Origin of the sequence: Lactiplantibacillus sp. 30.2.29 (assembly GCF_018991255.1) — a bacterium.
GTDB lineage: Bacteria > Bacillota > Bacilli > Lactobacillales > Lactobacillaceae > Lactiplantibacillus > Lactiplantibacillus pentosus.
The window spans coordinates 115,343-230,685 of the sequence record NZ_JAGYGU010000001.1; the positions used below are offsets into that span (position 1 = coordinate 115,343).

At 47.4% G+C, this 115,343-nt stretch carries 97 protein-coding genes, 3 pseudogenes and 1 riboswitch (2 of these 101 running past the window's edge); of the genes and pseudogenes, 67 read left to right on the top strand and 33 right to left on the bottom strand.

All coding sequences use genetic code 11. From position 1 onward, the window contains the following. Together mdcD and KGF65_RS00520 are read left to right on the top strand one after the other, a co-directional pair. A protein-coding gene (gene mdcD, locus KGF65_RS00515) for a biotin-independent malonate decarboxylase subunit beta (RefSeq protein ID WP_216748012.1) crosses the window boundary here: on the top strand, positions 1-1,616 show its 3' portion. It extends 61 nt beyond the left edge of the window; 1,616 of the gene's 1,677 nt are visible here — the last part of the coding sequence; the start codon falls outside the window, past its left edge; its stop codon occupies positions 1,614-1,616. After that, positions 1,604-2,236: a malonate decarboxylase holo-ACP synthase gene (locus tag KGF65_RS00520; protein ID WP_105924265.1), complete on the top strand. Its 633-nt coding sequence runs from the start codon at positions 1,604-1,606 to the stop codon at positions 2,234-2,236. Before mdcD ends, KGF65_RS00520 begins: the two co-directional genes overlap by 13 nt. A gap of 277 nt (positions 2,237-2,513) precedes the next feature. On the opposite strand, the gene KGF65_RS00525 is transcribed toward KGF65_RS00520, so the two are convergent. Continuing rightward, a complete protein-coding gene (locus KGF65_RS00525; RefSeq protein ID WP_101873425.1) occupies positions 2,514-3,191 on the bottom strand; it encodes a Fic family protein in 678 nt (225 codons plus the stop codon). A 593-nt stretch (positions 3,192-3,784) separates the two neighbouring features. Here KGF65_RS00525 and ppsA point away from each other — a divergent pair. After that, positions 3,785-6,181 (top strand): phosphoenolpyruvate synthase, encoded by a 2,397-nt coding sequence (gene ppsA / locus KGF65_RS00530; protein ID WP_101873426.1) that lies wholly within the window; start codon positions 3,785-3,787, stop codon positions 6,179-6,181. A gap of 481 nt (positions 6,182-6,662) precedes the next feature. Continuing rightward, positions 6,663-10,016 carry an SEC10/PgrA surface exclusion domain-containing protein gene (locus tag KGF65_RS00535; protein ID WP_216748011.1) on the top strand — a complete coding sequence of 1,118 codons (3,354 nt, stop codon included), beginning with the start codon at positions 6,663-6,665 and terminating at the stop codon, positions 10,014-10,016. Between the two features lie 103 nt (positions 10,017-10,119). Here KGF65_RS00535 and KGF65_RS00540 read toward each other — a convergent pair whose 3' ends face one another. Beyond that, positions 10,120-10,626, bottom strand: a complete 507-nt coding sequence (locus KGF65_RS00540) for a MarR family winged helix-turn-helix transcriptional regulator (protein ID WP_050338571.1) — start codon at positions 10,624-10,626, stop codon at positions 10,120-10,122. A gap of 152 nt (positions 10,627-10,778) precedes the next feature. Here KGF65_RS00540 and KGF65_RS00545 point away from each other — a divergent pair. The 3 genes and pseudogenes from KGF65_RS00545 (at position 10,779) to KGF65_RS00555 (ending at position 13,050) form a co-directional block, all read left to right on the top strand. Further along, positions 10,779-11,722, top strand: a pseudogene (locus tag KGF65_RS00545) (ATP-binding cassette domain-containing protein). Between the two features lie 13 nt (positions 11,723-11,735). After that, a complete protein-coding gene (locus KGF65_RS00550; RefSeq protein WP_216788185.1) occupies positions 11,736-12,509 on the top strand; it encodes an ABC transporter permease in 774 nt (257 codons plus the stop codon). 181 nt (positions 12,510-12,690) lie between these two features. After that, on the top strand, positions 12,691-13,050 hold the full coding sequence (locus tag KGF65_RS00555) for an MmcQ/YjbR family DNA-binding protein (RefSeq protein ID WP_050338574.1): 360 nt from the start codon (positions 12,691-12,693) through the stop codon (positions 13,048-13,050). A gap of 121 nt (positions 13,051-13,171) precedes the next feature. Here KGF65_RS00555 and KGF65_RS00560 read toward each other — a convergent pair whose 3' ends face one another. Then, positions 13,172-14,362: an O-antigen ligase gene (locus KGF65_RS00560; RefSeq protein WP_105920059.1), complete on the bottom strand. Its 1,191-nt coding sequence runs from the start codon at positions 14,360-14,362 to the stop codon at positions 13,172-13,174. 555 nt (positions 14,363-14,917) lie between these two features. On the opposite strand from KGF65_RS00560, the gene KGF65_RS00565 reads away from it, so the two are divergent. The 4 genes from KGF65_RS00565 to clpB all read left to right on the top strand — a co-directional run bounded on the left by KGF65_RS00565 (position 14,918) and on the right by clpB (position 20,634). After that, the gene (locus KGF65_RS00565) at positions 14,918-15,625 is read left to right on the top strand and encodes a tRNA (adenine(22)-N(1))-methyltransferase TrmK (RefSeq protein ID WP_101873430.1); all 708 of its coding nucleotides are present in this window, start codon (positions 14,918-14,920) and stop codon (positions 15,623-15,625) included. Continuing rightward, entirely contained in the window at positions 15,612-16,634 is a 1,023-nt protein-coding gene (locus tag KGF65_RS00570; RefSeq protein ID WP_216748010.1) for a Nif3-like dinuclear metal center hexameric protein, read from the top strand. The genes KGF65_RS00565 and KGF65_RS00570 overlap by 14 nt, the downstream gene beginning before the upstream one ends. A 40-nt stretch (positions 16,635-16,674) precedes the next feature. Beyond that, positions 16,675-17,913, top strand: coding sequence for a peptidase T (gene pepT / locus KGF65_RS00575; protein ID WP_216748009.1), 1,239 nt, complete (start codon positions 16,675-16,677; stop codon positions 17,911-17,913). Between the two features lie 117 nt (positions 17,914-18,030). After that, positions 18,031-20,634, top strand: a complete 2,604-nt coding sequence (clpB, locus tag KGF65_RS00580) for an ATP-dependent chaperone ClpB (protein WP_216748008.1) — start codon at positions 18,031-18,033, stop codon at positions 20,632-20,634. 197 nt (positions 20,635-20,831) lie between these two features. On the opposite strand, the gene KGF65_RS00585 is transcribed toward clpB, so the two are convergent. Beyond that, positions 20,832-21,032, bottom strand: coding sequence for a YjzD family protein (locus KGF65_RS00585; RefSeq protein ID WP_088771227.1), 201 nt, complete (start codon positions 21,030-21,032; stop codon positions 20,832-20,834). A 520-nt stretch (positions 21,033-21,552) separates the two neighbouring features. Between KGF65_RS00585 and dnaE the strand changes: the two genes are divergently transcribed. The 32 genes from dnaE to KGF65_RS00745 all read left to right on the top strand — a co-directional run bounded on the left by dnaE (position 21,553) and on the right by KGF65_RS00745 (position 59,105). Then, the gene (gene dnaE, locus KGF65_RS00590) at positions 21,553-24,903 is read left to right on the top strand and encodes a DNA polymerase III subunit alpha (protein WP_216748007.1); all 3,351 of its coding nucleotides are present in this window, start codon (positions 21,553-21,555) and stop codon (positions 24,901-24,903) included. A gap of 113 nt (positions 24,904-25,016) precedes the next feature. Beyond that, positions 25,017-25,979: a 6-phosphofructokinase gene (gene pfkA / locus KGF65_RS00595; RefSeq protein WP_021336630.1), complete on the top strand. Its 963-nt coding sequence runs from the start codon at positions 25,017-25,019 to the stop codon at positions 25,977-25,979. Between the two features lie 85 nt (positions 25,980-26,064). Continuing rightward, positions 26,065-27,825 (top strand): pyruvate kinase, encoded by a 1,761-nt coding sequence (gene pyk, locus KGF65_RS00600; RefSeq protein ID WP_050338583.1) that lies wholly within the window; start codon positions 26,065-26,067, stop codon positions 27,823-27,825. A 1,201-nt stretch (positions 27,826-29,026) separates the two neighbouring features. Further along, positions 29,027-29,485: a DUF441 domain-containing protein gene (locus KGF65_RS00605; RefSeq protein WP_021336629.1), complete on the top strand. Its 459-nt coding sequence runs from the start codon at positions 29,027-29,029 to the stop codon at positions 29,483-29,485. Positions 29,486-29,536: 51 nt separating this feature from the next. Beyond that, positions 29,537-30,424, top strand: coding sequence for a S1 RNA-binding domain-containing protein (locus tag KGF65_RS00610; RefSeq protein WP_101873433.1), 888 nt, complete (start codon positions 29,537-29,539; stop codon positions 30,422-30,424). A 7-nt stretch (positions 30,425-30,431) separates the two neighbouring features. After that, complete coding sequence (gene xerD / locus KGF65_RS00615; RefSeq protein WP_216748029.1) at positions 30,432-31,322, top strand: site-specific tyrosine recombinase XerD; 891 nt, start codon at positions 30,432-30,434, stop codon at positions 31,320-31,322. A 41-nt stretch (positions 31,323-31,363) separates the two neighbouring features. Further along, a complete protein-coding gene (locus KGF65_RS00620; RefSeq protein ID WP_003638856.1) occupies positions 31,364-31,744 on the top strand; it encodes a hypothetical protein in 381 nt (126 codons plus the stop codon). Then, a complete protein-coding gene (locus tag KGF65_RS00625; protein WP_082230249.1) occupies positions 31,710-32,477 on the top strand; it encodes a ScpA family protein in 768 nt (255 codons plus the stop codon). The genes KGF65_RS00620 and KGF65_RS00625 overlap by 35 nt, the downstream gene beginning before the upstream one ends. Further along, positions 32,464-33,063, top strand: a complete 600-nt coding sequence (scpB, locus tag KGF65_RS00630) for an SMC-Scp complex subunit ScpB (protein WP_003638854.1) — start codon at positions 32,464-32,466, stop codon at positions 33,061-33,063. Before KGF65_RS00625 ends, scpB begins: the two co-directional genes overlap by 14 nt. Beyond that, positions 33,063-33,779, top strand: coding sequence for a pseudouridine synthase (locus KGF65_RS00635; RefSeq protein WP_050338586.1), 717 nt, complete (start codon positions 33,063-33,065; stop codon positions 33,777-33,779). Before scpB ends, KGF65_RS00635 begins: the two co-directional genes overlap by 1 nt. Positions 33,780-33,833: 54 nt before the next feature. Next, positions 33,834-33,955, top strand: a riboswitch (FMN riboswitch). A 123-nt stretch (positions 33,956-34,078) separates the two neighbouring features. Then, positions 34,079-34,663 carry an ECF transporter S component gene (locus tag KGF65_RS00640; RefSeq protein ID WP_003638852.1) on the top strand — a complete coding sequence of 195 codons (585 nt, stop codon included), beginning with the start codon at positions 34,079-34,081 and terminating at the stop codon, positions 34,661-34,663. 1,282 nt (positions 34,664-35,945) lie between these two features. Then, the gene (locus KGF65_RS00645) at positions 35,946-36,989 is read left to right on the top strand and encodes a helix-turn-helix domain-containing protein (RefSeq protein ID WP_216748006.1); all 1,044 of its coding nucleotides are present in this window, start codon (positions 35,946-35,948) and stop codon (positions 36,987-36,989) included. Continuing rightward, on the top strand, positions 36,976-38,415 hold the full coding sequence (locus KGF65_RS00650) for an ATP-dependent DNA helicase RecQ (RefSeq protein ID WP_216748005.1): 1,440 nt from the start codon (positions 36,976-36,978) through the stop codon (positions 38,413-38,415). Before KGF65_RS00645 ends, KGF65_RS00650 begins: the two co-directional genes overlap by 14 nt. A 61-nt stretch (positions 38,416-38,476) precedes the next feature. Beyond that, complete coding sequence (locus KGF65_RS00655) at positions 38,477-39,109, top strand: LysM domain-containing protein (protein ID WP_050338589.1); 633 nt, start codon at positions 38,477-38,479, stop codon at positions 39,107-39,109. 36 nt (positions 39,110-39,145) lie between these two features. After that, the gene (gene cmk, locus KGF65_RS00660) at positions 39,146-39,832 is read left to right on the top strand and encodes a (d)CMP kinase (protein WP_101873436.1); all 687 of its coding nucleotides are present in this window, start codon (positions 39,146-39,148) and stop codon (positions 39,830-39,832) included. Positions 39,833-39,921: 89 nt separating this feature from the next. Continuing rightward, positions 39,922-41,208 carry a 30S ribosomal protein S1 gene (gene rpsA, locus KGF65_RS00665; RefSeq protein WP_216748004.1) on the top strand — a complete coding sequence of 429 codons (1,287 nt, stop codon included), beginning with the start codon at positions 39,922-39,924 and terminating at the stop codon, positions 41,206-41,208. Between the two features lie 137 nt (positions 41,209-41,345). Further along, positions 41,346-42,656: a ribosome biogenesis GTPase Der gene (gene der / locus KGF65_RS00670; protein WP_216748003.1), complete on the top strand. Its 1,311-nt coding sequence runs from the start codon at positions 41,346-41,348 to the stop codon at positions 42,654-42,656. A gap of 250 nt (positions 42,657-42,906) precedes the next feature. Beyond that, positions 42,907-43,182: an HU family DNA-binding protein gene (locus tag KGF65_RS00675; protein WP_003638844.1), complete on the top strand. Its 276-nt coding sequence runs from the start codon at positions 42,907-42,909 to the stop codon at positions 43,180-43,182. A gap of 206 nt (positions 43,183-43,388) precedes the next feature. Next, positions 43,389-44,657, top strand: coding sequence for a lipopolysaccharide assembly protein LapB (locus tag KGF65_RS00680; RefSeq protein WP_216748002.1), 1,269 nt, complete (start codon positions 43,389-43,391; stop codon positions 44,655-44,657). 116 nt (positions 44,658-44,773) lie between these two features. After that, positions 44,774-45,571: a Cof-type HAD-IIB family hydrolase gene (locus KGF65_RS00685; protein ID WP_050338593.1), complete on the top strand. Its 798-nt coding sequence runs from the start codon at positions 44,774-44,776 to the stop codon at positions 45,569-45,571. A gap of 545 nt (positions 45,572-46,116) precedes the next feature. Further along, positions 46,117-46,902 (top strand): 4-hydroxy-tetrahydrodipicolinate reductase, encoded by a 786-nt coding sequence (dapB, locus tag KGF65_RS00690; RefSeq protein WP_088771235.1) that lies wholly within the window; start codon positions 46,117-46,119, stop codon positions 46,900-46,902. Next, positions 46,899-48,122, top strand: a complete 1,224-nt coding sequence (locus KGF65_RS00695; protein ID WP_216748001.1) for a CCA tRNA nucleotidyltransferase — start codon at positions 46,899-46,901, stop codon at positions 48,120-48,122. Before dapB ends, KGF65_RS00695 begins: the two co-directional genes overlap by 4 nt. Positions 48,123-48,178: 56 nt before the next feature. Next, on the top strand, positions 48,179-48,634 hold the full coding sequence (locus tag KGF65_RS00700) for a hypothetical protein (protein WP_003638839.1): 456 nt from the start codon (positions 48,179-48,181) through the stop codon (positions 48,632-48,634). A gap of 818 nt (positions 48,635-49,452) precedes the next feature. Continuing rightward, positions 49,453-51,372 carry an ABC-F family ATP-binding cassette domain-containing protein gene (locus KGF65_RS00705; protein ID WP_216748000.1) on the top strand — a complete coding sequence of 640 codons (1,920 nt, stop codon included), beginning with the start codon at positions 49,453-49,455 and terminating at the stop codon, positions 51,370-51,372. A 12-nt stretch (positions 51,373-51,384) separates the two neighbouring features. Beyond that, positions 51,385-52,335, top strand: a complete 951-nt coding sequence (locus tag KGF65_RS00710) for a thymidylate synthase (protein WP_216747999.1) — start codon at positions 51,385-51,387, stop codon at positions 52,333-52,335. A gap of 14 nt (positions 52,336-52,349) precedes the next feature. Then, positions 52,350-52,841, top strand: a complete 492-nt coding sequence (locus KGF65_RS00715; RefSeq protein WP_050338598.1) for a dihydrofolate reductase — start codon at positions 52,350-52,352, stop codon at positions 52,839-52,841. Positions 52,842-52,946: 105 nt separating this feature from the next. Continuing rightward, positions 52,947-53,798, top strand: coding sequence for a DegV family protein (locus KGF65_RS00720; RefSeq protein WP_050338599.1), 852 nt, complete (start codon positions 52,947-52,949; stop codon positions 53,796-53,798). A 149-nt stretch (positions 53,799-53,947) separates the two neighbouring features. Further along, positions 53,948-54,892, top strand: coding sequence for an SGNH/GDSL hydrolase family protein (locus KGF65_RS00725; protein WP_101873439.1), 945 nt, complete (start codon positions 53,948-53,950; stop codon positions 54,890-54,892). A 13-nt stretch (positions 54,893-54,905) separates the two neighbouring features. Continuing rightward, the gene (locus KGF65_RS00730) at positions 54,906-55,544 is read left to right on the top strand and encodes a YpmS family protein (protein WP_050338601.1); all 639 of its coding nucleotides are present in this window, start codon (positions 54,906-54,908) and stop codon (positions 55,542-55,544) included. A gap of 17 nt (positions 55,545-55,561) precedes the next feature. Further along, positions 55,562-55,783, top strand: coding sequence for a YozE family protein (locus KGF65_RS00735; RefSeq protein ID WP_050338602.1), 222 nt, complete (start codon positions 55,562-55,564; stop codon positions 55,781-55,783). A 30-nt stretch (positions 55,784-55,813) separates the two neighbouring features. Continuing rightward, the gene (locus KGF65_RS00740) at positions 55,814-57,292 is read left to right on the top strand and encodes a S41 family peptidase (RefSeq protein WP_101873440.1); all 1,479 of its coding nucleotides are present in this window, start codon (positions 55,814-55,816) and stop codon (positions 57,290-57,292) included. A 337-nt stretch (positions 57,293-57,629) separates the two neighbouring features. After that, positions 57,630-59,105: an MFS transporter gene (locus tag KGF65_RS00745; protein ID WP_101873441.1), complete on the top strand. Its 1,476-nt coding sequence runs from the start codon at positions 57,630-57,632 to the stop codon at positions 59,103-59,105. A gap of 177 nt (positions 59,106-59,282) precedes the next feature. Here KGF65_RS00745 and KGF65_RS00750 read toward each other — a convergent pair whose 3' ends face one another. After that, positions 59,283-60,209, bottom strand: a complete 927-nt coding sequence (locus KGF65_RS00750; protein ID WP_050338604.1) for a LysR family transcriptional regulator — start codon at positions 60,207-60,209, stop codon at positions 59,283-59,285. A gap of 184 nt (positions 60,210-60,393) precedes the next feature. On the opposite strand from KGF65_RS00750, the gene KGF65_RS00755 reads away from it, so the two are divergent. The 10 genes from KGF65_RS00755 to KGF65_RS00800 all read left to right on the top strand — a co-directional run bounded on the left by KGF65_RS00755 (position 60,394) and on the right by KGF65_RS00800 (position 72,216). Continuing rightward, entirely contained in the window at positions 60,394-61,542 is a 1,149-nt protein-coding gene (locus KGF65_RS00755) for a cobalamin-independent methionine synthase II family protein (RefSeq protein ID WP_088771242.1), read from the top strand. Between the two features lie 380 nt (positions 61,543-61,922). Then, entirely contained in the window at positions 61,923-62,777 is an 855-nt protein-coding gene (ylqF, locus tag KGF65_RS00760) for a ribosome biogenesis GTPase YlqF (RefSeq protein WP_216747997.1), read from the top strand. Beyond that, the gene (locus tag KGF65_RS00765; RefSeq protein WP_050338607.1) at positions 62,770-63,537 is read left to right on the top strand and encodes a ribonuclease HII; all 768 of its coding nucleotides are present in this window, start codon (positions 62,770-62,772) and stop codon (positions 63,535-63,537) included. Before ylqF ends, KGF65_RS00765 begins: the two co-directional genes overlap by 8 nt. A 76-nt stretch (positions 63,538-63,613) precedes the next feature. Beyond that, the gene (gene dprA / locus KGF65_RS00770) at positions 63,614-64,480 is read left to right on the top strand and encodes a DNA-processing protein DprA (RefSeq protein WP_101873444.1); all 867 of its coding nucleotides are present in this window, start codon (positions 63,614-63,616) and stop codon (positions 64,478-64,480) included. 88 nt (positions 64,481-64,568) lie between these two features. Next, positions 64,569-66,716 (top strand): type I DNA topoisomerase, encoded by a 2,148-nt coding sequence (topA, locus tag KGF65_RS00775; RefSeq protein ID WP_050338609.1) that lies wholly within the window; start codon positions 64,569-64,571, stop codon positions 66,714-66,716. Between the two features lie 277 nt (positions 66,717-66,993). Then, complete coding sequence (gene trmFO / locus KGF65_RS00780) at positions 66,994-68,319, top strand: FADH(2)-oxidizing methylenetetrahydrofolate--tRNA-(uracil(54)-C(5))-methyltransferase TrmFO (RefSeq protein WP_101873445.1); 1,326 nt, start codon at positions 66,994-66,996, stop codon at positions 68,317-68,319. Between the two features lie 87 nt (positions 68,320-68,406). Further along, entirely contained in the window at positions 68,407-69,351 is a 945-nt protein-coding gene (xerC, locus tag KGF65_RS00785; protein WP_050338611.1) for a tyrosine recombinase XerC, read from the top strand. Next, entirely contained in the window at positions 69,335-69,877 is a 543-nt protein-coding gene (hslV, locus tag KGF65_RS00790; RefSeq protein ID WP_003638820.1) for an HslVU peptidase proteolytic subunit, read from the top strand. The genes xerC and hslV overlap by 17 nt, the downstream gene beginning before the upstream one ends. Before the next feature lie 15 nt (positions 69,878-69,892). Then, positions 69,893-71,311, top strand: coding sequence for an ATP-dependent protease ATPase subunit HslU (gene hslU / locus KGF65_RS00795; protein ID WP_101873446.1), 1,419 nt, complete (start codon positions 69,893-69,895; stop codon positions 71,309-71,311). A 26-nt stretch (positions 71,312-71,337) separates the two neighbouring features. Further along, positions 71,338-72,216 (top strand): aldose 1-epimerase family protein, encoded by an 879-nt coding sequence (locus KGF65_RS00800; RefSeq protein ID WP_216747996.1) that lies wholly within the window; start codon positions 71,338-71,340, stop codon positions 72,214-72,216. Positions 72,217-72,408: 192 nt separating this feature from the next. Here the strand turns inward: KGF65_RS00800 and plsY are convergent, their stop codons facing one another. After that, positions 72,409-73,035, bottom strand: coding sequence for a glycerol-3-phosphate 1-O-acyltransferase PlsY (plsY, locus tag KGF65_RS00805; RefSeq protein WP_082230235.1), 627 nt, complete (start codon positions 73,033-73,035; stop codon positions 72,409-72,411). Between the two features lie 471 nt (positions 73,036-73,506). On the opposite strand from plsY, the gene parE reads away from it, so the two are divergent. From parE to msrA, 6 genes are all read left to right on the top strand, one after another. Next, positions 73,507-75,513, top strand: a complete 2,007-nt coding sequence (gene parE / locus KGF65_RS00810; RefSeq protein WP_003638815.1) for a DNA topoisomerase IV subunit B — start codon at positions 73,507-73,509, stop codon at positions 75,511-75,513. 13 nt (positions 75,514-75,526) lie between these two features. Continuing rightward, complete coding sequence (parC, locus tag KGF65_RS00815; RefSeq protein ID WP_216747995.1) at positions 75,527-77,977, top strand: DNA topoisomerase IV subunit A; 2,451 nt, start codon at positions 75,527-75,529, stop codon at positions 77,975-77,977. 183 nt (positions 77,978-78,160) lie between these two features. Beyond that, on the top strand, positions 78,161-79,123 hold the full coding sequence (locus KGF65_RS00820) for a LysR family transcriptional regulator (RefSeq protein ID WP_003638813.1): 963 nt from the start codon (positions 78,161-78,163) through the stop codon (positions 79,121-79,123). 22 nt (positions 79,124-79,145) lie between these two features. Next, on the top strand, positions 79,146-80,075 hold the full coding sequence (locus KGF65_RS00825) for a manganese-dependent inorganic pyrophosphatase (protein ID WP_216747994.1): 930 nt from the start codon (positions 79,146-79,148) through the stop codon (positions 80,073-80,075). A 140-nt stretch (positions 80,076-80,215) separates the two neighbouring features. Further along, positions 80,216-80,650 (top strand): peptide-methionine (R)-S-oxide reductase MsrB, encoded by a 435-nt coding sequence (msrB, locus tag KGF65_RS00830; protein WP_003638811.1) that lies wholly within the window; start codon positions 80,216-80,218, stop codon positions 80,648-80,650. A gap of 27 nt (positions 80,651-80,677) precedes the next feature. Beyond that, positions 80,678-81,196, top strand: coding sequence for a peptide-methionine (S)-S-oxide reductase MsrA (gene msrA / locus KGF65_RS00835; protein ID WP_050338617.1), 519 nt, complete (start codon positions 80,678-80,680; stop codon positions 81,194-81,196). A 99-nt stretch (positions 81,197-81,295) separates the two neighbouring features. On the opposite strand, the gene KGF65_RS00840 is transcribed toward msrA, so the two are convergent. The 8 genes and pseudogenes from KGF65_RS00840 to KGF65_RS17365 form a co-directional block, all read right to left on the bottom strand. Beyond that, positions 81,296-81,496 (bottom strand): YozE family protein, encoded by a 201-nt coding sequence (locus tag KGF65_RS00840; RefSeq protein WP_003638809.1) that lies wholly within the window; start codon positions 81,494-81,496, stop codon positions 81,296-81,298. Positions 81,497-81,816: 320 nt separating this feature from the next. After that, on the bottom strand, positions 81,817-82,671 hold the full coding sequence (locus KGF65_RS00845) for a phage integrase N-terminal SAM-like domain-containing protein (protein WP_101873452.1): 855 nt from the start codon (positions 82,669-82,671) through the stop codon (positions 81,817-81,819). Positions 82,672-83,813: 1,142 nt separating this feature from the next. After that, positions 83,814-84,461 (bottom strand): flavodoxin, encoded by a 648-nt coding sequence (locus KGF65_RS00850; RefSeq protein WP_101873453.1) that lies wholly within the window; start codon positions 84,459-84,461, stop codon positions 83,814-83,816. Positions 84,462-84,632: 171 nt separating this feature from the next. Beyond that, positions 84,633-85,280 carry an NAD(P)H-binding protein gene (locus KGF65_RS00855; RefSeq protein ID WP_216747993.1) on the bottom strand — a complete coding sequence of 216 codons (648 nt, stop codon included), beginning with the start codon at positions 85,278-85,280 and terminating at the stop codon, positions 84,633-84,635. A gap of 56 nt (positions 85,281-85,336) precedes the next feature. After that, entirely contained in the window at positions 85,337-86,377 is a 1,041-nt protein-coding gene (locus tag KGF65_RS00860; protein WP_101873455.1) for a zinc-dependent alcohol dehydrogenase family protein, read from the bottom strand. 135 nt (positions 86,378-86,512) lie between these two features. Beyond that, the gene (locus tag KGF65_RS00865) at positions 86,513-86,857 is read right to left on the bottom strand and encodes a hypothetical protein (RefSeq protein WP_216747992.1); all 345 of its coding nucleotides are present in this window, start codon (positions 86,855-86,857) and stop codon (positions 86,513-86,515) included. Positions 86,858-87,070: 213 nt separating this feature from the next. Beyond that, complete coding sequence (locus KGF65_RS00870; protein ID WP_216747991.1) at positions 87,071-88,621, bottom strand: hypothetical protein; 1,551 nt, start codon at positions 88,619-88,621, stop codon at positions 87,071-87,073. Between the two features lie 20 nt (positions 88,622-88,641). Beyond that, positions 88,642-89,940, bottom strand: a pseudogene (locus tag KGF65_RS17365) (glycosyltransferase family 2 protein). A gap of 204 nt (positions 89,941-90,144) precedes the next feature. Between KGF65_RS17365 and KGF65_RS00880 the strand changes: the two are divergent. Next, positions 90,145-90,570, top strand: a complete 426-nt coding sequence (locus KGF65_RS00880) for a hypothetical protein (RefSeq protein ID WP_101873458.1) — start codon at positions 90,145-90,147, stop codon at positions 90,568-90,570. Between the two features lie 129 nt (positions 90,571-90,699). Here the strand turns inward: KGF65_RS00880 and KGF65_RS00885 are convergent, their stop codons facing one another. From KGF65_RS00885 to KGF65_RS00915, 7 genes are all read right to left on the bottom strand, one after another. Next, the gene (locus KGF65_RS00885; RefSeq protein WP_216747990.1) at positions 90,700-92,052 is read right to left on the bottom strand and encodes an NAD(P)/FAD-dependent oxidoreductase; all 1,353 of its coding nucleotides are present in this window, start codon (positions 92,050-92,052) and stop codon (positions 90,700-90,702) included. 94 nt (positions 92,053-92,146) lie between these two features. Further along, positions 92,147-92,584 carry a MarR family winged helix-turn-helix transcriptional regulator gene (locus KGF65_RS00890; protein ID WP_101873460.1) on the bottom strand — a complete coding sequence of 146 codons (438 nt, stop codon included), beginning with the start codon at positions 92,582-92,584 and terminating at the stop codon, positions 92,147-92,149. Between the two features lie 165 nt (positions 92,585-92,749). Further along, a complete protein-coding gene (locus KGF65_RS00895) occupies positions 92,750-93,277 on the bottom strand; it encodes a GNAT family N-acetyltransferase (protein ID WP_101873461.1) in 528 nt (175 codons plus the stop codon). A gap of 92 nt (positions 93,278-93,369) precedes the next feature. Further along, positions 93,370-95,268: a CDP-glycerol glycerophosphotransferase family protein gene (locus tag KGF65_RS00900; RefSeq protein WP_101873462.1), complete on the bottom strand. Its 1,899-nt coding sequence runs from the start codon at positions 95,266-95,268 to the stop codon at positions 93,370-93,372. 25 nt (positions 95,269-95,293) lie between these two features. Continuing rightward, a complete protein-coding gene (locus KGF65_RS00905; protein ID WP_216747989.1) occupies positions 95,294-96,406 on the bottom strand; it encodes a CDP-glycerol glycerophosphotransferase family protein in 1,113 nt (370 codons plus the stop codon). Next, the gene (locus tag KGF65_RS00910) at positions 96,394-97,419 is read right to left on the bottom strand and encodes a ribitol-5-phosphate dehydrogenase (RefSeq protein WP_088769495.1); all 1,026 of its coding nucleotides are present in this window, start codon (positions 97,417-97,419) and stop codon (positions 96,394-96,396) included. The genes KGF65_RS00905 and KGF65_RS00910 overlap by 13 nt, the downstream gene beginning before the upstream one ends. Before the next feature lies 1 nt (position 97,420). Next, positions 97,421-98,122 (bottom strand): 2-C-methyl-D-erythritol 4-phosphate cytidylyltransferase, encoded by a 702-nt coding sequence (locus tag KGF65_RS00915; RefSeq protein WP_105924247.1) that lies wholly within the window; start codon positions 98,120-98,122, stop codon positions 97,421-97,423. Between the two features lie 557 nt (positions 98,123-98,679). Between KGF65_RS00915 and KGF65_RS00920 the strand changes: the two are divergent. From KGF65_RS00920 to KGF65_RS00930, 3 genes and pseudogenes are all read left to right on the top strand, one after another. Next, positions 98,680-100,018, top strand: a pseudogene (locus KGF65_RS00920) (hypothetical protein). Positions 100,019-100,051: 33 nt separating this feature from the next. Next, positions 100,052-101,644 carry an L-lactate permease gene (locus KGF65_RS00925; RefSeq protein ID WP_105924245.1) on the top strand — a complete coding sequence of 531 codons (1,593 nt, stop codon included), beginning with the start codon at positions 100,052-100,054 and terminating at the stop codon, positions 101,642-101,644. A gap of 115 nt (positions 101,645-101,759) precedes the next feature. After that, on the top strand, positions 101,760-102,104 hold the full coding sequence (locus tag KGF65_RS00930; RefSeq protein ID WP_050338635.1) for a hypothetical protein: 345 nt from the start codon (positions 101,760-101,762) through the stop codon (positions 102,102-102,104). Between the two features lie 238 nt (positions 102,105-102,342). Here KGF65_RS00930 and KGF65_RS00935 read toward each other — a convergent pair whose 3' ends face one another. Then, positions 102,343-103,269 carry a hypothetical protein gene (locus KGF65_RS00935; protein ID WP_101873468.1) on the bottom strand — a complete coding sequence of 309 codons (927 nt, stop codon included), beginning with the start codon at positions 103,267-103,269 and terminating at the stop codon, positions 102,343-102,345. Between the two features lie 195 nt (positions 103,270-103,464). Continuing rightward, positions 103,465-104,814, bottom strand: a complete 1,350-nt coding sequence (locus KGF65_RS00940; protein ID WP_088769500.1) for an amino acid permease — start codon at positions 104,812-104,814, stop codon at positions 103,465-103,467. 223 nt (positions 104,815-105,037) lie between these two features. Here KGF65_RS00940 and KGF65_RS00945 point away from each other — a divergent pair, with 223 nt between their 5' ends. Further along, positions 105,038-105,895 (top strand): DUF368 domain-containing protein, encoded by an 858-nt coding sequence (locus KGF65_RS00945; protein ID WP_056952861.1) that lies wholly within the window; start codon positions 105,038-105,040, stop codon positions 105,893-105,895. Positions 105,896-106,178: 283 nt separating this feature from the next. On the opposite strand, the gene KGF65_RS00950 is transcribed toward KGF65_RS00945, so the two are convergent. The 3 genes from KGF65_RS00950 to KGF65_RS00960 form a co-directional block, all read right to left on the bottom strand. Continuing rightward, on the bottom strand, positions 106,179-106,916 hold the full coding sequence (locus KGF65_RS00950) for a DUF1003 domain-containing protein (RefSeq protein WP_003638787.1): 738 nt from the start codon (positions 106,914-106,916) through the stop codon (positions 106,179-106,181). A 397-nt stretch (positions 106,917-107,313) separates the two neighbouring features. Further along, positions 107,314-107,622: a DUF960 domain-containing protein gene (locus KGF65_RS00955; protein WP_021336577.1), complete on the bottom strand. Its 309-nt coding sequence runs from the start codon at positions 107,620-107,622 to the stop codon at positions 107,314-107,316. Between the two features lie 22 nt (positions 107,623-107,644). Beyond that, a complete protein-coding gene (locus KGF65_RS00960; protein WP_101873469.1) occupies positions 107,645-107,977 on the bottom strand; it encodes a hypothetical protein in 333 nt (110 codons plus the stop codon). A 383-nt stretch (positions 107,978-108,360) separates the two neighbouring features. On the opposite strand from KGF65_RS00960, the gene KGF65_RS16920 reads away from it, so the two are divergent. Together KGF65_RS16920 and KGF65_RS16925 are read left to right on the top strand one after the other, a co-directional pair. Further along, positions 108,361-109,068 carry an MFS transporter gene (locus KGF65_RS16920; protein ID WP_253954340.1) on the top strand — a complete coding sequence of 236 codons (708 nt, stop codon included), beginning with the start codon at positions 108,361-108,363 and terminating at the stop codon, positions 109,066-109,068. Between the two features lie 214 nt (positions 109,069-109,282). Further along, positions 109,283-109,546, top strand: a complete 264-nt coding sequence (locus KGF65_RS16925) for a hypothetical protein (RefSeq protein WP_253954339.1) — start codon at positions 109,283-109,285, stop codon at positions 109,544-109,546. Positions 109,547-109,787: 241 nt separating this feature from the next. Here KGF65_RS16925 and KGF65_RS00970 read toward each other — a convergent pair whose 3' ends face one another. The 7 genes from KGF65_RS00970 to KGF65_RS01000 all read right to left on the bottom strand — a co-directional run bounded on the left by KGF65_RS00970 (position 109,788) and on the right by KGF65_RS01000 (position 114,693). Next, positions 109,788-110,564, bottom strand: coding sequence for a DUF4931 domain-containing protein (locus KGF65_RS00970; protein ID WP_216747988.1), 777 nt, complete (start codon positions 110,562-110,564; stop codon positions 109,788-109,790). 81 nt (positions 110,565-110,645) lie between these two features. After that, entirely contained in the window at positions 110,646-110,939 is a 294-nt protein-coding gene (locus tag KGF65_RS00975; RefSeq protein ID WP_003638782.1) for a hypothetical protein, read from the bottom strand. Between the two features lie 82 nt (positions 110,940-111,021). Further along, the gene (locus tag KGF65_RS00980; RefSeq protein ID WP_105924243.1) at positions 111,022-111,852 is read right to left on the bottom strand and encodes a hypothetical protein; all 831 of its coding nucleotides are present in this window, start codon (positions 111,850-111,852) and stop codon (positions 111,022-111,024) included. A gap of 113 nt (positions 111,853-111,965) precedes the next feature. Next, complete coding sequence (locus tag KGF65_RS00985) at positions 111,966-112,706, bottom strand: DUF975 family protein (RefSeq protein WP_105924242.1); 741 nt, start codon at positions 112,704-112,706, stop codon at positions 111,966-111,968. A gap of 170 nt (positions 112,707-112,876) precedes the next feature. Continuing rightward, a complete protein-coding gene (locus KGF65_RS00990) occupies positions 112,877-113,314 on the bottom strand; it encodes a GNAT family N-acetyltransferase (protein ID WP_216747987.1) in 438 nt (145 codons plus the stop codon). Next, complete coding sequence (locus KGF65_RS00995) at positions 113,304-114,185, bottom strand: DegV family protein (RefSeq protein WP_088769507.1); 882 nt, start codon at positions 114,183-114,185, stop codon at positions 113,304-113,306. Before KGF65_RS00995 ends, KGF65_RS00990 begins: the two co-directional genes overlap by 11 nt. 85 nt (positions 114,186-114,270) lie before the next feature. After that, positions 114,271-114,693 (bottom strand): MarR family winged helix-turn-helix transcriptional regulator, encoded by a 423-nt coding sequence (locus KGF65_RS01000; protein ID WP_216747986.1) that lies wholly within the window; start codon positions 114,691-114,693, stop codon positions 114,271-114,273. A 385-nt stretch (positions 114,694-115,078) separates the two neighbouring features. Between KGF65_RS01000 and KGF65_RS01005 the strand changes: the two genes are divergently transcribed. Continuing rightward, a protein-coding gene (locus KGF65_RS01005) for an NFACT RNA binding domain-containing protein (RefSeq protein WP_216747985.1) crosses the window boundary here: on the top strand, positions 115,079-115,343 show its beginning. 1,442 nt of this gene lie beyond the right edge of the window; only the first 265 of its 1,707 coding nucleotides appear in the window; its start codon is at positions 115,079-115,081; the stop codon falls past the right edge of the window.

The following is a 115,343-nucleotide window of genomic DNA, read 5'->3' on the forward strand; positions in this document are numbered from 1 at the left end:
GTTCCACCCGCGAACTGATTGGACCGCTTGATAACATGATCTCACCGCACTTGGAACCACAACAGATCGTGCCGGAAAGTGACGATGGCGTGGTCATTATGAAGGGCCGGTTAGCGGACCATGACTTGGTGGTCATCGCGATTGAAGGGGCCTTTCAAGGCGGCGGGATCGGTGAAGTCAGTGGGGCTAAAATCGTGGCGGCGCTCGAGCACGCGTTGGCAGATAATCAGGCCGGTCATCGCATCTATCCCGTGATTATTCTGGATACCGGTGGCGTGCGGTTACAGGAAGCCAACTACGGCTTATTATCGATTTCTGAAATTCATAACATGGTCGTGGCGCTCAAAAAACACGTGCCCGTGATTGGCCTTGTTCCTGGACGGGTGGGGTCGTTTGGCGGCATGTCGATCACCAATGCCTTGTTGTCGTACGTGATTGGCACCAATCAAGCCCGCATCGGACTGAATGGTCCGGAAGTCATTGAACAGGAAGCCGGCGTCCGTGAGTGGGATGCGAGTGATAAAAATCTCATTTGGGATACGTTAGGGACGACGCAACGCCAAGCAACTGGCATCATCGATGAAGTCATTGAAGACGACGTGACGGCCTTCCGCGATGCGGTGAGTGCGGCAATTGCGACCCATCAGGATAGTCATCGTGACCAGCGCGGCGACTTTTACTTGTCACTGCTCGACCAACTGGATCCGAGTGAAAAATTGACGATTCCAGCCTATGACAAGTTATTTAAACAAGTGACGGTGACACCCCATCATCTAGCCCCAGCAACTAGCGGCGAAAATCAGTCAACGCCTTCTCGTGGGCGGACTTGGTTTGAAAACCTGACCGGCATTACCAATGCTCAAAGTGAGGTTTCAACGGTGTTGCATGCCCAAGTCGACCAGCGCGAATACATTGCAATCGTGGCGGATGCACAGAACCGTTTTCCACGCGTCCGGCATGGTGAAGTTGGGTTGCAAGAAGGGTATACGGTCGCCAGTGTCGTCAATGATTTGATTGCGGCGGATGCTGACAAGACAACGAAGACGCCCATCATCATGGTCGTGGATGTGCCTAGCCAAGCCTATGGATATAATGAAGAGTTGATTGGTATTCACATGGCGTTAGCCGCGAGTGCCAGTGCGTATGCTCGGGCGCGGCAAGCTGGCCATAAAGTGGTCGCTTTGATTGCGGGTGACGCGATGTCTGGTGGTTTCTTAGCACACGGCTTACAGTCGAATCGATTAGTGGCGTTCGATGATTTGGACATCACCGTGCAAGCCATGAGTAAAGCCAGTTCCGCGCGTATCACGCAACGGACGATTGCAGAGCTGGAAGCAGCGACGCAACACGTGCCTGCCATGGCGTATGATATTGAAAACTATCAAAAATTAGGCGCACTGTATCAACTGATTGAAGGCGTCAAAGGGACAGATACCGACCAAGCAGCGATCAGTAAGGTCAAGGCAGCTTTAGACGAAGCGCTAACTAGTTTGGATGATGCCTCAACTGATTTAAGCTTCCGGTATACGAACCCGATTGCGGTGAACGGTGAAGCGGGCGGACGCAAGGCGACCAACCAAGTCCGGCGGCTAATGGCAGAACAATGGGCCGACTAGCCCCGCATACATTGGTCAGTTTACAATCACCTGATGTTTTACTGACCAGTGGCCCATTACCGGATTGGGTCACAGACATGTTAGCGGCGACTCCGGTCGTAATCGTCCGTCGTGGGCCGCAAACGACCACGATTCCAGTCGGCATTCGCGGCTACCAAAAGTCGCAACGCTTTGCGGCGGCAATCATGCCAACCGACTGGCAAGCGCCCGTGACCCCCGCGATGGCATTGAACCGGTTGCCAGAGTTAACAGCGGCTCGGCGTCAATTACCAGCCTTTCAAAAATTAGCGCGCGTGCAGTCCTTACTGTCCGCTTATGACTGGGGCGTCGGTGGTAGTCTCCAGTTTGAATTGGCGACCGGCTTACCCATGGTCAATCCAAATTCGGACCTCGACATCATTATGCAGCGCCCAGCACCGATGTCACCAGCCCAAGCACTGCAGCTGATTGAGCGATTAAAAGTGATTGCTGGTACGCACGCTGACATCCAGGTCGTGCACGGTCAGTTGGGCTTTTCACTGGAAGAATATGCGAATCAACGGGCCTCACAAATCATGATGAAGACGGCCCACGGTCCAATTCTGGTCACGGATCCTTGGCATGCTGAGGAACGGGATTGAGGCGGATGAAGCGATAATTACTGAATTCGGGACACTGAGTATTCCTAAATTTGATTAAAAGCGTCGTACACTGTCAACAAATCGTTGTCTGTACGGCGCTTTTGGTGTGTGAAAATGGTAGTGACCATTGTTTTTTGGGCGAGGCGAGTTGGATGAACAGGTCCATCGCTGAATGGTGAATCGTGATGGCTGATGAGGTGGTAAGGTCATGTTCAAGTCAAAAACGACGTGCAAAAGTTAACGCGCTGTGCCCGAGTAAACGGTTACGCTGATATTCCTAGGATTTTAATGTCGAAGGACCATGAATACAATTTTCAGCCGTCCACTGAATCAGCTTCGTGAGTGCCGACCCTGCACCAGCTTCATAATAGGCACTCAGCAACTGATGGAAAGTGGTTAGTTGGTTCTCGGTAACGTAGACCAGTCCCACACCGGCATGCGACATGAGATAATTAGCAGTTAGAAACGCAGTCCGTTTATTGCCGTCCCAAAACAGCTGGGCGCGCATGATGTTAAACATGAGTAACAGGGCGCGATAGGTGAGACTCGTGTGGCTGGCTAAAATACGCGTGATTTGTGCTTCGACCGTTGCTTGAACCGGAATTGGCGGGACAAAGTCGACACCACCGATTTGAATCTGTCCAGTTCGTAGCGTGCCCCAATCGAGCGCTTCGTCTTGGGCAACGATGCCGTTAATGGCAAGTGAAGTTTGAAGCTGATAGGGGCCATCGTGTTCGATAATGTATGTCAGGCCCCGTTTAAGTCGCAGGACGATGGCTTGGTCTTCAGGTGAGACGTTCATCGTCGGATCACCGTTAACGATGGCTTTGGTCTGTTCACGGGTCGTCTGAACATCTTCGAAGCGTGATAGCGCGTGTATGATGGGTATGAAATGCTGGTCTATGGCGAGTTGTTGGTCACTCGGCGTTAGTGTAAATCTATCATTAATGGGCATTGCAAAGCTCCTCGTTATCGTTTTTAGTCCTGTAAACAGGTATGGTTATAAGGTAAGCTTAATTTGAATGAGTCGCAAGAATCATCGCTTAGCAATGCGACTTTTCAGCGGGGCCAACCAAATTTGACATGCGACGATGCAAGCGATTTGCAGTTAGTACCCATGGTGGTGCGTGCACAACGGCAAGCGTCACCGCCTTTTGACATTGACTCGATCTGCACATAATCAGTGCCAACACGGTAAAAATTGCCCCGTGGGGAGGGTGTCGACTGGTCACACTGTTTGATTCGAAATTCCAACTTGTGAAGTAAGTTTGTTAATTCATTAATTTTACTGGGGCTAACTGCTCTAAGTGGGATGATTATGAAAATAAGGTGGTTCGGCATCCCTTAACTTACAAGCGTTACATTAATTTTTTTGTTAGTGATTAATCAACAACACTAATCATATTTATCTCGAAAATTTATGAAAATAGGTTTTACTTTGTGCAAAAATGAACTACAATATAGTTGGTTAATGTAAACGCTTGCAGAAGTTAACTTTAGATTGTCAATCATTATTATTCAAGCGAAGAAATACAGGGAGGTAATCTTATGAGTAGTCGTGACACAGCAAACGTTTTATGGTTTGATGAATTGCACCGCGAAGATGTGAACCTGGTGGGCGGGAAATCGTCGTCACTGGGTGAAATGACATCCTCGATGGACGTTCCCGTACCATATGGTTTTGCGACCACCGCACGCGCATACCAGTATTTCATGCACCAGACTGGTTTAAACGATCGGGTGAATGCGCTCCTAGAAAGTATCTCGGATTATGAAAATTCTGATGAATTGCATCGGGTCTGCGAAGAAATTCGTAATTTGATCGTCGGCGCGACGATGCCCGCGGACTTAGCCGCTGATATTGAAGCGGCGTATGCCCAGTTAGCTGAAAAAGTCGGTCAAACGGATCCCTTCGTGGCGATTCGGTCATCTGCGACCGCTGAAGACCTGCCAAATGCCTCATTTGCGGGTCAACAAGAATCATACTTAAATATTAAAGGGGCTGCGGACGTTGTCAACCGGGTGCAACAGTGCTATTCTTCACTCTTTACTGACCGGGCGACTTACTATCGTCACAAGCAGCATTTCCCACATGAAAAAGTGGCGCTGTCCGCTGCGATTCAGATGATGGTCTTCTCAAAGGCCTCAGGAATCATGTTCTCCGTTAACGTGGCTGATGGTGACGCCTCTAAAATCGTCATTGATGCGATTTATGGTTTAGGTGAATACATCGTGTTAGGGAAAGTCACTCCGGACCACTTTGTTATCGATAAGCAATCGATGAAAATCGTTGAAAAGAACATCATCAAGCAACCTGTTCAGTTGACACGGTTACCAGGCGGCGGGACTAAGGAAGAACCCGTTCCCGAAGAACTGCAAGGTCAACCAGTCTTAACGGATTCCCAAGTGATCGAATTAGCCGGCTACGCGAAGGAAATCGAACGGCACTATGGCTGCTACATGGACATGGAATACGCCTTAGACACGAATACCAATCGCTTATGGATCGTGCAAGCCCGGCCTGAAACGGTATGGTCACAACGCAACAAGCAGAAAGACGCCGAGGACGATGCTGACGTGGTCGATGAAGCGGATGCAAAAGTGGTCGTCCGGGGGTTACCAGCTAGTCCTGGCTTAGCCAGCGGTGTTGTTCACGTCATCGATAACCCAAAGGACATTGACCAATTCAAGAAGGGCGAAGTCTTAGTTACCTTGATGACCTCACCTGACTGGGTACCTGCGATGAAGAAAGCGGCCGCAATCGTCACGAATAATGGTGGGATGACCTGCCATGCTGCGATTGTTTCACGTGAGATGCAGATTCCATGTATCGTTGGGACTAAGAGTAAGGAAGTTGCCGCAACGGATGTTTTGAAGACCGGTGACGTGGTAACGGTTGATGCCAAAAACGGGGTCGTTTACCAAGGTAAGGTTGCCAGCATGCTCAAACCGAAGTCCGGTACCACGGCCGCTGCAGGTCAAGTGGTGGCTGCTGAAAGCTTTGCGCCAACGGCCACAGGTGTCATGATGAACTTAGGTGATCCTGACTTGGCCGAGAAGTATTCTAGCTTGCCAGCCGATGGAATCGGGTTAATGCGTGAAGAATTCCTCTGGACGACCTTCATTCACGAACACCCACTATACTTGATTGAACAGGGTCACCCTGAAAAAGTGGTCAATATGTTGGCAGATGGGATTGCCAAAGTGGTTCGGGCAATGGCACCACGGCCGGTTGTCTTACGGTTCTCAGACTTTAAGTCCAGTGAGTATCGGAACTTAAAGGGTGGCGACAAGTACGAACCGCACGAACCAGCTGATTTGTTAGGCTGGCGTGGTGCTTCACGGTATTACGATCCGAAGTATATCGAAGCTTTCAAGCTGGAATTAGCTGCGGTCAAGAAGGTTCGTAACGAGTTTGGCCTGAAGAACTTGAACGTCATGATCCCATTTGTTCGGACCGTTGACGAAGCTGAAAAAGTCACGACCATCATGCGTAATGAAGGTTTAGTTCGTGGCGCGGACTTTAAGGTTTATATGATGGCTGAAATCCCAACCAACATTATTCTGGCTGATCAATTCAACCAGTTCGTGGATGGTTACTCGATTGGCTCGAATGATTTGGCAATGTTGATTCTTGGTTGTGACCGGAACAATGATACGGTCGCGCACCTCTTTGATGAACGGAATTTGGCTGTTAAACGGGCCATTCGGCACTTGATCAAGACGGCGCACAAGGATGGTAAGACCGTTTCGATTTGTGGTCAAGCCCCATCCGAATACCCAGAATTCACTAATTTCTTGATTCAAAGCGGTATCGATTATGTTTCAGTCAACCCTGATATGGTCAAGGAGACGAAGCGGAATGTCGCCCACTTTGAGCAACGCATCATGTTGGACAAGGCGACTGGCCGGGGACTACAGGACGCGACCGATTATGAATGGTAAGCCTGGTTGCTGAAAGAGCGACAATCTAAATAAACTGGAGGACCGATTCGAAGATGAATCGGTCCTTTTTGTTGCGCGATGTGTGCTGGCCTTCAAAATGACTGACAAACATTAACTAGGCAGACATAATCAGGTCGTACGTGATTACTAATGTACAATACGCGTGTTTGCTTGTTATTTTTGGGCACGTTTGATACTATCAGAAGTATAGTGTGGTGGTTATTCTAGGATTCAGTCCGCTTTATTGTTTACTACTGTTAACTTTTTCGCTAGTTAGCGGCTGTTGATGAAGGTCGGGGGTGAAAGCGGCATTCAATTTGGTTTAGTTTCAACACCAACTGTATCGAGGTGGGTTAGCGTGTGAGTAGGCGACAAGGAAACTAGTTAACTCGTTTCGTGATATTTTTTTGTCGCCAATCCAGTGTTTTCCAGTATTAAACTGTATCAACTTTAGACACTAATAAAAGGAGTATTCATAACAATGAGTAAATTGACATCACTATCCGTTACAACTTTAGTTGGCGTAATTGCGACCGGCGCGGGGATGGCCGCAACGACTAACGCCAAGGCCGCCACCAAGCCGACTGACCATCAGTCTGCAACTGTGACCACCAGTGCGCAAACAATCGAACAAGCTCAGCAGCATGTCCAGCAAGCACAAGTTAACCAAGCGACTGCCCATCAGCTGGTGACTGATAAGACTAATGCGGCGAAGAATGCGCAAGACAAGCTAGATGCGGCTAAAAATCGCGTGACTACTGCTACTAACAAGGTTGCTACGGCGACGACCAACGTTAATGCTGCTCAACAAATTAAGAACCAGGCGACACCCGAAAATATCAACCAAGCCCAAACTACTGTGCAACAGGCGGGGACGCACTTGACCAATGCGCAGGATGTGATGCACCAAGCATATCAGGTAGTTGATCAAGCTACAACGACAGTTCAATCCCAAACGACTAGTACCAATCAGGCCACTCACAACGCGAACATCGCCAAGCAGACAGTCGCAACCGCACAAAGTCAGGTTGATGCCAAGCAAGCGGACTATGACGGTCTGACCGTTGATAGTCTCAAGAAGGAACAAGTTACCGCACAGCAGTTGGTCAATCAGGATCAGGCTGCTCAGAGTGCTGCCCAAGCTAACGTGACGGCTGCCAACAATCAAGTGACTAATACGCAAGATGCTGCTAACAAGGCGTCCCAAACAGCAACTAGTGCGCAACAGACGACGGCGGATGCGCAATCCAAACAAACTGTTGCACAAGCGGAAGCTGACAAGGCCAATGCCGCTAAGGATGAGGCTAAACAAAACAATGATGCAGCGATTGCGCAACAGAACCAAGCTCAAAAAGACTTGGACAACTTGGATGCAGGTAAGTTAACTCAACAAGCTAACGAAACACAAACTGCAATTGATCAAGGGAAACAAAACATTTCAGATACGCAACAGTCGTTATCTCAAACGACAACCAACAAGGCTAATGCGGATAAAGACGTTGCCAACAAAACAACCAACGTTACTACGGCCAATAACGCAGTCTCTCAAGCTCAAAACAATGTCAACTCAGCAACCACAGTGCAAAGTAACGCCCAAACCACGTTAAACCAACGCCAACAGGCTGTTGCTGATTTACAAAGTCAGCTTGCTGCTATGCCAACATTCAAAGTTGATAAAGCCGCTTGGGAAAAGGCCGTTAACGGGCTTGTATCAAGTGACGAACTTGTCGCTATGACTGATGCTGAATACGCTGCTTACGAGAAAAAGTGGAACGCTTACTGTCAGAAGTTTTTCGAAACAACTTATGCTAACAATCAATTCAGTGCATCAGATAGGGATATCAATACCACATTTACAAACATTAACCAGCTAACACAGGCTCAATACGAAGATTTAGCCAATTATGCCTTAAACATCATTAATCAAGCACGGAATATCTGGCGTGGCGATGACAATGAGATGTCTACGCAACTCGTTGATTTAAAGGCCGCTAAAGATATCGCTCAAGCTTATTCTGATGCTAATGTTAATATTGGCGATGCGCTGACACATCTTAGCGATGTAGTTATCGCAACTGCCTCAAAATATCACGTTGGGGCAGGCACCGATACGTGGATGGGTGTACAATTAGGTCAAACAGCCATTAATAATGCAATCAAGGTATATGGAAAAATCTCCATGGCTGAAATCAAAGGACAATTACTTAATGATTTAGAATTAATGCTTTTTGGTGATGGTGGTAATAATAGTTGGGGGCATTTCTATGCATTAATGGGTGGTGCAAAAAATAGTTCAACCTATTTGGATAAATACTATATTGGCATTGCCTTTGATAAGTTTGGACACCTTCATTTAACTTCACGGTCTACTGCAAATCTCGGTGATGTAACTCCTGATACAACTCCAATTGCAAGCGCTCCAACTGTCACTCAACTTAAGCAGAGTTTGTCAACCGCACAAACTGCTCAAAACACCGCACAAATCAACTTGAACAACGCCAAAGCTAGTTTAACTGCTGCCAATGACACTCTTGCAACAGCACGCCAAGAGGCAACTAATGCACAATCTGCACTAAATGCAGCAAAGACTAAGCAGACGCAATTAGCCAGCCAAATGACGGCACTTAATAACAAATTAGCCAATCTAAAGACTAAGTTAGCGAACGATACAACCAGCCTCGCTAAGATCAAGTCAGAATTGGCCAATTTAGCGGATGCTCAAGCTGCCCAACAAAAGGTCCTTGATAATGCTAAAGCTCGCGTTCAAGCGACCAGCGCCACCCTCGCCACTGCAACTGCGAACGCGAACGCTAAAGCCGCAGCCCTGAAGTCAGCTAACCAGACTTTATTAGCGGCTAAACAGGTGCAAGCCATCGCTGAAGGTAATGCACAATCAGCTGCAAATACCGTTAAAGAAGCGGTTGGCAAAGCACAAAATGCAGTTGAAGCGCTGACTAACGCCAACCAACACGTCGTTGCTGCTAAAGCACAGTTGTCAGCAATCACTGACAAGCTCAATAACTTTGCCAGTCTAAAACAACATTCGTTGGATGAATTAACCAGTGCTCAAGAATTGCTATCAACTGCCAAGACGCAATGGAAACAAGCTAACGACGTTCTAAACACGCAGCAACAAAAGCTCGACGTTACCAACCATTCTCTAGATGCGGCAAAATTAGCGTTGGACAAGGCAACACAATTCGTAAATCAGCGCCAAACTGAGTACGACGCGGCTAAAGCTCATTTATCTAAGCTGGACCATGCTGACGAAACATTGGCAGCCACTAAAGCAGCGTTAGAGGCCGCTAAGACCGAGCTTGTAACTAATCAGACAGATTACCAGACCGCTAAAGAAAATGCAGCAAACGCCCAACAAGAGCTAACGGATGCACAAACTGTTGCGGCGGATGCTGATCAGGCCTACACGCATGCCCAAAAAGTTCTGCAGACGTTGGAGCTACAAGTTAGTTTGGAAGTACCAACCGTTACTGAAAAGCCACAGCAATCAGTCGATACAGTGACTGAAGCTGTTGTTGATGAAGCCCAAGCTGATTCAGTATCAGATACGCCGTCTGCTATTGACCAAACCGTGGTGACGACAGCGACCGCCAACGTGGCAGCAACAGGACACAACACTGCGAAGACTGAAAACGTCGCACCAAGTCTGACGCGTCTCACTCCCCATACGCCAGCACACTCAACCACGGCAGGCACATTGCCACAGACCGGCGAAGCGTCGGAAAACCGTTTGGCGGTGTTGGGGCTGACACTATTAAGTTTACTTTTAAGCGGATTAACACTTGGTCGAGTAACCTCTAAGCGACGGATTCACTAGTCAGGTCACAATAGAATTTTTTGAATTAATCACACAAACGAGGCTGCCCAGTAAAACTACCGGGCAGCCTCGTTTGTTGTATTGAATTCATATGACACATCCACTATTTCTGAAATTTTTTCAAATACCGACTAGCGAATAACTTATGAAACTTAACGCCCAAGGTCGGGTTGGCCGTATCGATATCTGCATACATCGCGGTCGTGATTTTATTCAATAACGGAATCAGCTGGTCGAGTTCGTCATCGTTCAGTGCATTGATGAAGGGTGGGACCTCCTGTGGCTCAGCCTCAAGCGCTTCACGGCCAGCCGCGGTGAGGTTAACTAGGTTCACGCGCCGATCCTTGGTGGATTTAGATAACGTGACTAACTTTCGATTGACCAATTTATAGACGAATTCACTTGTTGACTGCGGCGACATACCGAGGCGGTCGGCCAATTGCCGCTGTGACAAGTGGTCTTCATCGGCGAGTGCGAGCAGAATCTTGCCTTGACCCTCAACGGCGAGTCGGGGGTGGGTCTGTTTGACGATGTCATCATAGATTTTACTGAGCTGTTCATATTCAGCTAATTTACCGGAAACGAGTTCCGCCTTGATTTGATCTGGCACGGTTTTTCATCCCATTCGTTGTTTTCTGACTTGTTCTTAAGTATACAACATTCTTCCAGTCGACGTGATTTAATTGTTGACAAATTAGTCAGGCCCCCCTTAGTATATATTTAATCAGGGGCCCTGATTAATCGAACTAGGAGGTTCGCAATATGGATATTCAACACATCATTGAAGTTCAGCAGGTTAAAAAAGGTTTGGCGATGAATTAGCGGTGGCCGATGTTTCGTTTAATGTTCAAGCTGGTGAGATTTTCGGTTTGCTTGGTCCAAATGGGGCGGGCAAGACCACGTTACTCAAGATGATGACCACCTTGTTGCGGCAGGACAGTGGCACGATTCGTTTAAACGGCTACGATACCTTGACCCAGGCACGCGCAGTCCGTCAGCAATTTGGGCTGACTGGTCAGACGGCGACGATTGATCAGGACTTGAGTGCACGTGAAAACCTGATTATCTTTGGTCGGTTGAACGGGCTGACTCGGAATGCCGCTAAAGCTCGGGCAGATGAATTATTGCGTGATTTTAGTCTCGAACATTCGGCACAACGGCCACTCAGTACCTTTTCTGGTGGGATGCGGCGACGCTTGGATTTGGCAGTGAGCTTGATTAGCCGGCCTAAGATTTTATTTTTAGACGAACCGACGACCGGCTTGGATCCGCGGACACGTAGCGAAATGTGGACGGCCATCCGCCAGTTAGTACGCCAAGGGTCGACGGTGGTACTGACGACGCAATATTTGGAAGAAGCCGACCAATTAGCCGACCGGATTGCCTTATTGGACCACGGCCGCTTGAAAGCGTTAGGACCAGTTGCGGCCTTAAAACAGCAGGTAGGCGGGTTGAAATTACAATTGGCACTGGCGCAAACACAGGCGACGCAGCCCGCACAGCAGATCATGACCCAATTGACGACCCAACCCGTTCAAGTCAGTGACCGGAACGTCTCGGTGCAATTAGCTGCGGACGATGCGACGCGGGTGACGGCCCAGATTCTTGAACGATTACAGCAAGCGCAAATTGAAATCGACCGGTTTGCGTTGGAACCGCCGTCGCTCGATGATGTCTTTTTGACCATGACGGTCGGCAAAAATTAAGGAGATGACAGTGATGCAAGTTACAATTCGTAAACACGTGATGGGAGATATCCTGACGATGGCCCATCGAAACTTACTTAAAACGATTCATAATCCCGATAACTTGAGTGATGTCGTCTTTCAGCCGGTGATATTCACCTTATTATTCGGTTATTTATTTGGCGGCGTCATTGCGGGCAGTGTCCACGCCTATTTACCGATGCTGGTGTCAGGTATCCTGGTTCAAAGTATTTTAAACGCCGCATCTGGCTCCGGCCAACAGTTGCGTGAAGATATTAACGCGGGGGTTTTTGATCGCTTCAAGACGTTACCGATTGCCCCAATCGTGCCGCTCGCTGGCCAATTGGTCGGTGATATTTTCCGCTTGTTGTTATCAGGGGCAATGGCCTTGGTGACCGCAGTGGTGATGGGCTGGCGACCGACTGTGGGACCAATGGCACTCCTAGCCGTGCTGGGGTTAGCAGTCTTCATCGGGTGGGCGACATCGTGGATTTTTGCCTTAGTCGGGTTATTAGTGAAAAATGCAGCGTTGATTGGCAGTCTGTCGATGATTATCATCTTAGTGTTGACATTTCTGTCGAATGCGTTTGTTCCTACCAAGACATTGCCAAAACTTTTGCAGCCAGTCGTCAACGCTAATCCCGTTAGCTTGACGATTACGGCGATTCGCACGGTGTTGCGTACTGGTCAATGGACGAGCACAACGACGCTGGTTGGAGTGAGCGGCATCATCATGATTTTGATCTTCATGCCGCTAACGGTGTTGGTTTATCGGCACCGCGGTTAATGAAATAGGACAATAACTGCCGGACAGTGCGTTGATAAATTAGTAAACAACACGCTGCTGGTCGATGCTTCCGCGAATTAATTACCATGGAAAAAAGTCAGGGGTCACCATGTCATCCGTGCCATAGTTGCCCTCGCGTTTAACGCATCTTTGACGTATGATTAAACACAGAGGTGATGAGATGAACGCGCAAGCAGTTTTTAAACTAGTCGCTGACCGCTATCAGACGACGCCGGCCTATTTGTGGCAGCGATATCCGGATTATGCGGTTTTGCGGCACGCAGATAATCAGAAGTGGTATGGTTTGGTGATGGCCGTCAGCAAATCCGATCTAGGCTTAGTTCCGGGTGATGAGACGTTGGTAGAAGTCTTGGATGTCAAACTGGATCCCGAAGACGTCGAATTATTGCAAACGGAGCCGGCATATTTGCCAGCCTACCACATGAACAAGCGCCACTGGATTACCGTGCAATTGGAACAGGTCGAACCGGCAGTCGTGGAACGCTTGCTAGCGACGAGTTATCAGCTAACGGCTAGATAATCTGCTCAGTTTATGCCAGCTTCATTAACCCGAACTAGCCCGAACCAAAGGAAATCAAAAAATGCATCCAACTTATCAGCAACTGACAAGTGGGGTGCATTTTTGGTTTAACCGCATTCATTCAACGGATGGTCGGCGCGTATCGGGGCGTCGCTTGTTGTTCATGGCGCCAGTAAGCGATAATCAGCAGGATAATAATCAACACTTGCATCGATGAGAGGACAAAGTCAGTTAGGCCGTAAGCCAGAATGATGGGCACGGTCATCATAAAGTAGCGCAGGTTTGGTTGGCGATACTGGTGCCAATACTTGGTCAGATGCCAGCCACTACTGATAACGAGCGTGATAAAGCCAACGCCACCCAGGATGCCGAATGAGGCGAGTAACATTAAGAAAATATCGTGGGCGTGGGGGACATAGGTGCCGGTCATTTGAAAATATCGGCGAGCAAAGCCGAAGTAAGTCACCCCAAGGACTGGGGCCTGCTTGAAGACATCAAAGCTATTTTGCCAAATCGTGATACGACTCTGGAGTGCCGTCCAAGTCGAGGCACTGCGCGGAAAGACTTCCCAGAGGGTGACGCAGCCGACTGCCAGTAGTCCGGTAATCAAGATACGATGGCGATGGAAAATTTGATAGGCGGTCACGATCAATAAAGCAATCATGAGCACTAGCCCAGTCCGAGATTTGGTCTGGTAGATGCCAATGCAGAGCAAACCCGCGGCTGCCCAATTAATTAATGGCCACCGGGTCAGTGGGTGTTTGGTCGGGCGACTGAGCTGGGTCATCAGCAGGCCAAGCGCAATCAGTAATAAGCAACAGGCGTCATTCGGGTTGTAAGCCGAACCAAACAACCGATTCTGATTCGCAGCATAGCCCCACAGCAAGTCCCCCAACAAGAATTTGAGCCAATTTGGCAGTGTAAGGATTTGGTTGAGCCAATGAAAGACAAACCCACTAATTGTAATATACAAACCAAATTGGATGATAAACCGGCGTAGCTCGTGCCAGGCAATTAATTCACTCGATTCACGGCATAGTAGCCACAAATTGACTAATACAAATAACATCAATCCGGATAAGAGGACGCCCCGATAATCGCGATGATTAAGGTTGAGTGCCGTCACTCCCATCAGTAGCAGGATGAAGCCTAATAAGGGGTCGTGCTTGCTAAAGGTGCGAGGATGTTTGAGCAACGCTAACCATTGCCACCGGCTTAGATAGACGAGCCAACCAATACCGACGGGCGGCAGGATGGCTAATAATTTAAGACCAGTCAAGAACGGAGACGCTACCGCAAAACGTTTTTGCATGATTGATCAAACTTTCTCTCATTAAATAGTACGCCAGTTACCGATGTGACGTGACTTTATTATAGCACGGTCGACTAAATGAGATGCCGCGGTTAACGAAAATTTAGTCATTTTGCACAGAACTTAGTAATTTTCATGAAAAATTAACGTCATGAAGCCGTATTCATGATGAAGCATGGTAAAATATGAATAGTGAATTAGAAGTCGCATTGTGCGTGGGATTTTAAAAAAATGATGTTGAGATGATACCAAACGCGCGCCTGAAGCATGCAGTTGGAACAATGACTGCCGTGTTTCTGATTGGTGTAGCAACCTCGTGCCATTGAAGCCACGATAGTTACGGTCAATTGCACGTCGGTTTAATGAAAATTAGCCAAGCGGTTTGCTGCCCATTGCGCGATATCCAGTGGGGTTGACCATGTTGCTTTTGACCAGTTTCATTTCTTTTCACGCGTACAATGCCATACAACATAAATCAAATTGGGTGACGTGGTCGGTCAATCAGGGCAGTCCTGCCGGTTGGTGACCCGTGACCCTTACTAAGGGGAGTTGCCTGTGGACGCAAAACAATTGTCACAACGATTAGCCACGGTTGGCGCATTTGTCCAACCGGGAGCGCGGGTGGCCGATATTGGGTCGGACCACGCCTATTTGCCGGCTAATTTAGCTTTAAATCATCAAATCAGTTACGGTGTCGCGGGTGAAGTCGTGCGCGGGCCGTTCGAAAACGCCCAACGTGAAATTCAAAAGTTGGGCTTAGAAGATCAGCTGGTCGCTCGTTTGGCAGATGGCTTGGCGGCGATTCAACCAGAAGATCAGATTGACACCGTGACGATTGCCGGCATGGGTGGTCCACTGATTCGCCACATCCTAGAACAAGGGCCCGCACAACTAGCCGGAGTCCAACGGCTGGTACTAGAACCAAATGTTGGTGAAGCCACGGTGCGCGACTGGCTCGCAGACAATCAGTTTGAGATTACGGCTGAACGCATCTTGGCCGAAGATGGACATACGTATGAAGTGATTTGCGCTGACCGGGTGACCCATCCGGTGACGTATACGCCAGCTGAGCAATTGTTTGGCCCGTTCTTACTCGCGGAAAAATCGCCAGTGTTTATTGCTAAGTGGCAGCGCGAATTACAACGGGTCCAACATGCGGTGGCCCAAATGCAACAAGCTAAGGTCGCACCGACTGAACATTTGGCGGCAGCGACGGCTAAAATCAAGTTAATCGAAGGAGTCTTAACGGATGCAGGCAAGTGAATTAATTGAACGTTTTGAACAATTTGCGCCACTCAAGTTGAAGTGGGAACACGATCCTACCGGGTTGCAAATTGGTGACCCCCAACAAGCCGTGCATAAAGTACTTGTGACGTTGGACGTACGGCCCGAAGTCGTCCAAGAGGCGATTGCCATCGGTGCCGACATGATTTTTGCTCATCACCCGGTCATGTTCCGTCCCGCTAACAATCTGGATTATCAAGATCCACAAAAAGCGATGCACGCAGAACTTGCCGCACACCACATTCTCGTATATGCGGCGCACACCAACTTGGATTGTGCGGAAGGTGGCATGAACGATTGGCTGGCGGATGCCTTGCAACTGCAGGATGTGCAGGGACTAGTGCCCGGGTACCATGCGCGAGCAGTCAAAATGACGGTAACCGTTTCAACGGACAAGGTCGAAGCCGTGCAGGAGTATCTCACCGGTACTGCTGGCGCGACACTTGATCGTTATGCCTTGAATTCAGGTGAACAGTTCAGTGTTGACCTGTCAGAAGATGCGCTTTCGGCTGCAGTTGCCGGTGTTAATGCGTTAGCGGGTGATGCGTGGGATTATCAAGTCGTGTCCCTGCTATCAGGTGGTCACCAGTATTATATGGGGCGTGTCGGTGATTTACCGAAGCCGATGAGTGCGCGTGCGTTTGCCGAGGCCTGCAAACGGGTCTTTCACGTCGATGGCTTACGGTTAGTTTGCGCGGATGCGGACCAAATGATCAGTAGAGTGGCCGTCCTTGGTGGTGATGGCGGTAAGTTTTATCCGCAAGCGCTACAGGCCGGTGCGCAGGCTTATGTCACGGGTGATGTTTATTATCACACCGGTCATGACATGTTAGCGGCTGGTTTGACGGTCGTGGACCCAGGGCATCACATCGAAAGTATTTGCAAGTCACATCTGACCGAATTATTCCAGCAATGGCAACAGGAATCCGACTGGTCAGTGGAAGTGGTGGCCTCGCAGCTGAATACTGATCCATTTACGTTTATCTAAGTTCGTTCAATTGGTTTAAAAATAGAAAGGAAGTCATCATATGTCAAAATATCCAAACTTAATTTCAGATTTCTTAACCTTCGTTAAAATCAATAGTCGTTCCGATGAAGCATCCACGACGGTGCCATCATCACCGCGTGAAACCGCGTTCTTAAAACAATTGATGACCAAGCTGACCGACCTCGGCTTGAGCGATGTTGAACAGGACAAGCAAAGCGCTTATGTCTTCGCCACGATTCCCGCTAATACCGACAAACCTGTCAAGACATTAGGGTTTATTTCACACATCGATACGGCTGATTTCAACGCTGAAAACGTCAATCCACAAATCGTTGAGGACTATGACGGTGAATCAGTGATCAAGCTTGGCAACGGCGACTACGTGTTGGACCCCGCTGTTTTTCCTAACTTAAAAAACTACGCTGGCCACACGTTGATCACCACTGATGGTACGACTTTATTGGGTGCCGATGATAAGTCGGGGGTCGCTGAAATCATCAGTGCCGCTGAATACTTATTAGCCCATCCAGAGATCAAGCACGGCAAGATTCGGCTTGGTTTCGGCCCAGATGAAGAAATTGGGACAGGGGCCGACCATTTCAACGTGCCTGCATTTGGCGCGGACTATGCCTACACCGTGGATGGTGGCCCACTAGGTGAATTGGAATACGAAACGTTCAACGCGGCCCAGGCAACGGTCACGATTACTGGGGTCAATGTGCATCCCGGTGAAGCGAAGGATAAGATGGTCAATGCGCTTCAATTAGCCGTTGATTTCCAATCCGCACTGCCAGCCCACGATGTTCCTGAACATACGGAAGGGCGCGAAGGCTTCTTCTTCCTATTGAGTCTGGAAGGCACAGTCGATAGTGCTAAGATGACTTATATTATTCGGGACCATGACCGTGACAAATTCGAAGCACGCAAACGGCTCTTTACGGCGGTTGCTGATCGTTTGAACTTGGCTGACGGGGTCGCGCGGGTCAAGGTGGACATGAAGGACCAGTATTACAACATGCGTGAAGTGATCGAAAGGGACATGCGGGTTGTTGAGCTGGCCAAACAAGCGATGCTCAAATTAGATATCAAACCTGAGATTTACCCGGTCCGTGGTGGGACGGATGGTTCCAAGATTTCCTTCATGGGCTTGCCAACGCCGAACTTGTTTGCCGGTGGTGAGAACATGCACGGGCGTTTCGAGTACGTTTCAGAACAAGTGATGGAACGCGCCGTGGACGTTGTTTTACAAATTATTCAAGACAATTACGAGCAGGACTAATTTCTTGACCTTGTTTGACCTTTTCGGTTATACTTTAATAGTCAATAAAGGTCAAACAAACATTGGCAGCTATGACGGCTGCCTTTTTGCTACCGTTTTTGAGGAGGTCTTTGAATTATGAATCCAGAACAATTTACAGAAAGCTTACAACAAGCCTTACAAGAGGCGCAACATATCGCCCAAACCCGGCGGCACCAAGAGATTGGCGTGCCCCATTTATTTAAATTTTTGACGCAACCAGGTGAACTCGTTCGCCAAATCTTCAGTGAAGCTGGCGCCGATTTGGACCAGTTACAACAAGAATTGGACCGTGAATTAGATGATATCGCGGTCGTTAGTGGCGGCAACGTCCAGTATGGCAGCACCATGAGCAGTAGTTTGGCAACGCTGATGCAGACGGCTGATGCCAAACGCAAATCTTTAGGTGACGACTACCTGGCAACCGACACGTTGGCACTCGCCTTAATGGATCAAACGGGTGATCAGCTGACCAAATACTTGACCAGTCAAGGGATTACTGCGGGTCAAGTTAAGAATGCGGTCGACCGGATTCGCGGCGGTCAACGGGTGACGTCCCGCAACCAAGAAGACCAATATCAGGTCTTAGAAAAGTACGGGGTCGATTTGGTCAAACAAGCCCGGCAAGGTAACCAGGACCCCGTCATTGGCCGGGACGAAGAAATCTTGGACGTGATTCGAATCTTATCACGTAAGACCAAGAACAATCCGGTCTTAATTGGGGAACCAGGTGTTGGGAAGACGGCCATCGTTGAAGGGCTAGCCCAACGAATCGTTCGCGGTGACGTTCCCGAAAATTTGAAAGATAAAACGTTATTCTCACTAGATATGGGTTCCCTGATTGCCGGCGCCAAGTACCGTGGTGAATTTGAAGAGCGGTTGAAGGCGGTATTGAAGGAAATCAAGAAGAGTGATGGCCAGATCATTATGTTCATTGATGAAATTCATAATATCGTGGGCGCGGGCAAGACAGAAGGCAGTATGGACGCCGGTAACTTGCTCAAGCCAATGCTCGCACGGGGCGAACTCCATTTGATTGGGGCCACGACCTTAGATGAATATCGTCAGTACATGGAAAAGGATAAGGCACTCGAACGGCGGTTCCAAAAAGTGCTCGTTGCAGAACCAAGCGTCGACGATACCATCAGTATTTTACGGGGCTTGAAGGAACGCTTCGAAATTCACCATGGCGTTCGTATTCACGATAATGCCTTAGTTGCGGCGGCTAAGTTATCCGACCGCTACATTACTGACCGGTATTTGCCAGACAAAGCCTTGGACTTGGTCGATGAAGCATCCGCCGAAATTCGGGTCGAAATGAACTCGAATCCGACTGAACTGGACCAAGTTAACCGCCAATTGATGCGGCTAGAAGTCGAAGAAGCGGCGCTCAAAAAAGAGACCGATGACGCGTCTGTCAAACGGTTAGGTGATGTTCAAAAAGAACTGGCCAGCGCCAAAGAAAAACAACGCGCCTTATCAGAACGGTGGGACAGTGAAAAGAAGAGCCTGCAAGCATTGAGCGATAAGAAGTCCGCGCTTGATAAGGCTAAACATGAGCTGGAAACTGCCGAAAGTAATTATGATCTGGAAAAGGCGGCCAAACTGCAGCACGGTACGATTCCAGAATTAGAACAAGAATTAAAGGCGATGGAAGCCAATGACCATCATGAAGATTGGTTAGTTGAAGAATCGGTCACCCCTGACCAGATTGCCAACGTGGTTTCGCGGATGATTGGCATTCCGGTAGCCAAGTTAGTTGCTGGTGAACGGGAGAAGTTGCTGCATTTGGCAGACCACTTGCACGAACGGGTCGTCGGCCAAGACGCGGCCGTTGACGCGGTATCCGATGCCGTCTTGCGGTCACGGGCCGGCTTACAAGATCCCAATCGGCCACTCGGTTCATTTATGTTCCTCGGACCAACTGGGGTCGGGAAGACTGAATTAGCCAAGGCTTTGGCTGAGAACTTGTTCGATGCCGATGACCACATGGTTCGAATCGACATGAGTGAATATATGGAGAAAGAATCCGTTTCACGGCTCGTCGGGGCAGCCCCCGGTTATGTCGGCTACGAAGAAGGTGGCCAATTAACTGAAGCGGTTCGCCGCAATCCGTATTCAATCGTCTTATTCGACGAAATTGAAAAGGCCCACCCAGACGTCTTCAATATCTTACTGCAAGTGCTTGACGATGGCCGGTTGACGGATGGCCAGGGTCGGACAGTCGACTTTAAGAATACGATTCTGATCATGACTTCCAACTTGGGGTCCGAATTGTTGTTAGCGGGCGTCGACGACCAAGGTCATTTGTCAGACGAAACCCATTCACAAGTCATGCAGTTGGTTCAAAGTCGATTCAAGCCTGAATTCTTGAATCGAATCGATGATATTATCATGTTTACGCCGCTACAATTAGACGCAATCGAAGAAATCGTCGTTAAGCTGATCGACCGCTTGTCAGCTCGACTACAAGACCGGGAGATTACCCTGAAGATTTCCGATGAAGCTAAGAAGTGGATCGCTAAGCAGGGTTATGAACCTGCTTATGGTGCACGGCCGTTGCGGCGCTTTATCACCAATCACGTCGAAACGCCACTAGCCAAGGAAATCATCGCCGGTCGGGTGGCACCAAAATCAACTGTTGCCATCAATTTGTTGGATGACCATTTGGTATTTGAAAATCAGGCAACGCAACCGGTATAAGTCGGTTCAATAGGCGTCTGCTTGTCATGCGTTGCATCTGATTATTGTGCAAATGGCCAATCGGATGACTGCTTGCAACTCGCTTTTAACAATCAACTTGAAACAAAGCAAATAGGACGGAAAACCAAATTTGGTTTTCCGTCCTATTTGTATACGACACGGATCATTGATCATCCAGGCCGCTTGTGAATTTTTGATTACTTATTTTCTGAACCTTTAGCGGGTTGGGAATGATTAGTAATGTAGGTGATGCTGTTGACAACGATTAACGCAAAGACTGCGGCAACGATGCCAATTTCACCAGGATTATAGGATAATTGTTCCAAGGCGCCACCAATATAACCGATGACTTCACCGAAGAGCACGCTCCAAAAAATAATCGTTAGTTGTCTCATCATTTTCCGACACCTCCCAATGAGAATTATTTTAACACACCGGCGGGAAAAAGCAATTGGACGTTAACGGGTTCTCGCCTCAAATTATGGTTGGTCGGTGCTTGCGGATAAATGACGCCCTCAAATGATTGATTTGGAACAGGTCGCACTTGTTATTGTGACTGGTTCGTTGAGGTGAAAAAGCACGAATGCGGCCATTGGGACATACTGTAATCACGCACGACAGTTAGCCTTATCTTAATTACGGCGGACATGTTGGCTTGTAACTGATAGTGCTTCTGACGCAAAAGTCATGGTTTTAAATCCTTTGACTGCCGCTTAGAACAACTGTTTGGTATAATGTTAATTGACCAACGATCAGGTGGGCTAGGACCGGCAAGTACGGTGTTAGCCAATAGTTTAATAACCGCGTAATATTGATGCGTGCGAAACGCGTCAGTCAGCTGATATACTTAACCTGAATCGTTTATTTAACCCACATGATTTTATTTAATCAAAATTAAGAAGGGAGTGGCGCAGCAAAATGGCACAATATATTCCGTTGCAAGTCCTGAGCACGTTCAGTTTATTGCAAAGTACCAGTACCATCTCCGAATTAGTGCAGACCGCTAAGCAGCAGGGCTATCCGGCACTAGCGTTGACCGATATCGACGTGATGTACGGAATCGTTGACTTTTACAACGCTTGTCGACAGGCGGAAATTGCCCCCATCTTGGGCATTACCTTAAATCTAACCGGCCTACAATTGACCGACCAGCCGTTTAGCTTGGTGGTTCTAGCTAAGGACCAGGCTGGCTATCAGAACTTGATGCAACTCTCGACCATGAAACAGACTGCCACCACGGAGGCCCTCGCGTTGACGGCAGTTTTGCCTTATTTACACCACTTAATGGTTTTAACGCCGGCTAAGAACAGCGAAATCGCAACGCTCCTGTTTCAAAATGCGGCACAGCAGGCGGCTGATTGGGTGACGACGGTGCGCGAACAAGTTGATGCGGGCAGTCTTTATTTGGGCGTCTCTTTAGATCAGGCGCCAGTTTTACGGACAACGATGGCTGAATTTGCCCAGCAGCAAAACTTGCCGATTGTTGCGTTGGACCCCGTCAATTACGTAAAAACAACTGATTATTTTGCAGTGACAGTGCTCCAAGCGATTGACCGTGGCCAACAGATTGAAAAGTCAGAGACCTTGCAGGGGCTTGACGGTAAGGATTACCTTCGACCAGGCGCAAGAGTCGTAGCCGACTATGAACGATTGGGCTTAACAGCCGCCGTGGAAGCTACCAGTCAGATTGCTGCGCAGTGTCAGGTTGAATTACAGTTTCAGGCCCCTCAATTACCGACGTTTCCAACGCCAGATGGGCAAGCAGCCAATGTTTATTTGCGTGAATTATGTACGGCAGGATTACAGCAACGGTTAGCGGCGATGACAGCCGACGTGGACAGGCAAGTGTATCAAGAGCGCCTAGAACGAGAACTGAAAGTCATTGATCAGATGGGGTTTGATGACTACTTTCTGATCGTGTGGGACGTCATGAATTATGCCCATGAGGCCGATATTACCACAGGTCCTGGGCGGGGTTCGGCGGCAGGGTCGTTAGTGGCCTATGTTTTGAAGATCACGGATGTCGATCCCTTGCAATATGACCTGTTATTTGAACGTTTTTTGAATGCCAAACGTGCTAACATGCCCGACATTGACTTGGATATTCCGGACAATCGTCGTGAACAAGTATTGGAATACGTGCATCAGAAATACGGGCACGACCGGGTCGCACAAATTATTACGTTCGGAACGCTAGCGGCCAAACAAGCCTTGCGTGATGTCGGTCGGGTCTTCGGACTGTCGACCTTTGAAATGAGCGATTGGAGCGCGGCGATTCCGAACCAGTTGCACATCACGTTGCAGCAAGCCTACCAGGGCTCTCAGCGGTTACAAAATCTAGTGGCTGATTCCAGCAAAAATCGCTTGCTCTTTGAAACGGCGCGGCGAATCGAAGGACTCCCACGGCATTACTCGACCCATGCGGCCGGCGTCGTGCTGAGTCAAAAGCCACTAATTGAGATCGTACCGTTACAGGCCGGTGGTGAGACCATGATGATGACTCAGTATACTAAGGATACGGTTGAAGCAGTCGGCCTGTTAAAAATGGATTTCTTGGGATTACGGAATTTGTCATTAATGGCGAGTGCGCTACATTATGTACAACGTCAGACTGGGCAACCGTTCGCAATCACCAAGATTGACCTGAACGACCCCGCGACGCTCAAACTGTTTCAAGCGGGCGATACGACCGGCGTGTTCCAATTTGAATCGGCGGGAATCCGCAACGTGCTGCGGCGGTTGCATCCCGATAACTTCGAGTTAGTGGCAGCGGTCAATGCATTGTACCGTCCGGGGCCGATGGAAAACATAGACCGGTTTATCGCTCGCAAGCAGGGGCAAGAGCCGGTCACATATCCAGCTGAGCAGCTGGCACCCATTCTAGGGCCGACTTATGGCATTTTAGTCTACCAAGAACAAGTCATGCAGGTTGCCGCCGTGATGGGGGGCTTTAGCCTAGGCGAAGCCGATTTATTGCGGCGTGCAATGAGTAAGAAAAAACGGGCGGTCATCGATAAGATGCGAGAACAGTTTATTGCTGGGGCGACGCAGAATGGCTATTCAATCGACGTGGCCGTTCAGGTCTATCAGTATATCGAACAGTTTGCAAATTACGGATTTAACCGGTCACACGCGGTCGCCTATAGCAAAATGGCGTTCGAATTGGCCTACCTGAAAGTCCATTATCCAGGTGCCTTCTTTACGTCCTTGATGAACTCAGTCTTGGGTAACGGTACTAAGCTGAAACAGTATCTGGCCGAGGCTCGCCAACACCAAGTGGGCATTGTGCCACCCGATATAAACCGCAGTGGTCAGTATTTTGATTGGAACGGGCAAGCCATCGTCTTTGGGTTGAGTTCAATTAAAGGCCTGCGTCGTGACTTTATTGCGAGCGTGCTGGATGAGCGTAAAGCCAACGGGCCGTTCAAAAATCTACAACAGTTCATGCAGCGGATCGATGACAAGTGGCTTAAAACCGATTTAATGAACGCTTTGATCTATGCTGGTGCTTTTGACCGATTCGGCCTTAATCGTGCGGAATTACTGACGAGTGTGCCCGAACTTATGTCGAGTGCCGAATTGGCCGGTGATAGCATGAGCTTATTTGAATCATTAGCACCAAAAATCAAAAAGCAACCTGAATTGCCGTTACGTGAGCGCTTGGAGAAGGAAGCGGCGACCCTGGGCGTCTACGTTTCTGGCCATCCAGTCGAAGCTTACGACTGGCTCGCACGGCAACGTCATACCCAATTAGTCAGCACGCTCACAAATGAACAACCGGCACAAATATTGGTCTATATTACCAAGGTGCGGACGATTCGAACTAAGCGGGGTCAACCGATGGCGTTTGCCACTGGCAGTGACCTGTCAGGCGAAATCAATTTGACGATTTTTCCGAATACTTTTCAACGCATCCAGTCGGAATTGCAGCCAGAAGCGATTGCTTTGATTGGCGGAAAGGTGGAGCAACAGCGCGATTTGCAAGTGATCGTCAACACTTGGCAATTAGCGGACCAGGTACCAAAACCAGCCGGGCAACTCTTTTTACGGTTGCAACCAGACCAGGCGGATGCCGGGACTCAGAAAGAAATTTTAACAATCTTAAGTCAATTTCATGGGCCTAATCCGGTTTTGATCTATTCCGCAGCTGCCCACCGAACAGTTGAACTAAATTCACAGTATTGGGTGGCTGAAAATCCAGATTTGGTTGCAGCGCTTACAACGTTATTAGGTCGCGATAATGTCGTCATGAAGAACGCTATCCCTTGATACGACAGCGTTTTTTAACGAATTTAATTTGCGAAAATAACAGACAATCCACATGAAAAGTGTTAGAATCACTTATGGAGTTACGAACTCAATTTATTGCCTGAGGTGAAAAAATGAAACGCATTGGTATTTTAACCAGTGGCGGCGACGCTCCTGGTATGAATGCGGCCGTTCGTGCAGTTGCTGGTAAAGCAATGGCAGAAGGGTTGGAAGCATACGGCATCAATTACGGCTTTGCTGGATTAGTTGCCGGTGACATTCACAAAATAGAAGCAGCCGACTTAGATGGTGTCATTCAACGCGGCGGAACCTTGTTATACTCCGCACGTTACCCAGAATTTGCCCATGAAGAAGGTCAATTAAAGGGAATCGAACAATTAAAGCGGTTTGGTATTGATGCTTTAGTTGTTATCGGTGGCGACGGTTCTTATCACGGTGCCTTGCGCCTGACAGAACATGGCTACAATACAATCGGTCTTCCAGGAACGATCGATAACGATATTCCTTACACGGACTTCACGATTGGTTTTGACACGGCTGTCAATACGAACGTGCAAGCTCTTGACCGGATTTATGATACGGCGCACAGTCATGACCGGACTTTCGTTGTGGAAGTTATGGGCCGTGGCGCTGGTGACGTTGCCTTATGGTCTGGTGTTTCAATTGGCGCGACTGCAATTGTCGTTCCAGAAGTTGACTGGAGCATGGAAGCCATCGCCAACAAGATCAAGCATAACCGGGCCAATGGTCATCGGAGTAACTTGATCGTGTTAGCTGAAGGCGTTATGGGTGCCCAGGAATTTGTTGAGAAGTTATCTGAATATGGTGACTTTGATGCTCGTGGCAACACCATTGCGCATATGCAACGTGGTGGTAACCCAACTGCTAAAGACCGTGTAATGGCCAGCAAGATGGGTGCGTACGCTGTGGAACTCTTACTTGCCGGTAAGGGTGGCTTAGCAGTTGGGATTCAAAACAACCAATTAGTTAACCACAACATCTTAGATTTATTTGAATCTAAGCACGACGTTGAAGTGTCATTAGATAAGCTGAATGAAGAAATCTCATTCAAGTAATTCTGCGACACTTATTCTTATTTTAATCTGATAAAAATGACGTTAATGTCTTTTTATAAAAACTTTCAAGGGAGAGATTTTTCTTATGAAAAAAACCAAGATTGTTTCAACACTTGGTCCTGCCAGCACCGATACTGACACTATTGTTAAATTGATCGAAGCCGGCGCAAATATTTTCCGTTTCAACTTTTCACATGGTGACCACGAAGAACATTTGGATCGCTTAAACAAAGTTCACGAAGCAGAAAAGATTACGGGTAAGACCGTTGGTATCATGCTTGATACTAAGGGTGCTGAAATTCGGACGACCGTTCAAGCTAACGGAAAATCTGAATACAAGATCGGTGACAAGGTTCGTATCAGCATGGACGAATCATTAGATACGACCCATGATAAGATTGCCGTTACTTACAAGAACCTCTATGATGATGTTCATGTAGGTGGCCATGTCCTCTTTGATGATGGTTTATTAGACATGAAGATCGACGAAAAGGACGAAGCTAACCGCGAATTGGTTACAACTGTTCAAAACGCCGGTGTCTTAGGCTCACGTAAGGGCGTTAACGCTCCTGGCGTTTCAATCAACTTACCTGGGATTACTGAAAAGGACTCAAGCGATATTCGCTTTGGTTTGGATCACGAAATCAACTACATTGCTGCTTCATTCGTACGTAAGCCACAAGATGTCTTAGACATCCGTGAATTACTTGAAGAAAAGCACATGGAACACGTTCAAATCTTCCCTAAGATCGAATCACAAGAAGGTATCGACAACGCCGATGAAATTCTTAAGGTTTGTGATGGGTTGATGGTTGCTCGTGGTGACATGGGTGTTGAAATTCCTGCTGAAAATGTGCCATTGGTACAAAAGAGTTTAATCAAGAAGTGCAATGCTTTAGGTATGCCTGTTATCACGGCTACTCAAATGTTAGACTCAATGCAAGAAAACCCACGTCCTACTCGTGCCGAAGCTTCTGACGTTGCCAACGCTGTCTTTGACGGTACTGACGCAACGATGCTTTCTGGTGAAAGTGCTAACGGTCTTTACCCTGTTGAATCAGTTGCCATGATGGCTAAGATCGACGAAAAGGCTGAAAACACTTTAGCTGAAAACGGCTCATTACAATTAAACCGTTTCGACAAGACTAGTGTTACGGAAACAATCGGTATTGCGATTGCCCGTGCTGCTAAGAACTTGAACATCAAGACGATTGTTGCTGCGACTGAATCTGGCTACACTGCTAAGATGATTTCGAAGTACCGTCCAAATGCTGATATCTTAGCAATCACTTTTGACGAACGGACTCAACGTGGCTTAATGGTTAACTGGGGTGTTCAACCAATCGTGGCTGACAAACCAGAAACCACTGATGACATGTTTGATTTAGCTGCTTCTAAGGCTGTTGAACTTGGCTTTGCCAAGGAAGGTGACTTAATCTTGATCACTGCCGGTGTTCCAGTTGGCGAACGCGGGACGACTAACATCATGAAGATCCAATTAATTGGTTCTAAGTTAGCTGATGGTCAAGGTGTCGGTGACGAAACGGTTATCGGTAAAGCCGTAATCGCAACGTCTGCTCAAGAAGCTATCGACAAGGCTGTTGAAGGCGGCGTCTTAGTTACTAAGACGACTGACAAAGACTACTTACCAGCAATCGAAAAGTCAAGTGCTTTAGTTGTTGAAAATGGTGGTTTAACTTCACACGCTGCCGTTGTTGGTATCTCAATGGGGATTCCAGTTATCGTTGGTGTTAAGGATGCAACGTCAGTTATCTCCGATGGTCAATTGATCACCGTTGACTCACGTCGTGGCCTTGTTTACCGCGGTGCTTCCAACGCGCTTTAAGATCAAATTTAATTTGATACTGAAAAGTCGTCGCAATGCGACGGCTTTTTATATACATAAGGGACGCATTAGGCTAGTTAATTTGTCAGGAATTATGATTGAATCATGCTGTTTTCTAAGTTCAAAGTCGGCCAGCTGGGAACCGCTGGAAACAGTGCGAGTTAGCGTAAACTTGCAGTCGTGGCGTCGTCCTACACCGGCTTCCAGGCATTCTGTGCAATGGCCGTAACGTGGTGGACACAGATTTAAGCCGACAACCCACGTCTTAAATACTGGTCTTTCACTAACCAAGCCAAAAACGCTTGCTAAGTGAAATTTCACCACTGGGCCTTGCCCAGAATACCTTCCAGCCGGGATGCTGTTCGAAAGGCGGACATTTGCGGACTCAACTTTTTGTTGTATTAGTCGTTGGTTCCTTGTCGCACGGTCATTTTGGTATTAACTGTCAGACTGGTTTCAAACAATCGCTATATCTTTTATCCATGCTTTAAGGCTTCTGACGAGTAGCTTCATTAAATTTGTCAGAATTTTCTCTAGGCGACTGAGATAGCAAAATCTGGAATTCTAACGAAAATCATTTTAACGACTAAATTCAAGATCCGTGTCCGCTGAAATTGGTGGCATTGAGAATAGTGAACGCTGTTTGAGTGATGTTCTCAGCACTCAAATCTCCTCAAGCATAAACGGTTCCAAATTAAAAGTTCGCCTGAAGGACCAGTTACCAATATTCAGTGGTCAATTGTACCCAGATAGGTGGCTGTTCATCTGCCATTCGAGCGGCTTCCCGACTGGAGGGGCTGGTTGACAATGCTCAGTAGCCAAATTATTCTTAGTCGGAAGTGGGTTGCTTCCGGCTTAGAATAAGACTCGTATTTGAAATTGCGCAGTGGGTTTCTGCGTGAATTCAAATCGATGTCGGCTACGCTCCAGCAATTGTCAGCCGGCCCCGGAAGTCGGATTAGGACGAACAATGCTGACGAACAGTAATCCGAACTAACCGGCATGATTTAATCATGATTCATGGCAAAATTAACGAGCAGAACGCGTAGAAGCTGATTCATGTCTTCCATAGGATGAACTTGAAGCGTCGGCTAAAATCGGCGAGAGCCCACAGATTAAGCGTAAATTTAGGCTGTCAACGCTAACAACACTCGTAATTCAACCCATTTTCAGTTACAATTAATAACACGTGAGGTGTCGTATGGAAAGCTGGTTATTTTTACTTGCAATCTTAGTGGTCGCATGGTTTGGTAAGAATCAATCCTTGCAGATTGCCACTGTGGTTGTGCTACTGATTAAGTTGATCCCTAATACGAACAAAATATTGACGACCATTGGCCAAAAAGGCATCAATTGGGGTGTGACGGTGATTACAGTTGCCATCCTGATTCCAATTGCGACCGGACAGATTGGATTTCGTGATTTATGGCACGCCTTCAAGTCACCAGTCGGTTGGATTGCCGTGGCTTGTGGGGTCTTAGTCTCAGTGCTGTCATTTCATGGTGTTGGACTGTTGTCAGCTACGCCAGAAATTACCGTGGCCTTGGTCTTTGGGACCATCATGGGTGTCGTATTACTTAAAGGGGTCGCCGCTGGCCCGATTATCGCTGCCGGCATCACTTATTGTATTATTCAAGTCTTACATTTAAGCTTACAGTAAAATCAAGAAGACGAGCGGCGACACATGTCAGTCGCTCAGAGGAGTTATCACATGGAGAGTATTATTGGAACGGTCGTTACTGCGAAGGTAACGGATGAAAATGACGACGCGTATTTCGTACAGGTCGATGGCCAAACATTGATGGTCGACAAGACTGAACCTGAAAAGCCGCTGCATATCGGTGGGTTGTATGAAGGCTTTGTTTATGAGAATGAGGACCATCACCTGCAAATGACCCGGCTGGTCCCAGAGATTTCGTTTGACCACTTTGTCTGGGGGACGGTCGTACGGACACGCCATGATTTAGGCGTGTTTGTTGATGTTGGCTTGCCTAATAAGGACCTAGTTGTCTCACTAGATGAATTACCAACCATCAGTCGGTTATGGCCCAAAAAAGATGACCGACTATACGTTAAGTTAGCTCGGGACAATAAACAACGCTTATGGGCAACTTTAGCTGAATTAACGGACTTTGAAGCGGTTTCAAAGCCGTATGACCGGGCACAAATGAAGAACACGGATACGATGGCAACGGTCTTTCGCTTGAAGATGGCTGGGACTTCCGTCATTACCGATGACAATCATCTCGGATTCATTCATCCTTCTGAACGTGAACAGGAACCACGAATGGGTCAGCACGTCAAGGTGCGGGTCATTGGCTTCTTACGCGATGGTGAATTGAATCTATCTTTGAAGCCCCGTGGCTACGAAGAAATTGGTGACGATGCCCAAATGTTGCTGGCTGCATTGCAACATCAAGCGGATCACACGCTACCATTTTGGGATAAGAGTGACCCGAACGACATTCGCAATTATTTTGGTATCAGCAAGTCGCAATTTAAACGGGCCGTCGGGAATTTACTGAAGCAACGCTTGATTAGCCAACAACCAGGTGAAATCAAGTTGGTTGAAACATCGGATGAGCAAGCCGACGATTGATCAAAAAATGCAGGACCAGCTTGCTGATTACCTGCATTTTTTGCGTGTTGAGCGCGGGTTAGTCGAGAATACGATCAAGAGTTATTCGCAAGATTTGACTGCGTTCAACCAATACTTAGCGACTCAGAAAATGACGGACTACCGGGCGGTTGATCGGTACGTGCTCTTGAATTATTTGCAGTATTTAGACGAAGCGGGCAAGTCCCGTAATACGATCATTCACAGTGTTTCTAGTTTGCGGAAGTTTTTTCAATATTTAGCCCAGATGCACGTCATCGACAGTGATCCGATGCTCAAAATCGATACCCCCAAACGGGCGCAGCATTTGCCGCAAGTCTTATCACCACACGAGGTCGAACGACTGCTGGCAGTGCCTAAGCTGGATACGCCACTCGGACTGCGGGACCGGACCTTATTGGAAGTCATGTATGCGACCGGCTTACGGGTGAGCGAGACGATCAGTTTGACGATGGACGACTTGCACCTAGATTTGGGCTTGATCCAAACGATTGGTAAGGGTGACAAGGAACGAATCATTCCGATTGGTGACGTTGCCATCGACTTTATCGACCGGTATTTGAAGACTGCTCGACCGAAGCTGGCCTCACCGAAACGTCGTAACTCATATTTGTTTATTAACAATCACGGCGGTAAATTGAGCCGGCAGGGGGTCTGGAAGAATTTAAAAGCCGAAGTCAAAGCGGCGGGTATTGAGAAAAACGTGACGCCACATACATTGCGGCATTCGTTTGCGACTCACATTTTGGAGAATGGGGCCGATTTACGAGTCGTACAGGAATTACTCGGGCATGCCGATATTTCGACGACTCAAATTTATACGCATATTACGAAAAAACGTCTGGTTGAAGTTTATAATAAGTATCATCCGCGGGCCTAGTGTCCCGTGCGTCAGTCAGACGAATAAAGGAGGAAGGAACCGTGCTGGTAAAATACCGTAAGGATTACGAGAAGGTCGCGATGGGCTTATTGTCGTTTATTCCTGACTTTAAAGACATCGCCCACTTGCAGACGGAAATGCAGTGGTACCAGTCCACTGATGACCACCAATTACTATTATGGCGGCAAGGCGACGGTGACTTCTGCGGCATCATGGGCATTGAAGTCGGCACTGATTTTATTTTATTGCACCACGACTCTTTGTCACCAGAAGAACGAACGGCGGCCAATCAATATCAGATGTTGGATGAATTGGCCGCATTGTACCCGGATCAGCGCGTGATGGGAACTTTAGAAATGGCACCAATTGTGGGTGCGTGGGAGCGTAATCGTGACAGACGAACAACAACCAATCACCATTAAGATTTCGGAATTTGAGGGACCGCTGGATTTATTATTGCATCTGATTCGGCAAAATAAGATGGATATTTATGATATCCCGATTGCGGCCATCACCCAACAATATTTAGATTATCTGCATTCCATGCGAGCGCTGAAACTCGATATTGCTGGTGATTATTTAGTGATGGCTGCGACCTTGATGACCATTAAAAGTCGCTTCCTGCTGCCGCAACCGGAGCCAGAAGATGACGAGGATTTAGAAGATGACACTGACCCCCGTGATTCGTTGGTGGCTGAATTGTTGGCCTATAAGGTCTATCAAGAAGCTGCTGGGGAATTGCGGACCAAGGAACAGGAACGGCATCAACATTTCACACGCGAAGCCATGTTAGTGCCTGCTGATTTAAGTGCGCCCAAGTTGACCGCAGGCATCACGTTAGATGATTTGCAAGCCGCCTTTCGTCAATTAGTGGCAAAACGGCGTCGTGTGCGACCGCTCACCAAGACGGTCGTTGCCGAGACGGTTAACATCGATGAACGGATGGTACAAATTACCACCCAGCTGCAGCAACAACCGCACGGCATGGATTTTGCAGACTTGTTTACAGTCAGTGCAAGTGATGAAATGTTAGTGACAACCTTTATGGCTGTGTTAGAATTAACCAAGCAGGATCAAGTGTCGCTCCAGCAAGCGGCACCGCTGACCCCGATCCATTTATATTTACGACAGGATGAACAGCATGACGAACATTGAACAGATTGAAGGATTATTATTTGTTGCTGGGGATGAAGGCATTACCGTGGCTGAAATCGAACACGCAACGGGGTTTGCCAAGCCTGCAATCACCACGATGCTAACGGAACTTGCGACTCGCTATGAGCAAGACGAGGACAGTGCGTTGATGATTTTATCGACGGAGAACACGTATCGGCTGGCGACTAAGGCCGCAGTTGCCCCAGTATTGAAACGGTATTTTGAAGCACCACTGACGACCAGTTTGTCACAGGCCTCGCTAGAAGTGCTTGCAATCATCGCGTACCGGCAACCGTTGACTCGAATCGAAATTGATGAGATTCGAGGCGTCCACAGTGGCTCGACGATTCAAAAATTGGTACTTCGGCAACTCGTGACTGAGACGGGGCGGTTAAATGAACCTGGGCGACCGATTCTATATGGGACCACGGAACTGTTTTTGGATTACTTTGGCTTGAAATCACTCGACGATTTACCTGCCATCGATTTGGCGGCGCTGAGTGATGCTGAACATCCCGCTCCAGAAACCGACCTATTTTTGAATGCATTTCAGGATAAACTAAAAGGAAATCGTGAGGAAAACTAATGGCAGAACGATTACAAAAAGTGATGGCAGAAGCCGGCATTGCGTCGCGACGGAAGTCCGAAGTCTTGATTACTTCTGGTCACGTGAAAGTCAACGGCAAGACCGTGACAACGTTGGGCGTTAAGGTTGAACCACATGACCACGTCGAAGTTGACGGTGTGCCGTTGAACGCTGAAAAACTTGTGTATTACTTATTTTACAAGCCGCGGGGCGTCGTCACGACGGTTCACGATGAAAAGGGCCGTAAGACGGTCATGGACTTCTTTGAGGACGTGCCTGAACGGATCTATCCGGTGGGACGTTTGGACTATGACACTTCCGGCTTACTCATTATGACCAATGATGGTGCACTAGCTAATCGGCTGACCCATCCGAAATACGAGGTCAAAAAGACTTATTTAGCGAAGGTTGAAGGCGTCCCGACTAATGCCGACTTGAAGCAATTACGGCTCGGCGTCGAAATCGATGGTCGCAAGACTGCGCCGGCTAAGTCGAATTTGTTAGATAGTGATCACAAGAAAAATAACGCGTTAGTCCAGTTGACGATTCACGAAGGCCATAATCACCAAGTGAAGAAAATGCTGGCGGCAGTTGGTCATCCAGTGACAAAGCTGAAACGTGAACGGTATGGGGTTCTAGATTTACAAAGTTTACAACCCGGCGAATATCGTAAATTGAAGCCGATTGAAATTAGTAAGTTAAAAGGTGAACGATAACGCTTGCATTTTTGAACGGAAGCCATTACAATGAACTTGTAAAAATAAATATTGGTTCATCTTCAGGGCAGGGTGTAATTCCCGACCGGCGGTAATAACCCGCGACCTATGCGTGTGCATAGTGATTTGGTGCAATTCCAAAGTCGACAGTAAAGTCTGGTATAAAGAAGATCGAGCTTATTTGCCAAGCGTTGCAAGTAAGTCCGCCCCGGATGACAGTTAGTGTGATCGGAGCGGATTTTTTTAGTTGAACAAATGGTAATGCGGTTCATTGAAGATGACCCATAGGAGGGTGCGTTATGCAACATACAACGTTACACCGACTAGTGGGCATAGCCTTACTCGGTGCCATTGCGTATATTTTAATGTTACTGGAGTTTCCGATTTTGCCGGTTGCGCCATGGATGAAGATTGATTTTTCGGATATTCCGATTTTGATTGGTCTATTTCTATTCGGCGTCGGCGGTGCGTTCATCATCACCATCATCAAGTTATTACTGCATTCAGCCATGGTTGGCTTTGCAGTTTATAACTTAATTGGTTCGTTGGCCAGCTTCTTAGGTACGGCTATTCTGATTTTAGCCTTTGCCGCTGTGCTGCGCTATTATCGCGGCAATCCAAAGTGGCGGATGCCACTGGCGATTTGCGTCGCGACGATTGGACTAACGGTCATTGAATCGTTAGCCAACTTGACGTTCGTACTGCCATTTTACTTACAAGTGATGGGCATGAAGCTAAGCATGTCGTTGAATACGATCGTCTTAGTGGCCGTTGTCCCATTCAACTTGATTAAAGGCTTATTGGTCGGCAACGTCTTCTGGTTAGTCTACAACCGTTTAGCAAAGTGGTTGGGAACGCATAATCAATTGACAAGTCGCGTTTAAAAAATAACGCGTGAAAAACGTGAGCAGTCATCAATTGCGTAATTGCATGGTGACTGCTTTTTTTTGACCGCTGAGCGTGCTATTCTTAAAGCATTGCGTTTTTTCACTTGAGTTGGTATGGCGTTCAAGTCTATGTTGTGAAAGCTCCTGCGTTGTGCTAGCTGTTATTTAGCTTTAAAGATGATTAAATCGTGCCAATTGTTTGGCTTACTGTTCGTCTGCCGGTGCGCACCTTAGTCCGACTTCCGGGGCCGGCTGACAATTGCTGGAACGCAGCCGACATCGATTTGAACTCACGCAGAAGACCACTGCGCAATTTCAAATACGAGTCTTATTCTAAGCCGGAAGAAAATCACTTCCAGCTAAGAATAATTTGGCTACTGAGCATTGTCCGGCGGTCCGGCCAGTCGGGAAACCGTTCGAATGGCAGATGAACGACCACCTATCCTGGTGCAATTGACCACTAAATATTAGGTGGGTAGTTCTTCATGCAAAGGTTTGATTGGTATCATCATGACTTATGGCATTTAATTATTGAGAAAATCACAGGAATATTGTTCATTGTTCTCAATCCCACTAATTTCACCAGACACTAGTCTTGAAATTAGTCGATCAAATTGCCTTCATTCAGAATTCAAGACTTGGTTATTTCAGACGACTAGGGAAAATGCTGACAAGTTTAATAAGGCTGCTTGTCCGAAGCCATAAAGCATGGGCAAACAGTTTAGCTATCGTTAGAATCAGTCTCACAGTTGAATGTCACCATGAACGTGTAACAAAACCAGCGACAGATCCAAAAAAGGTTGAGTTTGCACATGTCTGCCTTTCGAATACCATCCCGGCTGGAAGGTATTCTGGGCAAGGCCCGGTGGTGAAATTTCACTTAGCAAGCGTTCTTGGCTTGGTTAGTGAAAGACCAGTATTTAAGACGTGGTTTTCGGCTTAAATCTGTGTCCACCACGTTCCGGCCATTGCCCAGAATGCCTGGAAGCCGGTGAAGGACGCATCTACCACATAAAGATTACGGTAACTCGCACTGTTTCCAGCGGGTCTCAGCTGGTAGCCTTTGAACTTAGAATCCGCACGATTTAATCATAATTCAGGACAAATTAACTAGCACAAGGTGTAATTGATACAGCGTGCAATCAACAATCTAGTGAATCCTTTGGGCTTGAAAGAATTTGTTGTGTTGTTGTAGCAAAGCAAGTTCAGTTCGAATCTACATAAAAGTCGCTGCATTTAGATACCCAACGATCAGTTAATTAAGAAAGGAGGTGCCACGGTGTTTACGGATTATGTGCTGCTCTTATTTGGGACGACGCCACGCCGCGCCAAAGGCATGTTCAATGTCTTACGCGGACGCCGCACAGTCTCGACGTTGTTTGCTGGTTTGACCGCGGGCTGTTTAGATTTGCTAGATAGCTGGCACGGGGTCCCCCTCGAAGATTTTATGGCGGCGACTGCGGTTCTGGAAGAGAACGGATTGCTGATTAGTCCGGAAGCGGGCAGTTGGCAGCTGACTGCGGCAGGACAGGCGCGGTGGGTGGCCATTCAGGAGCATCGCTACTTGCCACAAGCATTCAGCCGATTTCAGACGGTCGATGTGCGCCGTTTTCAGCAAGTCAGTCAGCTGGCGCTACAAGTGACTTCCGAGTTGGTCCATCATGAGCGCCGCTACTATCCGACCACGACGGACTCCAGCATTCAGGCGCAGGTCAAACGGTGGTTGCGACAACAGTCGACGACTGATTTGGGTGACCGCGTTCATGCGGCGTTGACCGATTTTTTGACGAGTGTCCCGACCGATGAATTGGCGACGGTGTTTGTTGACAGTTTGACGGGGTATCAGGCACCGGGACGGACCAATGACCAGTTAGCCATGATGCTGCATCGGCAGCCGCTTGAGACTGGCTTGATGCGGACAGATGTGAGTTGTCAGTGGGTACGGTGGCTACAAGCCCATCCCGATGACCCGTTGTGGCCATTATTAGCGCCGCTCATTCAGTCGAGCCCGGTCAGTAAAAGTGCCCAGCAAACCTATCAAGCGTTTACGCAGACACACGCCTTGACTAAAATTGCCACTGTTCGTAAGTTGAAATTGAGTACGGTCCGTGAACACTTGTTGGAAGTCGCTATTTGGTTGCCCAGTTTTCCGTTTACGACGGTGCTAGATGCTCAGGTCATTGAGACGTTAACGCGGTGCTTTGCAGGTCAACCAGAGATTGCCAGTTGGTCGTTTCAAGATGCGCAGGCTGCGTTACCGGAATTGGACTTCTTTGAATTTCGGTTATTTCAAATTATGAGGTGTCACCATGTCGGAAGCTGAATTGTATCAACTGTTAAAAACTAAATATGGCTTCGATGAGTTTCGCCCGGGACAATTGGCGGTTATTCAGGATTTGCTAGCAGGGCAAGATGTCCTGGCTGTTTTACCGACGGGAACTGGGAAATCCTTGATTTATCAGTTGGTCGGTACGGTGGTGCCAGGCATCGTCGTGGTGGTGTCGCCCCTGATTTCACTGATGCAAGACCAAGTCGCCCGCTTAAATTACCAGGGTGAAAAGCAGGTGGCCGCCTTAACCTCACAGCTGGATTTCAGTGCGCGCCAACAGTTGTTAGCCAATTTGAACCAAGTAAAGTTTCTCTTTATTTCGCCGGAAATGTTGCAACAGACCGTGATTCAAGAAGCCTTGGCGAAATTGACGATTGCGTTACTAGTGATTGATGAAGCCCACTGCATTTCAACTTGGGGTCCAGATTTTCGCCCGGATTATCGACGGCTGGGCCCGATTCGCCAACAGTTAGGGACGCCGCGTACTTTGATGTTAACCGCGACTGCTACGCCGCAGGTTCGCCAAGATATTTTGACGCAGCTGAATGCGACTGATGCGCAACAAGTGTTGTATTCGGTCAATCGACCTAATATTTATCTGGCCGTGGAAGCGGTCAATGATGAGGCTGATAAACGCGCGACACTCCAATACCTCGTCACGAGTAGTCGGGGGCCAGCAATCGTGTATTTTACGTCCAAACGCCAAACGGATCTGATTGCTGAATGGTTGCGGACAACGACCGAACTGCGCGTGGCAGCTTATCATGCGGGGCTAGCGGCAGAGGATCGCTTTAAGATTCAGCAACAGTTTATGGCCGACCAGTTGGATGTCATTTGTGCGACATCCGCTTTTGGAATGGGGATCAATAAGGCCGATATTCGGTTGGTCATTCATTACCACTTACCGACCACCTTAGCGGATTATGTTCAAGAAATTGGGCGCGCTGGGCGGGATGGTCAACAAGCGTTAGCCGTGATGCTGTATGCACCTGGTGATGAAAACCTCGTTCGGAATTTAAACGAATTGACTGCTGCAACGCCTAACGAAGTCCAACAAGATTTTGCACGTCATCAGGCTGGCCAACCGGTCACTGATGATCGCAGTCGGGTGCTGGAGGCCTACTGGCAACAGGCGGTTTCGCCGGCCGAGGTCGCCGAAATTTTTGCGGCACGTCAGGCGGCCAAGGAACACGAGCTACGCGATTTGATGCGATATGTTCAAACGACGACTTGTCACCGTGCCGTCATGTTAGCTTATTTTGACGAAACTGAACCGCCACATACTGACCGTTGTTGCCAGTTAGCAGGTGAGCCGCTTCCGCTGGACGAACTAGGACTGACCGCGGTGAAACCCAGTATAAGTCCGACGGTTGTCACGTGGGAGCAGCGCTTAGCCCAATTGTTTTTACCAAATTCTTAAAGAAATCAATTCTGGGTTATGTTACAATATTGGTTGAAAGTTTTTTGAGGAGGAACACCCTATGAGTCAAAAAAATGATAATGATAAATCCCAAGCTGACAAGCCTTGGGACAAAACTTTTGAAGACGATCGGGATGACTCGGGCAATTTATCGCGAACTCAAAAACGAAAACAAGACAGTAGTAACTCGACTTTAACGACGGTATTAGTCGTTTTGATCCTGTTGCTCGCTTTGGCACCAATTGGATACTTCTTGGTGAAAAAGAATTCGCTTAATAATCCGCAACAGACCGAACAAGTTGCTAGTTCGAGCTCGAAAAAGTCATCGGCCAGTGCTGCTGACAGTAAATCTTCAGTTGCTGCTAGCAAGAAAAAAGCGGCCGCATCGTCTAAAAAAGCCGCTGCTAAAAGCAGTAGTTTAGCTTTAGCTAGTTCGAAGGCGGCCAGTTCAAAAGCTGCCAGTGAGTCAGCCGCCAGCTCCGAATCATCGGCGAGTACTGACGAAAGTAGTGCTAGCAGCAGTAGTAGCTCCTCAGAATCATCTTCAGGCACTAAGTACGTTACGGTAGAGGCTGGTCAAGGGGTCTACCGAGTCGCGACGAATGCCGGAATTTCAGTGGATAAACTGTTAGAACTTAACGGGTTGTCATCTGACTCGACGCTTTCAGCGGGACAACGGCTACGTGTCCGTTAATACACGATTTTTTTGAGATTGTGAGGAGTTAGTTTAATGGCTAAGCAAGCACTACAAGTGGCCATCGACGGTCCAGCTTCAGCTGGTAAAAGCACCGTAGCCAAACTCGTTGCGAAGCGGTTTGGCTATATTTATGTCGATACTGGTGCCATGTATCGGGCGGTCACTTATTGGGCCATGCAACACGACGTGGATTTGACCGACGAGACTGCGGTCATCGCGGCGATGAAGACGCTCAAGATTAGTTTCAAACCTGGCGAACCGGACCAGCTGGTCTTTGCCAACCAGGAAGATATTACGTCAGCGATTCGGCAGCCAGACGTCACGAACAACGTGTCGACGATTGCCGCTTTGCCACAAGTTCGGACCATTTTGACCGACCAACAACGGGAAATGGCAACGGCCGGTGGCATCGTGATGGATGGCCGTGATATCGGGACGACCGTGTTACCGAATGCCGAAGTCAAAATCTTCTTGGTGGCTTCTGCCGCTGAGCGGGCCAAACGCCGGTACGCGGAAAACATCAAAAAGGGAATCGACACGCCCTTGGATCAGCTACAAGCTGAAATCGAATTGCGCGACCATAAAGATTCAACGCGTAAAGTGTCACCATTAACGCAAGCGGTGGATGCCACATTAGTTGATACGACCCCGATGTCGATTGACGAAGTGGTCGCTGCAATTGCTGAAATTATTACAAAAAAACAAAGTTCAACAATCTAATTGCATTAACTTAATGCTTTTAGCTAGCTTTTCATTGCATTTTCAGCTATGATATAGGTTAGAGTTATTGTTGACAGGAGGAAATTTGCATGAGTGAAAACGAAAATAGCCAAGAGAAAAATGAACTTTTAGACGCTTTAAACAGCGTCGAAGAAGTAAACGTCGGTGACGTTGTTAAGGGTGAAGTCTTAGCAGTCGACGACGACAAACAAGTAATTGTTGGTATCCAAGGTACCGGTGTTGAAGGGGTCGTTCCATTGAAGGAACTCTCAACACAACGGGTTGACGATGTCAACGAAGCCGCTAAAGTCGGTGATGTTTTAGACTTGGTTGTCATTTCTCGGATTGGCAGCGACAAGGAAAACGGCAGTTACTTACTGTCACATCGTCGGTTAGAAGCTCGCAAAGTTTGGGACGACGTTGAAAAAGAATACGAAGCAGGTCATACGATTAAAGCTCCGGTAACACAAGTTGTTAAGGGCGGGTTAGTCGTTGACGCTGGTGTTCGTGGCTTCATCCCTGCCTCAATGATTGATGATCATTACGTTGAAGATTTAAATGCCTACAAAGGCCAAGAACTTGAACTTAAGATTATTGAAATTGAACCTAGCGAAAATCGCTTGATCTTATCACACCGTGCGGTTGTTGAAAAGCAACGTGAAGCACAACGTGAAGAAGCTTTGAAGACCTTACAAGCTGGCGATGTTGTCGAAGGTAAAGTGGCTCGTTTGACGAACTTCGGTGCTTTCGTTGACCTTGGTGGCATTGATGGGTTAGTTCACGTTTCAGAAATTTCATACGAACGGGTTGAAAAGCCTGCTGACGTCTTGAAGGTTGGTCAAGAAGTTAAGGTTAAGATCTTATCTGTTGACGCCGACCGCGAACGGGTTTCACTTTCAATCAAAGCCACTTTACCAGAACCTTGGGATGGCATTGAAGAAAAAGCCCCTCAAGGTGCCGTACTTGACGGTAAAGTTAAGCGTTTGACGAGTTTTGGTGCCTTTGTGGAAGTCTTCCCTGGTGTTGAAGGGTTAGTTCATATTTCACAAATTTCACACCAACACATTGCAACGCCTAATGACGTGCTTAAAGTTGGTCAAGAAATCAAAGTTAAGGTCTTAGACGTTCGTCCAGACGAAAAGCGGTTAGCTTTATCAATTAAAGCTTTGGAAGAAAAGCCACAAACTGCTGACGATGATAACGAAAGCCAACCAGAACGTCGTAACAACAACCGTCGTCGCAACAACAACCGCGACAACCGGACTGCTAGCGAACGTTCAACGGCTAACGCTCCAGAAGAATCAACTGGATTTACTTTAGGTGATTTGATTGGTGACGAATTGAAGAACGCTGAAAACAACAATGATGAAAACTAATCATTGATTGGTTAAAAATACCCTTCAAGCTTGCCTTGAAGGATATTTTTTTAGGAACAGATTAATTGGGACGTTCCAGTTAATTAATGACTCGTACCGTCCTCGACGGCTACGAGGGCAAAGGAGGAATTAATACCATGGCAAAACCAGTTGTCGCAATTGTTGGTCGCCCTAACGTGGGTAAGTCGACCATTTTTAACCGTATTGCTGGTGATCGAATCTCAATCGTGGAAGATACGCCAGGGGTTACTCGTGACCGTATTTATGCCAATAGTGAATGGCTTGGGCAAGATTTCAGTTTGATCGACACGGGTGGGATCGATATTGACGATGCTCCGTTTATTAAGCAAATCACACAACAAGCGGAAATCGCGATTGACGAAGCTGACGTCATTATTTACTTGGTCAGCATCAAAGAAGGTGTCACGGATGCTGATGAGCACGTGGCCCAGATTCTGTATCGCTCTAACAAACCGGTTGTCTTAGCTGTCAATAAGGTCGATAATCCCGAATTACGGAGCGAAGTCTATGACTTTTACTCACTTGGATTTGGCGACCCGTACCCAATCTCTGGGGCGCACGGTCTTGGCTTAGGTGACTTGTTAGATGCCGTCATCAAGAACTTCCCTGAAAAGAGCGGTGAAGATGAACCTGGCACGATTCGGTTCAGTCTGATTGGCCGGCCCAACGTGGGTAAGTCTTCGATTGTGAACGCCTTGTTGGGTGAAGAACGGGTAATCGTCTCAGATGTTGCCGGGACGACCCGTGATGCCATCGATACGGCGTTCACGGATGAAGATGGCGACCGCTTCGTGATGGTCGATACGGCCGGAATTCGTAAAAAGGGTAAGGTCTACGAAAATACCGAGCGTTATAGCGTCATGCGGGCGCTGAAGGCGATTGATAATAGTGACGTGGCCCTATTCGTCATTAATGGTGAAGAAGGCATCCGTGAGCAAGATAAGCGGGTTGCTGGCTACGCCCATGAAGCGGGTAAAGCCATCGTGATCATGGTCAACAAGTGGGATACGGTCAAAAAAGACAATCACACGATGCAAGAGTTTGAAGCTTACATCCGTGACCAGTTCGTTTATCTGAGCTACGCGCCAATCATCTTCGTGTCCGCCAAGACGAATCAGCGCTTGGCCCAACTACCAGCACTGATCAAGAAGGTCAATACGAACCATATGCGTCGGATTCAATCATCCGTCTTAAATGATGTCATCATGGATGCGATTGCGATGAATCCAACGCCAAGTGATAACGGTAAGCGGCTCCGGGTCTACTATGCGACTCAAGTGGCGATTCAACCACCAACCTTCGTGGTCTTCGTCAATGACCCTGATATGATGCACTTTTCGTATGAACGTTTCTTGGAAAATCAGATTCGAAATGCGTTTGATTTTACCGGAACGCCAATCCATATGATCGAACGCCGTCGTAAGTAGTCAAAAGCGCATAAGGTCGGCATTTTAGCACATTTTGAGATTGATGTAAATAAATATCACTTTTTTGCGATATTTTCGCTGAAAACGCTAAAAAAGCTTGCTATTAAGGCATTCCTATGCTATCTTTGATGAAGAAATGATGCTTGTTATCGTTTCTCTCATTTTTGGACCACTCAAAAATGATCATCTGGATCAACCGTGTTAAAAAGCGCGGTGATCCTTCACTCTGTAACGGGGAGGTGAATCAAACATGGCAAACAAAGCTGAATTAGTTAACAACGTTGCTGCGGCAACTAACTTAACGAAGAAAGACGCAACTGCTGCAGTTGACGCAGTCTTTGCATCAATCCAAGAAACCCTTGCAAAGGGCGAAAAAGTTCAACTGATCGGATTTGGTAACTTCGAAGTACGTGAACGTGCTGCTCGTAAGGGCCGTAACCCACAAACTGGTGACGAAATCCAAATTCCTGCAAGCAAAGTACCTGCATTTAAGCCAGGTAAAGCTTTAAAGGATGCAGTTAAATAATGCAGATCATTAATTGAAATGCAACCGGAAAAGTCAGTATAGCGACCGTTATACTGGCTTTTTTGGTGTCGTCTGCGTTATGATTATATGTCAGGTAAATCGACAGAACGGGTGGCCTAAATCAATGAGACCGACGTTCGCCTAAATAAAATTGAGTGACTAGTGGGCCGTTGAATGTGGTCGCACTAGTACAAAGGACGGGTGTAATGAGTTATTCAGAAAAAATGCTCGCAGCACTATCGAACGGGCAAATCGACACAGCCAAGAAACATTTTGCTTGGGCACTGCGCAAAGATGACGATGACACACTGTACAGTTTGGCTGAAGAATTATACGGACTGGGCTTTTTGAAGCAAGCTGAACGCACTTACAAAAAGCTGCTTGCTAAGTATCCCGATGAAGATGACTTGCGAACTAGTCTTGCAGACATTGCGATTGATGAAGATGATACGGACACGGCGCTGGATTATTTGCACCAAGTCAAGCCGGATTCACCAGCCTATGTGCAAGCACTACTGGTGGAAGCTGACTTGTATCAAACGCAAGAGTTGTTCGAAGTCAGTGAGCAAAAGTTGAAGGAAGCCTACGAATTGGCACCAGATGAACCCATCGTGGAATTTGCGTTAGCCGAATTTTACTTCTTGATTCGCAACTACCGCCAGGCGATCCGTTTTTACTTGGATTTGATCAAGCAGGGTGAGTTGGAAATCTCCAAAGTCAATCTGGTTGAACGTCTGGGGGTATCCTACGCGGAGTCCGGGCGTTTTGAACAAGCGGTCGGCTACCTTGAACAGATCAAACCGGCCAAGTTAACACCAGACAGTCAGTTTGAACTGGGCTTTACCTACCTGCAGCTGGGCGAACCGCAAAAAGCCATCGATATTTTTGATAAGTTACGGGAATCTGACGACCAGTATGCGTCACTGTATCCTTACTTAGCGCAAGCTCAAGAACAGCTGCATCAGCTTGATAAGGCGTTATTGACGCTGCAAGAAGGGTTAGCGGTCGACCAGTACAATGAGCAGTTGTACTTGCAAACGGCCCGCTTAGCCTTGAAATTGGACGATCAGGAGCTGGCTGAAAAGTACCTGCGCGAAGGCTTGAGTATTGACCCTGACAATTTGACGACCGTTTTGGAGCTCTCTAACTTGCTTGTTCAACGCGAACGGTATCAGGATAACGTCGATTTATTGGATCAATATCTACAAAGCAATGAGTTTGACCCGCAGTTTTACTGGAACTTAGCGATTTCAAACGATCGATTGGACAATTTCCAAGCGGCCAAGGATAACTACGAGGCGGCTTATCCCTTCTTCGAACATAACAAGGACTTCCTCAAACCAGCCATTTACTTCTTCCGCGAAGCTGGGATGGCGGATTCTGCGGTGGCCGCCTTACGCAATTACTTGGTGATTGAACCAGACGATGGTGAAATGGTCGCGATGTTAGAAGATTACGAAGACCAGGGTTACTAGTTGAAAACACTTTCATTTTTGGTAGAATGAACTTAGTTGCGAATGCTTTCGTCGGTTGCGTTCAATAGACCGATGACTGATTCGTTTAGATTAAGTTAAGTGAGGAGCCAATTATCGTGAAAGTAGCCATCATTGCCACGGATTTAGACGGGACATTTTTAAGAGACGACCACCAGTTTGACCATCCGCGTTTTCAAGCTCAGTTAGACCAGATGAACGCGCAGGGTCAACACTTTGTTGTGGCCAGCGGAAACCAATTACAGCATTGTATCGACGTTTTTGATGGCATTCACGGCGAGCTGACCTACGTTGCCGAAAATGGGGGCCTGGTGATCGACAATCACGGCAAGGTCCTGGCTGAAAGTCTGATTGATTTGCCACTGTATCAAGAATTGTTGACCTTTGTCGCCACGGAACCGGCATTAGCGGGAGCTGAGATCTCAGTTTCTGGCAAACAAGCCGCCTATATTCGACCACAGGATGATAGCCCCCTGATGCGCTATTATCTGAGCCGGTTACAGGTCGTGCCATCCTTGATGACGATTGACGACCATATTTATAAGGCGACGTTTAGCTGGCAAGACACGGATGCCAACGCTCACGCTGATCTGATTAATCGCCAGTTTGCGGGCCGACTGCGAGCGACGGTCAGTGGTGGTAACGGGCTAGATGTCATCCCACCACATGTCAATAAAGCGACCGGACTCGCGTATTTGCAGTCACACTGGCACATCAACGCCAGCCAGACGGCCGCTTTCGGCGACAATGGGAACGACCTAGAAATGTTGCACGAAGCCGATTACAGCTTTGCTATGCAGAACGCGATTGCACCGGTCAAGCGAACGGCGACCTATTTGACGCCCCATGACAATAATCATGATGGCGTCTTAGCGGCGATCGATACGTTGATTTAAACAATGCGGCTTTTAGATGCTTGTTTTATTGCGGCTAAACCGTGCGAAATCGTTGCCGACTCAGATAAGTTTTGAATTTTGCGCTTCGAAGGCGTCCGGAAATGCAGCTGGCCCCGATGTCGTTTGGCGCTCGTGCAATTGTCAAGGACTGACTTCGGCTTACAAAACCAACACACTGCAGACTCAGTGCGACGTCCACATGGTTAACAAGGCAATACTAGTCCAATAAATCCTATTTAACAGTAATGATCCGGTCAAATGATGACTAGGTCACCACTGTTTTTTTGATTTCTGGTGAGGCGATTTCAATGCGCAAGTGGGATGCAAGTCGACGTTCTCGCGAGTGATAGACAATTCTACTGCCTAATTGCGTGATAGTCTGCTAAAATATAAGGGTATACGCGGTGGCGGATGCGTGAGTGGTGAAGGTGCCACTTGACTTGATTGGCACGCCAAAATAGCTCAGGTGGCGAGTAACTAGTATTTGCGGCGCTTGGGCAACCAGCCACCGTGTCAGGTAGTTTAATCTTGAGGAGGAATTTATTGTGGTAAAAGTAATTGTTGCCGGCTACAAGGGTCGGATGGGTAGTACTGCTGCACAAATGGTGATCGATAATCCTGATTTTGAATTGGTTGGGGTCTATGATGCCCGCAGTAAGGACCAGAATTTAAATGAAGATGACCGTTTTAAGAGCCAAGACGTCCCAGCTTTTCATGACTTAGACCAAATCAAGACCGATGCAACGGTGTGGATCGACTTTACGATTCCAACGGCGGTCTATGAAAATGCCAAGTTTGCGCTCAATCATGGTATTTCACCAGTGATTGGGACAACCGGGATGACCGACGAACAAGTCGCAGACCTGCAAAAATTGGCTAAAGAAAAACAAGTCGGCGGTTTGATTGCACCCAACTTCGGCATCAGTGCCGTCTTATTGATGCAATTTGCTCAACAAGCGGCCAAGTACTTCCCAGATGTTGAAATCATTGAAATGCACCATGATGACAAAATCGATTCCCCAAGTGGAACGGCCATCAGTACGGCTAAGAAGATTGCGGAAGTCCGTCAACCTAAAGAACAAGGCAATCCTGATGCCACTGAAACGTTACCAGGGGCGCGTGGTGCGGAATACGAAGGCATGCGGATTCACGCTGTTCGCTTACCAGGACTTGTTGCGCATGAAGAAGTTATGTTTGGTGGCCCAGGTGAAGGCTTGACGATTCGCCAAGATTCATTTGACCGGATCTCATTTATGACCGGGGTCAAAGTTGCGGTTGAAAAGGTCAACCAGTACCACGAACTCTTCGTTGGCTTGGAGCACTTACTATGATTTTGACGCAATTACCAGCAGCGTTTCAAGAAGCTAAGCCAATCATTGAAACAATTGAAGCGGCTGGTTTTGAAGCTTACTTCGTTGGTGGCTGTGTCCGCGATACGATTCTCGGCAAGCCACTGCATGACGTCGATATTGCGACTAGTGCCTTTCCAGCCGAGGTCAAACAACTGTTTAAGCGCACCGTCGATACCGGTATTGAGCACGGGACCGTCATGATTTTAGACCATGGTAACGGCTATGAGACGACCACGTTTCGAACTGAGTCGGGCTACCAGGATTTTCGGCGCCCGGACCAAGTGACGTTTGTGCGTTCACTAAAAGAAGACCTGAAGCGCCGTGATTTTACGATCAACGCGCTGGCGATGACGGCCAAGGGTGAAGTGATCGACTTATTCGATGGCTTGGCTGACTTAAAACGTGGCGTGCTGCGGGCCGTGGGTGTCGCGGAAGAACGCTTTCATGAAGACGCGTTGCGGATGATGCGGGCGGTCCGCTTTGCTAGCCAGCTGGATTTTGCCATCGAGCCCCAAACGCAACAAGCAATCACCGATAATGCGGCCTTACTCACGAAGATTGCCGTTGAACGAACCCGTGTGGAATGGGAGAAGTTACTAATGGGACAGCATCCCGATGCTGGGTTGAAAAGCTTGCTGACAACCGGGTTATACCAGTACATGCCAATGATGGCGGCCCAAAAGCCGATGTTACAACAACTACTAGCGCTACCAGATTGGCACTTATCGACGATTGAGAGCGTCTGGACCTTGTTGAGTTGGCAAATGCAGCTGCGCGATGCCTCGGCGATTCGCCACTTATTAAAGACTTGGAAGACGAGCAATGAGTTGATCAGCCACGTCACAGCCGCTGTCAACGCGCTCAACGCCTTAGAACGGTCTGGTCGACTAACGTCTGAGGAAAACTTCTACACTGGCTTAGACGCGCTAACAACGGCCAATCAGGTGGCAACGATATTAGGTTTCGGTCAGTATCAAGCTCAGTTAGCCCAATCGTATGCCAGTCTACCGATTCATGATAAGCATGAATTAGCAGTTAATGGCGGCGATTTGTTGAAAGCGAAGTTGGTGACACCGGGACCGATGATGGGGTCGATTTTGGCTGCTTGTTTGCAGGCCGTCATCACGGGAAAAGTTGAAAATCAGCAAGACGCTTTGCTTGATTTTGCACGGATGGTAGCGGATTCAAAAAACCATTGATATTTTCTATGAATCTGTTACGATTAAAGTGAAACTAATTCAATGAGGTGATTTAAATGGAACGAGCATTAGAAGCATTGAAATTTCATTTTCGGAATGGTGACACTTGGACGGTGCATCATCAAGATATCTCCGACCTGTGGATTGGCCGTGTAACGACGAGTTACGGCCGTATCAAGGGTGGTCACATGACGATCATTCATCCTTGCAAGTCCTTCAAAGCTGAATTCAAGCCAGATGCCGACGCAATCGACCCTGAAACGACCCAATTGTCTTCTGTGACAAGTGGGATGTTCGAACGGGTGACCCATTACCAAGATATTGAAAAAATCGATATTTTATTTGGTGACGAACGGGGTAGTGAACAAATCTACCTCCCATTCAAGCCACGGGATGCAGACGGTATCGACAACATTTATCAAACCAGTTCATTAGCCAGCGACGGCAAGTTACACTTAGTTGTCGATGACGAACGGACCGTCTTTGATGTTTATGGTGACCGGAACAAGTAAGCGCTGGTGCCAAATAAATTAATTGAACGTTGAAGTAGCTGCCTTAGGAGACAATTTCCTAGGGCGGCTATTTTTGTCCTGATCATTTGTTGTGAGGCATGATTAAAAGGCGTTAGTTCTTAAGCTCAAAGGCCACCAGCTCAGACCCACTGGAAACAAGGAGAACTTTGCGTAAACTTGCAGTGCTTGGTTCGTCTTACGCCAGCTTCCAGGCATTTATGACAACGCTGGAACGCGATAGACACAGACTTGAGCCGACAACCCACGTCTTAAATACTGGTATTCCACGTTCTATGCAATATTGCCGAAATGTGTTCGGGTCAGACTGAGACTCCCGGTTAGCTACGCCAGAACGCCAAGCGGAAATGCACCGCTTAACGCTCTAGCTAGGCTAATTTCTCAGTCCCAACGTCTGATTCTCACAGGCTATGAGCCGCTGAGCATTGTTAGAAACGCCTTCCAGCCGGGATGGTATTTGAAAGACGAGCACGTGCGGACCCAACGATGAATGAAATGCTCACTATTACTTGATAACCATAACGCTGCCTTTGAACTGTGAGACTAGTTCCTGATAACTTCCTAGCTATCTTACTCGATGGAATATTAACATTACTGCATATTGTCAGCCAGCCCCGGAAGTCGGAATCGGACGCGCATTGGCTGACGAACAGTAAACCAACCAATCGGGCCTTTCAACCATGATTCATGTCACTCAGCTTTCCAAAATATTAATCGGATTTGCGCGTTTGTCAGTTGTGTTTTAGGCCAATTCTAGCTAAGATAGAACTTAATGATGTAAAAAAGGGTGGATCGTGAGAATGCAAACTTTAAGAGCAGAAAATCTGACCCGAACTTATGGTGAGAAGACGTTATTTCATGATATTTCGTTTATTGTGAATGAACATGACCGGATTGGTGTCATTGGCGTTAACGGGTCCGGGAAGACGAATTTATTAGACGTATTAGCGGGCGTGACGGCACCAGAAGCTGGTCAGCTGATCATGCCAAAGAATTATACGATTGGTTATTTAAAACAAAAACCAGAACTGGATGAAAACTTAACGGTGATCGATGCCGTTTTGGCTGGTAGTCAGCAAGTCTTTCGGACGATTCGGCACTACGAGCAAACGCTCGCGGTCTATGCCGATCATCCAGAAGACCCCGCTGCGCAAAAAGCATACGTGGCCGCTGAAGACCAGATGAATCAGGAAGACGCGTGGACGGCGGAAAGTGATGTCAAAACGATTTTGACCCAGTTGCACATTACGGATTTGACGAAGACGATCAAACAGATGTCCGGGGGTCAGCAGAAGCGGGTCGGCCTGGCACAGGTTTTGATTCAATCGCCAGATTTACTGTTGCTAGACGAACCGACCAACCACCTCGATTTTGATTCGATCGAATGGCTAGAAAGTTACTTGGCGAGCTATAAAGGCGCGCTGATCGTCGTGACCCATGACCGGTATTTCTTAGATCAGGTCGCTAATCAGATGTTTGAGCTCTCGTTTGGCGAGCTGCACAAGTACACTGGAAACTACCAAGACTTCGTGCAAGCCAAAGCTGAACGGGTCGCCCGCGATGTGTTGGCCGAACATAAGCAGCAACAGCTGTATAAAAAGGAACTGGCCTGGATGCGTGCCGGTGCGCCCGCCCGGAGTACCAAACAACAGGGGCGTATCAATCGGTTCAACGATTTAAAGGACAATTTGAACACCTTACAAGTGGATGGTGACGTCGATATTTCACTGGGCCAGCAACGGCTCGGTAAAAAGGTAATCGAGTTAAAAGATGCCAGTCTCCAATTTGACCAACAGACGATTCTGGACCACTTTTCCATGTTGATTCAGGCCAATGACCGAATCGGAATCACTGGGATCAATGGTGCCGGCAAGTCCAGCCTGTTAAACGTGATTGCTGGGCGTTTACCACTAGACAGCGGTACGGTGACGATTGGTGAAACGGTCAAAATGGCCTATTACACGCAACAGACCGAACCGATTCCAGGTGATAAACGGATCATCAATTACTTGCAGGACGTCGGTGAGACGGTGCTCAACAAACAGGGTGAACACGTGTCAGTGACCGAATTGTTAGAGGAATTCCTCTTTCCACGGTCAATGCACGGAACGTTGATCCGCAAGCTCTCTGGTGGTGAACAGCGGCGGTTATATTTGCTGAAATTATTGATGCAACAACCAAACGTGTTACTACTGGATGAACCGACCAATGATCTGGATATTGGGACGTTGACCGTCCTTGAAAATTACCTGGATGACTTTGCCGGCACCGTCATTACCGTTTCACATGACCGGTACTTCCTGGATAAAGTCGGCACGAAGCTCCTGATTTTTGATGGTCAAGGCCATATTGAACGGTACGCGGGGCGTTTCTCAAGTTATTTGAAGGACCAAAAAGCGGCCAGTGCGGATGCTTCAAAGTCGCACACGAAGTCCAGTTCAGCCAAATCAACTAGCGCTGCTGATAAGGAACCAGCATCCGCCGCGGCACCTAGGCAAAAAGTAAAATTGACGTATGCTGAACAGTTAGAATATGACAAGATTGAAGAAGTCATTGAAGGACTCGACAGCCATAAGAGTGAGATTGAAGAAGCGATGGCCGCCAATGCTAGTGATTACGGCAAGTTAGCGGACTTACAAAAAGAACTGACCAAAACCGAGCAGACCATTGATGAAAAGATGGAACGTTGGGATTACCTCAGTCAGTACGCAGAAGCCTGAAAGGATGATCGCATGTTAGAAGATAGTTATTTACAACTCGCGCGCACCATTTTAGAACATGGCACGTACAAGGATGACCGTACCGGAACTGGGACTTACAGTATTTTCGGTTATCAGATGCGCTTTGATTTGAGTCAGGGTTTCCCATTACTGACGACTAAAAAGGTGCCATTTGGGTTGATCAAAAGTGAATTGTTATGGTTCTTACACGGTGACACGAACATTCAATATTTGTTAAAACACCACAATCATATCTGGGACGAATGGGCCTTTAAGAATTGGGTCACGAGTGCCGATTATGATGGCCCGGACATGACGAATTTTGAACATCGACGGTTGGATGACCCGGCATTTGCACCGGTTTATCAAGCCCAAATGAAAGCTTTTGATGACCAAATCGTGAACGACGATGCCTTTGCGGCCAAATTTGGTAACTTAGGTGACGTGTACGGTGCACAGTGGCGTCATTGGCAAACACGGCAAGGGTCGACGGTCGACCAAATCGCCAACGTCATCGACATGATCAAGACGCATCCTGATTCACGCCGTCTGATCGTTTCGGCGTGGAACCCAGAAGACGTGCCAAGTATGGCGTTACCACCTTGTCACACGCTGTTCCAGTTTTATGTCGCGGATGGCAAACTCTCTTGTCAGCTCTACCAACGTTCAGGAGACGTCTTCTTAGGGGTGCCGTTTAACATTGCGAGTTATGCGCTGTTGACCCATCTGATTGCGAAGGAGACTGGACTAGAAGTCGGCGAGTTCGTGCATACGTTGGGGGACGCCCATATTTATACCAACCACATCGAACAAATCAAGACGCAGTTGGCCCGGCAACCCAAACCGGCACCACAGTTAGTTCTAAATGGTGCGCATACCAGTATTTTCGATTATCAGATGAGCGATATTAAGTTAGAAGGCTATGACCCCGCACCGGCCATTAAAGCGCCGGTTGCGATTTAGGAGGCTGGTTGACGATGATTGCTTTGATCTGGGCGGAGGACCAAAATGGCCTGATTGGCAAGCAGGGCCAGTTACCTTGGCACCTGCCAGCGGACATGCACCGTTTTAAAACGTTGACGACAGGACACCACGTGGTGATGGGACGCAAAACTTTTATGGGATTCAAACGCCCGTTGCCACACCGGACAAACTGGGTCCTGTCGCAACAGTCGGATCTCGCATTGCCGGCGGGGGTGCAACAACTGACTGATTTGGCGGCCTTAAAGGACCTGGCCGCCAAAAATCCGGATGAACTGATTTTCGTCATTGGAGGCGCGGTGGTCTTTCAGGCCGTGCTGCCAATTGCGGACTATCTCTATCGGACGCGTATCAACGCGCGTTTTGACGGTGACACTTGGATGCCTGCGATCGACTATTCGCAGTGGCAACTCGTCACTAAGCAGGTTGGGACGGTGGACGACAAAAACCGTTATCCGTATGAATTTGACGATTTTCGCCGCCGTTAATTCAGCGCGAATCGTGAAAGTCAAGCAGATTTCTGCTATACTGAAAGCATTAATTTATTGTAACGATTTTATTAACGTTACAAGTATAAGAAAGCGTGGCAAAGTATGACGAAAATCAAGATTGTGACCGATTCTTCGGCAAATTTGACGGATGCCGAGGTAAAAAAATACGATATTACCGTGATTCCGTTAACTGTCATGATCGATGGCACTATTTACGTGGAAGATGAAACCATCACACGTGAGGAATTTATTAGCAAAATGGCAACGGCCAAGTCCTTGCCTAAGACGAGTCAGCCCGCGCTGGGAACGTTTATTGAAACTTTTGACAAGTTAGGTGCGGATGGCTCAAGCGTGATTTGCATCAACATGCTCGAAGCGATTTCAGGAACGGTTCACACCGCAGAACAGGCCGCATCGATTACCAAGACCGATGTAACGGTGATTGATGCGCGCACCACGGACCGGGCGTTGGCCTTTCAAGTGATTGCTGCAGCCAAGTTGGCCCAGGATGGTGCTGACAAGCAGACGGTGATTGATCAAATCCACGCCACTCAGGCCCACACCAAGTTATTTATGGGTGTGATGACGCTCAATAACTTAGTTGCCGGTGGCCGTATCAGTCGTTTGACCGGGGCAATCAGTACGTTACTGAACGTGAAAATTGCGCTCGAAGTTGACGATGGCACTTTAGATGTGAAGATGAAGGGCCGTGGCGTCAAAGCGATTAATAAGTTTTTTGATAAAGTTCTTGAAGATATTATTGCGACACCGAACGTGGTGGAAGTCGCAATCTCACACGTTGGTGCGACGGAACGCGTTGAAGAATATAAGGCGCGCTTGCAAGCCGCTTTACCAAGCTTACGGGTCAGCGTTCAACCAACAGTACCGATCATCGCAACCCATGGTGGTCCGGGCGCTTTTGCGGTGGAATATCATACCCAGGCACCAGCTTAAAGTTAACGAAGGCTTACAGACGACCTGTCTGCGAGTGCTAACGGTAAATGGTGATCGTCCCAGTTTGGGGATGATGACCATTTTATTGTTTTAGGGGTAAGTTGTCAGCCAATCGTTCAAATAACCAGTGTCAGAAAGGTTGGAGGTTCATGTCCAAAATTAAAGAAACCATCAAAGTCGTACTGGTGGTTGCAGTCCTCGCGGTGGCCGTCTTTTTCGGCGTCAACTACTTGATGCATCCGCACGACGAGGCCACTACGACCAAGCCCACGACGACTAAAAAGGCCACGCAAAAAACGACCCCGCACAAGAGCAGTATCAACCTCGTGGCAATCGGGGATTCATTGACAGAAGGGGTCGGTGATGAATCCGAAGGCGGCTATGTCGGTCAGATCAAGCAGACGTTAGCCAAGAAACAAGATTTGACGGTCAAAACGACCAATGCCGGTAAATCCGGTGACCGCAGTGACCAGATTTTGGCGCGAATCAATAAGTCTAAAGCGTTACAACAAAAAATTGCAAAGGCCGACGTTTTAATAGTGACGGTCGGTGGTAATGACTTGTTGCAGACGTTGGAAGGATCGATCACGTCGAATAATACGGCCAAGAACAATGCCACGGTCGCCAAGGCGCAGACCTTGTATGCCACGAAGCTGACGAAACTGTTTAATAAATTACAAAGTTTGAATGGATCAGCGTCGATTTTTGTCTTTAGCATCTATAATCCAATTTATGTGAACTTCCCGAATGTGACGTCGATCACCCACTATATCAGTCAGTGGAACGATCAGACGCAGACGACGGTCAGTCAATATAAGCATACTTATTTTATGGATATTAATTGGACGATGTCACATGGTCAGTACAAGACGGCCGCGCAAATTCGCAAGTTGAAGCGAGCAGCCAGTGCGACAACGCTGACGAGTCTCACGAGTGCGAAGGCCATCAACGGCGCGTTGGCGACGGAGAATAAGACCAATGACCTGATTTCGACGAGTGATAATTTCCATCCGAATAAACGGGGTTATCGGGTCTTCACGTCGAAGCTGTACCAGACGATGATGACGCACGATGCCTGGTTACTTAAAAAATAAAGGAGGAATTGAGATGCGGGAAGCACAACACACCAAAACGACGAGTCCGAAGCCGCCCAAGTCGACGGGGCCCGTCAATATTTGGAAATGGGTCGCAATCGTGTTGATTGCCCTAATTATTGGGACCGGCGCTTACGTTGGAACGCAAGTGTTTCGGTCACCAAGTGAAAGTACCAGTTTGACCACCAGTCGTAACGACGCCGCTAGTGTACCAATCACCATGAATCGCAAGCAATTGAACGCCTTAGCGAGCTACTATCTGGCCGACTTACAAAAGGGGCAAGACATGAAGTATCGCTTCGTCGTCCGGTCCACGGGTGCCTATTTGTTAGGGACGACCAAAGTATTAGGTCAGGATGTTTCGTTTGTGATTACCATGAAGCCGAGCGTGATCGATGATGGTAATATTTCACTGAAGGCCACGAACTTGTCAGTGGGTACGATGTCGTTGCCAATCAGCTTCGTCATCAATTACATCAATAATAATTACAAAACGCCTAAGTGGGTCAAGTTGAATGCCAAGAGTAAGACGATCGACCTGTATTTGAATAAACTGGTCGGTAAACACGATGTTCGTTATAGTGTTGATAAGCTTGACTTGAAGAACGACCAGTTCAAGTTTGAAATGCACATTCCAAAAACTAGTGATTAAGAAGATGAGGTGAATACATGCACAAAACATTTTATACGTTTTTGATGACCCAACGGAACCCTGATAGTACCGATGCGATTGCTGAATTTGCGAACAATGCGTTTCTGGATCAGTCGTTTCCGAAGCAGAGCAAGGATTTTCATGAGGTCTCTCAATATTTAGAATTGAACGCGGGTTACCTGCCTTCAATGACGATATTTGATGATGCGTGGCAAGCCTATCTCGCAAGTGAAGCATAAATTTATTCGTAGGAAAGAGGACGTTCGGTTATGTCAGAGGAACCCAAACAAACCAATCCGCATTTGAAAAAAACACCGCGGCCCAAACGACGCGTCGGCTTATGGACTTACATTATTTCCGTCGTCGTTGCGCTCGGGATCGGGGTTGGCGGAACGTACTGGTTGATTGGTCGGCAAGTTAATGCCCAACTCAGCAGTATGCAACAGACTAGTAAGGCAATGAAAAAGATTGAATCGGTCTACGAGACCATCAATCAAAATTATTATAAACCGGTCAATGCCAACAAGTTGGCGAATGGTGCCATCAACGGGATGGTCAATTCTTTAGGAGATAAATTCTCCGAGTACATGGATAAGAGTGAGACCGAGAGCCTGAACGACACCATCGATAGTTCATTTTCTGGGATTGGGGCTCAGGTTCAAAAGTCCGGCAATTATGTTCAAATTATCTCGCCAATTGCCGGTACCCCTGCCAAGAAGGCCGGTTTAAAGCCTAAGGATATCATCAAGGCGGTCAATGGTAAGTCTGTTTCTGGCAAGACATTGACACAAGCGGTCAATATGATGCGCGGTAAAGTCGGCACGACCGTTAAATTGACGATTGAACGCAGCGGACAGACCTTCACAGTGAGCCTGAAGCGGGCCAAGATTCCGGTGACGACCGTTGACTATAAACTCGTCGGCGGTAGCAAGAAGATCGGTTACATTACCGTCTCGACCTTCTCGACCAATACGGCCAAAGAATTCAAGACCGCATTGAAGGCTCTCGATAAGAAGGGTGCCAAGAAGTTAGTTATCGATATGCGTGGGAACCCCGGTGGTTTGATGACGGCAGCGCTCAAGATGGCCTCGATCTTCCTGAAGAACGGGAAGACTATCATGCAAGTCGAAGCACGGGACGGTTCAACTGAGAAGTACACCGCTTCTAAGAAGTATGACGGTGGCTTTAAGGAGACCAAACCAACGACCGTTTTGATCGACGGTGGGAGTGCCTCGGCTGCAGAAATTTTCTCGGCCGCCTTGCACCAGTCTGCGGGTGTTAAATTAGTCGGTTCACAGTCCTACGGTAAGGGGACGGTCCAAACAGTCACGACCTTTAGCGATAAGACCGAAATGAAGATTACCGTTGCCAAGTGGCTCACGCCGAATGGCACGTGGATCAACAAGAAGGGCTTGACGCCGGATGTTAAAGCGGATGAACCAAGTTACGCTAGTTTGACGGTCATCAGTAAAGTGAGTGACTTGCAAGCAGATAAGGTCAACAGTAACGTCAAGACGTTCCAGAAGTACTTGCAAGCGTTAGGTTACTTCAAGGGAACGGTCAACGGTTACTTCGGTGATTCCACCACGGCAGCTGTCAAACAATATCAGAAGCACGCAAAGTTGAGTGCCACTGGTAAAGTTGACAAGCAGACGTTGACGAAGATTGAAACTGAATTAGCAAATAAAATCAGCGACAACGACCGCGCCTATGATGCGGCCATGAAGTTGATCGAAAAAACGAATTAATTTAGAAACCAAGCTTGGGCTTTTCCGGGCTTGGTTTTTATTTAGCTGTGTGTTTGGACACGTGCGCTTCATTTATTGGTGAGCAATGGACTTCATGATCGGATTTACTGCTAAGCTCAGCGCAGTGAATCGTTTTTAAGACTACGAGCAGCAAGCAATTCAAATTCTGTTCGTAAAAAGACCGTTTGGGGCTTGCCAGGGGATGGGGGTCAAGCGGTATACTAGAAAGCGTACGTTAATTTGCAGGCGCGTATTTTCGGATACCGCCTGTTTTTTGCGGGAAATTACAGGTCACCACAGCGGTTACGGTGGTGACGGCATAGAAAGAAGTCTTTTTGTGAATCGACGCGCCATTTATTTTGTTCAAGGGGCCCTCTTACTCTCAAACGTGATGGCCGGAATCGATAGTACTAACGTGAATACGGCGTTACCCGCCATTATCGCGGACTTACACGGGTTGCGGCTGATGGCCTGGATCGTGGCCGTTTTCTTGCTCGGAACGGCTGTCTCCACTTTGATTTGGTCGAAGTTGGGCGAGCGGTTAGGGAATAAACGGGCCTACCAGATGACGACTAGCCTGTTTATCGTTGGCTCGTTGTTACAAGGTCTCGCACCTAATATCTGGTTCTTGATTATTGCCCGTGGTATCGCCGGGCTGGGTAACGGTGGGATGATCTCACTACCATATATTATGTACGCGGATATTTTTAAGGATCCGCGCGAACGGATGCGGGCACTGGGCTTGGTCTCAGCTTGCTTTAGCATGGCAACGATCATTGGGCCAATGGTCGGCGGGGTGATCGTCGATGTTTGGTCTTGGCACTGGATCTTTTATCTAAACGTGCCGATTGGAATCTTATCGGCCGTGCTGTTGCAGATCTTCTATCAGGAACCTAAACGGCAACATAACTTGCAGCCGATGGATCGCGCCGGTGCGTTGTTGATGGCAGTCGGCATCATTAGCCTGCTTGGTGGTATCGAATTGATTGGGATGGTCTCACTCTGGATCGTGGCAATCGTCATCGTGGCGGCGCTGGTCATACTTGGCAGTTTAACAATTGTTGAGCGGCGAGCAGTCGATCCGGTCATTCCTGGCCGACTGTTTAAAAACAGCCCCTTAGTGGTCGACTTCGTCTTATTCGTGCTCATTTGGGGTGCGTTCGTGGCCTTTTTGACCTATAGTCCTATGTGGGCGCAGGGCTTGCTTGGAACGTCGGCATTAATTGGGGGTGCCACGCAGATTCCGAGCGCCTTTGCCAATTTTGGCGGCAGTGAGTCGGTACCGCGGATGCGGCGGCGTTTGACCCCGCATCAGGTCTTGACGATTAATATTATTATTTTAACGCTGACCTTCGTCCCATTGATGCTTGGTGGTGTCAAATTACCATACTGGGTCTTGCTTTTGGCTGGCTTTTTCGAAGGTTGGGGCAACGGGGCTTGCTTTAATGAGCTACAAGTTAAAGTGCAAGTTGATGCGGATCAGCGCGATATTCCAGTTGCGACCTCTTTTAGCTATTTAATTCGAATGCTGAGCCAGACCTTTACGACGGCCATCTTTGGTTTAATCATGAACCAAGCCTTAGCTAGTGGTGTGGCCCGTTCCGATGGCAAAATCACCATGGCGATGATGAATCAGCTCAGTGATGCGAGTCGCGCCGGACGGTTGCCCGCTAGCCTCGTCCCGATGATGCGCCAGATTCTGCATACCGGACTACAGAATATCATGATTCTAGCGTTTGGGCTGATGATTGCCGCCTTAGTCCTGAATCTGTGGGCGCAACGGCGAGAAGCACGGCGGCAGGCAGAAGCGTGATATACCTGAATAACGCGCAGCGAATTATGTCGTGACTAGTCGTGTGTTTCGATGAAACGATGCTAGACCATAAAAGGACCTTCCAGGTGGGAGGTCCTTTTATAATCCGTGGTAAATTCGCGGTAGCCTGCTGCATTAAGTCCCCATTTGCGTTGCCCCGAGGCTAAAAATTGGCATCTAATCATCAAAAACGTCGAACCCATACCCCCGAATATGCTGCTTCAGCAGTGCCAAGTAGCGTTGGGCCGTCGCACTCAATTCGATTTTTTTATGCCGCAGATAGCCCAGCGTCATGGCATCGTCGACTTTGAGCGGAATGGCGACGATTTTTTCGTCATTGAGTTCGCTACTAATGATTCCAGAACTGATGGTGTAGCCGTTTAAGCCGACCATCAGATTAAAAATCGTGGCGCGGTCACTGATGCGGATGTGCTTTTTGTGCGGCAAGGTGCTGAGAATTTCTTCTGAGAAATAAAATGAGCTGGTGTCGCCCTGCTCATAAGAGAGATAGGGGTAATCTTGAAGGTCGGCCAGCGTCAACGTCTTTTTGCGCGTCAGCGGGTTGTCGCGCCCCACAAAGACGTGCGGGTGTGCTTCAAAGAGTGGGACGAACTGTAGGTCTTTTTCGGCAATCAGGCGGCTCAGGACGGTCCGGTTGAATTGATTGAGGTAAATGACGCCGAGTTCGCTCTTCAGCGTCTGGACGTCATTGAGCACGTTTTCGGTTTCCGTTTCGCGCAGGGTGAACTGGTAAGTATCGCCACCAATTTCTTTGACTAGTTGGACAAAGGCGTGAACGACGAAGGCATAGTGCTGGGCAGACACACTGAAGATTCGCTTGCGAACGGTCCCCTGACCAAAATGCTCATTGAGCAGGTTGACTTGGTCGAGTACGCTGCGCGAATAGTTGATAAATTCGCGGCCAGCATCCGTTAACGTGATTCCGGTCTTGCTACGATAAAACAACTGGACTTGATATTCCCGTTCCAGTTCCTTCATCGCTTGCGAGAGTGACGGCTGACTGATAAATAACTGTTTGGCAGCCTCGTTGATCGAGCCAGTGGCCGCAATCTTTTCTAAGTATTTTAATTGTTGGATTCGCATGTCAGGGTAACCTCCTTGAAGATGATGACGAAAATGTGGGCGTAACGCGGTGCTGATTTCAGCGTTTCGCTTGCGTGACGTTATAGGTAATGCCTATTATATCATCTAAGCAATCCGTCTTATCTGTTTTCTAATCTGATTGTTATAATAAACTCATCAAATCAAAGACGGAGGCTGTCAATTTATGACAAAAACACATTTTCAATTGGTCGGTTCACTGTTACGGCCAGCCAGCTTACTGAGTTACAAGAATCAAATCGAACATCGGGATGACATTCAATATCCATTTTATGATGCTTTTCCAGGTTACCAAGCGGCTGAAGCGGCGGCCGTCAAAAAAGTAATCGCAACTGAAAAGGCCCATGGGATCGATGTGCTGACTGACGGGGAATATACCAAATCAATGTGGCATCTGGACTTTGTCTGGGGCTTTAGCGGAATTCGCCGTTTTATCGCGGATGAGGGTTACAATTTCCGTGACCATGACGGTAGTGATTTTGAAACGCGTAAGGATATCGGCATTGAGATCACGGCGCCACTCTCTGGCAAACATCATCATTTTATTGATATTTACAAGCAACTGAAGGCACAGGCGGATGATAATGATGTCAAACTAACCATCTGGAGCCCAGCGCACGCCTTCGTGGAATTCGGATACATCGACAAGCTGTATGGTCCGGACCAAGTCTACAAGACCGTGGATGAGTTGCACGATGGCTTAGTCAAGGCCTACAAGGAATTTCTAACGGATTATCAGGCTGCGGGTGGCCAAATCATTCAATTTGATGACTGCTTGTGGGAAGTGTTTGCCAGTGATAATCAACAGAATCCCTTCGGCGCCGGTAATGGTAGCCTCCAGGAATTGGCGGATGTGGCGGTCAATACCAATAATGAATTGGTTGATTTCGGACATCAACTGGGGTTAAAGGTCTGGACCCATAATTGTCGTGGTAATTACGAAAGTCGCCATTTTGCGGAAGGTAGTTACAACACGATTGCCAAGAAATTCTTACATGATCAACATTACGACCGCTTCTTCCTCGAATGGGATGACGACCGTGCCGGTGACATTTCGGCGCTGAAGGTACTAGAAGACCGGCCCAACGTTGAAGTTGTCTTGGGACTACTATCAAGTAAGACCAACACTTTAGATGACGAAGACCGGGCCTTGCGACTCTTGACGCAGGCCAGCCAGATTTTAGATAAAGACCGGCTCTACTTATCGCACCAGTGTGGTTTCGCCTCCTGCGATTCAGGTAACGAATTGACCGAAGCCCAGCAGTGGGCCAAGATCGACCAGGGACAACAGATTGCGGCGAAGTTCTGGGATTAATTAGACCTTTAAATCATCGGGATGGTTTTGAATCTTCAACTAACCCAAATATTAAGTTAGTAATCAAACGAGACATGTACGTGCCCTGAAAAGGAACGTGCATGTCTCGTTTGCGTTTAGGACACGCCAACACAGAATACACAGCACGCAGTCGGTAAACATGGTAAAATAAAGCTTGCTGCCACCGATGAACGCATGAGTTGATTGCATGACCATTGGTGGCTCGGAGTATGCCCCCTGGTTTAGTCAGACTAGTCGGCTGTCAGGTCAGGCTGAGTAGATGCTTGGTGAGTGCTGAAATCAAACCGGATTTGACGCAGCGCGCCAGCTAGTTTCAATTAGGCTAACTATCACACAATATAATTATAGGAGTGAACGCAATGGCAAACATTCAATGGTATCCCGGTCATATGGCTAAGGCGATTCACCAAATTCAAGACAATTTACACTTAGTAGACATCGTCTTTGAATTGGTGGATGCCCGTATTCCAGTGGCCTCACGTAATCCAGAAATTGAAAAAACGATTCAACAAAAACCACACTTATTGATCATGACCAAGAAGGACTTGGCGGATCCGCAAGCGACGGCCGATTGGGTCAAGTATTATGAAGCGCAAGGCCAAGTCGCAATCGCTGTTGATTCGCGTAGTCGCACGATTGGTAAACAAATGACGCAGGCCGCCACCGACATGTTGGCGGATAAACTAGCCAAGATCGCCGCACGGGGTATCACTAATCGCCCGATTCGTGCAGTCTGTGTCGGGATTCCGAACGTGGGTAAGTCGACCTTATTAAACCACATCGTCAACAAGAAGATCGCCAAGGTCGGGGACCGTCCCGGGGTGACGAAGGGTCAACAGTGGCTCAAGGCCTCTAAAAAGCTTGAATTACTCGATACGCCCGGTATTTTGTGGCCAAAATTTGAAGACCAAGTTGTCGGTACGAAACTAGCGGTTACGGGCGCCATCAAAGAAAATATTTATCCTAATGATGACGTCGCCCTGTTTGCCTTAGACTTCTTCAAACAGCACTACGCTGATCGGCTCGTCGATCGGTATCATTTGACGGCTGACCAATTGGCGCTACCCAATCCAGAGCTCTTGATTGCGATGACCAAAAATGCCGGTATGCGTGATGATTGGGAACGGTTCTGCGTCGCCTTTCTACTGGATATTCGCAAGGGGCATCTCGGTCGTTTTACCTTGGACTTAACGGGGGATCAGCCGGATGCCTGAACGAACGATTGCGGAATTTAAGCGTTTGCTAGCCGACCATCCGGATGAAGACGTGTTAACGGCCGCGCAAGCTGACAGTCGTAAAGGGGTTCAACAGGCTTATCAACGCTATCTTCGCCAAGCTGAAAAACACGCAGCGTTAGTGACCCGGTTCAATCACCACATGCAACTCGAACGTGATTTTTGGGCACGCGGTGGGCAATACGTCGCTGGCATCGATGAAGTCGGTCGGGGGCCATTAGCCGGACCGGTCGTGACTGCGGCAGTCGTGTTGGATAACCAGTTCGATTTAATTGAAGTCAATGATTCCAAGCAATTGACGGCTAAAAAACGGGCGGAATTGATGCCCAAAATCTTAGAAGAAGCCGTGGCGGTGGGGATTGGTGTCGCGGATGCCCCAACGATCGACCGGCTCAATATTTATGAAGCTACCCGGGTTGCGATGGCCCAAGCGGTCAATAATCTGACTGTCCGTCCAACGCGCCTATTGGTGGATGCGATGCAAGTGCCAGTTCCCATCGAACAGACCCGCTTGATCAAGGGTGATGCCAAGAGTGCCAGCATCTCTGCGGCTAGCATCGTGGCCAAGGTCGTCCGGGACCATTTGATGGTGATGTATGACCAAGTCTATCCCGGCTATGATTTCGCGGATAATATGGGTTATGGGACGGCTAAACACCTCGCTGGGCTAACGACATACGGGGCGACGCCGATTCATCGCCAATCTTTTTCGCCCGTTCAAAACGCCAGCCGTCATTAAAGACGTAACTACTCTGTATCAGCAGTCCGCCGTTCATGCAATTAACGGTTCGGACTGACTCAGAGGAGTGGCAAACATGCAACTACGTAGTTTATTAATTCGGCTTCAACTGGCTCACGGCATCGGTTATGCTGGGATGGTGCGAGTGCTCCAGGCTTGTCGACGACGGCAAACGGTGGTGACCGACCCACAACAGCTCAGTCAGATTGCCCAGCTAACGGCTAGTCGCCGGTCCCGGTTTATCGCGGATTGGCAAGCGGCTGACTTTCAGCACCGCTTAAAACGGCACGCCCAGGTCGATATTTTGACGATTTTGGATGCCGATTATCCATCCGCCTTACTGGAAGGCTACCAACCACCACTCGTGTTATTTTTGCGTGGTCACCGGGAGTTATTAGCCAGTCGCCAGTTAGCGGTGGTCGGGGCCCGGCAAGCAACGAGCTATGCTGAACGGGCGGTCAAGCGCTTATTAGCACCATTAGCGACAGACCCGGTGACGATCGTGAGCGGTTTAGCCAAGGGGGCGGATGGGTTAGCCCACCGAGCCGCCTTACAATTTCACTTGCCAACGATTGCAGTCATCGGGACAGGACTAGATATTAGTTACCCCCGTCAACACTCGGAATTGCAACAACAAATCGCTAACGTCGGTTTAGTAGTCAGCGAGTACCCCTTAGGCGTTGGTCCGGAACCATACCACTTTGTCGCGCGTAACCGTATTATCGCCGGTTTGTGCCAAACGCTGATTGTGGTGGAAGCCCAGGCCCACTCGGGTAGTCTGATTACTGCCAACTTAGCGTTACAGAACAATCGTAACGTGCTCGCAGTACCTGGACCAATCGACGCGCCGTACTCGGTTGGCTGCAATGAATTGATCGTCGCGGGAGCCAAACCAGTCTTAAATTCGCGACATATAATAGAAGAGTTTTTACCAAAAATTTGACAAGCTGTTTTTTTTGAAATATGATTACAGGGATTTCTTAAAGTGATATTTATAATAATGATAACGAAACCTGTAAGGAGCTGATCGAGTGGCTGCAAGTACAACGAAAGCCAAACCGGCGGCAAAGCGGAAAACCGCAACTAAGACCGCTACTAAGCGGAAAAGCAAAACTCCCGCTAAAAAATTAGTGATTGTGGAATCACCTTCCAAAGCAAAAACGATTGAAAAGTATTTAGGCCGTTCTTATAAGGTCGTTGCTAGTCTGGGCCATATTCGGGATTTACCGAAGAGCAAGATGGGCGTCGACGTTGATAATGAATACGAACCGCACTATATTTCGATTCGTGGTAAGGGCGATGTGATCAAGAGTTTACGGAAAGAGGCCAAAAAAGCTAAAGCCGTCTACCTCGCATCTGACCCGGACCGTGAAGGAGAAGCGATTGCCTGGCACTTGTCCTATTTATTGGGCTTGGACCCTAAGGACAAGAACCGCGTCGTGTTCAATGAAATTACCAAGGATACGGTCAAAAATGCGTTCAAAGAACCACGTTCGATCGATATGGACCTGGTGGATGCGCAACAAGCCCGGCGAATTTTAGACCGGCTAGTCGGGTATTCAATCAGTCCATTGTTGTGGAAAAAAGTCAAAAAGGGCTTATCGGCGGGCCGGGTCCAGTCGATTGCCTTAGACTTGATTATTCAACGTGAAAATGAAATCAAAGCATTCAAGCCACAAGAATACTGGACGATCGACAGTGAGTTCCAGAAAGGCCGTTCCAAGTTTATGGCCAGTTTTTATGGCACTCACGGTAAGAAGCAAGCCTTAGACGATAACGACGCTGTTCAGAAGATTCTGGGCCAACTTGACCGTCAAGGTGACTTCAATGTCGTGAAGGTCGTTAAGAAGGAACGCAAACGGTTCCCAGCCCCGCCATTTACGACCTCAACCATGCAACAAGATGCGAACCGTAAGTTGAACTTCCGAACCCGAAAGACAATGATGGCGGCACAGCAATTGTATGAAGGTATCAACGTTGGTGGTAAGGAAGGCAGCGTTGGGCTGATCACTTACATGCGGACTGACTCGACGCGGATCTCTTCGATTGCCAAACACGAAGCTTCCCAGTTCCTGCATAAGGAATACGGCGCTGAATATGCGGCCACCAAGCCAGTCAAAGGCAAGTTGCCAGAAGGCGCGCAAGATGCCCATGAAGCGATTCGGCCATCTTCCGTCTTCCGGACCCCGGCTAGCATCAAGGACTATTTGACTAAGGACCAATTCCGCTTATACCAATTGATTTGGTCGCGGTTTGTGGCTAGTCAGATGACGCCAGAAGTGCTCGACACGATGGCGGTTACGATCGACCAAAATGACGTCCAGTTCCGTGCTAATGGGTCCAAGACTAAGTTCGCGGGGTTCACGAAGATCTATGATAAGACTGAAAAGAACAACGTCTTACCTGATTTGAATGAAGGCGACGTGGTCAAGTTATCCAAGACTGACCCCCAACAACACTTTACTCAGCCACCGGCACGTTATTCTGAAGCCAACCTGATCAAAGCGTTGGAAGAAAACGGTGTTGGTCGGCCATCAACCTACGCCCCAACGCTGGATACGATTCAACGCCGCTACTACGTGAAGTTAGAAGCCCGGCGATTCGTCCCAACTGAGCTGGGTGAAATCGTCAATGACATCATTCAGGAATACTTCCCAGATGTCGTTAACGTCGGTTTTACCGCCAGTTTAGAAGAACAGTTGGATGCCACGGAAGAAGGCAAGGAGAACTGGGTCAAAGTCGTGGATAGTTTCTATAAGCCGTTCTCTAAAGAAGTTGCGACGGCCGAAGAAAGTATGGAAAAGATCCAGATCAAAGACGAATTGGCCGGCTTCAATTGTGATATTTGTGGCGCCCCAATGGTCGTTAAGATGGGCCGTTACGGCAAGTTCTTTGCTTGCTCACGCTTCCCGGATTGTCGCAATACGAAGCCAATCGTCAAGGAAATCGGGGTCGTTTGTCCGCAATGTAAGCAGGGTCAAGTCATCGAACGGAAGTCGAAGAAGAACCGGATTTTCTACGGTTGCTCACGCTTCCCAGACTGTGACTTTGTCTCGTGGGACAAACCAGTTGGTCGCGATTGTCCAAAGGATGGTCACTACTTGGTCGAAAAGAAGGTCAAGGGTGGCAAACAAGTCTTGTGTCCAAATGGCGATTACAAAGAAAATGTACAAAAGTAAGGATTTTGAAAAGGTCATCTGCGGATGATCTTTTTTTGCGAGCTGAATATGAACGATTTGTGTTTAATGATGATTATTGTTTGCAATATCACGAAAATAGCAGGTGTTTTCTCGGTAAAACACTTGCCACGAACAATTAAAGTTCGACTTTTAGTGAATTGAATCGCTCGCAACGTTTATGACCAGCCAGCGTGATTGCTTGTATTCAGCTAGCTTCTCAGGTATGATGACTTCAATACTATCAACGGTATGATCACTAAGAAAAGAGGAATTCTGGATGGCATCAACACCAACAGTAAACGTTATCGGCGCCGGACTAGCAGGTTCGGAGGCCGCTTGGCACATCGCCAATATGGGCGTCAACGTTCGTTTATACGAAATGCGCCCAAGCAAAATGACTCCCGCACACCACACGGCACAATTCGCGGAGTTAGTCTGCACTAACTCATTACGTGCGAACCAACTCGCTAATGCGGCGGGACTTTTGAAAGCTGAAATGCGGCAAATGGATTCAATCGTCATGCAAGCGGCTGAACACCACGCCGTTCCAGCCGGGGGCGCGTTGGCCGTCGACCGCGACACGTTCTCAGCTGAGATTACTGAAGCGATTACCGCGTTACCAAACGTCGAAATAATTAATGAAGAAATCACCAGTTTACCAGATGGCATCACCGTGGTGGCGACCGGGCCATTGACGGCGGCCTCACTAGCGAAGTCGATCCAAGCCTTCAATGACGAAGACGACCTGCACTTCTTTGATGCGGCTGCGCCAATTTTGACTAAAGATTCGATCGATATGGATAAGGTTTATCTGAAGTCACGTTATGACCGTGGCGAAGCGGCTTACTTGAACTGCCCAATGACGGAAGAAGAATTCAATGTCTTCTACGACGCTTTGATCCATGCGGAAATGGCAGAAGCCCATGACTTTGAAAATTCGGATGTCTTCGAAGGCTGCATGCCAATCGAAGTCATGGCTCAACGCGGTCGTCAGACGATGCTGTTCGGACCGCTTAAGCCGGTGGGGTTGGAAGACCCAAAGACCGGGAAGCAGCCGTTCGCTGTCGTTCAATTACGCCAAGACGATGCGACAGGGGCCCTGTACAACATCGTGGGTTTCCAGACGCATTTAAAATGGGGCGAACAAAAACGGGTCTTCTCGTTGATCCCAGGCCTGGAAAACGTCGAATTTGTCCGCTATGGTGTCATGCATCGCAATACCTTCATGAAGTCACCGAAACTGTTGTTACCAACGTACCAGACACAACAACGGGCTAATCTGTTCTTTGCGGGGCAAATGACTGGTGTGGAAGGTTACATTGAAAGTGCGGCAAGTGGGATCATCGCCGGGACCAACGCGGCTCGTTTAGCCCTCGGACTGGAACCCCTAGTTTTCCCAACTGATACGATGATGGGGGCAATGGCCCATTACATTACGCACACCAATGCGAATAATTTCCAGCCGATGAACGCTAACTTTGGCATCATGCCGAAATTAAGTCAACGGATTCGCGACAAGCGTGAGCGCAACACGGCGATTTCAGAACGCGCGTTAGCTGATTTGGCAACGTTCAAAGACGAAACCTTGACCGTTAATAACTAATCATTAATATTTGCACCTAATTATCAGGGCGCATAATTGTGTTTTCCTCCATACTTTGCTAAAGTAGCAACGTATGGAGGTTTTTGTATGGAGACAGATTATTTGGCCCTTTTTTTGAAATACGTGCGGGTCGAACGGCAATATTCAGAAGAGACCGCCGCAGCTTACCGGGAAGATATTCAAGCTTTTAATGATTTCTTAACGGCAAACGGCGGCGCGAAAGCGTATACTGAAGTTGACCGGTTGGATGTCAATGTTTATTTGAGTCATCTATATGACCGGCATTTGACGCGGAACTCGATTGCTCGTAAAGTGTCAAGCTTACGGTCGTTCTATAACTTTTTAGTTAAGAACGATTTAGCGCAATTGAATCCGTTTGTCTACGTGCAACTAAAAAAACACGCCGCGCGCTTACCCCGGTTCTTTTATCAAAAAGAATTGGACGTGCTCTTCAAAACCGTCTATGCGGATGACAGTATCATGGGCGCTCGTAATGCCGCTTTGCTTGAAGTCTTGTACGGGACTGGTATCCGGCTGAGTGAATGCGTCGATCTGCAATTAAGCGACATCGACTATGACCTCAAAATGATGCTGATTCGTGGGAAGGGCGACAAGGAGCGCTACGTGCCATTTGGCCGTTACGCTGCCGCCGCCCTGCAACACTATCAGACCGTTTGTCGGCAACCCGTGATGGAAAAGTATGGTCAGACCCATCAGACCGTGTTTATCAACCGGCATGGGGGCCCGATCACGGGCGGTGGCATCGAATACGTGCTCAATCAAATCGTGAAAAAGAGCAGTTTGACGGCGGATATTCATCCGCATATGTTGCGGCATACGTTTGCGACCCAGATGCTCAACAATGGGGCGGATCTCCGGACCGTACAAGAACTATTGGGGCATACGAGCTTGTCGACGACGCAAATATACGCGCACGTGACTAAGGAACACTTACAACAAGATTATCGTCAATTTTTCCCACGAGCCACGCGGGAATCGACAAAGGAGACTGAACATGACAACGAAATTTGAAGCAACAACGATCTGTGCCGTTCGTCAAAACGGCCATAATGCTATGGCTGGTGATGGCCAAGTGACGATGGGTGAAAAAGTCGTCATGAAGGGGACGGCGCACAAGGTCCGTCGTATTTACAATGACCAAGTTGTCGTTGGCTTTGCGGGCAGTGTCGCGGATGCTTTTAACCTCGAAGATCGTTTTGAAAAGAAACTCAACGAATTTTCTGGTAACTTACAACGGGCTGCCGTTGAATTAGCACAGGAATGGCGTAGCGACCAAGCCCTCCAAAAATTGGAAGCTTTGTTGATTGTTATGAACAAAGACGACATGCTACTGGTTTCAGGGAGCGGTGAAGTCATTACGCCGGATAACGACGTGCTGGCCATCGGTTCTGGTGGTAACTTTGCCTTAGCAGCGGCGCGGGCAATGCAGTTGCATGCCAAGGACATGAGCGCAAAAGAAGTTGCTGAAGCAGCGATCCACATCGCTGGTGACATCGATATCTTTACGAACCATAACGTTATTTCAGAAACTTTGTAAGGTGGGAGGAAACTCATGGAAGAAATCAATAAGACACCCAAACAAATCGTCGCTGCGCTGGACAACTACGTGATTGGTCAAGGCCAAGCTAAGAAAGCCGTTGCCATCGCTTTGCGCAACCGTTATCGGCGGATGGAACTGTCTGCTGAAATGCAAGAAGAGATCACACCTAAGAACATGCTGATGATTGGACCAACCGGGGTCGGTAAAACGGAAATTGCGCGGCGGTTAGCTAAAATCGTGCACGCGCCTTTCGTCAAGGTCGAAGCGACCAAGTTTACTGAAGTCGGCTATGTTGGTCGTGACGTGGAATCGATGGTGCGTGACCTCGTTGACGTCGCAATTGAAATGGAAAAGCAACAAGCTTATTCCGGCGTTCGGGCCAAGGCGGTCCAAGCTGCGGATAAGCGCCTCGTTAAGCTGTTAGTGCCCGCACAAAAGAAACAGGCCAAGCAAAACGGCAATGAATTCCAAAACATGATGAACATGTTTACCCAGATGCAGAATGGCCAAACACCGGACATGAACGAATCATCGAACGAAGAAGTGACGGATGATGTTCGTAACCAACGCTTATCCGTGGCTGATCAGCTCAAGAGCGGTCGCTTAGAACAATCCGAAGTCACGATTGAAATGGACGATCCACAACAGGCTGCTGCTGGTAGCAATAACATGTTGGGCCAAATGGGCATCGACTTGGGAGATAGCTTAGGTGCCTTAATGCCGAAGAAGCGCATCAAGCGGACAATGCCAGTTGCAGAAGCTCGTGAGATCTTAGTGCGTGAAGAATCTGAAAAATTAGTCAATAATGCGGATATTTATCACGACGCGATTGTCCGTGCCGAAAATACTGGGATTATTTTTATTGATGAAATTGATAAGATTACCAAGGGCGGCCAACAGGGTTCTGGTGAAGTTTCACGTGAAGGCGTTCAACGCGATATCTTACCAATCGTTGAAGGTTCTCAAATCTCAACCAAATACGGACCAATCAACACTGATCACATCCTGTTTATTGCTTCTGGTGCCTTTGCCGAAAGTAAGCCTAGTGATCTGATTGCTGAATTACAGGGTCGTTTTCCAATTCGGGTCGAACTTGACGACTTGAACCAAGCAGACTTCGTTAAGATTTTAACGGAACCGAAGAACGCGTTGATCAAACAATATATTGCCTTGATCGGTACAGACAATATCAAGGTGACCTTCACGATCGAAGCGATTGAAGCCATTGCCTCGATCGCCTACAAGGTCAACCATGAGACGCAAAATATCGGTGCGCGGCGTTTGCATACCATTCTTGAAAAATTGCTTGAAGAATTGCTGTACGAAGGCCCAGATATGGAAATGGGTGAAGTGACGATCACGGAAAATTACGTTAACGAGCGTATCGGCAATATTGCACAGGATAAGGACCTTAGTCGCTATATCTTATAATATAATCAAAGGGGGCGTTGACACGGATGACAGTCGTATTAAAGAATCAATATCTGACCGTTTCAATCAATGAAGCGGGGGCCGAATTAAGTAGTGTAAAGTCAAATGATGGCATCGAATATATGTGGCAAGCGGATAAGAAATATTGGGGACGGCATGCACCCGTCCTGTTTCCAATCGTCGGCCGCTTGAAAGATGACCAGTATACCGTTGCCGGTCAAGCTTATCACATGGGTCAACATGGTTTTGCACGGGACAACGATTTCTCCGTCGTGAACCAAACGGACACGACGGCAACCTTGGAATTGACTGATACCAGTGCAACCCGGGCGATGTACCCGTATGCATTTCGGTTACGTCTGATTTATACGTTGACGGATCATGAATTGACCGTTAACTATAACGTGCATAATCCAGCCAACCAGGACTTGCTATTTGCAGTCGGGGGACATCCCGCTTTTAATGTGCCGCTAGCGGATCCTAATGGGGACTTGGCGGATTACCGGATTCGAGTGGTGCCACGCCAAGTTTACTCACATATTCCATTGAAGGCACCGCTGAATGATGCGGCCAATGCGGATGAGTTAGATTTGACGAAACCACTTGAACTGAACCGCGAATTGTTCAAAGATGATACCGTTATTTTGGCTCTAGATCATCATGAGACGACTTTAATGCTGGAAACGGATTTAGATGATCATGGGGTGGCGATGACGATTGAAGACGCACCGTACGTCGGCATGTGGTCACCATACCCCGCAGAAGCGCCATTCGTCTGCTTAGAGCCATGGTGGGGCATCGCGGATAACGTGGACAGCGATGGCCAATTAAGCCATAAGATGGGCATTAATCGCCTTGGTGCGAATAAGACGTTTGATGCGAAATATGACATTAGTTTCTTTTAGCAAAGTTAGATAACGCACCAAAAAGACCAACGAATATCAATTTGTTGGTCTTTTTGGTGTGGCGTGACAATCAAGTATACTGTAACTTCTTACTTTAACTAAAATTAAAAACAATTCAAAACCACAGCACCTAAGCTTACCACGTGCAAAACAAAAAGGCCACACGCAAATGTGTGACCTTTAAATCCTCATTTATTTGCGATTAGCGCGTTGCTGGCGGCGCCAACCAATCCCAAAATGGACCAGTGACTCAGTCCCGTTTTTAATTCGAGCAATGTTGCTGCGATGCCGGTAAAAAATGAAGCATGTCAGGACAAGTGCCACCACGGAAAGTAGCCAGTCTTGATAATAAAAGATGGCAATTAAGGTGACGATTGGAAATGCCGTCATACTGGCGACACTCACCATACTGGTTGTGTAGACTAAGATGAACATGATGACACTCGCAATCAGGAAGAACTCCCAATTGTAGGCAAGCAGAATACCGGCACTGGTTGCGACGGCTTTACCGCCCTTGAAGCCAATGTAAATCGAAAAGGTGTGCCCCAGGATGGCGGCTAATCCGATCAAAAGGGTGTAGCGATTAGCCATATGAAATAAGAGCGTCGGTTGAAGTGCTGCAATTGTGCCTTTCAAGATGTCCATTGCCATGACGATCGTCCCAGCAGTCGGCCCTAACACGCGATACGTATTGGTCGTGCCAATATTGCCGCTTCCAGCTAAGCGGATATCAGTTTGAAAGAATAGCTTGCCAATGATGACACCCGAAGGAATCGAGCCGATTAAGTAGGCAACGATCAGCATAATTAATATTTTCAAAATTGGTTCCTCCTGCAATAGAATCACTCAATATTTTAGCATTCTTTTGATGATTGTGGGACTAAATCGATTTAAAAAAATAATAGAATGTGCTGGAATTATGAAAATAAAATGATTTTTTGATAATTTTTAATTGGATAAATGCCGGTGATTCAGGTTTTTAAAGCGCCTACAGCCAAATTAGCCGCGCATTTTAAGAACTTGTCGTGAATCACAATAAGTTTATTCATTGAACTGGCGCTTAGAATCAACATGAGGTAAGCTAGTAAGTGGCATTAATTTTATGGCGTGCACGAACATATGTTTGCTAAACGGATTAATTAAGTGTATGCTAACAGATGACAAGCCAGCAGATAAGATCTAAAAAGACAACTGTCGCTTGACAAGTTCAGCATCGGTGGACTATTTTAAAACGGTTACCGTTGCTCGACTGAATGGGACAGATGAGAAAATTCAAAAGGAGTTGTGAGAATGGCCAAGAAAAGCCCAAAATATGATGATTCTTCAATCCAGGTGCTTGAAGGATTAGAAGCCGTTCGGAAGCGTCCCGGAATGTATATTGGTTCCACGGACGGCCGCGGACTCCATCACCTAGTTTATGAAATTGTTGATAATGCGGTCGATGAGGCGTTAGCCGGTTATGGGAAAGAGATTAACGTCACGATTCACGCAGATAACAGTATTACCGTCGTTGACCATGGTCGTGGAATGCCAGTCGGGATGCATGCTTCCGGTATTCCAACCCCTGAAGTTATTTTGACGGTCCTCCACGCGGGCGGTAAGTTTGGTCAAGGGGGCTACAAGACGTCTGGGGGCCTTCACGGCGTCGGCGCGAGCGTGGTTAATGCGCTTTCGTCTGAGTTAACTGTCACGATCATCCGTGATGGCTATCGATACGTGGAACACTTTAAGGACGGTGGTCATCCAGTTGGGACCCTTGAAAAGAAGGGCAAGACGAACAAACCAACTGGGACGACGATGACGTTTAAGCCCGATGCCAGCATCTTTACGACCACCGTTTATAATTTTCAGACGTTAGCTGAACGGCTTCGTGAATCAGCCTTCTTGTTGAAAGGCGTTAAGATCACGTTAACTGACGAACGAGAAAACCAGGAACAAGAACTGGTTTTCCACTACGAAGATGGTATCAAAGCGTTTGTCAGTTATCTCAACGAGGATAAAGATACGCTGGGTGACATCATGTTCTTTGATGGCACTAAAGAAGGCGTGGAAGTGGAAGTCGCCGCACAATACAACGACGGCTACTCCGAAAACTTGTTGTCATTCGTTAACAACGTGCGGACGCCAGATGGTGGGACTCATGAAGTTGGGTTCCGGAGCGCGTGGACCAAAGCATTTAACGAATACGCCCGTAAAGTCGGCCTGTTAAAGGATAAAGATAAAAATCTTGAAGGCTCCGACGTGCGTGAAGGGTTATCGGCAGTTATTTCGTTGCGTGTGCCCGAAAATTTACTGCAATTTGAAGGCCAAACCAAGGAAAAACTAGGTACTCCAGAAGCCCGGACGATCGTTGACAATATCGTGAGCGAGCAGTTGCAATTCTTCTTGATGGAAAATGGCGAATTTGCGCAGATGCTGATCCGTAAGTCGACCAAAGCAAGGCAAGCTCGCGAAGCCGCACGCAAAGCCCGCGATGAGAGCCGGAATGGTAAACGCCGTCACAAGCAAGAACGGTTGCTATCCGGAAAGCTAACGCCTGCACAATCCAAGAACGCGAAGAAAAATGAATTGTTCCTCGTCGAAGGGGATTCAGCCGGTGGTTCTGCCAAACAAGGCCGTGACCGTAAGTTCCAAGCAATTTTACCGTTACGTGGTAAAGTGTTAAATACAGAAAAGGCCAAACTGGCAGATATTGTTAAAAATGAAGAAATCAACACGATGATTTACACGATTGGCGCGGGAGTTGGTCCAGAATTCGATATCAAGGCCAGCAACTACGACAAAGTCATCATCATGACCGATGCGGATACCGATGGTGCCCATATTCAAATTCTGTTATTGACCTTCTTCTACAAATACATGCGGCCAATGATCGATGCGGGCAAAATCTACATCGCCTTACCGCCACTGTATCGATTACAGAAGCGGCAGAATAAGCAAATGCGGACCGAGTATGCTTGGACCGATGAAGAATTGACACTTAAGACCAAGACGTTCGGCAAGGGCTATGCGCTGCAACGGTATAAGGGTCTTGGTGAAATGAACGCAGAACAACTGTGGGAAACCACGATGGATCCTGAAAAGCGGACGTTGGTACGGGTTCGTATTGACGATGCAGCGTTAGCCGAAAAACGGGTCACGACCTTGATGGGTGATAAAGTGGAACCTCGTCGTAAATGGATCGAAAGTAACGTTCAATTTACGTTAGATGAGGATGGCTCATTACTTGATAACGAAGCCGTTTCATCCGCCCATCAGCAAGCTGACGAAGAGTTAGCACAACAATTAAAGCATTAGAGGAGGTCGTATAATGGCAACAGAACAGCCAAAAATTCAAGAATTAACGCTTGAAGACGTCATGGGCGACCGCTTCGGCCGTTATTCTAAATATATTATTCAAGAACGGGCACTTCCTGACATTCGTGATGGCTTAAAACCGGTTCAACGCCGGATTCTATACGCGATGAATCAGGATGGCAATACCTTTGATAAGGCCTTCCGTAAGTCTGCTAAGTCAGTTGGGAACGTCATGGGTAACTTTCACCCCCATGGTGACTCATCAATTTACGAAGCAATGGTGCGTCTGAGTCAGGATTGGAAGCTACGAGAACCACTCATCGAGATGCACGGGAACAATGGGTCGATGGACGGTGACCCGGCCGCTGCCATGCGGTATACCGAGGCTCGTTTGAGTAAAATTTCGGGTGAAATGCTCCAAGACATCGATAAAAAGACCGTTGATATGGTCCTGAATTTCGATGATACCGAGTATGAGCCAACCGTGCTACCAGCGCGGTTCCCGAACTTATTGGTGAACGGTGCAACTGGGATTTCAGCCGGTTATGCCACTGAAATTCCACCGCACAATCTGAGTGAAGTCATCGACGCGATTTTGTTCTTGATGAATCATCCCAAGGCGAGTCTGGAAGACTTGATGGACTTTGTGAAGGGGCCTGATTTCCCGACTGGCGGGATTATCCAAGGCTTGGCTGGTATCAAGCAAGCTTACGAAACTGGTCGTGGTCGCATCGTTGTCCGGTCGCGGACGAAAATCGTGCCACTCAAGGGTAATAAGTCCCAAATCGAAGTTTCTGAGATTCCTTATGAAGTCAACAAAGCGCAACTCGTTAAGAAAATTGACGAGATTCGCATCTTAAAGAAGATCGAAGGAATTGCTGAAGTTCGCGATGAAAGTGACCGTAAAGGCCTCTCAGTCGTGATTGAATTGAAGCGCGATGTTAACGCGGAAGGTATTTTGACTTACTTGCTCAAAAACACCGACTTGCAAATCACGTATAACTTCAACATGGTGGCTATCTATCATCAACGTCCTGAACACGTTGGACTGAAGACGATTTTATCGGCCTACTTAGAACATCAGCGCGACGTCATCACTCGTCGGACCAAGTTTAACTTGCAAAAGGCAGCTGATCGTCAGCATATCGTTCAAGGGCTGATCAAAGCGATGTCGATTCTGGATCAAGTTATCAAGACGATCCGGGGCAGCAAGGATAAAAAAGACGCCAAGCAGAACTTGGTCAGTCAATTTGATTTCACTGAAATTCAAGCTGAAGCCATCGTCACGATGCAACTATACCGCTTGACGAATACCGACGTGACCCAGTTGGAAAAGGAAGCTGCGGACTTAGCTAAGTCGATTGAAACTTATCAATTGATTCTGGCTGAACCCAAAGAACTCGATAAGGTATTGCGGCGGGAACTAAAGACCGTTCAAAAAGCCTATCCAACCAGTCGTTTGACCGAAATTCAAAATGAGATTCAAGAGTTGAAGGTTAAAACCGAAGTGGTCATTCCGCAAGAAGATGTCGTTGTGATGATTAGTCATGATGGCTATATCAAACGGACTAGTTTACGCTCCTATTCGGCTTCTGAACCTGATGATAATGGGCTAAAAGACGAAGATTATCCAATCTATTTGGCTAAGAATAGTACGTTAGACCATTTGATGATGTTCACGAATATGGGTCATCTAATCTATCGGCCAGTCTATGAGATTTCAGATGCCAAGTGGAAAGATACTGGCGAGCATATTTCGCAGACGATTGGGCTTGCGGACAACGAACGCATTACCTGGGTCTACAGTTTTGAAAATCTGAAAGCCACCGGTAAGTTCTTAGTTGCCACTAGTGACGGTTACATTAAACAGACGGCGTTTGCGGACTACACCCCTGGTCGGACGTATAAGACCCGCGCCAGTCAATTTATCAAACTGAAATCAGACGATGCGAGTGTCGTCACGGTCGATTATCTGCCAGCTGCACCAACTGGAACTTTAGTGCTAGTCACGCAACACGGCTATGGCTTACGTTACGATTTAAGTGAAGTGCCAACGATTGGTGCCAAAGCAGTCGGCGTTAAGTCAATGGATCTTCGCGACGATGCCATCGTACGTGCGACAATTGCCAATGAGACCGACTTGTTAGACATGATTACGCAGCGCGGTTCATTTAAGAAAATGAAGGTCGCAGATATTCCGGTCACCAGTCGGGCTCGTCGTGGGGTTCAAGTCTTACGTGAATTGAAGAGTCATCCGCACCGGGTCGCTGATTACGTCTTAGTGGCTGCCGATGCGAGTGGCGTGGCCCTCGATGTCTTGACAGACCGGGGTAAGCACCATTCGATTTTAAGCGATGATCATCCGGTCAGCGCACGGTATTCAAACGGGTCCTTCGTGGTCGATACCGATACAGAAGGGGAACCCGTTGCAATGCAAGTTCACCCAATTCCGTTAACTGTTTAGTTGCCAATGCGAATGCTTGCACGTTAATCCGTATTCGATTAAGATAAAGTTATGGCAATGTAAAAGATTATGAATTAGTTAAGCTTTATTTACCGATAACAACCGCTTGCTTTCACCATGAATCTTGTATAAAATTATAGGTATCATAAGATGGCGATAAGAAGAAAGGATCAGGTAAAATTCATGAAGACAACTCAAGAAAGTATTTTCTCCTCGAAAACGTTAACGTATTTCTTGCAATTAGCCGAAACAATGAATTACACACAGGCTGCTCAAATTTTGGGTATTACGCAACCAGCGTTGACGCAACAAATTAAAAAGTTGGAACGCACGGTTGGGGCCCCATTATTCTATTCAGTGGGTAAGAAGTTACGACTCTCTGATGCGGGTTACACCATGTTAAATGCCACACACAGTATTTACGATGTCCTGAACAAAGCGACCGACGAGATTCAACAAACGACCAGTGCCACCCAAGGAACGATTAATATTGGGGTGCTGGCTTCAATTGAAGATCACGTGTTTGAAGACTTTGCAATCAAGTATTATGAAGCCAATCCAAATGTCATTATTTCGCTACACATGTTGACCCGCAAAGAAATTTGGGAACGACTAGAAAATAACCGCATTGATTTGGCCGTCATGTATTTGCCTGACGAAAGCATTAAAAACTGGAAGCCATACCAATCGAAGAAGATTATTCAAGACGAATTGCTCTTCATTTCGGGTGACCCCAAGTTAGCTAAGAAGAAGCGGATCAAGTTTAAGGATACGACGCTCAGTCCATGGGTCACTTATCCAGAGAACTATTATTTAGATCAAGTGGTGAAGGAATCTTACAAGAACCAGCTCGCTGATTTACCAACTGCAGCGGCTCGGTTCACGACACCACAACAGATCTACCGGTTCGTTGCGGCAACGACCAACACGAATACGGCATTACCAAATTCATTCATGGTTGCTAACCCAGCGACAGACAAGTTACACACGCTGTCATTTGAACCAGCAATTAAGTTTGATTTGAACTTCGTCTTCCGTAAAGATAAGGACCAAATTCCACGGATCAAGAACTTCTTGGACGAATTTGATGCTTACTTACGGGCTGAAGATTATATTTCACGGTTACAAAAAATTAATCAAAAATAAGTTTTAAGGGAGTTTTGTGCTAATGAGTAAGGAATTAATTTTTGGACACCAAAATCCTGATACCGACGCAATCGTGGCGGCAAAGGCATTCTCATATTTCGAAAATAAAATGGGTGCGGATACTGAAGCCGTTGCATTGGGCGAACCCAATGAAGAAACCCAATTTGTTTTGGATCACTTTGACGAACCAGCACTGCGGGTCATCACTAAAGCTAGTGACGAAGTTGACAGTGTCATGCTTGTTGACCACAACGAACCACAACAAAGTGTCAGTGATATTGCCGACGTTACGGTGAGTCACGTGGTTGATCATCACCGGATCGCCGGTTTTGAAACCGCACAACCATTGTTCTATCGTGCCGAACCACTTGGCTGCTGCAGCACGGTTATCTACAAGTTGTTCCAAGAAAACGACATTGAAATTCCTGCTAAGTTGGCCGGTTTGATGCTTTCTGCCATCATCTCCGACACCTTATTATTGAAGTCACCAACGACGACTGAAACCGATGTCGCCGTGGTTAAGGACTTAGCTAAGATTGCTGATATCGATTATGAAACTTACGGTTTAGCAATGCTTAAGGCTGGGACTAACCTTGATAGCAAGTCAGAAAAAGAATTAATCGATGCCGATGCTAAGTTATTTGAAATGGCTGGTTCAACGGTACGTGTCGCTCAAATCAACACGGTTGATTTAGATGATGTTTTCAAGCGTCAAGCAGCCTTAGAAGATGCTGCTAAAGCTGAAAATGCCAGTGACGGCTATGACTTGTTCTTGATCCTTGCCACTAACATTCTAGATAGCAATTCTGAATTGTTAGTCGTTGGGGGCCCAACAGAACCCGTTGAAAAGGCCTTTGGTAAGACGATTGCCAACAATCGTTTAAGCTTACCAGGTGTCGTTTCACGGAAGAAGCAAGTCGTCCCACAATTAACGGACGCATTCAACGCCTAAGCTAATCGGGATAAAATCTGAATAGTGATTAAAGAAGCTGCCAGTTTTGGGAGCTTCTTTTTTGCATTTTGGGGTAAATGGGGTATGATAATAAGGTAATTAAGTTGTACACAACTTAATAGCTGAAAGGACTGATTTTAATGACTAAGCAGCAAGATGAGTTACGGCAACGCCTAACACCTGAACAATATGCAGTCACTCAAGAGGCAGCAACTGAACGACCTTTTAGTGGTGAATATGATGATTTTTATCAAGACGGCATCTATGTTGATGTTGTAAGCGGTCAGGCATTATTCAGTTCGCGCGATAAATATGATGCTGGCTGTGGTTGGCCGTCCTTCACGAAGCCAATTGAACCGGCTAATCTCAACGAACATTACGATGATTCGTTCGGCATGCATCGGACCGAAGTGACTAGTGCGCAGGCGAAATCGCATTTAGGGCACGTCTTCCCAGATGGTCCGCGTGACCAGGGTGGATTGCGCTACTGCATTAATTCAGCCGCACTAAAATTCATTCCAGTTGATGAATTAGAAGCCGCGGGTTACGGTCAATACCGGCAGTTATTTAAATAAGACATTCAAACCAAATGGAGGATTAATATGACAGATACTGCAATTTTTGCTGGCGGTTGTTTCTGGTGCATGGTCAAACCATTTGATCAACAGCCTGGAATCAAGTCCGTGATTTCTGGATATACGGGTGGTCACGTTGCTAATCCGACCTATGAACAAGTTGCCAGCCATACGACTGGTCATACTGAGGCGGTCGAAATCACCTTTGATCCTGAAATTATTAGCTATGCGCAATTGGTTGAAATTTATTGGCGCCAAACAGATCCGACTGACGCCTCTGGTCAATTCCAAGACCGCGGTGATAGCTATCGGCCCGTCATTTTTGTGAATAGTGAGGAACAACGGAAGGTCGCCACGGCTTCACGTGACGCATTGGCAGCCAGCGGTAAATTCGCTGAGCCAATCGTAACGACGATTGAAGACGCCAAGCCATTTTATCCAGCAGAGGAAGAACATCAAGACTTCTATCGTCGCAATCCATTTCGTTATCAGATTGAAGAAATGGGCGGCCGTGAAGCCTTTATTAAGGAACACTGGCAAGACTAGTTAGTACAAGGACACAAAAAAATAACCCGGCTTATGACGAATTTTGGGGACGTCATAAGCCGGGTTTTATTATCAGTTATAATGATTGATTAAGTCCCATTATTTAGCTTGATAAGCATCGAGCGCTGAATAAAAGGATTGTTTGACAGAGTCGCGAATATTCAAATAAGTAATATAATCAGATAATTCGTGAACATTACTCGTCATTGGAAAATCAAAATCAGAATGGGCGTAAGAAGCAGCTGGAGCGAACGGTCCGTTTTGTTCAATGAACGGTTCCAGCCAACGGTAAAATGTCATCAAATCATCCTTTCAAGTACTTTGGTTAATCAATATAACCAGTGTACCGCAAAGATTGCCGCTGTACAGGCGTTTTAAGGCTTCTTAACTAACTAGCAAATGCAGTGTAATGCTTGTCCTACGTTTGTAAAGTATTGTAAAGGTGTCGTAATAACGTAATGTTACTTTAACTAGTAAAGTTAATGATCAAACTCACCTGTCAGTTGCTGATTACCTGGTGCCCAGTCTAGTTAAAAACCTACCTGTAAAGCAGTTAAAGACTGATATAACACACAATCAAAAGCCACCCGCAACGGTAATTGTAGGTGGCTTAACGTGGCTCAGGTGGTTCGCTTAGCTTGTAAGGTCCGCAAATCACGTTGTCTGAGCAAATTTTGGTAATATTCGAGGCTGGTTGCGTCTAAGCGTAAGCGTGTCATAATTTGGGTGGGTTCAGTCGTCCGATGCTGGTTTAAATACCACAGGATAAAGTCTTGACGGAGCGTCACGGGCTTCAGTGGCACGCCTAAGCGCTGGCCGTCGCCGGCTAAATACTTGTGCAACGCCGCCAAAGTGATGTGTGGATCATTGCCACGTTGACGCTTCTTTAAGAACAAATCTGGGCTGCCACTTTGTGCTTGTAAAGGTTGTAAATAGGTTTGTAACGTCATGATAAAGCGGTGTTCGTCAACGGTAAACTGTAGCTGTTTAAAATCCTGATAGAACCCAGGCGTCAGCATTTCGGTGGCGGTATAACCCTTGTAAGTTAGCAATAAAAATAAGCGCGTATACGGGTGCAGGTCTTCGTTTGCCAACCATTGTGGGAGTAACTCTGGCCACGTGGTGGTTGTCGGTTGGTTTAGTAAGGGTTGTCCTTTGATTGCAAACGTCGGTAACGTTGTAATAATTCGATGGGCAAATAAGTAGCTAAAGTAACCATTTAGATTTGAAAGCGCTTTGTTCAAGGTTGACGGTTTGAATTGGCGTTGCTCACGTAGCATTTCCAAATAGGCGCGAATATCATTTTCAGTTAAGTCAGCGAGTAACTGATCTTTAGCGAAAGTCTCGTTGAAATGTTGTTCATAATTAAAAAAGTCTGCGAGCGTCAATTCATATTGTTCAATCGTACTAGCTTGTTTGCCAGCAGTTTGTAAGGAAGCAATAAAACTACGGGCATACGGAAATTTAGCAGTCATTGGCAGCAGGCCGTCCTTTCAATAGATGAAATCTTACTTTAACTAAAACATAAAATAACCGAAAAAACAAGCAATATATCGCGTGCTGAGAGACGCATTCTGAGATCTAGTTCAGATGATAGACGGACAAGTTGGTCGTTAATTGTGCTTAAAATCAACGAATACAAATCAAGGATTTGAGATGGATTAAGTAGTCAGATGAACAAATCGTAATTAGGATAGAAAATTGCTTGGTAACATGATTAGCAGAATTTACGACATACTAAAATCAAATTCAGCATGAGTCAGATTCAAGCCAACTTGATAACTGACGAATGATTCAATTCAAGCGGTCAAATTTAATTCAAGTTCAAATGACACTTAAAAGCTCGTCATTGAATCTGAGTAAATAAAACATTTCGGTTGACGATTGAATTTAACATGCCGAATTTAAAATTCAGATTCAATTTATCATTTTAAAAATGTCAGCGGTGAAAATTACAAACGAAAAAGTCGTGATCAAGTTTGGTAAAAGTTGTTCAGGGGACCATTTTAGGTCGTGGGGGAGTATTTTTACTTTTGATTCTACTTTGTATAATATATATTATGTAAACTAGAATATATCAAAAAAGTCCCCTAGCTAAATTAGCCTGGATCAAGCCTGACTCATTGGTTTGACCGTTAACTGGTCTTTTTTGCGCAGTTTTTTAACTTTTTGAAATAACTTTTTCTAGATTGACTGACAAATCAGAATGAATTTTAACAGAGCTGTTTAAAATAACTTCAATAAATTCAACTAAAAACGCCTGAATCCGTTAAATGAGACTCGGATTCAGGCGTTGGTTTGTGTAAATACAGTTAGCTAGTTCAAATGCTCAAGTTATCTGATTCAACGGCTCCGTCAATGGTATTCGCGCTAATCAACTCATATTTGAGCTCTTGGACAACGCATTGCTGTGTTTAAAGTACAACTATGCCGCTGTATGGCATTCGCTCAGCAAATCGGGCCATATTACAAATTCTACTGGTTTTCATTTAAGGCGTAGCAATCTGTAATTAGCCACCAACTGTTTCAGTCACTTAGAGACTTCATGTGGTTGTTTGAAGGCGTCACTAAGATTGACGGTGGCTGATAAATGCGGAAACAGCGCGTTTTATAGCCATCAATCGCACCATTCACGAACAGCTGTGTCAGCAACATCAACTTGATTACCGGCAATCGTTAGTGGTCGTTCAATCGTATAATTGGTCGCGCCACTGATTTGTAGCAACTGAGACATCACATCAAGGCAGTTACCAATACCGTAGCCGCCATTCGTTTCAAATGGCATGATACGTTTGCCTGATAGTTCGTTTCCGTAAGCTTGCAAGAATGCTTTAAGTGGTTCGCTCAGTGTCATGGCCCAGGTTTGAAAGCCCAAATAAACCGTCTCATATTGCGTCAGGTCTGGTAATTGCATATTTAAATCTGGTGTCAAACCCGTATCACGTTCACGATTAGCGCGGGTTCTGGTTTCTAGATAATCAGCTGGATACGGATTTGTGAGCGTAATTTGGCAGACATCGCTGTTGGTCAAATTAGCAATTTTACTGGCTAGCAATTCGGTTGCACCTGAACGCGACCAATAAATGACGATTTGATGTGCTTTCTCAGTGATTCGGCGAGCGACACCCTGACTAGTCGTATCTTGACCATCAGATGGGGTCATGCGCCCACTATCCCAGCGTGCGCCCTTGCGTGTGACTTGATTGGCTTGCACAGGTTTACCGGCAATATGACCCAAAATCGGACCTAATGAGTGCTGTTGCATATCGATAACCACCCTTCCTAAGTGAGATTAAAGCAGGGACTCGGCTTGTAAAAAACGCGGCCGTGCCCCTGCTTTTTAGCCCCTGCCATTTTTAAGTTTAAAAACAGCGACAAGCAGTCAAATGATCGCAATCTTGAAGACGATTTTTTGGCTGCTTGTGCTTAAAACAAATTAGTAAACTAGGCGAGTCTCACCCTGCGTGGCAGCGTCTGCAATCCCGACGCTGTCATTTGCTAAAAATGTCGGATCTGCGATGATTTTGACAATCACGTCGGCCATACTTTGACGCGAGCCAGAGACGCCGACATACGGTTCATTGCGGTGAGTCAGCTGATACTTGATTTCGTCACGGTCGTTTAACCATGGAAAGCGCAATGTTGTATAGGCAATTCCGGACTGCGCTAGTAATTCATCAGCGTGAATAGCAGCTGGTAGGCCACTTTTGACCATTTGATAATTCCAACGGCCATATTCACCAGGAACTTCATTGTAAAGTCCTAATAGACTCGATTCAATGATCCGTTGACCCCCTTGTTCTCGACTGGCTTTGATGACATTACGCGTGATGACGTTATCAGGTGTGTGATCCACCGCCGCAATGTAAACGATATCTTGCCCGTGCATAGCGGCTTTGACGGTCTGATAATCGGTCATATTACCATCGATTAGGGTTACCCGCGAATTGTCAGCTAGGTTTGCAAGTCGTGATTTTTGACGCAGAAACAATGTCAAATGGACATCGGATTGCTCCGCTAAAAGACGTTGTTCAACGATTCGGGCGATTTGTCCGTTGGCACCTAAGATTAAGACGTTTTTCAAATAGATTTCCTCCAATCTGGTTACTCAGTTGGCCTGTGTGCGACCGTCAAACTGCGTTAATCTGCGATAATTAATAACGATTTGATGGCTTCACGTTTGTCCATGGCTTCATAGGCTGCTTGAACATGGTCGAGGTCAAAGCGTTTCGTAAAGACCTTTCCGGGATGAATCTGACCATTTAAAACAGCATCTAATAGGACTTCACGATCATAGGTGGTGACTGAGGCAATCCCGCCACGTAGACCAATATTGCGCCAGAATAAGTTATTGGTGTTCATTTCTGCCTTCTGTGGGACGCCGACCCGACCAACAACGGCACCCGGACGGCCAACCTTCACTGCAGTATCGACCGATTGTTCAGTACCGACACATTCCAACACTGCGTCAGCCCCCTTGCCATCAGTCAATTCGAAGACTTTTTTAACCGCTTCATCGCCCCGTTCAGCAATAATGTCAGTCGCACCAAATTCTTTAGCGAGGGCTTGTCGATCCGCGTGGCGACTCATGGCAATAATGCGACTCGCACCACGTAACTTGGCAGAAATGACACCGCAAAGGCCGACTGCCCCATCACCCATGACAACGACCGTATCACCTTGTTTAACTTCAGCCGTTGCAGCTGCGTGGTAACCAGTCGCCATGACATCTGATAGCGTCAGTAGATCATTTAACTGCGCGTCGGTGTAATCACTTGGTTGGCCAGGTACTTTAACCAGTGACCAGTCCGCATTGGTGAAACGTAAATATTCACCCTGATAGCCAACCATTTCATCGGGATGATTGTTGAGACAGTTACCTTCAAAACCGGCCAAACAAGCGGCACAATGCCCACAACCATGCGTAAACGGTGCAATAACAAAATCACCTGGTTTGACATGGGTCACTTCATCGCCGACAGATTCAACCACCCCGATGGCTTCATGGCCGACCGCAGACGGGTGCTTACGATCTGAAATTCCGCGGAACCACCACAGGTCTGATCCACAGACACAAGCCCGAACGATCCGTAAAACGGCGTCTGTGGGTTGTTTAATGGTCGCCTTTGGCAATTCGCGTGCTTCAACTTTTCCTGGTTCAACAAATACTGCTGTTTTCATAGTTAATAGCCTCCTAAAGCTGTTTGAAATTGTTAGTGATTTAATTGATTCAATTATCGTGGCTCAAAATTTAGTCTGATCAGCACATCATGACCCTGATTCTTGATATATGGCGTTGTCCCTAGTCGTCAGACGCTATGCTGCAACGGTTTTCAGCCATTGCAGAATCTGTGGCGTGGTCGTCTGACGGTCAACTGCGAGGCCTGACTTAACCTGCGCAGTTGGAATTAGTTGGGCAATCTCGGCCTCATATGTCCCCGGAGTTCCCGTATGCGTATAAAATGGTGCGACAATGCCTTTAAAACCCGCTATTTGACGCAAGAATTGCCGAACTGGGGTTGCAACTGAGTGGTGCCAGACTGGGCCACCGACCAGTACAATGTCATCTGGACTAACATGTGCCTGTGCCGCAATCTCCCGTGCTGCTTTCGCAGTATTGCCTGACCATGAATAGTAAACCACAATAATATGTTTTAACAAGGCTCGGTTTCCTCCTTCCAATGACTTCAATACAATTACTAGTATAGAACCTTGAAGTAACTTCAAGGCAAGCGTTTGATCAAAAAAGTTTTAATTAATGGCGAATAAAAATATCGATCGTATCCCCGACAAGCTTTTCGAAGACCACAATCGATATTTTCCATGAATCTTATAGTGCCAGTGAACGTCGACGACAAACCGGACCCAAACTGACTAGGCCCCCGAGATACTGTTGCTGGCGTTAATGATCGTCAAATTATGCTGTCGTTGACGCCACCATAATTTGACCCCGGCCACCCCACAAATCAGCAACATGATAATTGGTAAGTACAAAATCACGTGATAACGCCCCTGCACTTCCAGTGGTAAGGCGGTTAGCGTGAACCCGTCGAATAATAAAGCAGCCATCATCAAGTAGGTATTCAAATAATGGTGCCGCCACTGAAGCCAGAGCCCCATCATGATGCTGAGTAACGCTAACACCAACATGCCTTGCCAATAAATGACAGCTAGAGACACGATTATGGGTGCCCAGTGAAACCAGTTGTGATTGAGCGCACCACCATGGGGACTAAGATTATATAGCGACCAGTCGTAACCATAATCTTCGCGGGCGAAGTTTTGCATCTTCTGATTTGCAAAGTTGCCCAACTGTGGTTTGATATGCGTCAAATTAGTTTGTAGCGTCGTTTCCAAGTGCCGCGTGATTTGTGGGTACGCCTGATTCAACGTTGGTGCGACTCGCAGTTCATGATCAACACTTGCTTGTAAATGGGCACTGTAGGTCCCGTGAGTATTTGGATCAGTACCGGTCGCCAAACTGTACAACGTTTCAACGCGGGATGGTGCGATTCGAATGCCGTATAGCCAGCTGTCGAGATTGGTTGCCGCGACAAATAAAGCTAGCACAACGCCACTATATAGCAGAAGCTGTCGATATTGCGACCGCCATCGCTGCCAGTTCGAACGACTGTAGACAAATGCGGCCATAAGCGCCACAGCAATCACCCATACCGCCATGATTGGACGTAGCATATTGGCCACCACCGTTGCGATGACAGCTAGTCCGAGGAACAAGCGTTGGTCAGTCCGAGTGGGGACTAACGCGCGTGTCAGGGCGTACATGCTGAGCAACACACTGGTTAAGAAGAACGGTTCACCGCCATTTAACAAGCTTCCATACAACCAGTATGCGGGAATACAATAGAAGATGAGCGCTGCTGCAATGCCTAATTGACGGGATAGCCAGCGCGCGACTAACCAGTAAATGAGCAGCATATCAAACCAGCTACAACTGATATTAATTAGTTGACTAACAAAATAATTATCGCCGCCAAAAGCCACAGCTAAGCTGAACCCATTTGCAATGTTGAGCGCGTGTGGAAATAGCACGTAGTTTCCAATGACCCCTTGTTGCCAGAGCTGTTTCCAAGTTAACCCTTGGGCACTGAAGGCTGCCAGCGTGTGATAGTTCCAAAAATCCGAGGTTGGCTGAATCTTTAGCCCGGCAATTAACGGTAATTTGAGTAAAGTTAGTCCCACAAAAATACTCAGCAACCAGGCCGTACCGTGCTGACTGAGCCACCAACTCCCGAAACTAATTGCACTAATCAGGATCAAGAAGATTAGACCACTAGTGAACAGCGTGCTCGGAGTCGTGTGTCGTGGCAAGCCAATCTCCAAATTTGCAACCAATAACCAGCTCATTAGTCCCGCGGCAACTAGTAAAACAATCGTTTGAAATAAATGTTTTAGCCATTTCATGAGTCGATTCCTTCCTATCGTTAATACGACCGTTTAAGTCCAGCGTATTTGCGTGGTCGAATCACCGTCCCGTGATGAGTTTTGGCCCAAGCGGTCTGTCCGCGCAGTTGCCGATAAATCGCAACGTATGGCGTGAGGCTAATAATTAATAAGAATGCTTGAAAGCTTAACGCTTCACGAATGGCGAGCGCTAAGGACATTGGCTGATGAACGGTCGTACAGTTACGCTGATAAAGCGCGGCTAGCACGCAACAAGCGGCTAACGCAATCATGACCAGTGTGCTGATGGCGAGATGGTGCCACCCAGCTTGCCAATGGACCAGACTACGCTGAATCAAAATGGTCAGTGTCACTAAACTGGTCACTGGGACGATACAACCAGTGATAGGCATTAAAATCCAGATGCTCGTATCGACTTTTTGAAAGCCATTCAAGTATGGTGACCGCCAGAGCGCTGGTAAGTAGTGCATACACTGCACGGCGCCCTGACACCAGCGAACCCGTTGCCGGAAAAATGGTTTGAGCTGTTCGACGGCCTCTTGTTGGACGACTAGTGTGTGGTCAAATTCAGTTCGCGTCCCGCCTAACAGCCAGGTTCGCAGGGTATACTCCAAATCTTCAAGCAACCGATCGCCCCACGGGTTTTTTAAAGCCAAATCAAAGCGTACAAATTGGCCATTTCCCGATGCGATGCCTTGTCCGAGGCGATTCCGAAGTTGTTGCGTCGCATTATTAACGCCCATGAATTCAAAATTTTGCATCTTGGTGAGCCAATTGGGCTGGTTATAGATACTAACACTCGTTTGGAGCATTGCTAACCGAGCGTCTTATTCAAAACGAGCAACCACCCGGGTCAAATCCGAAGCGTTCATAAATGCGTCGGCATCCAGTACACCAATGACGGTTTTGCGCGGGTCAACATCTGTTGCCAACGTCCGGTGAATGTACTGCACGGCCGTATTTAAGACCGCCCCCTTCCCCGCCTGTTCGTTGGCGGCACGGTGTAAAACTTGCAAATACGGTGACTGCGATTGAGTCAGCATCAATAAACTGTGGTCGCTAGAATCATCATCCACTGCGATTAACTGGGCATGGATGGATGCCGGTAATTGATCGAGTGCATTAGAGAGCTGGGCCACGGTTTTGCCAATGACGCGCTCTTCATTCAGAACCGGGATAATCAAAAAGAGCTGATACGGGGTTGGGCCTTTGAGATAGACGCGGGTCGGCTCCCGATAATGGTTGATCAACCCCAGATTGATTAAAAAATAAAGATAGAACATGACCGAAATCGTCATGGCAAGCGTGATTAAAATCATTGCAATCCCCCCAAATACCTTTATTAAATCGGTATTATACGCACTATTTTCATATTTTCCCATTATTCTCGTTATGAAAACATAGTGAACAAATCATAGTCGGATTTTACAGCGTTTTTACGTGAAGTTTACAATAATACGGTAGTCAGTTAGTTGATAGCCTGATAAAATGACGTTATTAACTAATAAGAAAGCAGTGATTAGATGCGTAAGCTAATTGCCGGTTTATTTATCTTGCTGGTGCTCCAACCACTTGGACTCTACTTGTGGCGCGCACAACTATTGAATGTGATTCCCATTCATTACGGTATTTTCGGCATCAGTGCCTGGCAAGCCGACCCCCAACATTACGGGGCGCTCATCGAGAGTGCGCTGATACCTGCAACACTAATTATCATTGCACCACTCCGACCACAGCCACCACTAAACTGGGTGCGGCCAATCCAAACGAGTCTTTGTGGTTGGCTGTTTGGTATGAACTGGCTACTCCTCATTAACCTCTTTACTCATGCGGCTTGGATCAATTGGATCAGCTTCATTTGGTTGGTCATCTGGGTTGCGGCCGCTGGATTGCAGCTCTTAGTCCAACTTGCATTTGATTATCCTGGGCATAAAAATGTCCATTCTTGATTATTCTAACGGCCAAAAAAGCAGCGCTCCATCATGGAAGGCGCTGCTTTTGTCATTAACATGAAGTTATCACTAAGCTTTTCGTGTCATACCAGTTGCTCCGCTTAGTGCAAAACGGTCTAAAGCGATTTAGTGCTCGCGATGCAGTAATGGTGTCAACATATCAATAATGCCAACTGATGCACTCGGAAAGGCGAACACTTTTTGACTTAGCGTTTCAGCCGTCACACGGTCGGTAATCAGCATCGTCAACAGGTTAATTAAATCTGGTGCGCCGTTACCGTAAATAGCGGCCCCGACCAAGTAGTTTTCTTGGTCAAAGACTAATTCAAGATTAGCTTCAGTCTCATTTTGATATTGAAAGGCGAGTACTTGGCCGTATGGTAAGGCTTGGACATGGTAAGTATCCGGATCGGCCTGTGCCGTGGCGACTGAAACCCCGACTTGTGCCAACCGCGGCATCGTGAAGACGACCGATGGGATGACTGGATAATCAATCGCAGCGGTGGCCCCTAGCAATTGGCCGGCAATGTAGTTAGATTCAAAAGTTGCTGTTGGTGTTAATTTTGGTAGCATCTTACTAATCACATCACCACTAGCATAGATGTTCGGTACATTTGTCCGCAGATGGTCGTCGACAATAATACCGTGACGGTCAGTTTGAATACCAACTTTCTCAAGCCCAAGGTGTTCAACATTCGGGATTCTTCCGGTCGCGCCAACAATGGCGTCACTTTCAATCGTTAAGCCGTTAGCAGTAGTTGCGGTCAGCCCAGTAGCGGATTTTGATACCGACTGTAAGGCTTCATCGAAGTGGAATTGGACGCCCGCTTGTTCAAGGTGCGTAATCAGCTTTTGAACGTGATCTTGATAAAATGCGTGCAAGGCGCTCGGTGCAAATTCGATGATGTGGACCTCTGAGCCGAGTAAGACCGCCATATCAGCAAATTCCAACGAGATAATACCAGCACCAATGAAAGTCAGGCGTTTAGGCATCGTTTCTAAATCTAAAAAGTCGCGACTATCTAGCATTAACCCAGCACCAGGAATCGCTAGCTGTGCGGGACGTTGCCCTGTTCCGAGTACAATCGTATCCGCAGTATAGTCAGTTCCAGCGACTTGTACCGTGTGAGCATCAGTCAGTTCACCACGACCAGTAATGACAGTAATACCGAGTTGCTTGAAAATTGCCGTCATCTGAGTCGACAATGGCTTGATCACACTTTGTTTATAGGCCATTAATTGTGACCAGTCAATTTTAGGTGTCTCGTTGACCCCGATGCCTTGGTATTGTTTGAGTTGTTCAGTTAGTTCGAATGGCCCATCTAACAGAATCTTGGCATCACAGCCAAAATTCGTACACGTCCCGGCAATTGTGTCCGCTTCAATGATGGCTACCTTTCGCTTTGCCTGTGCCAACGTGACTGCTGCATGCCATGTTGCGTGACCACTACCAATAAAAATTGTGTCAAAATTTGCCATATCCGGTTCCTCCTTGAATTAGTGAAGCATTAATTAGAATAAACAGTTAAATAAACGGTCGTGCACGATTGAAACGACCAATAAAAATGGCCCCTTAGGCCAAATCTTGCGACAAGGTATCAACGATCTTTTGATTTAGCGCTAATGCTTGCTGATACTCGTCACTGGTTAAGTGATAACGTCCAATACAAGTTGCGATGGCGGTCTCGATTGCCTGGCGCTGGGTCTTGCCCTGCTCAGTCAAATGGATAATGAGTTGGCGGTGGTCATTGGCTGGACGCTCGCGCCATAACCAACCGGCATCGTCCATGCGTCGCAGCAGTGGTGTCAATGTATTACTGCTTAGCCGCAATACCGTCCCAAGCTCATGCAGCGACTGGTCGTCATGCTCCCACAAAGCCATTAACACGAGATACTGTGCATAGGTCAGTTTGAATGGCGCCAACGCTTCAACGTAAAACTTGTTGAATAAACGATTAGCATTGTAAATACTAAAACATAATTGGTTAGCTAGCTCAATCTCAGGTGTCATTGTCGGTGCTCCTTTCAATCGTGTGCGATTGATTATTAGTATAAGCGCCCTAACGGCAAAAAGCAAGGCGCTTTTATGCTTAGGACACTTTAAATCTAATTAAGTTAACGATAGCTGTTGTGACGGTTGATTGGCCATAACAACTTAATTAATTGCTAGACCCAATTATACTTCGTCCACAGGTCTGATCATCAATAAATCCGTTTGCCAATCAGTGCCCATCACAAAATCGTGTGCGCTGAATTGGCGGAAGCCCCATTTGGCATAAAAACGTTTGGCGGGTTCATTGTGTTCCCAAACACCCAGCCAAATTCGTTGCTTACCTGCCTGCTTGGCCGTTGTCAGTGCAAACTGCATCAATTGGCGACCGAGTCCCCGATGCTGATAACCCGGACGAATGTAGATCCGCTCCACTTCGAGTGTATCCTCTCCCATCGCTTCCGACTGGGCATCATCAGTATTTAGCTTCAGATAGCCCATGATTTCATTATCCTGGCCAATGAAGAAGAAACTGGAATGAGGATTGGCTAGTTCCGTCTCAAGTGTGTTTAATTGGTAGGCTTGCTGCAGGTAGGCCTGCATGTTAGCAGCAGTGTTCTGTGCGCCAAAGGTATCTTGGAAGGTCTCGATACTAATTTGCTGTAACGTTGGTGCGTCAGCGACGGTTATTGGTGTAATTGTAACTTGGCTCATGTGATTAGTCCTCTCTCTCAATTGGTCATAAAAAAGCAACCCAGAAGTTGCGCATGACAATTATCATACCGCACATCTGGGTTGTTGTTAAGTTACTTGGCTTTCTTACCCCATTCTGGAATAATCTTACCATCTTCACTGATAGCCAAACCATCAGCATTTTCAAGTTCAGCTGCATTTGGATCTTCAAAGTTGTTCTCAAGTGCATCGACAAAGCGCGCCGTTGAACGACCATCTAAATCATCAAAGAAGAAGTCGACGAAACCATCGAGCTTGGCCTGATCAATTTTCGGATGCTTCAACTGCTGGATCAAATCACCGGTGTTTTCGGCTAAACTACCTGGAATGAAGTCAAAGTAGTTGAAGTAGAAACTCCGGGACTGCATGTAGTCGGCTAAATCAGGCGCAAAGAAAATCATCGGTCGTTTGAGTAAGGCATATTCGAAACAAACGGATGAATAGTCCGTGATCAACTGGTCAGCGACTAATAACAAGTCATTGATTTCGCGGTAATCTGAGACATCGTAGTAAAAGTCTGAATACTCGTATGGAAGTGTCGGTTTGTTTTGCACGAACGGATGAATCTTCAATAGGAAGACATAATCCTCATGCAGGGCTTCGTATATTTCTTTGAAATTCAACATTTCAAATGGATAGTAAGCCGATTGTTGACCGTTACCACGGAACGTTGGTGCAAAAAGGATCACTTTCTTACCCTTAATGAATGGCAAGTCGTCTTCTAAGCGTTCGCGAATCGCCTGTTTCTTAGGCTCGTCGAAGAAAATATCGGTCCGCGGAATCCCCAACGGTGCGATTTTATCAATCGAAATCCCGAATCCTTCAGCATACTTATCCGCGATATTGTGCGATGAGACCAGCGCTTCAGTGTAGTTACGATGATTAAGTGACTGAATCTTGGGACCACCTGGCATACCTAGACGACTATAGCCAAAGGTCTTAAACGCCCCAACGGCATGCCAAACTTGAATTAAGTCGGCATTTTCGCGGATTCGCAACGGATAAACGAGCGGATAAAAATCATCGAGAATCACATAGCGACTGGTCGCGAGCGCTTTGGCTAACGTCCGAACTTCCTTCCAAGTCTTCTTAGTCTTGATGCTTGGCTTTAAGTAAAAGGAAATCTTGAAGTCGGTATTGCGGCGTTTGAGTTCCTGGTAAATGAACTCAAAGTTTCCAGAAATCGTGACCCGACTATCCGACACAAATGAGATTTGCTTCTTATGGATCGGTTGTAAACTATACCAGCGATACCAGGCTTTTAACGCCCGACGTTTGATTGCCCGCATCGCCGCACTCTCAAGCCCAACCGTATCATCAAATTCATTTTCAAGCGGATTAACGTCACTCAGTTTGTATGAGGTGACCTTTAACGCTTGTGAGGCCAAACTATACCGGAAAATCAAGCTGTATGACTTGTTACTCTTGGCAGAATAACTCGTCATCTTAGTGGTGTAGTTTAAATCTTGATGAATATCGACGATTTGCCCGATCGTGGTCCGTCGAATGAGCCAACCGTTACCAAGGTATTGTTCCAACTGTAGCTTCATTTCATACGTCCCAGGAACTAATGGTTTGCCATCTGAAATCGTTGAGAAATTGATTTCACCGTGATAACCCGATGCCGGAAAATCCGGCCGGTCGACGGTGGTATTGACTAATGGCACGGCAATCTCATCGCCTTGATCATTAATTAAAATCAAGCTCTTGACGATTCGTTCTGCATCTTTTTCTGGATACTTCTCAAACCAAGCGGCACCTTCGATGACCAAGAAGGAACTATTAAAGTCCAGCTTGGTCACCTGCCGTTTGATTAACGATTCCGCATCTTTTGCGATTCGTTGCGAGTTCATGAATTCAAGCGCATCACGTGATAGCTCCGTTGATTCGGTCGTTGGTTGTTCCTGAGGTTGAACCGGTCCCCGCCGGCCATAAACGACACGCCGCGCGATTCGTTTTAATCGTTGTAACATAAATTATGCGCTCCCTACTAGATAATTAGAGTTGTTTCATTAAGAATTGAAACACTCGTTGGGCGTTGTGTCCGTCCTGATGTGGAAATGTCTTTTGCTTTAACTCGTGAACATAGCTCAAGTCGAGTTGGTCCAAATCATGCGCAATGAAGCTTATGAGCGCACCGGCCTCATCAAAGTGTGGTGCCCCGAGATAGTGATAATAATCGACGTAAAAGCCATTTTTGGCCATATACTGCTCATAATCAGGCGTAAATAGAAAAATTGGCCGCTCAAAATAACTAAAATTAAGCGACAATGACGAATAGTCGGTCACAAACACATCAATCGTCGGCATCAACTGCTTAACCCGTGTGGCATCTTGGAAAATATGCACATTCTTGGGCAACTGCCACTCAGGCAAGCTGAGGTATGGATGCAAAGAGACGTAAATTTCCCATGGTTGTTTAAGCTGTTCACTAGCCGTAATCAACTCATGTATATAGTGTAACACTTGTGCCTCACCATTTGCATCTGGCCGATAAGTCGGTGAGTACAGCAAGCGTTTGGCCCCAGCATGTGGTTCTGGACGTTGCGCCATCAACGCATCCATCATTGGCTCACCCGTCGCAAGCACATGGTCCGGCTGAATATCAAAAGCCGCCACGTAAGCCGGTTTATCCACTTCTGAGTTGATAAACACCCAATCATAATTGGTATGCGGCTTGATGACGCTATCATCAGCGGTCGGCAAGCTGAGTCCGAAGTGTTTTAATGAGCCGATGGCGTGCCACAGTTGAACGACCTGATTATTGGGATGTTTATTAATCGCATACAGTGGGAAAAAATAATCATCGATGATAAACATTTCAGAGCGGGCCAACAGTCGTAAGGCTTGAACTGACGCCAATAAAAAGCCAATTTTGCTTTTTAGCGTCCGATCATAGTGATAGCAGAAAACTTTCAAATCCATGTCACTGTCTTCCACGAACTTAGCATGTAGGACTTTAAGATTATCTGTGAGTTCAGGACTCCGCATCGTGGCAAATGTGACCCGATGTTGCTTGGGGCCGCCCAACCAATAGAATAGTTGATATAAGCCATTGAAACCAGCTCGTAGCAATAATAGCTTTAACGTTTTTAAATTTAAACGTCCCACTCCATCACCGCCTTGCCCCAATAGTTGGTTAGGGCGCCTTCAAAGAAATCGGTTATATCCTGAATCGTGCTGACCTTGCGCGTGAAGCCGACCAAGTTCTGCAGCCGTTCACGGGTAACTGGGCTCTTAGTCAAAATATCGATGGCCCGCTGGAAATCAGCGCGACCGCTCCGACTTACGCCACGTAGCGTCAAGCCTTCTGCTAAAACGGAGCGCGTATCGATGCCAACTGGATCTTCGGAAACACCCATTAAAATGGCTGTTCCCATTGGACGAATGTGCTGAATGATTTGGGCAATTGCTGATTCACTACCGCGACCACCAGTACATTCCAGGGCCTGACTAACTTGTAAGTCGCTTGGAATATCGTCGACTAAGTAGGTCTTGTCCGCAAATGAGAAGTAATCCAGCTTGGAACGGTGACGGCCAAAAATCATCAACTGACTGTCTGGAAAGATCTGTTTGACTAACGTGGCCGTGATAAAGCCGAGGTTACCGTCACCCCAGATGCCAATGATCTTGCGGTCCGCATCCATGACAGCTTCAAGCTGGGTCAACGCGTGCACGCCAACTGAAACCATTTCAATGAAAGCTGACATTTGGTGATCAAAGTTGTCTGGTACGACGATTGCCCGGTCGCGATGGAGACTCACATACTCTTGCATAAAGCCATCATAGCCACTGGAACGGAACTTCGACGTTGGTAAGTAGTTTTCTTTGATAATTGGGTCCGTTTCAAAAGGCGTATTAGGCACCATCGCCACTAGCGTCCCCGGCTTGAATTTATTTTGGGGATCCTTGACCACTTCGCCAACGCCTTCATGAATCAAAGCCATCGGTAGTTTTTGTCGTAACGTCGCTTGTGGCCGCTGCCCAGTAAAATAGCGCGTGTCCGCATGACAAACGGATAAATACTTTGGCCGTACCACAATATCATTATCAGTAATTTCTTCCGCGACGGTCTGAACTTCAATCTGGCGAGGATCTACTAATCGATAAACTTGATTTAACATACTAGTCCCTCGTTTCTACTAAAGCGGATGCAACCCGCAAATCATAAGGCGTGGTGATCTTAAAGTTATAGTTTTCGCCGCGCACCATCGTTACTTCTTCGCCGGCCAACAAACAAATCTTGCACGAATCTGATAGTGTTGCCTTTTGAGCATCAGTCAAGGCGTTATATGAGTTAACTAAGGTCTTAATGTTAAAACTTTGTGGCGTCTGACCCTGATACATCGTCGAGCGAACTGGAATATCGTCAATTTTACCTTCCGTTCCTTGAACGATCGTATCGATTGCGGGTACGACGGTATCCACTGCAGCATGCTTCAGTGCGGCTTCAATATTGTCATTAATGATTCGTTGGGTGATAAATGGGCGCACGGCATCGTGAGTAACCACAATATCATCATCGTGTGAGCCATAATTTTTCTGAATATATTCAATGCCCTTCATCAGCGTTTCATTGCGTTCAGAACCACCAGTGACGACGTGCACCCGCTCGTCTGAGATGTACTTTTTAATCAAGTCCTGCGTGTGACTTAACCAGTCAGCTGGACAAACGACCAAGATTGCATCAAATCGCGATTCTAAGACGAACTTTTCGATGGTATGAATTAGAATTGGCTTGTCTGCCAAGGTCAAAAATTGTTTTGGCATTGGAACATTTCCCATTCGGGTTCCCTTACCACCAGCTAAAATCTGTGCATAAATCATATCAACATTACTCCATTCATGGTACGTATTATTTGGCAATTATAAACATAAATTATGGATTTTCTATGAACATAATTGTAATAACCATCGATTTCCAACGTTCGGAATGCGCATGTCGGAACCTTTAGCAAGTTGAAATAAAATGGTTATTAACAATTTTGAAAATCGATACGTCTAATTCCATAACATCTCTAATCTAGTACAATTCAGACCACACAGACAAGGGGCAATTCATAAAGAATTAGTAATGTTTCCTCACTTTGTCATTAGTGGTATGCTTGAGTTGCACTGTTAGTTAATTGACTTTCTGTTATCATTATTATGAACGGTTGAGCTCAGATATGCAATGGAATGCGTACACTTAGGTCTGTGCTTAGAGACGTTTTTTGTTCAAGCGATTAGTTAAAGTAACACTTTACATAATTATATTGATACAATCTCAACGGCTATACTTATATCAATTTATTAAAATTCACAAGCATGCCTTAATATCAGCATTAACTGTTATTAATTGGTATACTAGCCCTAGAAAACTAACGAAATGGTTGTGATTATTTTTGACTCGTATACGACACTCTGGACTGGACTTCTCCGTCGCCACCCTGAATTTCCTGGCAAACGTCGGCATTGTCCTGCCCTATGTTTTGATTCTGTTTAAGTATCAGCAGACCCACAATGCCAATTACTTGGCGGCCATCGTCGTCTTTTATGTGGCACGGGCTGCTAGTGTTTTTGGCACCAAGCATTTGAATCTTAAAGCTAGCAGTTACCTGCTGATTTGTCTTTGGCTCGGTGCGATCGGTAGCCTACTGTTTTGTTTGACCGCTAATTTAGTGATTGTTCTGATTGGCGCCCTATTTTTAGGCTACACATCCGCCAACATTTGGCCCTACTTTCTAACTATCAAGCTCCACTTGTCACAACAAACAGATTTTAAGCTCAAACGGTTCTACTGGTTGATTTTTGCGGCACTCGGTGTATTATTTGGTCTAGATTTTGCGCTCGGTTGGGGCTATCGCCTAGCTTTTGCGATTCTCGCATTGTTATTCATTATTGCGTTACCCGCTGGTCGGCTACTCAGCCGTTTCTCATTAGCCTTTTACAACGACCATCAGGCTGCCGACGCTCGACCGATTAAACCGTGGCGCGTGGCAGTCTTCATCATCTTCTTTGCCGTAATTGGTCTCTTGACGCTGCTCCGGAAAGCGACGATTCAGATCGCGTTACCGGCCGTACTCGCGATTATTGTTTTCGCCATTATTTTACTCAACCTAGAATTGGCTGCTGACTGGCAAGCGATGCCCGCAAACAAGCTACGGATCGTGAATCGCGGTTTTCTGTTGAGCTTCGTTTTACTATTCAATAGTTTCTTCGGCGTATTTGTCTTCGGTAAGCTGGGGAATGTATTTAGTGTTTGCCATTTATTTATTAGGCTTCGAAACGGGACACCCGCTCTACCAAGCTCTAGCTCACCACGATTCGCAGCAGGCCACCCGGTTGGCACGCATCGGCCTGATTCTGGGCCATGTGTTAGTCGTCACGGCACAACCCGTGTTGTATGTGCTCGGCCTACTCTTGATTCCACTGTATGTCGGGTTTGAAAACCCAGCCATCAACACCAGTGTCTATGCCGCCGAGGTTGATGACCCCGATTTGGCTATCATTCATAAATACCGGTTCTCAACCTATGGCGGCTTGCTATGTCAGTTGTGCTTCTTCGGTCTATTGGTTATTACTAGTAGTCTCAAACATTTAAACCTGATGCGCTTTTTCAATCCCAGTTCGGTTGCGTTGAAAACAACTTACTTGGTCGGCATGGTCTGGCCACTTGCTGTAATTTCACTGGTTGTCTCCCTGATTACGCTCTACGGACAACGCTACTTCAAGCGTGAGTAAGCGTGATTATCGTAAAAAGGAGGTTTTCCGTCCATGATTCTTGTTGCTAGTGCAGCCATTATTCTGCCACTGATTTTACTCGGTGGACTCAATTTATCTGCAACGCGTGGGATGAGTCTCAGTGCGTTGGTTGTGATCGTGACTGGCTATTTCTTCTGGCATCTCAGTCCAATGGTGATCACCGCTTCGATTTTACAAGCGATTCATAAAGCGTTACCGATTTTATGGATTTTATTCGGTGCATTGTTAATGCTAAATTGTCTACGGGCCACTGGGGCTATTGATCGTATTAATCAGGGCTTTCAAGCCTTGTCAGCGGATATGCGGCTTCAAACGGTCTTGGTCGCCTTCCTGTTTGGCGGGTTGATTGAAGGGGTTTCCGGCTTTGGGACACCGGCCATGGTCACCGCGCCGCTACTAATTGCTTTGGGCTTTTCACCAATGGCAGCGGTGATTTTAGCATTGGTTGCAGACTCGACTCCGGCTGCGTTCGGTGCGGTCGGCACGCCTTTGACCGTTGGGCTCAGCAACGTGACTGAAAAAACGAGCCTGCTCAACGCAATTGGCTTACGAATCACACAACTCGATTTATTCGTGGGAGCCTTAATGCCGGCAGTGCTGATTTTAATTTTGATTCTCTGGTTCGGCCCTAAGGAGCACCGTTTCAAGCAGTGGCTGGCTACCTTACCATGGGCGTTAGTCATCGGCTTTGTATATAGTTGTTTGGCACTACTGACCGTTTGGCTGATTGGTTATGAATTTGTTTCGATCATCGCACCACTGGGCACTTTAGTGGTCGCCATCGTCACGATTCGGTTCAGGTGGTTGTTACCAAAAACGGTTCAAACTGCCCCGTGGCGCACGGATGGCAACGCTCCACAGCCAGCTGCAAAACATCAGATGAGCCTGGTCACGGCTTGGTTTCCGTATTTACTAGTGGTGCTGTTACTACTCGCTAGTCGGGTCTTGGCGCCGTTAAAGACGGCGATGACCCACTATTTCAACCTGTCTTGGACGAATATCTTAGGCTACAGTCAAATCAATTCGGATTGGGAACTGTTATATTCACCCGGAACGATTTTGGCAATTGCCGCCATCATTGGCTTACTAGTACAAGCCCGCTCACTAAAGCCCTTGCTGCCAACTGCCAGTACCGTCGTTCGGTCAATGGGCAACACCGCGATTGCATTGGGCGTCACCTTGATCATGGTCCAGGTCTTTACTAATTCAGGCCTGAATCAGGCAGCGCTACCCAGCATGCCGATGTACATTGCCAAGTTTGTGGCCAAATACCTCGCAGGTGTCTGGATTATCATGGCGCCATTTCTCGGCCAACTGGGCGCGTTCGTTACTGGGAGTACCACGGTCTCCACGTTGACGTTTGCCCAGATTCAAGCCGACATCGCAGCCAATGCCAACTTAAGTACGACCGTGATCTTAGCCGCGCAATTGGTCGGTGCGGCTGCCGGTAACATGATCTGCGTCCACAATATTGTTGCCGTAAGTTCAGTCGTCGGCCTCAGTGGCCAGGAAGGTGCGATTCTTCGTAAAACGTTGTTACCAGGACTCGGGTATGCGCTGTTAATCGGCATGGCTGGTCTTGTTCTCATTAACCTTCTAGTTTGATCCATTGCTCACTTGTTAGACATGCGTTGACCGTCAGTCATCCGCGTGTCTTTATTTTTACCGACGTTTAGCCTAAAATAAGATTAGCATTTTCAACGTAAAGGAGGTCCGGAACATGCAAGTACGCTTAGTTTCAACCTTACAGTTAGGTGACCGCATCGTCGGGCCGACACCTGATACGGCTGCTAATCGGGCCCTGTATCAGCGCTATGCCAAACGGCTCCAAGCACGCCTAGGTATTGGCTTTCAAGTCTATCTCGATACTAGCGACGGCTATGACTTATTGCATGCCCGCGATTATGATACCGATACCAGTTGGGTCGTGGCGGCCAGCATTTACCAATCGTTAGTCGATTCTGAGGTGTTGACGCATCACCGAATCATCGCGCTCGCCGACCAGGACTTGATCTTGAAAAACACGGTGGACCTAGAGCGGCAGTTACGGATGCCGCAGTCTTAAAATGAGCAGCTACTGAACGCAAGCAAGCGTCTCGGTAGCCGTTATTTAGAAGCACCATTACTGCCACCGCTCAAACTAGTGACTTTCCGTGAGCACGTCCCTATTTGTTGACTGATCATCGCCACTAAAACCCCATAAAAAGGCTGTGTCCCCGGATTAACTATCCGTGACACAGCCTTTTTAGATGCCTCACCAGCAAGAAGTCATCCGCCAGTAACTTGTTCAGATCTAAATGGCACTATTGCATGCTAGCAGCGAGTTTGATCGCCGTAGTGGCGTCATGTGCACTGACTTTGTAAACCACTCGTCCAGCTTGCCACTGAATCACTTGTCGTAAGCCATCCGTGGAGATTGCCTCTAGCTGAATTGACCCGACCGACTTAGGGGCAGGCAAATAGTAGCTTTCGAGGGTATTGACCGTTTGTTTGGCTAAAGCGACCCCTAAGTCATTTTGCGTGGTATAGGTGTGGACTTGTAATGACCACTGGCCCTCGTTCCACAAAATATAACGCTGACCGGCACCTGAATCCAGGTAGCCAGTAATTTGATGGCCTAAATCAACGGTTGGTAGCCCCTTGTCATCTGAAGCATTGCGGTGACCAATGGCTTGGGCCGCCGCCTGATTAGAGGCGTAGGTCTTCTTATTCACCGTCGCATACGGCGTTTCTTTAGCAACGGCTTTGCTATTAAACGCTTGCGCGGTTTGACCAACGCTGTAGCTGACCGTGTAGTTCGCTTGGCTGCCTTGGTAGCGGACGTTTAGCTGCTGACTGCCACTGGTCAGGCCGTCAGTCTGTGGCAACAGAACGTTCCCCAATGCTTTGGTGAGTTGCTGATTAAGCGTGGTTAACCGGGTCGTGCCATTCGTCGTCGTTGTGGCCTTGGTTGACGACTGGGTGCTGGCAGACGAGGATGCTTTTGCCGTGCTAGACTGCTTTGAACTGCTCATCGTTTGCTTCGACGCTTGACTCGTTGAAGTGGCAGCCGCCTTGGACTTAGATTTTGTAGCCGCTTTTTTGGACTGCTTGACACTGGCCTTCTTAGAAACGGTCGTGGTCTTGCGCGCTGATGATGACGAGGCATCACTTTTAGTGGTGGACTGATTCGTACTACAGCCGACTAATAGGAGTGCAAGTGGTAGGATGAATAATGATTTAAAACGCATGTGAATCCCTCCCCAATAATGATTCACAACTGGCCCACTCGCCGCAGTTGGCAACGGTGTCCAAGTTGATTGACTTAATTATAGAATAACTAGCCACTTAATGCGCGCCGTTTGCACTCCAAAAAACACCGCTAAGCAGTCCAATTAACGTAAATGAACGTGATTGTCCTGATTAGCGGTGTCTTCTGATTTAAATTAATTTTCTGATTGCACCCGGTGCATCCCCCGTTCAATCACGAGTAGCGCCACGAACCAAACGACTGACCCGATGACTGCCCAGCGGTTGACGGTATCAAAACACAAGATAACGGTGACGGCGATAAAAAAGACTAGTGTCGCCACGTTAGACAGCGGGAACAATGGTAATTTGAACGGATTGTTTGCACTGTCCGCGGTCCGTTTGTAGACCAAGTGACACACAAGTAACGCACACCAGACAATGATAAAGTTGGTGGTTGCGACGTTTGAGATCAACGTGAAAACCGTACTTGGAATCACGTAGTTTAGCGCCACAATGATCAATAAAATCAGTGATGAGAACAAGAGCGACTGCGCAGGCACGTTGTAACGGTTGACCTTACCCATCCACCTCGGGGCATTTTGACCGTGCGCTAATGTAAATAGCGTCCGACTCGTACTGAAAATTGCACTGTTGCAGGCTGATAATGCGGCGGTCAAAACGACGAAGTTAATGATGCTAGCGGCCGCCTTGATGCCGATATCACTGAAGACTTGCACGAATGGTGACTGACTAGTCGTAATCTGGTCCCAAGGGTAGATCGACATAATCACGAATAACGCACCGACGTAGAAAAACGAGATTCGAATCGGTAGACTATTGATGGCGCGGGGCAGCTCCGTTTCAGGATTTTCCGCTTCCCCAGCGGTGATACCGACCATTTCAATACCAGTGAAGGCAAAGATGACCAGTGAGAAAGACATCAAGAAGCCCTGGACACCCTTAGGGAAAAAGCCGCCGTGGCTGACCAGATTCGTAACGGACACCGTTTGACCGCCGACGTGTGCGGATGACCCAATCAAAATTGCACCCGTCACGATCAACGCGATAATGGCGACAACTTTGATCATCGAGAACCAGTATTCGAGTTCGCCAAAGGCACTGACGGATAACATATTAAATACCAGCAAGATTAAAATAATAATTAACGGTGTGACCCACTGTGGAATCCACGGGAACCAATATCGAATGTAGATTCCACTGGCAGTCAAATCGGCCATCGCGAGACTGATCCAGCACAGCCAGTAAGTCCAACCAATCGCGAATTCGAATCGTTTTCCTAAATAGCGGTTGATGAATTCCAAAAATGAATGCAATCGCGTATCCGAGAGCAATAATTCACCCAACGCACGCATCATCAAGTAACAGAAGAACCCACCAATTGCGTAGGCCAACAAAATTGACGGTCCGGCCTGCTTGATGGCCGAGCCGGAACCGAGAAATAGCCCCGTCCCAATGGCACCACCCAGTGCAATCATTTGAACATGCCGCCGCTTCAATTTACGGGCAAGCTGCTGATTTTCCATATGACCTCAACTTTCCTTTAATCCAATTTAATAATAATTTTCATAAAATTACAGATTTTTTCATGTCCATTCATTTTATGATAAATGTTTGGACTTCGCAACTTTTGGTTAATTTTAACCGGACATTTGTGGGTTTCGATTGCCAGCAACCGTGATATCTGGTATATTTAGGTACTTTGATTCATTCTGAAATACCAGTCATTAGCACAAAAGGAGCTTACTTATGTCAACTAAAACCACTGATACTTTCTGGAAACGTTTCTTCAAGGGCATCGTGATTGCCCTCGGCTTCATCCTACCGGGGGTCTCTGGTGGCGTACTGGCCGCAATCTTGGGCATTTATGAACGCTTGCTCGGCTTCATGGCCCATTTTCGCCAAAACTTCAAACGGGACTTCTGGTACTTTGTCCCGGTCGGTCTCGGGGGCATCGTCGGGATTGCAGCCTTATCCGCCCCATTAGAATATTTATTAGCACATGCCCAAGTCATCGTTTTATGGGGCTTTGCTGGGGCAATCATTGGAACGCTACCGGCCTTAACGAAAACGGCAGTAAGCCAGTCCAAGCGCGATTGGTTAGATCTGGTCTGGTTCTTTGGGACCTTCTTCATTAGCGCGGGCCTGCTGTACTTTATGAGCGAACTATTTGGCACGCTACCAGCTAATTTTGGGGGCTTTATCGTTGCCGGAGCCTTGATTGCTTTGGGCGTGTTAGTGCCTGGGTTGAGCCCATCTAACTTACTCCTGATCTTAGGCCTCTTTACGCCAATGTTGACCGGCTTTAAAAAATTCGATATCGTCGGCGTCTATTTACCAATTGCGATCGGTGGGATCTTAGCGATGGCCTTGTTCTCAAAGTTAATGGATTACCTGCTCATCAAGTTCCATTCACGAGTCTATCACTTTATTCTAGGCATCGTGCTGGCTAGCACCCTGCTGATTTTGATTCCAAATCCATACGCTGCCGAAAGCATCTCATACGCCAACGCGACCTTGAGCACGTATTTATTTAGTGCAGTGGCGCTGCTAATCGGCATTGGACTCGGTTACTGGATGAGTGCCTTAGAAACGAAATATAAATAACCACTGAAAATGAGTTAATGGTCTGCATCCGCCAGCACCGTTCATTGGACGGCCATTCAGAATAACAAACGACGACGCTAACTTGAAGCTAGCGTCGTCGTTTTTGGTTTCACAATATTTAAATTAAGTCTGGTCTCGTGACTCAGCCGCGGCCGTGATTATGGTTAGCTAAAGTGACATGACGCGTCCAGTTTGTGAGCCGGCCGTGATTGCGTCTCTCTGACCATGCCACATCAGCATGATTCACGCGTCACTACAATTCGATTGCTGGGCTAGAGAATCTCTAGCTTTGATTCCGTCGCCGTCTGGGTTGCAGTCGCCGCAGTTCGTTAACCTGGGCTTGAATCTCACCCAACATCTGCGTCTGCATTTTTTGAATCTCCAGCATGTTGGGTTCGTCTTGTTGAATCAAATGGTCGACTTTCGAATGCAGGACGCGAATTTCTTCTTCGGACATTGAATTGACCTTAAAATCGTTGGTCGCTTGCAATCGATCATACTCGGCTGCCCGATTTTGGCTCATCATAATCAGCGGGGCTTGAATCGCTGCCACCATACTTAGGAACAAGTTCAGTAAGATAAAGGGATACGGATCGAAATGATGGCTAAAAATCGGTAAGACGTTCAGTAGCATCCACACGAGCATCACCAGCACGAATGAAATGATGAACGCCCAGCTCCCACCAAACCGTGCGACGGCATCCGCCACCCGTTGGCCGAATGTCAGCGATTGTTCCAGTTCACTGTTAACATCGACGACTCGGTACGTATGGTTCGCTAAAATTTTCGAAAGCTGCGCATTGACCTTATCGTTTTGTCGATAATCATTTTCGATCATGGCATCCATCTTGGCGAGCCGATAATGGACGAGGTGCTCGCTACAAATAAAACTGCTGTTATGCGCCTGTGGGAAATCGGCCATGATCATCTGCCGTAGTCCCGATTCCAATTCTTCTAATCGCATGCCGTCAACGACCTGGTATCGCTGTTGATCGACAATGCAAATTGCTGTCTTTGCCATCAAATCCACACCTTTCTACAATTCCAGCGGCCGCGGAACAAGCGGGCTTGCCCCAACTCTGATACCCAGGAGACGCGTCGCCGTTTGACCAGTCAGTCGTGCGTCAATAACACTTAGTCCTCGCATTGGCGTCTGATCCGTTCACGTTGCGACCATTCAAACCGCCATCCCATTTTCAATACCCGTTCCATACCGCTGCTATCCTCATTATACAAGTTAAGCAGATAACTGCCTAGTCAAACACGACCGCAAAAAGCGCCCTTAACAAACAGTGCGATTCAACAACGCATTGCAAGGACGAGTATCCATTATTCTAAACTAAAAAACGATTATCCACCTAGATATCCCGTGGTAGCACCCACGAAATACGCGTCGATAATCGTTTTAATTTTTTTGATCAGTCAGCTAATTCGTCCATCAACATCATCGTTTGAGTTCGCCCATCGTCTAACACCGCGACCGTTTCCGGGAAACCATGCTGAAAGGCAATCGGTAAATCAAATTCCATGATAGCGACGTGGCGGGCTTCAAAAATCACCGTGACCTGGCCGTTGCGCGCAAGTAGCGCAAATTGAAGGACTTGTGGTAAGTGGACCACACCCTTCAAATCCTGGTCAATGATTTCCCAAATACTGTCGATGACGGCTCCTGGAAGCTGATCCGCAAGTCCGACGGTTGCAAAACGTTCCTCATCTGGTTCAAACATTTAATCACCTCGTTAACGCGGTTTAGTTATCGCGGACGATCACCGCAACTTCTTTTTCGATTCGAATAAATAAGCCTTGCGAATCCTGGCGAAAATCGGCCTCAAGACTGTCACTCAATGGTTTGATTTGGCCGACGACACTGCCAGTCGTCCCGTAAATGTCGATGGCTTGGTGGTCATCCGCCCACTTGACTGTCCAATAGCTGCCTTCCAGCGCTTCGTCGACAAAGTACTGTGTGCCTGCTAAGACCGCGTCATTGATCACACTGCTTTCATCCGCGGTCATGCCCGCATCTAATTCCCATTTTAATTTTTGACCAACTTCAAGCATATCGCCTGGAATCAAGTTTTGCATGCCTATTCCTCCAATAGTGGGCCCCAGGCTAAGTTGTCGTGTTAGCCCGGTCCCTTTGTTCATTTACTTAATATGATACCACATTCAGACTTAATGACCGGCCCTCAAACTCGCAAGCAGCAGGGATTGCTAATCGGCGTCCCCTATGCTAAAATTCTAACAGATAACTAAGAAAATTAGAAAGTGGTGAATATTGATGGTGAAGATTTTAGCTTGGCTGAACCTTAAACGGATGACAATCGCAACTTTGAACGGCCAAGGGGCGCAGTCTGCCCTTTTTCCAAGCTAAATGAGCACTTACTACCATCGGACCGTCACGGACTCAAAAGACGACGATTGGGTCGTCTTTTTTTGTCCCGTGACACTTAAAGGAGTTTATCTCAATGTTATCACCACTGACCCGCCGTAACCTCCAACTGAGTTACGGCTATGCCGCCTGTTCGTTTTTAGGCATCACCACGCTCTGGGTGATCTTTCTCCAGCAGCGGGGCCTCTCATTAGTTGCGATTGGCTTATGTGAGAGTGTCTTTCACCTGACCAGCTTTCTCTCAGAAGTCCCTTCAGGCGTAATTGCGGACCGCTTTGGTTACCGCAGTGTGTTGATCAGTAGCCGCCTGATGGCTATTGGTCACGCCATTATCATGTTGACCGCGCACAGTCTTGGTTGGTTCCTACTAGCCTTCGTGCTACAAGCGTGGGCGTACAATTTACAATCCGGCACATTGGCCGCGGCACAATACGACATTTTAGTCGCCGCAGATGCGACGCGCAGCTATCCGCACGTGACGACCGTTTTAAATACCACGATTGAAATTGCGGATACCGTGGGCGTCGTCTTAGCGGGCTGGTTATTGGGCCACCACCTCATCTGGACGTACTGGATCTACCTGGTTGCGGCCCTAATGGCCGTACTGCTCACTGCCGGTCTGAAGATTCCGGCCGTCATAGCACCGACTGAAAGCCGTCCTGGCCTTCAACAAATCACCGTGGCAGCTTGGCACGTCCTTCAAACCCAACCACGTTTACGCGCCTTGATTTTGTTTGATGCCGTCTTCTCGGCAGTCAGCACCACGTACTACTATTACTTTTAAACCGTAATGACAGCGCGCCACTTCACTATTCCAAAAATCACGACGATTCTCGTGATTGGTCTCGCAGTCAACGTTGCTGCCATCCAGCTGACGCCGTGGCTACAAGCCCATTTCGCCCAACGACGACTACTGATAGGCCTATGTGGCGGCTTAACAATCGCCTTGCTCGGGTCCATTCAATTCAGCACCCAACTGGCTAATCAGCGCCTATCTGGTGATCAACGGGCTACAAGCGCTATTAGAGCCGCTACTGTCCAATTACTATAATCAGCTGATTCCAAATAGGCAACGCGCAACGCTACTGAGTGTCGCAAGTATGGGCTTCAGCCTCGCGATGGTCGGGAGCTTTCCCGGCATCGGCTGGTTGATACAACACTGGGGCTTTACTTTGACGTTTGGGACTAGCGGCCTACTCATCCTGCTGGTGGGCTTAGGCTGGCTGTTAAACGTAAAACTGCACGCCGTGACCGAGGACTAATTCAGTCTAAATTTGTCGAATTGGACGGCGCCTAACTGTTCACCACCAACTTTGTGCCACTGCCTACTTATTGCGCACATTGCTGACAAGCCGTCGCTTGGTTGTACAAGTTAAACCGAAGCTTGACTGGTTGGACTTAATTAGCTAACTTAATGCTGCACCAGCTGACAACCACGACCAATAACTAAAACGCACGTCAGGCCTCATTTTCATAGGTCTAACGTGCGTTTTTTTGCGCTTCTTAATCTGTAGCGGTAGCAAATTTCTGCCGTAACTCGTCCGCAATCGCGCGCATCCGCTTCGGGGTATCAGCCTGAGTAAGCTGATAGCCGATGTAGTAAGGTGACACATTGAAGAGTGGCACCACTTTTACGGTAATTTGCGAATCTTGCGGATAAACGAACAGATTATAACTGTCGCAGCGTCCCTGAAAGTAAGTGTGCAGGAGATAACGGACAACGACTTGAACCGCATCCGCCAACGTCGCAATCGCCGTCAGTGGTGCTGTGACGTTGAACTCGACAAACCCCATCACTGGTTGGTCAGAAATCGTGACTGCGACAGGCCCGATTGTCATGACTGGATAACCGGTCAAATTAGCGGCAGTGATCTTGGCATAGCCGTCGACCGCCGTCAAGCCCACGATTTGCATGTGCGGGTGCCGTAAACTGCCGCCAGAATGCGGACCAAAATTTTTGTATAGTAAAACCGATTTGAAACGCCCGCTCGCGATCGTGGCTTGCCAGTGCTTGATTGCAAACGCGAAGACGGCGCGATTCTGTCTGGATGAATAGGTTGAGATATCACCAGTATGGTCACTGGATTCGATGACGATGGTCTGCCAGGTCGCTTGTAACGTTGGAAATTTATTCAACAGCCAGATCCGGTCATTTTCTGTCGCCAGAATGTCCGTCAACTGTTGGCGGTCACAAAACGGGCAAGCGTGTTGCGGATGACGAATATTCTCCGGTTTGCCCTTTGCAATTTCAGTATCGAAGATTAACGGTAAATGATGCAAGGTTGAACGCCTTCTTTCGGCCATAAGAAAACGGGTCGAGAACTGCAAATACAGTCTCCACCCGTTTCAACTTTTCGCGATTTAGTTCATTGGTTCTGGAGTATCGGCACCAGGGCCAAACTGGACATCCGCCATGGTGATCCACACAACGAATTCCGTCGATGCGAGTCGCCAGTATTGCGGGTCCGAGGCCGCCGGTAGTGATCGTTCAAAGAGCGCAATTGCTAACGCGTTGGCTGCATTGTCCGCAGCAACTTGGACACTTGAGCCAAAAGTTTGTGCGGCGGGTACATCCGGAAACCGAACGTCCCAATAAGTCCCTTCATCACGAAAAATGGCGGGATATTTAACTTCCACATTGCGATTCAATTCCATCACTCAATTCCTACAATCATTTTAAGGCTATTATACCCAATCTCAGCGCAAAAGCCTAGTGAGAAATCAAGCGCATTGGGCACTAGTGGGTGACGTGATATGAGCCATTACTATCCGTGGTGACTTTGTAATTACCACTAACGGTATTTTCCCCGTAGTCTGTCGCTTCATCCAAGGTGCTAAACGTCTTACCGGAACTCGTCGAACTACCAGAGCTCTTAGAACTCGAGCTAGCCGAACTTGACGAATTCGAAGTTGAAGATGAATGTGATGCAGCACTTGTTGAACTTGAAGCGGACGATGCGGTGGACGAATGGTGGCTCGACGATGCAGCCGCATGACTAGTTGTCGCTGATGACGAAGTTGCCGTAGTCGTTGAGCTGGCAGCGGTCGTGTTATCGGTTGGTGCTGAATAATCAGTTCCATCTGAATCACTGCTAGTATCAGTCGTATCAGCAGTACTACTCGTATCGCTGTCACTAGAACTCGACTTCTTCTTTTTCTTCTTCGAGGAACTCGACGCCTTTGAAGATGATTTCTTATGCGCTTTTCGACTACTGCTGCTTGAGCTACTGGTCGTCTCGACGAGGTCTTGGCTGCTAGCAGCTTTGACGAAGTAGACAATCGTCCCCCCGAGCGCAATCACGATTAAAGCCAATAACCATAACGAAACGTGATGTTTTTTATGTGGCGATTTTGGCGTTTGCGGGTTCTTAGGATCCGTCGTGGACCGCGTCGGTTCGGTTGAACGTGTCGGTTCAGTCGACGAACGCTTGGATCCACCTGATAGCTTAGAATTAGTTGTTGGTGGCGGCGTGGGGGTCCCTTGAGAACTCGCCTTCCGTCCCCGCTTGCCATTTTTTGCCTCACGCGCTTTTAAGCGTGACATGCGCGTCTGTTTTTGTTCAGGCATTAACTATCGCACTTCCTTTCTTGCTTTCGACACTTTACCATATTTTGGGCGATTTGTCCCCCGGATGATAAAAGAAACAATCAAGAAAATGTGCAGAAGCTGATATCAGAATATTAGGCCTTTAATTGTAAATTATCATAATAATTAGCCATGACACCATACGTGTACGGGGTCAGCCATAATTGGCCGATACCAGCAGTCAAAGCGCTCAGAATTGCCCAACCCAAAAAGCTCAGTTGTAACACGAAAAATTGCCACTTGTGGCCGACCATCAGTTGCCGACTGCGGGTCACGGCATCCCGAAAACGGGGCCGAGGTTGGCCGTCAGCTAACGCCTGAGCGAGCATATCTTTGTATACGAAATAAGTTTGTGAGTACGCGTATGCCTTGATGATCCCGGGGACGATCAATAATAGCGTCCACAAAAAAATCAAGACGACGCGATAAATCGTCAGTCCGACTAATGACCAGCCATATTTCTTGGTAAAGCCCACGGTCGAATCACTGACCGGGTGAATCTGGCGTTCCGGATTGCGGACCCAGTCGAGCATCGCATAACTAGTGCCAATCCGGAAAAGCTGAATGACCAAGGCGATTACGATTTGCACCAGCAGGACGCCAGCTAAGGAGGCTAAGACCAACGTGACTTGTTGACCACTCACCGCGCCCAAGCGACTCGCTGAATGCCAGCTGGAAGTTGGACTGGTCCCGCGAATTTGATCAGAATAATTGGACATTATGCTATAAATCGATAGCAAACTGACAATGATGCACAGTAAAATGGCATCTTTCCAACGTCCTTTGAATAATTGTTTAATTTCGGCCTTTAAATCAGCCCGTGTTTTTTGTTCCATCTGTTCTCCTCACTTTCATCATCACGAGGCTGGTTCGACTTTGACGACCAGCCGTCGTTTGTCACAGTTGCGTTGTTGGTATGTGCCACCTATTTAGATGACGGCACGCTATATAATCAATGTTACTAGTGCAAAACGGCGCTGACAAATCTGCCAGCGCCGTTTGGTTGTTATCCGAATAATTGCTTGTGCATGACGACCACGGGCGCGCCGTCCTCATCATAGGGGCCAGCGGTGACCTGATAGCCACAGCGCTCATAAAATGACTGCGCCGTAAGCTCGCCGTGAATCGTACCTAATTGATAGCCATGCGTCACGGCCCATTCTTCGGCGGCGGTCAATAGCTGCTGGCCAAGGCCCTGACCACGATACGCTTGACGTGTGCAAACGCGGCCAAAACGCATGACCCCGTCCGCTTGTGGTTCCAGGCGTAGGGTCGCCACCGGCAAGTCCGGACGCAGGTAGGCCACCCCATACAGCCGCTCGTCGGTGTCCTTTTCATCAAACTCAACCGTCGCTGCGATGCCCCGTTCTTCAACGAAGACTGCCTGACGCAGGGCGTACGCCGCTGCCCGATTGGCGGGCGTCGCTTCAAATTTAATCTGCATCTGGATAAGCCTTGTCAATATCTTTCAACCAAGCGAGCGCGAGCGACTTATCACCTAAATGCGCCCCAATGACCGGGCCAAAATACGTGATATCAATTGGCATGTCAGGATACTGCTGCTGCAATTTTTGTTTCCAATCCTCAGCTGCCGCTAAATTATTGCCTTGAACGATGATGGCTCGCAATGGGTAATCGACCTTCGCTTGTGCTTGTGCGAAGAGCTGTTCGACACGCGCCAGTGCTTTCTTGGTCGAGCGGACCTTTTCAAAGGCCACGATTTCATGACTGTCATCATCAAAGGTCAGTAGTGGCTTGATTCGTAGCACACTACCGATAAAAGCGGAAGCGTTAGATAGCCGGCCGCCCCGCACTAAATTTTGTAAATCATCGACAATAAAATACTCGCCCATGGAAGCTCGTAAGTCATCCAATCGTGCTAGAATTTCGTCGACTGAGCGACCAGCTTTCGCCATCCGCGCCGCTTCAAGCGCCAAATAGCCCATCAACCGCACCGTGATTTGTGAATCGTACGGGTAAAGTTGAATGTTATCGACCATGTCGCGCATATTCATTAGACTATTGTAAAAGCCGGAGATCGTACTAGCTAAATGAATACTAATGACGGCATCGTAACCTTGATCACCAAGTCGATTGTAAAACGCCACCATTTCCCCCACGGGTGGCTGCGACGTACTAGGGAATGACTTGAAAGATTTCATATTGGCATAGAAGTCGTCAGTCTTGATATCGACCCCTTCTTGATACACTTTTCCATCTATAATAACCGGAATCGGCACGACATGAATATCGTTGTCCGCGACCTCTTGCGGTGTCAAATAGCTCGTGCTGTCAGTAACAACAGCAATCTTCATGACTTACACCTACTTCTCATCTTAAGTAATATCAAACATCATAGCATAAAATTAAGCGAGACTCTACCTTCGACCGCTCGGAAAGTTAGGGTTCTAAAATCCGACTGACTGATTTGTTGAGGCGATTCAACAAGATCCGCAATAAGTTTTGCTCATCTTGGGGCCACTTGTCAAAAACGTCGGCTTCAAACTGTTCATAAGCGGCGTTGATCGCATTGAGTGCAGTCAGGCCAGCAGGCGTAATCGTATAAACGAGTTGGCGCCGGTCGCGGCCGACCGCTTCCTTACTGAGTTTCTCCTTTTTAACGAGGCTGGCAAGTTGCCGGCTAAGTGTTGAGGTATCCAATTGCATCGCCGTGGCTAATTTTTCTTGCGTGTTCGCACCCGTGTTCAATTGGATCAGTAATTGCCATTCCGCAACCGTCACCCCTTGTGCCTTGGTCAATTGTTTTAAGTTGGCCGTTTGGAGTTTAGCCGTCTCTGCTAGTGCCGTTAAGCTTGATTTCATGTCCTTCATTCCTCTCAACAATAATTCACATTTGTATTATACAATATTGAACCGACAATTACGATGCTTTTTTGAAATTAAAGCCGGTAAAATCGTTTTTGCATATAACATTTAGACGCTAATTCAACCGAATTTCAGCTTTGGCAGGCGAACTGTAACGCCCACCACTATCCGTTCGTGCCCGCACCCCGGCAAAAATCTGGGGAATTTTCAAATGGATCTGTTTATTGGAAACAAATCGACGTCCAAATTGCTGGGCTTACCAAAACACCTGGCATCCGCGGGTCGGTAACTTGTCTTTAAGCCCTGAATAACGGTATACTAGTAGCCGGTTAACTGTCCGCGGACAGTTTATAAACGAAACTTTAAGAAAGCGAGTGATCACATGTCCTTTGATGGTTTATTCACCCATGCGATGGTCACCGAATTACGCCAAACCTTAGTTGGCGGTCGTATTTCCAAAATTAATCAGCCCTACCAAAACGAGTTAATCCTCACGATTCGTGCTAATCGGCAGAATTATCCAGTCTTGCTATCGGCTGACCCGACCTATCCACGGATTCAGACCACCCAAATTCCATACGTCAATCCAGCCGTACCAACGAGCTTCGCGATGATGATGCGGAAGTACTTGCAAGGCGCAGTCGTCA

Excerpts from the sequence above, each read along its gene's own strand:
- xerC (WP_050338611.1), top strand. The coding sequence starts at position 68,407 with ATGGAGACAGATTATTTGGCCCTTTTTTTGAAATACGTGCGGGTCGAA.
- KGF65_RS00870 (WP_216747991.1), bottom strand. The coding sequence starts at position 88,621 with ATGAAATGGCTAAAACATTTATTTCAAACGATTGTTTTACTAGTTGCC.
- KGF65_RS00910 (WP_088769495.1), bottom strand. The coding sequence starts at position 97,419 with ATGTTAAATCAAGTTTATCGATTAGTAGATCCTCGCCAGATTGAAGTT.
- KGF65_RS00755 (WP_088771242.1), top strand. The coding sequence starts at position 60,394 with ATGACAAAAACACATTTTCAATTGGTCGGTTCACTGTTACGGCCAGCC.
- KGF65_RS00560 (WP_105920059.1), bottom strand. The coding sequence starts at position 14,362 with ATGCAAAAACGTTTTGCGGTAGCGTCTCCGTTCTTGACTGGTCTTAAA.
- KGF65_RS00715 (WP_050338598.1), top strand. The coding sequence starts at position 52,350 with ATGATTGCTTTGATCTGGGCGGAGGACCAAAATGGCCTGATTGGCAAG.
- KGF65_RS00985 (WP_105924242.1), bottom strand. The coding sequence starts at position 112,706 with ATGGAACAAAAAACACGGGCTGATTTAAAGGCCGAAATTAAACAATTA.
- KGF65_RS00570 (WP_216748010.1), top strand. The coding sequence starts at position 15,612 with ATGCAGGCAAGTGAATTAATTGAACGTTTTGAACAATTTGCGCCACTC.
- scpB (WP_003638854.1), top strand. The coding sequence starts at position 32,464 with ATGACGAACATTGAACAGATTGAAGGATTATTATTTGTTGCTGGGGAT.
- KGF65_RS00535 (WP_216748011.1), top strand. The coding sequence starts at position 6,663 with ATGAGTAAATTGACATCACTATCCGTTACAACTTTAGTTGGCGTAATT.
- rpsA (WP_216748004.1), top strand. The coding sequence starts at position 39,922 with ATGAGTGAAAACGAAAATAGCCAAGAGAAAAATGAACTTTTAGACGCT.
- KGF65_RS00930 (WP_050338635.1), top strand. The coding sequence starts at position 101,760 with ATGCAAGTACGCTTAGTTTCAACCTTACAGTTAGGTGACCGCATCGTC.
- KGF65_RS00945 (WP_056952861.1), top strand. The coding sequence starts at position 105,038 with ATGTCAACTAAAACCACTGATACTTTCTGGAAACGTTTCTTCAAGGGC.
- KGF65_RS00695 (WP_216748001.1), top strand. The coding sequence starts at position 46,899 with ATGATTTTGACGCAATTACCAGCAGCGTTTCAAGAAGCTAAGCCAATC.
- dnaE (WP_216748007.1), top strand. The coding sequence starts at position 21,553 with ATGGCACAATATATTCCGTTGCAAGTCCTGAGCACGTTCAGTTTATTG.
- parE (WP_003638815.1), top strand. The coding sequence starts at position 73,507 with ATGGCCAAGAAAAGCCCAAAATATGATGATTCTTCAATCCAGGTGCTT.
- KGF65_RS00635 (WP_050338586.1), top strand. The coding sequence starts at position 33,063 with ATGGCAGAACGATTACAAAAAGTGATGGCAGAAGCCGGCATTGCGTCG.
- KGF65_RS00885 (WP_216747990.1), bottom strand. The coding sequence starts at position 92,052 with ATGGCAAATTTTGACACAATTTTTATTGGTAGTGGTCACGCAACATGG.
- KGF65_RS00700 (WP_003638839.1), top strand. The coding sequence starts at position 48,179 with ATGGAACGAGCATTAGAAGCATTGAAATTTCATTTTCGGAATGGTGAC.
- cmk (WP_101873436.1), top strand. The coding sequence starts at position 39,146 with ATGGCTAAGCAAGCACTACAAGTGGCCATCGACGGTCCAGCTTCAGCT.
- ppsA (WP_101873426.1), top strand. The coding sequence starts at position 3,785 with ATGAGTAGTCGTGACACAGCAAACGTTTTATGGTTTGATGAATTGCAC.
- KGF65_RS00915 (WP_105924247.1), bottom strand. The coding sequence starts at position 98,122 with ATGATTTATGCACAGATTTTAGCTGGTGGTAAGGGAACCCGAATGGGA.
- KGF65_RS00850 (WP_101873453.1), bottom strand. The coding sequence starts at position 84,461 with ATGCAACAGCACTCATTAGGTCCGATTTTGGGTCATATTGCCGGTAAA.
- KGF65_RS00605 (WP_021336629.1), top strand. The coding sequence starts at position 29,027 with ATGGAAAGCTGGTTATTTTTACTTGCAATCTTAGTGGTCGCATGGTTT.
- KGF65_RS00800 (WP_216747996.1), top strand. The coding sequence starts at position 71,338 with ATGACAGTCGTATTAAAGAATCAATATCTGACCGTTTCAATCAATGAA.
- KGF65_RS00525 (WP_101873425.1), bottom strand. The coding sequence starts at position 3,191 with ATGCCCATTAATGATAGATTTACACTAACGCCGAGTGACCAACAACTC.
- KGF65_RS00860 (WP_101873455.1), bottom strand. The coding sequence starts at position 86,377 with ATGAAAACAGCAGTATTTGTTGAACCAGGAAAAGTTGAAGCACGCGAA.
- KGF65_RS00980 (WP_105924243.1), bottom strand. The coding sequence starts at position 111,852 with ATGCCTGAACAAAAACAGACGCGCATGTCACGCTTAAAAGCGCGTGAG.
- KGF65_RS00825 (WP_216747994.1), top strand. The coding sequence starts at position 79,146 with ATGAGTAAGGAATTAATTTTTGGACACCAAAATCCTGATACCGACGCA.
- KGF65_RS00705 (WP_216748000.1), top strand. The coding sequence starts at position 49,453 with ATGCAAACTTTAAGAGCAGAAAATCTGACCCGAACTTATGGTGAGAAG.
- KGF65_RS00640 (WP_003638852.1), top strand. The coding sequence starts at position 34,079 with ATGCAACATACAACGTTACACCGACTAGTGGGCATAGCCTTACTCGGT.
- KGF65_RS00650 (WP_216748005.1), top strand. The coding sequence starts at position 36,976 with ATGTCGGAAGCTGAATTGTATCAACTGTTAAAAACTAAATATGGCTTC.
- KGF65_RS00730 (WP_050338601.1), top strand. The coding sequence starts at position 54,906 with ATGCGGGAAGCACAACACACCAAAACGACGAGTCCGAAGCCGCCCAAG.
- KGF65_RS00845 (WP_101873452.1), bottom strand. The coding sequence starts at position 82,671 with ATGACTGCTAAATTTCCGTATGCCCGTAGTTTTATTGCTTCCTTACAA.
- KGF65_RS00900 (WP_101873462.1), bottom strand. The coding sequence starts at position 95,268 with ATGTTACAACGATTAAAACGAATCGCGCGGCGTGTCGTTTATGGCCGG.
- KGF65_RS00585 (WP_088771227.1), bottom strand. The coding sequence starts at position 21,032 with ATGATGAGACAACTAACGATTATTTTTTGGAGCGTGCTCTTCGGTGAA.
- KGF65_RS00925 (WP_105924245.1), top strand. The coding sequence starts at position 100,052 with ATGATTCTTGTTGCTAGTGCAGCCATTATTCTGCCACTGATTTTACTC.
- KGF65_RS00820 (WP_003638813.1), top strand. The coding sequence starts at position 78,161 with ATGAAGACAACTCAAGAAAGTATTTTCTCCTCGAAAACGTTAACGTAT.
- KGF65_RS00935 (WP_101873468.1), bottom strand. The coding sequence starts at position 103,269 with ATGCGTTTTAAATCATTATTCATCCTACCACTTGCACTCCTATTAGTC.
- msrB (WP_003638811.1), top strand. The coding sequence starts at position 80,216 with ATGACTAAGCAGCAAGATGAGTTACGGCAACGCCTAACACCTGAACAA.
- KGF65_RS00550 (WP_216788185.1), top strand. The coding sequence starts at position 11,736 with ATGCAAGTTACAATTCGTAAACACGTGATGGGAGATATCCTGACGATG.
- KGF65_RS00750 (WP_050338604.1), bottom strand. The coding sequence starts at position 60,209 with ATGCGAATCCAACAATTAAAATACTTAGAAAAGATTGCGGCCACTGGC.
- pyk (WP_050338583.1), top strand. The coding sequence starts at position 26,065 with ATGAAAAAAACCAAGATTGTTTCAACACTTGGTCCTGCCAGCACCGAT.
- pfkA (WP_021336630.1), top strand. The coding sequence starts at position 25,017 with ATGAAACGCATTGGTATTTTAACCAGTGGCGGCGACGCTCCTGGTATG.
- parC (WP_216747995.1), top strand. The coding sequence starts at position 75,527 with ATGGCAACAGAACAGCCAAAAATTCAAGAATTAACGCTTGAAGACGTC.
- KGF65_RS00655 (WP_050338589.1), top strand. The coding sequence starts at position 38,477 with ATGAGTCAAAAAAATGATAATGATAAATCCCAAGCTGACAAGCCTTGG.
- xerD (WP_216748029.1), top strand. The coding sequence starts at position 30,432 with ATGCAGGACCAGCTTGCTGATTACCTGCATTTTTTGCGTGTTGAGCGC.
- KGF65_RS00725 (WP_101873439.1), top strand. The coding sequence starts at position 53,948 with ATGTCCAAAATTAAAGAAACCATCAAAGTCGTACTGGTGGTTGCAGTC.
- KGF65_RS00610 (WP_101873433.1), top strand. The coding sequence starts at position 29,537 with ATGGAGAGTATTATTGGAACGGTCGTTACTGCGAAGGTAACGGATGAA.
- KGF65_RS00995 (WP_088769507.1), bottom strand. The coding sequence starts at position 114,185 with ATGAAGATTGCTGTTGTTACTGACAGCACGAGCTATTTGACACCGCAA.
- KGF65_RS00950 (WP_003638787.1), bottom strand. The coding sequence starts at position 106,916 with ATGGCAAAGACAGCAATTTGCATTGTCGATCAACAGCGATACCAGGTC.
- KGF65_RS00555 (WP_050338574.1), top strand. The coding sequence starts at position 12,691 with ATGAACGCGCAAGCAGTTTTTAAACTAGTCGCTGACCGCTATCAGACG.
- trmFO (WP_101873445.1), top strand. The coding sequence starts at position 66,994 with ATGGCATCAACACCAACAGTAAACGTTATCGGCGCCGGACTAGCAGGT.
- KGF65_RS00675 (WP_003638844.1), top strand. The coding sequence starts at position 42,907 with ATGGCAAACAAAGCTGAATTAGTTAACAACGTTGCTGCGGCAACTAAC.
- KGF65_RS00720 (WP_050338599.1), top strand. The coding sequence starts at position 52,947 with ATGACGAAAATCAAGATTGTGACCGATTCTTCGGCAAATTTGACGGAT.
- KGF65_RS00520 (WP_105924265.1), top strand. The coding sequence starts at position 1,604 with ATGGGCCGACTAGCCCCGCATACATTGGTCAGTTTACAATCACCTGAT.
- KGF65_RS00710 (WP_216747999.1), top strand. The coding sequence starts at position 51,385 with ATGTTAGAAGATAGTTATTTACAACTCGCGCGCACCATTTTAGAACAT.
- KGF65_RS00990 (WP_216747987.1), bottom strand. The coding sequence starts at position 113,314 with ATGCAGATTAAATTTGAAGCGACGCCCGCCAATCGGGCAGCGGCGTAC.
- KGF65_RS00740 (WP_101873440.1), top strand. The coding sequence starts at position 55,814 with ATGTCAGAGGAACCCAAACAAACCAATCCGCATTTGAAAAAAACACCG.
- KGF65_RS16920 (WP_253954340.1), top strand. The coding sequence starts at position 108,361 with ATGTTATCACCACTGACCCGCCGTAACCTCCAACTGAGTTACGGCTAT.
- KGF65_RS00765 (WP_050338607.1), top strand. The coding sequence starts at position 62,770 with ATGCCTGAACGAACGATTGCGGAATTTAAGCGTTTGCTAGCCGACCAT.
- der (WP_216748003.1), top strand. The coding sequence starts at position 41,346 with ATGGCAAAACCAGTTGTCGCAATTGTTGGTCGCCCTAACGTGGGTAAG.
- KGF65_RS00890 (WP_101873460.1), bottom strand. The coding sequence starts at position 92,584 with ATGACACCTGAGATTGAGCTAGCTAACCAATTATGTTTTAGTATTTAC.
- dprA (WP_101873444.1), top strand. The coding sequence starts at position 63,614 with ATGCAACTACGTAGTTTATTAATTCGGCTTCAACTGGCTCACGGCATC.
- clpB (WP_216748008.1), top strand. The coding sequence starts at position 18,031 with ATGAATCCAGAACAATTTACAGAAAGCTTACAACAAGCCTTACAAGAG.
- KGF65_RS01000 (WP_216747986.1), bottom strand. The coding sequence starts at position 114,693 with ATGAAATCAAGCTTAACGGCACTAGCAGAGACGGCTAAACTCCAAACG.
- KGF65_RS00940 (WP_088769500.1), bottom strand. The coding sequence starts at position 104,814 with ATGGAAAATCAGCAGCTTGCCCGTAAATTGAAGCGGCGGCATGTTCAA.
- KGF65_RS00955 (WP_021336577.1), bottom strand. The coding sequence starts at position 107,622 with ATGTTTGAACCAGATGAGGAACGTTTTGCAACCGTCGGACTTGCGGAT.
- msrA (WP_050338617.1), top strand. The coding sequence starts at position 80,678 with ATGACAGATACTGCAATTTTTGCTGGCGGTTGTTTCTGGTGCATGGTC.
- KGF65_RS00895 (WP_101873461.1), bottom strand. The coding sequence starts at position 93,277 with ATGAGCCAAGTTACAATTACACCAATAACCGTCGCTGACGCACCAACG.
- hslU (WP_101873446.1), top strand. The coding sequence starts at position 69,893 with ATGGAAGAAATCAATAAGACACCCAAACAAATCGTCGCTGCGCTGGAC.
- KGF65_RS00840 (WP_003638809.1), bottom strand. The coding sequence starts at position 81,496 with ATGACATTTTACCGTTGGCTGGAACCGTTCATTGAACAAAACGGACCG.
- KGF65_RS00735 (WP_050338602.1), top strand. The coding sequence starts at position 55,562 with ATGCACAAAACATTTTATACGTTTTTGATGACCCAACGGAACCCTGAT.
- KGF65_RS00975 (WP_003638782.1), bottom strand. The coding sequence starts at position 110,939 with ATGGAATTGAATCGCAATGTGGAAGTTAAATATCCCGCCATTTTTCGT.
- KGF65_RS00680 (WP_216748002.1), top strand. The coding sequence starts at position 43,389 with ATGAGTTATTCAGAAAAAATGCTCGCAGCACTATCGAACGGGCAAATC.
- pepT (WP_216748009.1), top strand. The coding sequence starts at position 16,675 with ATGTCAAAATATCCAAACTTAATTTCAGATTTCTTAACCTTCGTTAAA.
- ylqF (WP_216747997.1), top strand. The coding sequence starts at position 61,923 with ATGGCAAACATTCAATGGTATCCCGGTCATATGGCTAAGGCGATTCAC.
- KGF65_RS00880 (WP_101873458.1), top strand. The coding sequence starts at position 90,145 with ATGCGTAAGCTAATTGCCGGTTTATTTATCTTGCTGGTGCTCCAACCA.
- hslV (WP_003638820.1), top strand. The coding sequence starts at position 69,335 with ATGACAACGAAATTTGAAGCAACAACGATCTGTGCCGTTCGTCAAAAC.
- KGF65_RS00960 (WP_101873469.1), bottom strand. The coding sequence starts at position 107,977 with ATGCAAAACTTGATTCCAGGCGATATGCTTGAAGTTGGTCAAAAATTA.